At 59.4% G+C, this 114,183-nt stretch carries 112 protein-coding genes, 2 tRNA genes and 1 pseudogene (2 of these 115 running past the window's edge); 54 read left to right on the top strand and 61 right to left on the bottom strand.

Annotation, left to right across the window (positions count from 1 at the left end; all coding sequences use genetic code 11):
- The 3 genes from R3175_RS02850 to gloB all read right to left on the bottom strand — a co-directional run.
- Positions 1-332: the 5' end (the start) of an extracellular solute-binding protein gene (locus R3175_RS02850; RefSeq protein WP_413231711.1), read on the bottom strand. Its footprint begins 1,486 nt before the window's first position; the window shows 332 of its 1,818 coding nt (coding positions 1-332); the start codon lies at positions 330-332; its stop codon lies off the left edge, out of view.
- Between the two features lie 106 nt (positions 333-438).
- Entirely contained in the window at positions 439-2,142 is a 1,704-nt protein-coding gene (locus R3175_RS02855; RefSeq protein WP_318942285.1) for a LysM peptidoglycan-binding domain-containing protein, read from the bottom strand.
- Between the two features lie 351 nt (positions 2,143-2,493).
- Positions 2,494-3,288 (bottom strand): hydroxyacylglutathione hydrolase, encoded by a 795-nt coding sequence (gloB, locus tag R3175_RS02860; protein ID WP_318942286.1) that lies wholly within the window; start codon positions 3,286-3,288, stop codon positions 2,494-2,496.
- Between the two features lie 109 nt (positions 3,289-3,397).
- On the opposite strand from gloB, the gene R3175_RS02865 reads away from it, so the two are divergent.
- From R3175_RS02865 to R3175_RS02885, 5 genes are all read left to right on the top strand, one after another.
- Positions 3,398-4,189 (top strand): class I SAM-dependent methyltransferase, encoded by a 792-nt coding sequence (locus R3175_RS02865; protein WP_318942287.1) that lies wholly within the window; start codon positions 3,398-3,400, stop codon positions 4,187-4,189.
- The gene (rnhA, locus tag R3175_RS02870) at positions 4,179-4,622 is read left to right on the top strand and encodes a ribonuclease HI (RefSeq protein ID WP_318942289.1); all 444 of its coding nucleotides are present in this window, start codon (positions 4,179-4,181) and stop codon (positions 4,620-4,622) included. The genes R3175_RS02865 and rnhA overlap by 11 nt, the downstream gene beginning before the upstream one ends.
- Positions 4,623-4,676: 54 nt before the next feature.
- On the top strand, positions 4,677-5,381 hold the full coding sequence (dnaQ, locus tag R3175_RS02875) for a DNA polymerase III subunit epsilon (protein ID WP_318942291.1): 705 nt from the start codon (positions 4,677-4,679) through the stop codon (positions 5,379-5,381).
- Positions 5,382-5,614: 233 nt separating this feature from the next.
- Positions 5,615-7,321 (top strand): chemotaxis protein, encoded by a 1,707-nt coding sequence (locus R3175_RS02880; RefSeq protein WP_318942292.1) that lies wholly within the window; start codon positions 5,615-5,617, stop codon positions 7,319-7,321.
- 5 nt (positions 7,322-7,326) lie between these two features.
- Positions 7,327-7,977, top strand: a complete 651-nt coding sequence (locus tag R3175_RS02885; protein ID WP_318942293.1) for a multidrug transporter — start codon at positions 7,327-7,329, stop codon at positions 7,975-7,977.
- A 51-nt stretch (positions 7,978-8,028) separates the two neighbouring features.
- On the opposite strand, the gene R3175_RS02890 is transcribed toward R3175_RS02885, so the two are convergent.
- Positions 8,029-8,343, bottom strand: a complete 315-nt coding sequence (locus tag R3175_RS02890; protein WP_318942295.1) for an SCP2 sterol-binding domain-containing protein — start codon at positions 8,341-8,343, stop codon at positions 8,029-8,031.
- Positions 8,344-8,662: 319 nt separating this feature from the next.
- Between R3175_RS02890 and sohB the strand changes: the two genes are divergently transcribed.
- A complete protein-coding gene (gene sohB, locus R3175_RS02895) occupies positions 8,663-9,727 on the top strand; it encodes a protease SohB (protein ID WP_318942296.1) in 1,065 nt (354 codons plus the stop codon).
- Between the two features lie 21 nt (positions 9,728-9,748).
- Positions 9,749-10,747, top strand: a complete 999-nt coding sequence (locus tag R3175_RS02900) for a YhdH/YhfP family quinone oxidoreductase (RefSeq protein WP_318942297.1) — start codon at positions 9,749-9,751, stop codon at positions 10,745-10,747.
- Positions 10,748-10,793: 46 nt separating this feature from the next.
- Here R3175_RS02900 and R3175_RS02905 read toward each other — a convergent pair whose 3' ends face one another.
- The 4 genes from R3175_RS02905 to metH all read right to left on the bottom strand — a co-directional run bounded on the left by R3175_RS02905 (position 10,794) and on the right by metH (position 17,315).
- Positions 10,794-11,297 carry a DUF934 domain-containing protein gene (locus R3175_RS02905; RefSeq protein ID WP_318942299.1) on the bottom strand — a complete coding sequence of 168 codons (504 nt, stop codon included), beginning with the start codon at positions 11,295-11,297 and terminating at the stop codon, positions 10,794-10,796.
- The gene (locus tag R3175_RS02910) at positions 11,290-12,942 is read right to left on the bottom strand and encodes a nitrite/sulfite reductase (RefSeq protein ID WP_318942300.1); all 1,653 of its coding nucleotides are present in this window, start codon (positions 12,940-12,942) and stop codon (positions 11,290-11,292) included. The genes R3175_RS02905 and R3175_RS02910 overlap by 8 nt, the downstream gene beginning before the upstream one ends.
- Positions 12,943-13,319: 377 nt before the next feature.
- Positions 13,320-13,565 (bottom strand): DUF2970 domain-containing protein, encoded by a 246-nt coding sequence (locus tag R3175_RS02915; RefSeq protein ID WP_318942302.1) that lies wholly within the window; start codon positions 13,563-13,565, stop codon positions 13,320-13,322.
- Between the two features lie 51 nt (positions 13,566-13,616).
- Positions 13,617-17,315 carry a methionine synthase gene (metH, locus tag R3175_RS02920; RefSeq protein WP_318942304.1) on the bottom strand — a complete coding sequence of 1,233 codons (3,699 nt, stop codon included), beginning with the start codon at positions 17,313-17,315 and terminating at the stop codon, positions 13,617-13,619.
- 202 nt (positions 17,316-17,517) lie between these two features.
- On the opposite strand from metH, the gene nfuA reads away from it, so the two are divergent.
- The 3 genes from nfuA to R3175_RS02935 all read left to right on the top strand — a co-directional run bounded on the left by nfuA (position 17,518) and on the right by R3175_RS02935 (position 19,909).
- Entirely contained in the window at positions 17,518-18,105 is a 588-nt protein-coding gene (gene nfuA, locus R3175_RS02925) for a Fe-S biogenesis protein NfuA (protein WP_318942306.1), read from the top strand.
- A 298-nt stretch (positions 18,106-18,403) separates the two neighbouring features.
- Positions 18,404-19,522 carry a hypothetical protein gene (locus R3175_RS02930; protein WP_318942308.1) on the top strand — a complete coding sequence of 373 codons (1,119 nt, stop codon included), beginning with the start codon at positions 18,404-18,406 and terminating at the stop codon, positions 19,520-19,522.
- Between the two features lie 45 nt (positions 19,523-19,567).
- On the top strand, positions 19,568-19,909 hold the full coding sequence (locus R3175_RS02935) for a hypothetical protein (protein ID WP_318942309.1): 342 nt from the start codon (positions 19,568-19,570) through the stop codon (positions 19,907-19,909).
- A 44-nt stretch (positions 19,910-19,953) separates the two neighbouring features.
- On the opposite strand, the gene R3175_RS02940 is transcribed toward R3175_RS02935, so the two are convergent.
- From R3175_RS02940 to R3175_RS02965, 6 genes are all read right to left on the bottom strand, one after another.
- The gene (locus R3175_RS02940; RefSeq protein ID WP_318942312.1) at positions 19,954-20,991 is read right to left on the bottom strand and encodes a glycosyl transferase family protein; all 1,038 of its coding nucleotides are present in this window, start codon (positions 20,989-20,991) and stop codon (positions 19,954-19,956) included.
- Positions 20,992-21,015: 24 nt separating this feature from the next.
- Complete coding sequence (locus tag R3175_RS02945) at positions 21,016-21,333, bottom strand: TusE/DsrC/DsvC family sulfur relay protein (protein WP_318942313.1); 318 nt, start codon at positions 21,331-21,333, stop codon at positions 21,016-21,018.
- 5 nt (positions 21,334-21,338) lie between these two features.
- Positions 21,339-21,608, bottom strand: a complete 270-nt coding sequence (gene tusB / locus R3175_RS02950; RefSeq protein ID WP_318942314.1) for a sulfurtransferase complex subunit TusB — start codon at positions 21,606-21,608, stop codon at positions 21,339-21,341.
- An 11-nt stretch (positions 21,609-21,619) separates the two neighbouring features.
- Positions 21,620-21,967 carry a DsrE family protein gene (locus R3175_RS02955; protein ID WP_318942315.1) on the bottom strand — a complete coding sequence of 116 codons (348 nt, stop codon included), beginning with the start codon at positions 21,965-21,967 and terminating at the stop codon, positions 21,620-21,622.
- Positions 21,968-21,970: 3 nt separating this feature from the next.
- Positions 21,971-22,387, bottom strand: coding sequence for a sulfurtransferase complex subunit TusD (gene tusD, locus R3175_RS02960; protein ID WP_318942316.1), 417 nt, complete (start codon positions 22,385-22,387; stop codon positions 21,971-21,973).
- Positions 22,388-22,485: 98 nt separating this feature from the next.
- Positions 22,486-23,205 carry a Bax inhibitor-1/YccA family protein gene (locus R3175_RS02965; protein WP_318942317.1) on the bottom strand — a complete coding sequence of 240 codons (720 nt, stop codon included), beginning with the start codon at positions 23,203-23,205 and terminating at the stop codon, positions 22,486-22,488.
- A gap of 250 nt (positions 23,206-23,455) precedes the next feature.
- Between R3175_RS02965 and R3175_RS02970 the strand changes: the two genes are divergently transcribed.
- A tRNA-Ser gene (locus tag R3175_RS02970) sits at positions 23,456-23,546 on the top strand.
- A gap of 107 nt (positions 23,547-23,653) precedes the next feature.
- On the opposite strand, the gene R3175_RS02975 is transcribed toward R3175_RS02970, so the two are convergent.
- The 8 genes from R3175_RS02975 to R3175_RS03010 all read right to left on the bottom strand — a co-directional run bounded on the left by R3175_RS02975 (position 23,654) and on the right by R3175_RS03010 (position 28,962).
- Positions 23,654-24,607, bottom strand: a complete 954-nt coding sequence (locus R3175_RS02975; protein ID WP_318942318.1) for a biotin-dependent carboxyltransferase family protein — start codon at positions 24,605-24,607, stop codon at positions 23,654-23,656.
- Positions 24,604-25,281 carry a 5-oxoprolinase subunit PxpB gene (pxpB, locus tag R3175_RS02980; protein ID WP_318942319.1) on the bottom strand — a complete coding sequence of 226 codons (678 nt, stop codon included), beginning with the start codon at positions 25,279-25,281 and terminating at the stop codon, positions 24,604-24,606. Before pxpB ends, R3175_RS02975 begins: the two co-directional genes overlap by 4 nt.
- Positions 25,278-26,018 (bottom strand): 5-oxoprolinase subunit PxpA, encoded by a 741-nt coding sequence (locus R3175_RS02985; protein WP_318942320.1) that lies wholly within the window; start codon positions 26,016-26,018, stop codon positions 25,278-25,280. Before R3175_RS02985 ends, pxpB begins: the two co-directional genes overlap by 4 nt.
- A gap of 123 nt (positions 26,019-26,141) precedes the next feature.
- Entirely contained in the window at positions 26,142-27,233 is a 1,092-nt protein-coding gene (gene hemH, locus R3175_RS02990) for a ferrochelatase (protein ID WP_318942321.1), read from the bottom strand.
- A gap of 34 nt (positions 27,234-27,267) precedes the next feature.
- A complete protein-coding gene (locus R3175_RS02995; protein WP_318942323.1) occupies positions 27,268-27,696 on the bottom strand; it encodes a TIGR01244 family sulfur transferase in 429 nt (142 codons plus the stop codon).
- A gap of 76 nt (positions 27,697-27,772) precedes the next feature.
- Positions 27,773-28,198, bottom strand: coding sequence for a DUF6691 family protein (locus R3175_RS03000; protein WP_413231713.1), 426 nt, complete (start codon positions 28,196-28,198; stop codon positions 27,773-27,775).
- A gap of 1 nt (position 28,199) precedes the next feature.
- Entirely contained in the window at positions 28,200-28,640 is a 441-nt protein-coding gene (locus tag R3175_RS03005; RefSeq protein ID WP_318942324.1) for a YeeE/YedE family protein, read from the bottom strand.
- The gene (locus tag R3175_RS03010; protein ID WP_318942325.1) at positions 28,627-28,962 is read right to left on the bottom strand and encodes a metalloregulator ArsR/SmtB family transcription factor; all 336 of its coding nucleotides are present in this window, start codon (positions 28,960-28,962) and stop codon (positions 28,627-28,629) included. Before R3175_RS03010 ends, R3175_RS03005 begins: the two co-directional genes overlap by 14 nt.
- A gap of 582 nt (positions 28,963-29,544) precedes the next feature.
- Between R3175_RS03010 and R3175_RS03015 the strand changes: the two genes are divergently transcribed.
- Positions 29,545-29,955 carry a phasin family protein gene (locus tag R3175_RS03015; RefSeq protein ID WP_318942327.1) on the top strand — a complete coding sequence of 137 codons (411 nt, stop codon included), beginning with the start codon at positions 29,545-29,547 and terminating at the stop codon, positions 29,953-29,955.
- Between the two features lie 10 nt (positions 29,956-29,965).
- Here the strand turns inward: R3175_RS03015 and R3175_RS03020 are convergent, their stop codons facing one another.
- The 10 genes from R3175_RS03020 to R3175_RS03065 form a co-directional block, all read right to left on the bottom strand.
- Positions 29,966-30,598: a TetR/AcrR family transcriptional regulator gene (locus R3175_RS03020; protein WP_318942328.1), complete on the bottom strand. Its 633-nt coding sequence runs from the start codon at positions 30,596-30,598 to the stop codon at positions 29,966-29,968.
- A 28-nt stretch (positions 30,599-30,626) separates the two neighbouring features.
- Entirely contained in the window at positions 30,627-31,439 is an 813-nt protein-coding gene (xthA, locus tag R3175_RS03025; RefSeq protein WP_318942330.1) for an exodeoxyribonuclease III, read from the bottom strand.
- Between the two features lie 81 nt (positions 31,440-31,520).
- A complete protein-coding gene (locus R3175_RS03030) occupies positions 31,521-32,261 on the bottom strand; it encodes a hypothetical protein (RefSeq protein WP_318942331.1) in 741 nt (246 codons plus the stop codon).
- Between the two features lie 17 nt (positions 32,262-32,278).
- Entirely contained in the window at positions 32,279-32,803 is a 525-nt protein-coding gene (locus tag R3175_RS03035) for a DUF2878 domain-containing protein (RefSeq protein ID WP_318942332.1), read from the bottom strand.
- Complete coding sequence (locus tag R3175_RS03040; RefSeq protein WP_318942333.1) at positions 32,781-34,049, bottom strand: cyclopropane-fatty-acyl-phospholipid synthase family protein; 1,269 nt, start codon at positions 34,047-34,049, stop codon at positions 32,781-32,783. The genes R3175_RS03035 and R3175_RS03040 overlap by 23 nt, the downstream gene beginning before the upstream one ends.
- A complete protein-coding gene (locus tag R3175_RS03045) occupies positions 34,037-34,936 on the bottom strand; it encodes a DUF1365 domain-containing protein (RefSeq protein WP_318942335.1) in 900 nt (299 codons plus the stop codon). The genes R3175_RS03040 and R3175_RS03045 overlap by 13 nt, the downstream gene beginning before the upstream one ends.
- The gene (locus R3175_RS03050) at positions 34,933-36,198 is read right to left on the bottom strand and encodes an NAD(P)/FAD-dependent oxidoreductase (protein WP_318942338.1); all 1,266 of its coding nucleotides are present in this window, start codon (positions 36,196-36,198) and stop codon (positions 34,933-34,935) included. The genes R3175_RS03045 and R3175_RS03050 overlap by 4 nt, the downstream gene beginning before the upstream one ends.
- Entirely contained in the window at positions 36,195-36,995 is an 801-nt protein-coding gene (locus R3175_RS03055) for an SDR family NAD(P)-dependent oxidoreductase (protein ID WP_318942341.1), read from the bottom strand. The genes R3175_RS03050 and R3175_RS03055 overlap by 4 nt, the downstream gene beginning before the upstream one ends.
- The gene (locus tag R3175_RS03060) at positions 36,992-37,459 is read right to left on the bottom strand and encodes a nuclear transport factor 2 family protein (RefSeq protein ID WP_318942343.1); all 468 of its coding nucleotides are present in this window, start codon (positions 37,457-37,459) and stop codon (positions 36,992-36,994) included. Before R3175_RS03060 ends, R3175_RS03055 begins: the two co-directional genes overlap by 4 nt.
- Entirely contained in the window at positions 37,456-38,412 is a 957-nt protein-coding gene (locus R3175_RS03065; protein WP_318942345.1) for an acyl-CoA desaturase, read from the bottom strand. The genes R3175_RS03060 and R3175_RS03065 overlap by 4 nt, the downstream gene beginning before the upstream one ends.
- Before the next feature lie 109 nt (positions 38,413-38,521).
- On the opposite strand from R3175_RS03065, the gene R3175_RS03070 reads away from it, so the two are divergent.
- On the top strand, positions 38,522-39,574 hold the full coding sequence (locus tag R3175_RS03070) for an NAD(P)/FAD-dependent oxidoreductase (RefSeq protein ID WP_318942347.1): 1,053 nt from the start codon (positions 38,522-38,524) through the stop codon (positions 39,572-39,574).
- Here the strand turns inward: R3175_RS03070 and R3175_RS03075 are convergent.
- Positions 39,560-40,975: a phosphohydrolase gene (locus tag R3175_RS03075; protein ID WP_318942479.1), complete on the bottom strand. Its 1,416-nt coding sequence runs from the start codon at positions 40,973-40,975 to the stop codon at positions 39,560-39,562. The two genes, R3175_RS03070 and R3175_RS03075, sit on opposite strands and share 15 nt — an antisense overlap.
- A 171-nt stretch (positions 40,976-41,146) precedes the next feature.
- Here R3175_RS03075 and R3175_RS03080 point away from each other — a divergent pair, with 171 nt between their 5' ends.
- The 7 genes from R3175_RS03080 (at position 41,147) to R3175_RS03110 (ending at position 46,741) form a co-directional block, all read left to right on the top strand.
- Positions 41,147-42,379, top strand: a complete 1,233-nt coding sequence (locus tag R3175_RS03080) for a PP2C family protein-serine/threonine phosphatase (protein WP_318942350.1) — start codon at positions 41,147-41,149, stop codon at positions 42,377-42,379.
- Between the two features lie 14 nt (positions 42,380-42,393).
- Positions 42,394-42,885 (top strand): STAS domain-containing protein, encoded by a 492-nt coding sequence (locus R3175_RS03085; RefSeq protein ID WP_318942352.1) that lies wholly within the window; start codon positions 42,394-42,396, stop codon positions 42,883-42,885.
- A gap of 80 nt (positions 42,886-42,965) precedes the next feature.
- Entirely contained in the window at positions 42,966-44,033 is a 1,068-nt protein-coding gene (locus tag R3175_RS03090) for an NAD(P)H-dependent glycerol-3-phosphate dehydrogenase (RefSeq protein WP_318942353.1), read from the top strand.
- Positions 44,034-44,058: 25 nt separating this feature from the next.
- The gene (locus R3175_RS03095) at positions 44,059-44,508 is read left to right on the top strand and encodes a SixA phosphatase family protein (protein WP_318942480.1); all 450 of its coding nucleotides are present in this window, start codon (positions 44,059-44,061) and stop codon (positions 44,506-44,508) included.
- A 77-nt stretch (positions 44,509-44,585) separates the two neighbouring features.
- Positions 44,586-45,482, top strand: a complete 897-nt coding sequence (locus tag R3175_RS03100; protein ID WP_318942356.1) for a radical SAM protein — start codon at positions 44,586-44,588, stop codon at positions 45,480-45,482.
- Between the two features lie 27 nt (positions 45,483-45,509).
- Positions 45,510-46,070, top strand: coding sequence for a DUF1285 domain-containing protein (locus R3175_RS03105; RefSeq protein ID WP_318942358.1), 561 nt, complete (start codon positions 45,510-45,512; stop codon positions 46,068-46,070).
- 209 nt (positions 46,071-46,279) lie between these two features.
- The gene (locus R3175_RS03110; protein WP_318942360.1) at positions 46,280-46,741 is read left to right on the top strand and encodes a peptidylprolyl isomerase; all 462 of its coding nucleotides are present in this window, start codon (positions 46,280-46,282) and stop codon (positions 46,739-46,741) included.
- Positions 46,742-46,855: 114 nt separating this feature from the next.
- Here R3175_RS03110 and R3175_RS03115 read toward each other — a convergent pair whose 3' ends face one another.
- Positions 46,856-48,508, bottom strand: coding sequence for an electron transfer flavoprotein-ubiquinone oxidoreductase (locus R3175_RS03115; protein ID WP_318942362.1), 1,653 nt, complete (start codon positions 48,506-48,508; stop codon positions 46,856-46,858).
- A gap of 811 nt (positions 48,509-49,319) precedes the next feature.
- Between R3175_RS03115 and R3175_RS03120 the strand changes: the two genes are divergently transcribed.
- Together R3175_RS03120 and R3175_RS03125 are read left to right on the top strand one after the other, a co-directional pair.
- Entirely contained in the window at positions 49,320-50,069 is a 750-nt protein-coding gene (locus tag R3175_RS03120; protein ID WP_318942364.1) for an electron transfer flavoprotein subunit beta/FixA family protein, read from the top strand.
- The gene (locus R3175_RS03125; RefSeq protein WP_318942365.1) at positions 50,070-51,011 is read left to right on the top strand and encodes an electron transfer flavoprotein subunit alpha/FixB family protein; all 942 of its coding nucleotides are present in this window, start codon (positions 50,070-50,072) and stop codon (positions 51,009-51,011) included.
- A 148-nt stretch (positions 51,012-51,159) separates the two neighbouring features.
- Here R3175_RS03125 and R3175_RS03130 read toward each other — a convergent pair whose 3' ends face one another.
- Positions 51,160-51,630 carry a hypothetical protein gene (locus R3175_RS03130; RefSeq protein WP_318942367.1) on the bottom strand — a complete coding sequence of 157 codons (471 nt, stop codon included), beginning with the start codon at positions 51,628-51,630 and terminating at the stop codon, positions 51,160-51,162.
- A 9-nt stretch (positions 51,631-51,639) separates the two neighbouring features.
- Positions 51,640-51,969 (bottom strand): hypothetical protein, encoded by a 330-nt coding sequence (locus R3175_RS03135; RefSeq protein ID WP_318942369.1) that lies wholly within the window; start codon positions 51,967-51,969, stop codon positions 51,640-51,642.
- 233 nt (positions 51,970-52,202) lie between these two features.
- Between R3175_RS03135 and R3175_RS03140 the strand changes: the two genes are divergently transcribed.
- Together R3175_RS03140 and R3175_RS03145 are read left to right on the top strand one after the other, a co-directional pair.
- Positions 52,203-52,610 carry a hypothetical protein gene (locus R3175_RS03140; protein ID WP_318942371.1) on the top strand — a complete coding sequence of 136 codons (408 nt, stop codon included), beginning with the start codon at positions 52,203-52,205 and terminating at the stop codon, positions 52,608-52,610.
- Positions 52,611-52,637: 27 nt separating this feature from the next.
- The gene (locus R3175_RS03145; protein ID WP_318942372.1) at positions 52,638-53,867 is read left to right on the top strand and encodes a saccharopine dehydrogenase family protein; all 1,230 of its coding nucleotides are present in this window, start codon (positions 52,638-52,640) and stop codon (positions 53,865-53,867) included.
- Between the two features lie 15 nt (positions 53,868-53,882).
- Here the strand turns inward: R3175_RS03145 and R3175_RS03150 are convergent, their stop codons facing one another.
- The 4 genes from R3175_RS03150 to R3175_RS03165 are packed head-to-tail and all read right to left on the bottom strand — an operon-like array spanning position 53,883 to position 59,672.
- The gene (locus R3175_RS03150; protein WP_318942374.1) at positions 53,883-55,514 is read right to left on the bottom strand and encodes an amino acid ABC transporter ATP-binding/permease protein; all 1,632 of its coding nucleotides are present in this window, start codon (positions 55,512-55,514) and stop codon (positions 53,883-53,885) included.
- Complete coding sequence (gene cydD, locus R3175_RS03155; RefSeq protein ID WP_318942376.1) at positions 55,507-57,225, bottom strand: thiol reductant ABC exporter subunit CydD; 1,719 nt, start codon at positions 57,223-57,225, stop codon at positions 55,507-55,509. Before cydD ends, R3175_RS03150 begins: the two co-directional genes overlap by 8 nt.
- Positions 57,226-58,227 carry a cytochrome d ubiquinol oxidase subunit II gene (gene cydB / locus R3175_RS03160; RefSeq protein ID WP_318942377.1) on the bottom strand — a complete coding sequence of 334 codons (1,002 nt, stop codon included), beginning with the start codon at positions 58,225-58,227 and terminating at the stop codon, positions 57,226-57,228.
- A gap of 2 nt (positions 58,228-58,229) precedes the next feature.
- Entirely contained in the window at positions 58,230-59,672 is a 1,443-nt protein-coding gene (locus R3175_RS03165; RefSeq protein WP_318942481.1) for a cytochrome ubiquinol oxidase subunit I, read from the bottom strand.
- A 199-nt stretch (positions 59,673-59,871) separates the two neighbouring features.
- Between R3175_RS03165 and R3175_RS03170 the strand changes: the two genes are divergently transcribed.
- The 3 genes from R3175_RS03170 to R3175_RS03180 all read left to right on the top strand — a co-directional run bounded on the left by R3175_RS03170 (position 59,872) and on the right by R3175_RS03180 (position 61,758).
- Entirely contained in the window at positions 59,872-60,498 is a 627-nt protein-coding gene (locus R3175_RS03170; protein ID WP_318942378.1) for a class I SAM-dependent methyltransferase, read from the top strand.
- 91 nt (positions 60,499-60,589) lie between these two features.
- Positions 60,590-60,676 (top strand) — tRNA-Leu (locus tag R3175_RS03175).
- Between the two features lie 347 nt (positions 60,677-61,023).
- Complete coding sequence (locus R3175_RS03180) at positions 61,024-61,758, top strand: DUF2059 domain-containing protein (protein WP_318942379.1); 735 nt, start codon at positions 61,024-61,026, stop codon at positions 61,756-61,758.
- Positions 61,759-61,763: 5 nt separating this feature from the next.
- On the opposite strand, the gene R3175_RS03185 is transcribed toward R3175_RS03180, so the two are convergent.
- From R3175_RS03185 to R3175_RS03195, 3 genes are read right to left on the bottom strand one after another with little or no spacing between them, the layout of a single operon-like run.
- Complete coding sequence (locus R3175_RS03185) at positions 61,764-62,249, bottom strand: DUF192 domain-containing protein (RefSeq protein ID WP_318942380.1); 486 nt, start codon at positions 62,247-62,249, stop codon at positions 61,764-61,766.
- On the bottom strand, positions 62,246-63,007 hold the full coding sequence (locus R3175_RS03190) for an ABC transporter permease (RefSeq protein WP_318942382.1): 762 nt from the start codon (positions 63,005-63,007) through the stop codon (positions 62,246-62,248). The genes R3175_RS03185 and R3175_RS03190 overlap by 4 nt, the downstream gene beginning before the upstream one ends.
- A gap of 28 nt (positions 63,008-63,035) precedes the next feature.
- Entirely contained in the window at positions 63,036-63,956 is a 921-nt protein-coding gene (locus R3175_RS03195) for an ABC transporter ATP-binding protein (protein ID WP_318942482.1), read from the bottom strand.
- Between the two features lie 173 nt (positions 63,957-64,129).
- Between R3175_RS03195 and R3175_RS03200 the strand changes: the two genes are divergently transcribed.
- Positions 64,130-64,597 (top strand): hypothetical protein, encoded by a 468-nt coding sequence (locus R3175_RS03200; RefSeq protein WP_318942384.1) that lies wholly within the window; start codon positions 64,130-64,132, stop codon positions 64,595-64,597.
- A gap of 71 nt (positions 64,598-64,668) precedes the next feature.
- On the top strand, positions 64,669-64,980 hold the full coding sequence (locus tag R3175_RS03205; protein WP_318942386.1) for a hypothetical protein: 312 nt from the start codon (positions 64,669-64,671) through the stop codon (positions 64,978-64,980).
- On the opposite strand, the gene R3175_RS03210 is transcribed toward R3175_RS03205, so the two are convergent.
- The 8 genes from R3175_RS03210 to R3175_RS03245 form a co-directional block, all read right to left on the bottom strand.
- Entirely contained in the window at positions 64,967-65,614 is a 648-nt protein-coding gene (locus R3175_RS03210) for a hypothetical protein (RefSeq protein WP_318942388.1), read from the bottom strand. The two genes, R3175_RS03205 and R3175_RS03210, sit on opposite strands and share 14 nt — an antisense overlap.
- 175 nt (positions 65,615-65,789) lie before the next feature.
- Entirely contained in the window at positions 65,790-67,256 is a 1,467-nt protein-coding gene (locus R3175_RS03215; protein ID WP_318942390.1) for an ABC transporter permease, read from the bottom strand.
- Between the two features lie 17 nt (positions 67,257-67,273).
- Positions 67,274-67,924: a phosphonate ABC transporter ATP-binding protein gene (locus tag R3175_RS03220; protein WP_318942392.1), complete on the bottom strand. Its 651-nt coding sequence runs from the start codon at positions 67,922-67,924 to the stop codon at positions 67,274-67,276.
- The gene (locus tag R3175_RS03225; protein ID WP_318942393.1) at positions 67,924-68,793 is read right to left on the bottom strand and encodes a putative selenate ABC transporter substrate-binding protein; all 870 of its coding nucleotides are present in this window, start codon (positions 68,791-68,793) and stop codon (positions 67,924-67,926) included. The genes R3175_RS03220 and R3175_RS03225 overlap by 1 nt, the downstream gene beginning before the upstream one ends.
- Positions 68,794-68,876: 83 nt before the next feature.
- The gene (gene selD / locus R3175_RS03230; RefSeq protein ID WP_318942395.1) at positions 68,877-71,174 is read right to left on the bottom strand and encodes a selenide, water dikinase SelD; all 2,298 of its coding nucleotides are present in this window, start codon (positions 71,172-71,174) and stop codon (positions 68,877-68,879) included.
- Complete coding sequence (locus R3175_RS03235; protein WP_318942397.1) at positions 71,174-71,773, bottom strand: helix-hairpin-helix domain-containing protein; 600 nt, start codon at positions 71,771-71,773, stop codon at positions 71,174-71,176. The genes selD and R3175_RS03235 overlap by 1 nt, the downstream gene beginning before the upstream one ends.
- 191 nt (positions 71,774-71,964) lie before the next feature.
- Entirely contained in the window at positions 71,965-72,363 is a 399-nt protein-coding gene (locus R3175_RS03240; protein WP_318942398.1) for a hypothetical protein, read from the bottom strand.
- Between the two features lie 166 nt (positions 72,364-72,529).
- A complete protein-coding gene (locus R3175_RS03245) occupies positions 72,530-74,050 on the bottom strand; it encodes a bifunctional GNAT family N-acetyltransferase/carbon-nitrogen hydrolase family protein (protein WP_318942400.1) in 1,521 nt (506 codons plus the stop codon).
- Positions 74,051-74,304: 254 nt separating this feature from the next.
- Here R3175_RS03245 and R3175_RS03250 point away from each other — a divergent pair, with 254 nt between their 5' ends.
- A complete protein-coding gene (locus tag R3175_RS03250) occupies positions 74,305-76,194 on the top strand; it encodes a methyl-accepting chemotaxis protein (protein WP_318942402.1) in 1,890 nt (629 codons plus the stop codon).
- Here R3175_RS03250 and R3175_RS03255 read toward each other — a convergent pair.
- Positions 76,191-77,114, bottom strand: a complete 924-nt coding sequence (locus R3175_RS03255) for a hypothetical protein (protein WP_318942403.1) — start codon at positions 77,112-77,114, stop codon at positions 76,191-76,193. The two genes, R3175_RS03250 and R3175_RS03255, sit on opposite strands and share 4 nt — an antisense overlap.
- 186 nt (positions 77,115-77,300) lie before the next feature.
- Here R3175_RS03255 and R3175_RS03260 point away from each other — a divergent pair, with 186 nt between their 5' ends.
- A complete protein-coding gene (locus tag R3175_RS03260) occupies positions 77,301-77,867 on the top strand; it encodes a YiiD C-terminal domain-containing protein (RefSeq protein ID WP_318942404.1) in 567 nt (188 codons plus the stop codon).
- On the opposite strand, the gene recQ is transcribed toward R3175_RS03260, so the two are convergent.
- Positions 77,859-79,706, bottom strand: a complete 1,848-nt coding sequence (recQ, locus tag R3175_RS03265) for a DNA helicase RecQ (protein ID WP_318942406.1) — start codon at positions 79,704-79,706, stop codon at positions 77,859-77,861. The two genes, R3175_RS03260 and recQ, sit on opposite strands and share 9 nt — an antisense overlap.
- A 225-nt stretch (positions 79,707-79,931) precedes the next feature.
- Between recQ and R3175_RS03270 the strand changes: the two genes are divergently transcribed.
- The 3 genes from R3175_RS03270 to R3175_RS03280 all read left to right on the top strand — a co-directional run bounded on the left by R3175_RS03270 (position 79,932) and on the right by R3175_RS03280 (position 82,494).
- Positions 79,932-81,113, top strand: coding sequence for a 1-acyl-sn-glycerol-3-phosphate acyltransferase (locus tag R3175_RS03270; protein WP_318942408.1), 1,182 nt, complete (start codon positions 79,932-79,934; stop codon positions 81,111-81,113).
- A 32-nt stretch (positions 81,114-81,145) separates the two neighbouring features.
- Positions 81,146-81,808, top strand: a complete 663-nt coding sequence (locus tag R3175_RS03275; protein ID WP_318942410.1) for an alpha/beta hydrolase — start codon at positions 81,146-81,148, stop codon at positions 81,806-81,808.
- 320 nt (positions 81,809-82,128) lie between these two features.
- Entirely contained in the window at positions 82,129-82,494 is a 366-nt protein-coding gene (locus R3175_RS03280) for a PilZ domain-containing protein (RefSeq protein ID WP_318942411.1), read from the top strand.
- Between the two features lie 51 nt (positions 82,495-82,545).
- On the opposite strand, the gene R3175_RS03285 is transcribed toward R3175_RS03280, so the two are convergent.
- A complete protein-coding gene (locus R3175_RS03285) occupies positions 82,546-83,958 on the bottom strand; it encodes a TrkH family potassium uptake protein (RefSeq protein ID WP_318942483.1) in 1,413 nt (470 codons plus the stop codon).
- A gap of 189 nt (positions 83,959-84,147) precedes the next feature.
- On the opposite strand from R3175_RS03285, the gene R3175_RS03290 reads away from it, so the two are divergent.
- The 3 genes from R3175_RS03290 to R3175_RS03300 all read left to right on the top strand — a co-directional run bounded on the left by R3175_RS03290 (position 84,148) and on the right by R3175_RS03300 (position 89,323).
- Positions 84,148-84,720 (top strand): ACP phosphodiesterase, encoded by a 573-nt coding sequence (locus R3175_RS03290; RefSeq protein ID WP_318942413.1) that lies wholly within the window; start codon positions 84,148-84,150, stop codon positions 84,718-84,720.
- Positions 84,721-85,173: 453 nt separating this feature from the next.
- Positions 85,174-86,160, top strand: coding sequence for an efflux RND transporter periplasmic adaptor subunit (locus R3175_RS03295; RefSeq protein ID WP_318942415.1), 987 nt, complete (start codon positions 85,174-85,176; stop codon positions 86,158-86,160).
- Positions 86,161-86,173: 13 nt separating this feature from the next.
- Positions 86,174-89,323, top strand: a complete 3,150-nt coding sequence (locus tag R3175_RS03300) for an efflux RND transporter permease subunit (RefSeq protein ID WP_318942417.1) — start codon at positions 86,174-86,176, stop codon at positions 89,321-89,323.
- A gap of 55 nt (positions 89,324-89,378) precedes the next feature.
- Here R3175_RS03300 and R3175_RS03305 read toward each other — a convergent pair whose 3' ends face one another.
- Both R3175_RS03305 and R3175_RS03310 read right to left on the bottom strand, forming a co-directional pair.
- The gene (locus R3175_RS03305) at positions 89,379-91,121 is read right to left on the bottom strand and encodes a diguanylate cyclase (RefSeq protein ID WP_318942418.1); all 1,743 of its coding nucleotides are present in this window, start codon (positions 91,119-91,121) and stop codon (positions 89,379-89,381) included.
- Between the two features lie 163 nt (positions 91,122-91,284).
- Complete coding sequence (locus R3175_RS03310) at positions 91,285-92,109, bottom strand: DUF2914 domain-containing protein (protein ID WP_318942420.1); 825 nt, start codon at positions 92,107-92,109, stop codon at positions 91,285-91,287.
- Between the two features lie 153 nt (positions 92,110-92,262).
- Between R3175_RS03310 and R3175_RS03315 the strand changes: the two genes are divergently transcribed.
- The 8 genes from R3175_RS03315 (at position 92,263) to R3175_RS03350 (ending at position 101,540) form a co-directional block, all read left to right on the top strand.
- Complete coding sequence (locus R3175_RS03315) at positions 92,263-93,417, top strand: CapA family protein (protein ID WP_318942421.1); 1,155 nt, start codon at positions 92,263-92,265, stop codon at positions 93,415-93,417.
- 236 nt (positions 93,418-93,653) lie between these two features.
- Positions 93,654-94,154 carry a YfiR family protein gene (locus R3175_RS03320; RefSeq protein ID WP_318942424.1) on the top strand — a complete coding sequence of 167 codons (501 nt, stop codon included), beginning with the start codon at positions 93,654-93,656 and terminating at the stop codon, positions 94,152-94,154.
- Positions 94,151-95,611: an ATP-binding protein gene (locus R3175_RS03325; RefSeq protein WP_318942425.1), complete on the top strand. Its 1,461-nt coding sequence runs from the start codon at positions 94,151-94,153 to the stop codon at positions 95,609-95,611. Before R3175_RS03320 ends, R3175_RS03325 begins: the two co-directional genes overlap by 4 nt.
- A gap of 155 nt (positions 95,612-95,766) precedes the next feature.
- Entirely contained in the window at positions 95,767-96,198 is a 432-nt protein-coding gene (locus tag R3175_RS03330) for a response regulator (RefSeq protein WP_318942427.1), read from the top strand.
- A gap of 13 nt (positions 96,199-96,211) precedes the next feature.
- Positions 96,212-97,906 carry an EAL domain-containing protein gene (locus tag R3175_RS03335; RefSeq protein ID WP_318942429.1) on the top strand — a complete coding sequence of 565 codons (1,695 nt, stop codon included), beginning with the start codon at positions 96,212-96,214 and terminating at the stop codon, positions 97,904-97,906.
- 203 nt (positions 97,907-98,109) lie between these two features.
- A complete protein-coding gene (locus R3175_RS03340) occupies positions 98,110-99,828 on the top strand; it encodes a thiamine pyrophosphate-binding protein (protein ID WP_318942430.1) in 1,719 nt (572 codons plus the stop codon).
- A gap of 66 nt (positions 99,829-99,894) precedes the next feature.
- On the top strand, positions 99,895-100,728 hold the full coding sequence (locus tag R3175_RS03345; RefSeq protein WP_318942431.1) for a citryl-CoA lyase: 834 nt from the start codon (positions 99,895-99,897) through the stop codon (positions 100,726-100,728).
- Positions 100,725-101,540 (top strand): hypothetical protein, encoded by an 816-nt coding sequence (locus R3175_RS03350; protein ID WP_318942432.1) that lies wholly within the window; start codon positions 100,725-100,727, stop codon positions 101,538-101,540. Before R3175_RS03345 ends, R3175_RS03350 begins: the two co-directional genes overlap by 4 nt.
- Before the next feature lie 12 nt (positions 101,541-101,552).
- Here R3175_RS03350 and R3175_RS03355 read toward each other — a convergent pair whose 3' ends face one another.
- Complete coding sequence (locus R3175_RS03355; protein WP_318942433.1) at positions 101,553-103,703, bottom strand: TonB-dependent receptor; 2,151 nt, start codon at positions 103,701-103,703, stop codon at positions 101,553-101,555.
- A 279-nt stretch (positions 103,704-103,982) separates the two neighbouring features.
- Between R3175_RS03355 and R3175_RS03360 the strand changes: the two genes are divergently transcribed.
- The 4 genes from R3175_RS03360 (at position 103,983) to R3175_RS03375 (ending at position 106,466) form a co-directional block, all read left to right on the top strand.
- Positions 103,983-104,576, top strand: coding sequence for an NAD(P)H-dependent oxidoreductase (locus tag R3175_RS03360; RefSeq protein WP_318942435.1), 594 nt, complete (start codon positions 103,983-103,985; stop codon positions 104,574-104,576).
- Positions 104,577-104,697: 121 nt separating this feature from the next.
- A complete protein-coding gene (locus R3175_RS03365) occupies positions 104,698-105,246 on the top strand; it encodes an outer membrane beta-barrel protein (RefSeq protein WP_318942438.1) in 549 nt (182 codons plus the stop codon).
- A 217-nt stretch (positions 105,247-105,463) separates the two neighbouring features.
- Positions 105,464-105,739 (top strand): hypothetical protein, encoded by a 276-nt coding sequence (locus R3175_RS03370; RefSeq protein ID WP_318942440.1) that lies wholly within the window; start codon positions 105,464-105,466, stop codon positions 105,737-105,739.
- Between the two features lie 277 nt (positions 105,740-106,016).
- The gene (locus R3175_RS03375) at positions 106,017-106,466 is read left to right on the top strand and encodes an acyloxyacyl hydrolase (protein WP_318942441.1); all 450 of its coding nucleotides are present in this window, start codon (positions 106,017-106,019) and stop codon (positions 106,464-106,466) included.
- Positions 106,467-106,591: 125 nt separating this feature from the next.
- On the opposite strand, the gene R3175_RS03380 is transcribed toward R3175_RS03375, so the two are convergent.
- The gene (locus tag R3175_RS03380; RefSeq protein ID WP_318942443.1) at positions 106,592-108,307 is read right to left on the bottom strand and encodes a protein adenylyltransferase SelO; all 1,716 of its coding nucleotides are present in this window, start codon (positions 108,305-108,307) and stop codon (positions 106,592-106,594) included.
- 432 nt (positions 108,308-108,739) lie between these two features.
- On the opposite strand from R3175_RS03380, the gene R3175_RS03385 reads away from it, so the two are divergent.
- Positions 108,740-109,219 carry an SRPBCC family protein gene (locus R3175_RS03385; RefSeq protein WP_318942444.1) on the top strand — a complete coding sequence of 160 codons (480 nt, stop codon included), beginning with the start codon at positions 108,740-108,742 and terminating at the stop codon, positions 109,217-109,219.
- Here the strand turns inward: R3175_RS03385 and R3175_RS03390 are convergent.
- A pseudogene (locus R3175_RS03390) lies at positions 109,165-109,862 on the bottom strand (LysR family transcriptional regulator). The gene R3175_RS03385 and the pseudogene R3175_RS03390 overlap by 55 nt on opposite strands.
- A gap of 126 nt (positions 109,863-109,988) precedes the next feature.
- Here R3175_RS03390 and R3175_RS03395 point away from each other — a divergent pair.
- The 4 genes from R3175_RS03395 (at position 109,989) to R3175_RS03410 (ending at position 112,493) form a co-directional block, all read left to right on the top strand.
- Positions 109,989-110,861, top strand: a complete 873-nt coding sequence (locus R3175_RS03395) for a pirin family protein (protein WP_318942446.1) — start codon at positions 109,989-109,991, stop codon at positions 110,859-110,861.
- 74 nt (positions 110,862-110,935) lie between these two features.
- Positions 110,936-111,556, top strand: a complete 621-nt coding sequence (gene ycaC / locus R3175_RS03400) for an isochorismate family cysteine hydrolase YcaC (protein WP_318942448.1) — start codon at positions 110,936-110,938, stop codon at positions 111,554-111,556.
- An 85-nt stretch (positions 111,557-111,641) separates the two neighbouring features.
- Entirely contained in the window at positions 111,642-112,229 is a 588-nt protein-coding gene (locus R3175_RS03405; protein ID WP_318942449.1) for an antibiotic biosynthesis monooxygenase, read from the top strand.
- A gap of 141 nt (positions 112,230-112,370) precedes the next feature.
- Complete coding sequence (locus R3175_RS03410) at positions 112,371-112,493, top strand: hypothetical protein (RefSeq protein WP_318942450.1); 123 nt, start codon at positions 112,371-112,373, stop codon at positions 112,491-112,493.
- 216 nt (positions 112,494-112,709) lie between these two features.
- Here the strand turns inward: R3175_RS03410 and R3175_RS03415 are convergent, their stop codons facing one another.
- Together R3175_RS03415 and R3175_RS03420 are read right to left on the bottom strand one after the other, a co-directional pair.
- A complete protein-coding gene (locus R3175_RS03415; protein WP_318942451.1) occupies positions 112,710-113,939 on the bottom strand; it encodes an iron-containing alcohol dehydrogenase in 1,230 nt (409 codons plus the stop codon).
- A 44-nt stretch (positions 113,940-113,983) separates the two neighbouring features.
- Positions 113,984-114,183 carry the final stretch of a fatty acid desaturase gene (locus tag R3175_RS03420; RefSeq protein ID WP_318942452.1) on the bottom strand. The gene runs 1,768 nt beyond the window's last position, so the window shows 200 of its 1,968 coding nt (coding positions 1,769-1,968); its start codon lies beyond the right edge, outside the window; it ends in the stop codon at positions 113,984-113,986.

The raw sequence follows: 114,183 nt of genomic DNA on the forward strand, positions 1-114,183 counted from the left end.
TAAGCGCTGAAGGCCTCGTCAGCGGAAGAGGCCATCAGCGTGTCGTAGAGGTAAGTGTTGATGCCGGCCGCAGCGACGGCTCGAATCACGAAGGGGTTGAACGAATCAAACCCATTGGCCACAACCCCCAGTCGCAAGGTGCCGCCCTTGGGCGCATCCGGGTTTACGTATTCAAAATGCTCAAAGTCCGGGGGATAGGCCGGCTCGCCGTGCATGGCAATGCCGTGGCTGGGGGCGGCGGTGTTTGCTGCTAGCGTTGAAGGGAGCGCCAACAGGGCAGTCACCAGGAGAAACAGCGGATTGGCGGGTGAAAACGTCCTTTTCTTTACCATGGGTCTCGCACATTTGGGTTATTGTTGTCGGACTGAGCCGTAATCGTCCGAGCGGACGTGAGACGGGCGATTCCAACGCTGCGCTCGAACGAGGCTCTATCTGAGCTTAGTTGCTGTTGCGAATATCCACGTAGAGTACCAGACTTTGCCCCGGTTGCAGATAACGGGAGGTGTTCAGGTTGTTCCAGCTGGCGATGTCGCTCACGTCCACCGAGAAGCGGCTGGCAATGGTCCAGAGCGAGTCTCCGTTACGCACCCGGTAGCCGACGCGACGAACCATGTTGCCGCGATTGCTGGCGGTGGTGGCGGGTGAGGCGGTCTTCGACCAGACCACCAGCTTCTTGCCCGGGATCAAGGGATCGCCTGGCGCCATACCGTTCCAGGACGCGACCTGACGGACACTGACGCCATGATCGCGGGCAATGTCCCAGAAGGTATCGCCGCTTTGTACGATATGTTCCACCCGTTGCCCGTTACCACTGCGACCACCGCGGGACTGGGTTGCGGCCAATCGCTGACGCTGGCTGAGGGCGTAGGCGGATGATCCCTTGCTGGCGGTGGGTATCAGCAGGCGCTGGCCGGCGCGAATCAGATCTCCCCGCATGTTGTTGACCTCACGGATCACATCCGGGGTGGTGTTGAACTTGCGGGCAATGCGGATCAGGCTGTCGCCGGACTGGACCTGGTAGTTGTTCCAGGATACCCGTTGCTCCACTGGCAGTTCGGACAGCCCCTGGCGGAACTGTTCGGCGTTGCTGGCGGGCACCAGGAGCCGATGTGGGCCGGACGGGGTCGTCGCCCAGCGGTTGTAAGAGGGATTCAGCAGGTAGATCTCATCCATGGAGACACCCGCGAGGTTGGCGGCTTGGGCAAGATCGAGCTGAGACCCGGTCTCAACGATCTCGAAGTAGGGTTTGTCTTCCAGCGGTGGCAACGTGATGCCGTAGGCCGCGGGGTCTTGGTAGATCCGGGCGAGCGCCAGCAGTTTGGGAACGTAGTGCCGGGTTTCCCGGGGCAGGTCGAGAGACCAGTAATCGGTGGGTTTACCGGCATTCCGGTTGCGACGGATGGCCCGGGAAACGGTGCCGCCGCCACTGTTATACGCGGCAAGGGCCAGAGTGTAGTCGCCATCGAAGCGGTTCGCCAGCCGTTCCAGGTAGGTGAGCGCTGCATCGGTGGCGGCGACGATGTCGCGCCGTTCGTCATGCCACCAGCTCTGGGTCAATCCGAAGTACTTTCCAGTGGACGGGATGAACTGCCACAACCCTGACGCACGGCCATGGGAGTAGGCAAACGGATCGAAGGCGCTCTCCACTACGGGCAGCAACGCCAGTTCCGTGGGCAGCCCCCGGCGCTCCACTTCGCTGATGATGTAGTGCAGGTACCGGCTGCCGCGCTCGGAGACCCGGTCCAGGTAGCTGGGGTGGCTCCGGTACCAGGCCAGTTGTTGGGCCATACGGGGATTGTCCACCGACAGGTCCAGCTCGAAGCCGTTCCGAAGCCTTTGCCACAAATCGTGATCCGCGCCACCGTCTTCGACGTCGGGCGGAATGGCATCCAGCGAGGCGCGGGCCTGGGTGGCGGCCTCTTTAAGCGATGGATCGATGGCCTCATCAAGCTGGCCCCCGGTAAGGCTGTCGCTTCCCTCGCCGGATTCGATGGCCCGGACCAGCTCGTCATCACCGGCGGCTACCTGAAGGTGCTCGGATTCCAGTACGCCCTCGGAACCGGGCGATGGCTGATAAAGACTGCTGCAACCGCTGGTAAGGACGCTGGCGAACAGAAGGCAGGAAATACGTCGCGACATCATAAAGTAGTTGATCCAATGCTGGCCCGGCTCGTGTGGCCCCGAGCTGATTGCCTGTTTAGAGTGGGTTTGGGCGCCCCTGATTAATCCCTGGATCGCCTTTGAACGGCGCGCGCTGAAGGCTGCATCACGGTACTGGGGCCTGTGCCAGTGGCGGCAAACCGCGTCAGAGCACCGAGCCGCTCGGGCTACAGCCTTCAGAACGTGCAAAGGTGATTCAGGAATTAATCAGGGGCTCCTTATTATCAAAAGTGGCCTGAATTCTATGGGAACGGATTTTGGAGGGTCAAGAATCGTCTCGTTACGTGGCTGAGAGAAATTGTTAACGCTGGACCGCCGCCAGCGGCAGGGGGGTCAGAAATGGTCCTTGCCGTGGCGGATCGCCGCGAAGATGGCATCCTGATCACCTTCGGGCAGGCTCTGCCGCCGGGCGTAGTCGGTGGCGGCCGCAATCACGTCCTCGTCATCCCAGCGCAGGAAGGGGTTGAGTGAGCGTTCGCGGCCGAGAATGGCGGGAACGGTGGGCTCGTGGTTCGACCGGCGTTGCTTGCACTCAGCCTCAAAACTGGCCAGTTCGGCGTCGTTGGGTAGCAGGTGGCGGGCGTAGCGGAGATTGGCCAGGGTATATTCGTGGGCGCAGTACACCGCTGTGGTATCGGGTAGGGTGCGGAGTTGCTCCAGGGATGCGCGCATCTGGCCCGGGGTACCCTCGAAGAGCCGGCCGCAGCCACAGACAAACAGCGTGTCACCGCAGAACAGCACCGGGTGTCCATCCACCTCGGTGGCGCTGAAGTAGGCAATGTGGTCCAGGGTATGACCGGGCACTTCCATCACCGAAAAATCCAGCGCCCCCCAGTTGACCTGCTCTCCAGCGGCCACCTGCTCGGTACAGCCGCGGTAGGGTGAGGTCCGGGGGCCCACGATGCGCACCCGAGGCCAGGCCTTGGCCAGGCTGGCGATTCCGCCGACATGGTCCGGGTGGTGGTGGGTGACGAGGATCGTATCGAGCTCCAGCCCCTCTTGTTCCAGGCGTGCCAGCACCGGTTCGGCCTGCCCTGGGTCGACCACCAGCGCCTTGCCGTTTCCGCTGTCCGAAAGGCACCAGATGTAGTTGTCGTTGAAGGCCGGGATGGGGTGGATGTGCAGCATAGTGACTCGCATAGGACCGGAAGGGTGTGCCTGTTATGATAGAGCAATCAGGAACCCGGCCCAACCCAGGCATTGCCCTGGACGAAGGGCCAGCATTGGACAGAATGCCATGAAACCGGGCCCGCTCAGCTATCAGGATCGCTATCGCAGTTTTGAACAGTGGTTTCAGACCAACCTTGGTCGCGCACTCATTGCCGATCAGCGAAAGTGCGTCGAGCGCGTACTGGCGGACGTATTGCCTGGGGCCCGCCAGTTGCAGGTGGGTATCAGCCATCGCTTGCCGCTTGCGTCGACCAGCGACTTTACCCACAAGGTGATTTCCACGCCGGAATGGTGCCCGGATTTGCCGCCCGGGGTGGTGGTCTGCGATGGTGATGAGTTGCCGTTTCCGTCCGAGTCCATGGACCTGGTCATCCTGCACCACACCGCTGACTTTTCGGCTTATCCGCACCAGGTAGTGCGGGAGGCGTCACGCATCCTCCGGGGTGGCGGTCAGATGTTAACCATTGGCTTCAATCCCCTCAGCCTGTGGGGCATGAGGAAGTGGCTAAGCCGAAGTACCAGCGGGCCCTGGGGTGGGCGCTTCCTGTTTCGGTCGCGGCTGGAAGACTGGCTCAACCTTTTGGATTTCGAGCTGGACCGGTCGGGCACCTATTTCATGCGGTTTCCGGTACAAAATCAGAAACTGCTTGAACAGTTTGAGCGGTTGGAGCGCCTGGGAGGGCATCGATTCCTGCCGATTGGCGGCTATTACTGTATCCTTGCCACCAAACGGATTGGCGCAATGATTAAAACCCGACCGCTGTGGCGTAGGGACAATGTGGTTACCTTACCAGGGTCGGGGGCAATCGGCGCCTCCAGGGGATATATAAGGATCAGTGGGAACAGCGATGGCAAATAAGGTAGTGATGTACACCGATGGCGCCTGCAAGGGTAATCCAGGGCCCGGTGGTTGGGGCGTGGTGGTGCGCTACGGGGATGCAATGAAAACCCTGCATGGTGGCGAACGGAACACCACCAACAACCGGATGGAACTGATGGCCGCCATCCAGGGGCTCAAGATGCTCAAGCGGTCCTGCCCGGTAGAGTTGTACACCGACTCCCAATACGTGCGCAAAGGCATCACCGAGTGGCTGGCTGGGTGGAAAAAGAACGGCTGGAAAACCGCCGCCCGCAAACCGGTCAAGAACGACGACCTCTGGAAGGCGTTGGATGCGGAAGTGGCCAGGCACCAGGTCAACTGGCACTGGGTCAAGGGCCACGCCGGCATCCCGGACAACGAGCTGGCGGATGAGCTGGCCAATCGCGGTGTGGAAGAGCTGGCATCGGCCTGATGTCACTCAACAGACTATCGAAATAACCTGACGGGGCAGTGTACGGAAAAGTTTATGCGGCAGATTGTACTGGATACCGAAACCACGGGTATTGATCCCAACGCGGGTCACCGAATCATCGAGATTGGTTGTGTTGAGTTGATGGAACGCCAGCTCACTGGCCGGCATTACCACGTTTACATCAATCCCGAGCGGGAGGTCGACGCCGAGGCAATCACCGTACACGGGATCACCAACGAGTTTCTGGCGGACAAGCCCCTGTTCCGGGACATAGCCGACGAGTTCTTTGAATTCATCAAGGGCGCAGAGCTGGTGATCCACAACGCGGCGTTTGACGTCGGCTTCATGGATGCCGAATTCGCCCGTCTGAAACCGGTGCGCAAGACGGCGGATCACTGCGGCATAGTCGATTCCCTGGCCATCGCACGGGAAAAGCATCCGGGACAGAAGAACAACCTGGACGCCCTGTGCAAACGCTATGGTGTCGACAACAGTAACCGGGAATTGCATGGGGCCTTGCTGGACGCCGAGATCCTGGCCGATGTCTACCTGCTGCTGACCGGCGGACAAACCGCGCTCTCGCTGGACGAGAGTGAGGGGGGGAGCAGCAAGGCCGGGGACATTCGTCGTCTGCCGGCGTCCCGTCCCCGCCTGGCGGTCATACCGGCCGACGAGGGGGAAATCGAGGCCCACGACGAACTAATGGGGGTGATTGAAAAGGCGGCCGGCGAAACCTTGTGGAGCAAACTGCAGGGTTGAGTGAGATCCGGGCAGCGCGTTGGCTGGCGCGGTGCGGGTGAGAACTGGATCAGAATGTACTTATTGTTACATTTAGGGTTTCTTGAGGTGCTTGAGTTTTGTGATATAAGTAATGGTTAGTTCGCCAGTTTTTCAAGGACTGCAGACTCTTGCCCGCTCACGGTTAACGGAAAACCTGACCAGACTATAACAAGAGGAAGCGGTTAGCCCCGCACACGGAACAGGAAGCGTTTATGGTTCAGTCGTCATTAGCGACGAAGTCACAGTCGTTTGACCTGGTCAAAAGTGAAATTGAGCAGACCATCAGGCAATCCGAAACCAGTCTGGAACGCTTTCAGGAAAACCGTGAGAGTGGTGAAGACCTGCAGAACTGTGTCGACTTCCTGAACCAGCTCCGTGGTATCTTCGTGCTGGTTGAACTGCGTGGTGGTTCGCTGCTGTGCCAGGAGGCGGTTTCGCTCGCCAATGATGTGCCGGTGGGCGCCAACGACGACAAGAATGTGCTGCTTACCTCCCTGAACAGTGCCTTGTTCATCCTTCGTCGCTATGTCGAGTACTACCACCAGCAACGGGAAGATCACCCGGAGTTACTGCTTCCCGTCATCAACGAGTTGAGGGAAGCCCGACGGGAAAAGCCCTATCCGGAATCCTGCTTCTTCGATCTGGACGTCAAACACCGCCCGGATTTTTGTGCGGCCATGCCTGTAGAGCCGTTTGAGGGTGACGAGCGTGAGTTTGAGATCATGGCCCGGCGGATGCGGCTTACCCTGCAGGTGGCTCTGTTGGGCATCCTGCGCAACCGCAACGAGGTGGTCAGCAAGAAGCTGATCAGCCGTGCCGCCAAAGGGTTCGTCAGACTGTGCGCTGGTGAGCCCATGGCCCAGATGTGGTGCCTGGTCGCTACGGTAGCGGACACCATGCTCGATCGTGCCATGGGTTTCAGCAAGGCCCGTAAACGTCTGCTGATGCGCATCGAGCGCTACTCCCGGGAGATCGTATACGTCGGCAAGGTGGCTGCGGGCAAGCAGGCGCCGGACTCACTCTTTAAAGAGCTCATTTACCTTTTGTATCGCAGTGGCTCGGGAAATCCGGAGGTTTCCAGCATTCTGGCGGCCTTCAAACTCAGCCCCGCGGATTACTCCGACTCGATGTTCGAGGCCCATAGCAAGCGCCTGTACGGCCCGGGCAAAGATGTACTGCAGTCACTCTCTACCGCCCTGCAGGAAGAGCTGAATCAACTGAAGGACAAGCTGGATATTATCGAGCGGGGCATTGAACCGGATCTCGCCGAATTGGCCGGTATCGCCGGTACCCTTGAGCGTTTGGGCAACACCCTGGTAATGCTCGATCTCAAAAAACTCGCTGGCGCTGCCCGCGTGGAGGCGGGCAAACTTCGTCAGTGGGAGCAGGACTCCCGACTTCCCGGGGAAGATGAGCTCTATGGTCTGGCGGATTCCGTGCTGGCCATCGAAGGCGCCATCATTCAGATGGTGCAGCATGGCATCACCTCTGAAACCGACGCCCTGGCTCAGGCGCAAAGCACCCGTGAAGAGTCGCTCTATCTGAAAGAGGCGTTCTACGTAGTCGCCGATGAGGCCCGCAGTGCCCTGACGCTGGCCAAGCGCGCCATTACCGCTTTTGTTGAATCGAACTACGACAAACTGCACCTGGCCAACTTGCCAGCCACGCTGCACAGCATATGGGGCGGGCTGGAGCTGGTAGAAGACACCAAGGCAGCGGGAGTCCTCAACCGGGTGGCCGCGTCTATCCAGCACAACCTGCTGGATGAGAAGGAGGCGCCTTCCAGTCAGGTGCTGGAAGCGCTGGCCGATGCGCTCACGTCACTGGAATACTACATTGAGGGTGTCGGTAACCGGGACGACCGCAACCCGGACCTGCTGAAGCTGGCTGAATCCTCGCTGGATGATGTAGGGTTGTAAGGCCCATGTCCTACCCGGCTGCCATCATCGTTCTGGCTGTCTTTGGCGGCCTGCTGGTGTTGGCGGGGCTGGCTTTCTTTGTCCGTCCACGCTGGGTGCTGGGCTGGCTCAAGGGTATGCTCGTTCTTGCTTTGCTGGGCGCAGGGGGGTATTCCCTGGTTCTCGCCGCTGGCATGAGCCAATACCAGACTCTGTCGGGCATGCAGGTTGTGGCGACCGTTGAGGTCCACAGGCTGGCCCCGCAATCCTGGAACGTCACCATTCAGCACAATGACTCCCTTCCCGAAACCCACACGCTTGCCGGTGACCAGTGGCAGGTTGACGCTCGCATCGTTCTATTTGGCGGCCCCATGCGTTGGCTGGGTGTGGCGCCAGGTTATCGACTGGAGCGGCTGAGCGGCCGCTATCTCTCGCTGGAGCAGGAGCGCAGTGCCGACCGTACCGTGATTGGGCTGGCCGGGGGGCGGTGGCCTGATATTTGGGCCTGGGACCAGTCGGTCGATCTACCGTTCGTCGAAGGGGTTTACGGTAACGCGACGTTCATGCCGATGCGGGATCGCGCCCGGTTCGACATCAGGCTGTCGTCCAGCGGATTGGTTGCGATGGCGGCGAACGAGCAGGCGAGGGAAGCGATTAGGAGGTGGGGGGGAGGCTAGTCCGGAAAACCAGTGCAGCGACGGGTTTTCCGGAGCCTGGCGACTGAGGCGTTAGCCCATGGAGAACAGCTCGCCCAGCTTGGTGGCGAGCATCATGTCGCCCTCGGCGCGCAGTTGTCCAGCCATGAACGCCTGCATACCGTCGGTTTCTCCGGAAACAATGCCCTTCAGGGTGTCGGAGTTCATGATCAGGGTAACGGAAGGATCGTCGTTAGCACCCTCGACCAGCTTGCATGTGCCGTCGTTGATCACCAAGTGATAGGTGCCGGCATCTTCGATGTCGAACTGGAAGACCAGATCCAGGCCAGCGGCTGCGTCTGCGTTGAAGTTCTGTTCGAGTTTTTCAAATACCTGAGCTACAGACATTATTTTACCCTTATGATTTTGGCTTGCGCTTGATTGTGACTCTTTACGGATTGCCGTTCTGCTGAATCAAGATCCCGCGACGCAGGCGATCCGCTGTAGCCATTCGACTTTAGGGGGAGGGCTTGGGTGCTGTCAAGCTCGATCGAACGCTTGTTTTAATTTTTTTGGTGAGTGGCGCATCAGGCTCTGGCCTGCTTAATCGCTTGTACCCTGTGTTCCCTCGGTTACAATCGGGACGTCCGGCGTGTACAGGCCCGAGTCAGGTTGGATACCCGGACCAGAACATCATATTCGTGGATGCCATTGTTGGAGAGTCGCATTGGAATTTTTGACTGAGTTCGGGTTGTTTCTGGCGAAGACCGTGACCCTGGTCGCTGCTGTGATAGTGCTGATATCAGCCATCATATCCGCCGCACAAAAAGATAAGGAAGGGCAGGGGCTGGATGGCGAACTCCGTACCCGCAAACTGAACGAGCGTTACCGCAAGCTGAAGGAATCTCTCCAGCTCAGGCTGCTCGATGAGCAAGAGCGAAAGCATTGGCAAAAACTGCGCAAGAAGGAGCGCAAGGCCGAACAGAAGGCGCACAAACAGAAGGCGAAGACCAGCGCCGAAGCAGAATCCCGGAAGCCGCGAGTATTCGTGCTCGATTTCGACGGCGACATCAAGGCCAGCGACACCGATTCCCTTCGCAAATCAATCACCGGCGTGCTAAGCGTGGCAGAGCCCGGTGTCGATGAGGTGGTGGTCCGGCTTGAGAGCGGGGGTGGGCTGGTGCATGCCTATGGCCTGGCTGCGGCTCAGCTCGACCGGATTCGCGCTAAGGGCGTTGCGCTGACGGCCTGTGTCGATAAGGTGGCAGCCAGTGGAGGCTACATGATGGCCTGCGTTGCCGATCGCATTGTCGCGTCGCCGTTTGCCATCCTCGGCTCCATTGGCGTGGTGGCCCAGTTGCCCAATTTTCACCGTTTCCTGAAGAAGAACGACGTGGACTTCGAGGTACTGACCGCGGGCGAGCACAAGCGCACCCTGACGGTGTTCGGCGAGAACACCGACAAGGGACGGCAGAAGTTCCTGGCGGATCTGGAAGACACCCATGGGCTGTTCAAGGAATATGTCAGCCAGCGGCGGCCAGACCTTGATATGGCTGCAGTGGCCAATGGCGATATCTGGTTTGGCCAGCGCGCCTTGGACGTAAAGCTGATTGATGAGATCAAGACATCGGACGAGTATCTGATTGAGGCGTGTGAACGTGCGGATGTAGTCTCGGTAGGCTTTCACCACAAGCGATCGCTGCCGGAGCGGCTTGGCCTGGCGACAAGTGCGGCCCTGGAGCACACCTTCTGGCGCGTGGCCGACGCGTTCCGAAACCAGAAAATGCAATAACCAACACACAAGGAGGGGCGTATGTCCCAAGACATTGCCTTCAAGGCCTGGCGGGTTACAGAGCGGGACGGTCAATTCAGCGGCAGTGAGCAAGAGCTCAGCACGGCCGACCTGCCGGAAGGCGAGGTGCTGATCCGGGTCAGCCATTCCTCCCTTAACTACAAGGACGCCCTCTCCGCGTCCGGTAACAAGGGCGTTACCCGCAACTATCCTCACACGCCCGGGATCGATGCCGCCGGTGAGGTGGTTGAGTCGGCCGCCGGCAAGCCGGCAGTGGGAGAGCAGGTGATTGTCACCGGCTACGACCTGGGAATGAACACCGACGGTGGTTTTGGCGAGTACATTCGGGTGCCTGCCGGCTGGTGTGTGTCCATGCCTGACGGCTGGGATGCTGCCCGGGCGATGACTTACGGTACCGCCGGCCTGACGGCTGGGCTGTGCGTCACCAAGTTGCTTCAGGCCGGTGCCAAGCCGGACGATGGCCGGGTAGCCGTTTGCGGAGCCAGTGGGGCGGTTGGCAGCGTGGCTGTGGAATTGCTCGCGTCACAGGGGTTTGAGGTGGTTGCCATCAGCGGCAAGGAAGCGCAGGCGCCGGCGCTGAAAAGCCTGGGCGCCAGCGAGGTGCTGGGAAGAGAAACGCTCGCCCCCCAGAAGAAACCGTTGGTTCGTCCAGCCTTCGCGCACGCGGTGGATACGGTGGGCGGCGCGCCATTGGCGGAACTGCTCAAGCAGATACGGCCCGGCGGGTCCGTGGCCTGCTGTGGCCTGGTGGCCGGGCCACAGTTGGAGACCACGGTACTGCCGTTCATCCTTCGCGGAGTCAACCTGCTCGGTGTGGATTCCGTTGAGATTCCGCTGGGCGAGAAGCGGGCCGTCTGGCAAAAATTGGCGGGTCCCTGGGCGTGCTCGAAAACCGAGGCCAGCGTGCGCACCATCGGTCGTGGCGGCTTGAAGGAAGCGCTGGCGGCGTTCCTGGAAGGGGCGTCGGCGGGCAAGATCGTGCTGGATCACTCCCGATAAAACAGGCAGATCGGACGCCCCGGAAGGGGCGTCCGGAACGGACGGATCAGGACGCCCGGCGGCGAAACAGCGGTTCGTCGTTATCGGTGGCGGCCTGGTAGGTCTGGCTGAAGAAGTTCAAGCATTCCTTGGCCTTGCTCGCGTCCTTGTCTTCGCGCAGGGCGTAGCTGTCGAATCCGCAGCGTTTCATGAACTGAAGCTGGTCAAGCAGCACATCGCCGATGGCCCGAAGCTCATTCTGGTAGCCATAACGCTCCCGAAGCAGGCGGGCGATGCTGTAGCCCCGACCATCACTGAACTTGGGAAAGTTCACCGCAATCAGCGGCAACTCGTTGACCAGGCCGTCCAGAGTCTCCGGCTCGTCATGGCTGTCCAGCCAGACGCCAATCTCGTCCCGTCCTTCGAAGTGCTCCTTGCCCGCCAGCCAGAGGTCGACCGGGATCAGGGCTGGCGTGCTGGGAATGTCGAGGGATTCGCCCTCGGCTGGCCGGGAGACCACCACCCAGTTGTCTGACTTGATGGTGCCGTCTTGGGTAATGATGTCAGGCATACACGCGCTCCTTGAAAGGATCAATTCCGATACGACGATAGGTGTCGATGAACTCTTCTTCTTCAGTCCGGTTGGCCACGTACACGTCAATGATCTTGGCGATCACGTCCGGCATGTCCTCGCGGGCAAACGACGGCCCCAGAATCTTGCCGATGGTGGCATCGTGGTGCGAGGAGCCCCCGAGACTGATCTGGTAGAACTCCTCACCCTTCTTGTCGACACCCAGAACGCCGATATTGCCGACGTGGTGATGGCCACAGGCGTTCATGCAGCCCGAGATGTTGAGGTCGATGTTGCCCAGGTCGTACAGGAAATCCATGTCGTCAAAGCGACGCTGGATGGCCTCCGCCACCGGAATGGACTTGGCATTGGCCAGGGCGCAGAAATCCCCGCCGGGGCAGCAGATGATGTCGGTGAGGGTGTTGAGGTTCGGCGTGGCGAAGCCCAGGGGGGTGATGGCCTGCCACAGCTCAAACAACTGGTCCTGGCGGACGTCGGCCAGCACAACGTTTTGCTGGTGAGTGACACGAACCTCGCCAAAACTGAATTTCTCGGCCAGATCGGCAATCGCCTCCAACTGACGGTCGCTGACGTCACCCGGTGGTGTGCCTGTCTTCTTCATGGTCAGCGTCACAATGGCGTATCCCACCTTTTTGTGGGCATCCACGTTGTGACTGATCCACTGGTCGAAGGCCTTGTTGTCAAAGCGCAACCTGGCGAGGTTTTCGCTCTGGTCCGGGACAGCCTGATAGTCCGGCTCGGTGAAGTAACCCTGTACCCGCTGGATGGCCTCGTCGGTCAATTTGGACGGCGAGTCCTTGAGATGAGCCCACTCCGCTTCCACTTTCTCGGCAAAGCCTTCCGGGGTCAGCGCCTTGACCAGGATCTTGATGCGGGCCTTGTATTTGTTGTCCCGTCGACCGTAGCGGTTGTATACCCGCAGTACGGCTTCCAGGTAAGTGAGCAGGTCGTGTTCCGGGAGGAACTCACGGATGACCGGGCCGACCATGGGCGTACGGCCCAGGCCGCCGCCCACGTGCACCCGGAAGCCCAGCTCGCCGGCGGCGTTCTTGACGATCTGCAGGCCAATGTCGTGTACCTGAATGGCGGCCCGGTCGGTGTGTTCCGAGGCATTGACCGCAATCTTGAATTTCCGGGGCAGGAACGCGAATTCAGGGTGGAAGGTGGACCACTGCCGGATAATCTCGCAGTAGGGGCGAGGATCCGTCACTTCGTCCGCCTGCACTCCGGAGAACTGGTCCGTGGTGGTGTTGCGGATACAGTTTCCACTGGTCTGGTTGGCGTGCATTTCAACCTCGGCCAGTTCGGCGAGGATGTCCGGAACGTCTTCCAGAGCCGGCCAGTTCAACTGAACATTTTGACGGGTGGTGAAGTGGGCATAGCCTTTGTCGTAATCCCGGGAGATCCGCGCCAGGCGACGCAGCTGATCGGCTCGCAACATGCCGTAGGGCACGCAGATACGCAGCATGGGGGCAAAGCGCTGTACGTACAGGCCGTTCTGGAGGCGCAGGGGGAGGAACTCTTCCTCGGCCAGCTCTCCGGCCAGTGCGCGATCAGTCTGGTGGCGAAATTGGGCAACCCGCTCGGCGAGGATCTGCCGATCGTGTTCGTCATAAACATACATAGCGGAACTTCCTGCTAACAAGATTGCTGGCTATTTTGCCGGGGAGAATATCACTGTTGCTTTATTGTTAAAATGATTATTTCAAAATATGGTTATCGATTAAGGCGATATAAATCCTGTATCGATTCGACTGCCGGTGATTGGACGATTTCCCCATCTGTGCCTAGATTAAGTAGGGCGTCGGGGCGGTCCGGCCTGACCTTTCCGCCCTGGTGAGGAAAAGACTGCAGACTCAGACCAATAACGACAATCAAAGAGGTGGCGTGATGAAGAAAAGTGCCCGAACCGATAGCCAGGTGGATGCCATTGCGGCGGTGGTGCTGGTGCTGCTGGTGGTGGCGTTCGCGGTGACCTGGGTGTCGGGCCAGTAACTCTGGTCACTGGGTGGCCAGCACCCATTTCACAACCAGGATCAGCGTGACCACAAAACCGGCGGTAAACAGGATGCCCGCAACGATGTAGGGCCAGGGGCTATGGCTGGCGAAATCCTCTTCCCGGCGCTTGTTGGACTGAACACCAAAAGCGCCGGCAAGGATGCTTTGCATCACTTTCAGGACGCCGGGACTCCTGGCTGGTTGTTTGCGGTGATCCGCTTGTTGATCGTTCTCGTTCCGGGTGACCATGGTGCGGTATCCGTCCTTTCCTGTGTGGCTGGGCCCGGGCACCGCGATCCCTTACTCCGCCGGATCGTAGGCCAGGCTGGGCGCCAGCCAGCGTTCTGCCTCTTCCCGTGACATGCCTTTCCGTTCAGCATAGTCGGCTACCTGGTCCCGTCCAATCCTGCCGACGGCAAAATACTTGGACTGTGGGTGGGCGAAGTACCATCCGGACACCGCTGCAGCCGGGAACATGGCATAATGATCCGTCAACTCGATGCCCGTGTGGTCGGTCGCGTTGAGCAGCTCAAACAGCGCCGCCTTCTCGGTGTGGTCCGGACAGGCCGGGTAGCCGGGGGCCGGCCGGATGCCCCGGTAGCGCTCCTTGATCAGCGCCTCATTGTCGAGGTGCTCCTCCGGATCGTAGCCCCAGAACTCCTTGCGCACCCGTTCGTGCATGCGCTCGGCAAAGGCTTCGGCCAGTCGGTCCGCCAGGGCCTTGACCATGATGGCGTTGTAGTCGTCGTTGTTCGCCTCGAATTCCTTGGCCAGCGATTCCGCACCAATCCCGGTGGTGACCGCAAAGCCGCCCACATAGTCACACTGTGCCGCCTCTTCCGGCAGCAGGAAGTCGGACAGTGCCTGCATCTGCTTGCCCGGGGATTTCTCATCCTGCTGGCGAAGGTGGTGCAGGGTGGTCAGTACCTCGCTGCGACTCTCGTCGGTATAAACCACAATGTCGTCGCCCCTGCGGTTGGCGGGCCAGAAGCCGACCACGCCGCGGGCGGTGACCCGCTTTTCCTCGATCATTTGCTTGAGGATGCGCTGGGCATCGTTGAACAGGGTGCGGGCCGCTTCACCCCGCTTGGGGTCGTCAAAAATGGTCGGGTACTTGCCTGACAGGTCCCAGGAGATGAAGAACGGCGTCCAGTCGATGTATTCCACCAGCTCCTGCAGATCATAGTCGTCGAAAACCTGGGTGCCGGTGAAGGCCGGTCTGGTGGGTGTGAAATTGCTGAAGTCGATCTCGGTGGCCCGTGCCCGGGCCTCGGCCAAGGACACCAGCTTGACCCGCTCACCCCGGTTCTTGCGACGCTCACGAATCTCTTCGTACTCGTTGCGGGCGGCCTCGACGAACGGCCCCTTGGCGGTATCGCTCAGTAGCTGTGAGGCCACATTCACGCAGCGGGAGGCATCGGACACGTACAGGGCCATGTCGTTCTGGTACTGGGGTTCAATCTTCACCGCGGTGTGGGCCTTGGAAGTGGTGGCGCCACCAATCATCAGCGGAATCTGGAAGTCCAGCCGCTGCATTTCCTTGGCGACGTGGACCATCTCGTCCAGGGACGGGGTGATCAGGCCGCTGAGGCCGATGATATCGACGTTTTCCTTCCGGGCGGTGTCTAGGATCTTGTCGCAGGGCACCATGACGCCCAGGTCGATGACCTCGTAGTTGTTACACTGAAGCACCACGCCGACAATGTTCTTGCCGATGTCGTGGACATCGCCCTTGACGGTGGCCATCAGAATCTTGCCCTTGGCCTTCTGGCCCTCGCTTTTCTCCGCCTCAATGAACGGGATCAGGTGAGCGACCGCCTGCTTCATGACCCGGGCGCTCTTCACCACCTGGGGCAGGAACATTTTGCCGTCGCCGAACAGGTCGCCAACCACGTTCATGCCGTCCATCAGCGGGCCTTCGATTACCTCGATCGGATGCTCGGCATTGAGACGGCAGGCTTCGGTGTCTTCAACGATGTAGGTGGTGATGCCCTTGACCAGGGCGTGCTCCAGGCGTTTCTCCACCGGCCATTGGCGCCAGGCCAGGTCTTCCTCCTGGGTCTTGCCCCCCTTGCCACGGTATTTCTCGGCGATCTCCAGCAACCGGTCGGTGCCGTCCTCGCGACGGTTGAGCACCACGTCCTCAACCAGGTCTTTCAGTTCCGCATCGATTTCGTCGTAAACCACCAGCTGGCCGGGGTTGACGATGCCCATGTTCATGCCGGCCTTGATGGCGTGGTAGAGGAACACCGAGTGGATGGCCTCGCGCACCACGTCGTTGCCGCGGAACGAGAACGAGACGTTACTGACACCGCCGGACACCGAGGCGTGGGGCAGGTTCTGGCGAATCCAGCGGGTCGCCTCGATGAAGTCGACGGCGTAGTTGTTGTGTTCCTCGATGCCGGTGGCGATGGCGAAGATGTTGGGGTCAAAGATGATGTCCGCCGGATTGAACCCGATGCCGATCAGCACGTCGTAGGAACGTTTGCAGATCTCCACCTTGCGCTGGTAGGTGTCCGCCTGGCCGGTCTCGTCGAAGGCCATGACCACCACGGCGGCGCCGTAGCGCATGCAGTCCCGGGCACGCTTAATGAACTCTTCCTCGCCTTCCTTCAGGCTGATGGAGTTGACCACCGCCTTGCCCTGAATGCAGCGAAGACCCGCCTCGATCACCTCCCACTTGGAGGAGTCGATCATGATCGGCACCTTGGAGATGTCCGGTTCCGATGCCACCAGGTTCAGGAAGGTGACCATCACCTCCTGTGAATCCAGCATCCCCTCATCCATGTTGATGTCGATGATCTGGGCGCCGTTTTCCACCTGATCGCGGGCAACGCTGAGGGCTTCCTCGTACTGCTCTTCCTTGATCAGCCGCAGGAAGCGCTTGGAGCCGGTCACGTTGGTGCGCTCGCCCACGTTGATGAACAGGGTGTTCTCATCGCCGGTAAAGGGCTCCAGGCCGGAGAGCCGAAGCGCGGGCTTGATCTCGGGGATCTGCCGCGGCGGGTACTTGGCCACGGCTTTGGCGATGGCTTCGATATGATCCGGGCGGGAGCCGCAGCAGCCGCCGATGATGTTGAGGAAGCCGTCGCGGGCAAAGCCTTCAATAATTTCCGCCATTTCTTCCGGCGTCTGGTCGTACTCGCCAAACTCGTTGGGCAGGCCGGCGTTAGGGTGAGCGCTGACGTGGGTGGTTGCCCGCTTGGACAGTTCCTCCACGTAGGGGCGGAGGGCATCGGCGCCCAGGGCACAGTTCAGCCCCACGGATATCGGCTTGGCGTGGGCCACGGAGTTCCAGAAGGCCTCGGTGGTCTGGCCTGAGAGCGTGCGCCCGGAGGCATCGGTGATGGTGCCGGAAATCATGATCGGCAGGGTGATGCCGCTGTCTTCGAAGAACTGCTGGGTGGCGTAGATGGCTGCCTTGGCATTGAGGGTGTCGAAGACAGTTTCGATCAGGATCAGATCGCAACCACCTTCCACCAGGCCGTCGACGGCCTCGTAGTAGTTGTCCACCAGCGTCTGGAAGTCGACGTTCCGGTAGCCCGGGTTGTTGACGTCCGGCGAGATCGATGCGGTGCGGGAGGTGGGGCCCACCGCACCGGCCACGAAACGCGGCTTTTCCGGATCGCGCGCGGTCACCTCGTCGGCAATCTGGCGGGCCAGCCTGGCCGACGCCACGTTGAGCTCCCGGGCAATGTCCTCAAGGCCATAGTCGGCCTGGGACAGTCGGGTGGAGTTGAAGGTGTTGGTTTCGATGATGTCGGCACCGGCCACCAGGTAGTCTTCGTGAATACGCAGCAGCAGATCGGGCTGAGTCAGGCACAGGAGGTCGTTGTTGCCCCGGACTTCCCGGTCATAATCCGCAAAACGTTCCCCCCGAAACGCGGCTTCGTCGAGTTTCTCGTTCTGGATCATGGTGCCCATGCCACCATCGAGAATGACAATGCGTTCTTTCAGAAGCCTGTTGAGTGTGGCAAGGCGCGTGTCGCGGTCGGTCATAACAAACGGTTCCGAATCTTCATGGGAATAAGAGTGGCGCGAGATCATAGCAAAATTGGGCAATTTCGTCCCAATGCATTTGGCCACCCGTCATTATTATCCCTCCGGGCGCTGACAACAAAGGCTGAGTGTTTTACTTGGTCTTTTTTGTTGCTCGCAAACCCATTAAAATAGTCCCACATTCAATGAACAGGTTGTAGAAATGGCTCAGGTAACTGTGACAGATCCCGCGCGTGACTACCTAGCGCAACTTATTGAAAAGCAGGATGTGGAAGGCATGGGCGTGCGTATCTTCGTGACCCAGCCCGGCACCAAGCACGCGGAAACCTGTCTGGCTTACTGTCCGCCCAACGAGATCGTACCGACCGATGAGAAAATCGATCTCGAGAAGTTTGTCCTGTACCTGGATCACGCCTCGGTACCGTTCCTGGAAGACGCCTACGTCGACTATTCCAAGGACCAGATGGGGGGACAGTTGACCATCAAGGCGCCCAACGCCAAGGTTCCCAATGTGGATGAGAATGCGCCATTGCCGGACCGTATCAACTATGTGCTGGCGTCCGAAATCAATCCGGGGCTGGCGTCCCATGGGGGTGAGGTGTCCCTGGTGGAAGTGGTTGACGAGTCCATTGCCGTCCTGCGATTTGGCGGTGGCTGTCAGGGCTGCAGCGCCGTCAGTCTGACCCTGAAGCAGGGGGTTGAATCCACGCTCAAGGAGCGGGTGCCTGAAATCACCGCTGTGCGGGACGTCACAGATCACACCATCAAGGACAATGCTTACTATCAATAGGCTCCCTAACTATATGACTTAAAAGAAGACCGGCCTCACCGCCGGTCTTTTTTTGGCTGCCAACATTTCCTGTTTCAGGTGGCGGAACGGCCAATGTCCGGCTGGGTCTTATCCCTCATCATCTAGCTTACTAAGAATATACGGCGGCTCACCTTTACGGGTGTACGCCCATAAAATTCGTCGGCGCCTTGGCGTTCAATTTTTACCACTGGGGTTTCTCTTGGTCGATATAGCTCTTTGGTCAGTGCCGTTGATGGCGGCAATCGTGGGTTGGATCACCAACTGGCTGGCTATTCAGATGTCGTTTTATCCGGTCCAGTTCATCGGCATCGGGGTGATTGGCTGGCAGGGCGTGATACCCCGCAAGGCCGAGAAAATGGCTCACATCTGCATCGACCGAACGCTCCAGCAATTCGGCAACCTGAACGCGGTCTACGAAAAACTGGAACCCCAGCGCATCGTCGAACAGATCGTTTCCCAGGTTAACCCTCGGCTGGACGAGTACATCGACGAAGTGATGTACGAGATTCAGCCGGTGCTGTGGGATAACATGCCCCTGTTTCTGCGCAACCGCATCTACGAGTGGGCTCGGGAGCAGCTGCCGTCACGAATCGAAGACCTGGTGGAAGATTTTGGCGATGACCTGAACGACCTGGTGGATCTGAAGGCATTGCTGAGCCGCGAACTGGCGCGACACCCGGATCTGATGAACCGGATCTTCAAGCAGGCGGGGTCAGTTGAGTTGAACTCCGTGATCAACAAGGGCGCGATCATAGGCGGGTTGCTGGGGGCGATCCTTGCGCCGCTCTGGGTCCGCTATCCGGAGCCCTGGCTGTTGCCTTTGGGGGGGCTGGTGGTGGGCTTTGTCACCAACTGGCTGGCCATCAATCTGATCTTCAGCCCGCTGCAGCCCCGGCGCGTGTTGTTCTGGCGGGTTCAGGGCCTGTTCCTGCGTCGTCAGCCGGAGATCAGCGAAATCTGGTCCAAGCTGGTAGCCGAGGAACTGATTACCGTGGAGAAGGTGGCGGATGCCATGCTCCATGGCGAACATGGGGACCGGACGCGGGCCATCATCCAGAAACACCTCCGGCCCTTGCTCGACAATACCGTGATGATGAAGCTCACCACTCAGGTGGCCATCGGCATGACCGGCTACACCGACCTTAAGAAAGCAATGAACGACAAGGCTGTGGTTGCTACCCGGGATGTGTTCAACGATCAGGCGTTCAATCGCGAGCGGGCTCCGGTCGTCGCCAGCGTCTTGTCGGACCAGATGAAGCAGTTGGCGCCGTCGGAGTTTCAGGACATTTTGCGGCCGGCCTTCCGTGAGGAGGAGCTGCAGCTGATGGTGGTCGGTGGTCTATTGGGGGCGCTGGCCGGTGCCATTCAGTTCGGCCTGTTTACGTTTATCAACTAATGACGAGCATTCGGCGATTCGTCTGAAAGCTGGAGTGGGGGAACTATGGATTTCTGGCAGATGCTTTTGGCCCAGGTGGCGGTAAGTGCGGTTGTTGTTTTTGTCGTTTTGACAGGCTTTTACCTGATCATTCTCAAGCCATTTCTGAATAAAAAGGTTGGCGAGCTGATTGCAGCGGTTGACGACATTGAGCCCAGGATCAGCCGGGGCGTCAAGCGTGGTGTGGGTGAGGCGCTCAAGGACATTCCGGAGACTGCCGCCAAGGAGTCGACCCGGCAATTCCTGCGCTTCGGGTCCGATCTGTTCGAGAATGGCTTGAGCAGCTTTATTGGCACCGCGGAAGACCTGGCCCGCCGGTCCGGTAAACGCCCCAGCGGGAAGGGTTGATCCGCGCCGGCTCAAGGCCGGCCCGGACGTGCTGCTGGCCAAGGCTATTGGAAGCGGTTTCGATCCCGGCTCTCCCACAGTTCCTGCGCCAGCGCCATGGCCGCCTCCTGGCTGTTGACGCGGCCGGACTCCAGTAAGGCAAGTGCCGCGGTTGAGATAGCGGCGGCCTCGCCGTAGGAATCGCCAGTCTCGCCGCGCCAGACGGACTTCATGTGATCGGTGGACAGCGACTGGGGTTTGACGTGGCGGCGTTCAAACAGCGCCGGCCAGGTATCCTCCGTCAGTTCGCCCTCCATGCCGTCCCGCCGCTGTGCCTTGAAGACCTTCAGGGTGTTATCCGGGTTCCGCTCGATCTCACCGCCTTCACCCCGAATCACTGCTATGTGGCGATACCCCAATTGCAGGCCCGCTTCCTGGTGCAGCCCCGCGTAGGGAGGGTGAAAGATGCCCTGCAACACCGTCGGCGCATCCAGCGGGTTGATCAGTCGTGACAGGGAGTGAACCGGCGAGCGCAGTCCCATCACTGGCCTGAGGTCAATCATCTTGGCCAGGTTTCCGGCGAAACGGGCTAGCGGCAGGTAGCTGAAGCTGTGCTCGTTGAGCTGACGTTCTACCTCCGCCCAGCAAGTCGCCGGAGCAAAATCGAACGCCCGTAGCACCTCGCTCAGATACATCCGTTCCGGGGTATGGCCTTCGGCACCGTGAATAAAAACCCGCACACCGTGGGAGGCCAACAACAGGACCGAAAAGAGGAACCAGGGCGCGTGACGGCGCTTGCCGGCGTAAGAGGACCAGTCAATATCCACTTCCAGCCCGGCCGGTGCCTCGGCCTGGTCTCGAACCGCCTGCACAAAACCGGTGAGCTCATCCGCCGTTTCTTCCTTGACCCGTAAGAGCATCAGAAAGGCGCCGAGCTGGACATCCTCCACTTCCCCTTTGAGGATCATCGACATGGCATGCCGGGCCTCTTCACGGTTCAGGGAGCGGGAGCCCCGCTTACCCTTGCCCAGAATGCGTACATAGGGGGCGAATGGGTGTTCGCCCGGTTTGGTTTCCGGCAATTGACTGCCCTGCGTATCCATGGGTACTCCAAGATGTTGGCGACTTCAAAGACAGTTGGTGGGCCGTGGTAGCCCGGCTATCCGACAAGCGGTCTTGGCCGGGGTGCCCGGGAACAGTTGCATCAGGTAGATGCTGCTCCCCTTGTCCTCGCCGAACCGATCCTTGACGGCTTTGACGAACAGGCGGTTGGACGGTGGCGACATTTCGTGTTCCTGGTAAAACTCGCGGAGGAACTGAATGATTTCCCAGTGGGCATCCCGCAAGGTGATGCTGTCCTCGCTGGCGATCACGGACGCGGCTTCGGGCGTCCACTCCCAGGCGTTTTCCAGGAAACCTTCGTTGTTGCGTTTGGGATGGCTCATAGCGGTTACCAACTGATGATCCGGTCTGCCGCTGCAGTCAGGGCGACCATGTCATCATAATGAATCAGTTCGACCTCTCTGTGACCGCTCACGCCTCGGGCCTCCAGGTCGGAGGCCAGGGCGATAACCCGCCCTGGAAGCGCTATGTCGTCCACTGACAGGGCGAGTACGGCGTTCTCGATGAGGAGGAGTTGATCAGATTCACCCACTGCATCAAGGCAGCGGCCAAAGCGCGGGTGGCCCGGGCTCTTGTTGAGAATATGGAGCGTCATCATGGCGGCGTATCCTATTGGCAGACCACATGCGAATAGTTGGACAGCAGCTCGTGGACCTGTTCGGTGACAGCCACGCCGTCCAGCAGGTCGTCAGGCTCCAGCCTGTACTGTTGCAGCGCGGACTGGTCGGCCAACAGCTCTTCGACGCCGAAAACCTGAGCACCCGCGAGGTTGCGATTCACACCCTTTTGCTGGATGGGGGCAGGGTTCTGGTGTTTTCGCAGCCAATTGACTCCTGCATCCACAAACAGGAGCGACACGGATTGGTCGAAGGCCGCCAGTGACAGTGCCATGTCCAGCGCTTCGCGGCCGCTCCAGTTTCCGTAGGGGGCCTGGTCGATAACAATCAGAACACTCATTCCTCAGCCTCCAGCATGGAAATAAATCACTTTCGATGTGCTCGCCACCCGGTCGACCCATTCGCCCAGTCCCAGTAACCGGAAGGGCGAGGCGAGGTTTGCGGCACCGAGTTCATAGCGTGCGCGCTCTTCCTCGTTGATCACGCCGCGCCGGAGAGCCGAGGCGATACAGGCAACCGCGGGAATGTTTGCGGCCGTCAGGAACTCACTCCAGCTACGGTGCCAGTTGGGTTCGTCACTGGGGACGCAGGCCAGGTTGGAAGCCAGTTGTACGCCGTCGCCATAGAGGAACACCCGATCAATGGCGTGGCCAGCCGCTATAGCAGCCCGGGCGAAGTGCAAGGCGGTTTGCGGCGCCTGACTGGTGTAGGGGGCGCCGGTGATCACCAGAGTAAAATTGACGGAATCGGAAGCTGGCATGGGATCTACGCGGGTAAAAGGTTTCTTTAGGGGTATTGTAACCCACAACCAAAAAGCCCCGGCAGTGGGCCGGGGCTTTTTTAACTGCTTTCGACGGGTTAGTCGTCGCTAAAGGCACCGATTAGGTGAAGCAGGCTGGTGAACAGGTTGTAGATGTTGAGGTACAGCGCCGTGGTCGCCATGATGTAGTTGGTTTCACCCCCGTTCACGATACGGCTGGTATCGAACAGGATGAAGCCGGACATCAGCAGCACGATCGCCGCACTGATCGCCAGGCTGAAGGCGCTCACTTCCACGCCGAACATGCCGGCTACCACGGCACCCAGTGCCGCCACCAGCACAACAATCAGCCCCGCGAACAGGAATCCGCCCATGAAGCTGAAGTCCTTGCGGGTGGTCAGTACATAGCCGGACAGCGCAAAGAACACAATGGCGGTGCCACCCAGGGCCTGCATGACGATCGTGCCGCCGCTGGGCCGCGCGAGATAGTAGTTAAGCAGGGGGCCGAGGGACAAGCCCAGCAGGCCGGTGAAGGCAAAGACGACGGCGATACCTGCCGAGCTGTTGGCGGTGCGCGGCAATACCAGCCAGATCAATGCCAGGGCACCGAGGCTGCAACCGAGGCTGGCACCGCGACCCAGGCCAACGGCCATGGACACGCCCGCCATGATGGCACTGAATGCCAGCGTCATGGCCAGCAGGGAATAGGTGTTACGCAGCACCTTTTGCGCATCGGCCTGGATACCGGTACCGGTGCGTGAGGCGGACGCAGCGTAAACCCCTTGATTATGCTGGCCCTGAACTCGTCTGTTCTCCATCGTAATCTCCGTGCAAATGACGATAACGTTTTAACTACTTCCCATAATAGTGTTCGGGAGCTACTTTTCAATCGTTTACGACCCGAACATGGTGAATGGATTCCATTACATCGCGTTAATGTTGTGAAAACATTGCAAGGCGTTGACAGGGGAGGCGATTCCGGTATCATGCACACCGCTGTCGCAACGAGCGATGGCACAGGTGACACACGTTACGTGGATACGTGGCAGGTGGCGCCGAATGCTGAACGGTGGGCTGGCAGAGTGGCTGAATGCAGCGGTCTTGAAAACCGCCGACGGTTAGTAGCCGTCCCGGGGTTCGAATCCCTGGCCCACCGCCATTTTTCTCTTTCTCTTGTCTCTCCTTCTCGCTGAACGTCCTCTTGCCTCCAAAATTTCCGGCTCGCGTTGAATGGTTGACGCTGCCGCCGATCCTTTTGACCGGCTATTAATCCGACCACCTAAGTTCGTCACCGGCCGGAGTCCATGTTGTTTGCCGGAACTGGCGCTCCAGCAGAGCCCGCTCGTTCTGAGCCGTTGCCAGGTCCGTCAGTTCGAAACGCACCGTTTGCCCCGGCTGCCGCTGGGCCAGGCGATAGCAATCGATGGCACACACAGTACCAAGCTTAGGATAGCCGCCGACCGTCTGTCGGTCTTGCAGCAGTACGATGGGCACGCCGTCTCCCGGAACCTGCACCGAGCCCAGGGCGATACCTTCGGAGACGATGCCGGGAGGGGGCGTCTGTAACGCGGCGCCTTCGAGTTTGTAGCCCATACGGTCCGACTGGGCGCTGATCCGGTAATCGGAGGTGAGAAGCCGGGTCAGATCGGCACGGCTGAACTGCTCGTACTGATAGCCGGCAATCAACCGCAATGGCAGGTGCAGGCCATAATCCGGCTGTGCGGAGGCAGGCACCACCCGGTCGGGTGAGTAACCCCGGTCGCTTCCCGCCAGTTCGTCCCCCGCCTGCAGGGGCTGAAGAGCATCAAACTGTTCGCGAACCACCACGGACTGACTGCCAAACAATACCGGACTCCGGAAACCGCCGCCGACGGCCAGGTAGCTGTATCGTCCACAGGAGGCGGTAGTCAGGGAGAGCCGGTCGCCGGCTGAGAGATGCAGCGTATGCCAGTTGCTGACGGGGCGGCCATTGACCCGGGGCTGGGCGTCGGCGCCAGTCAGGGCAATGGTGAGACCGGCAAGGGCCTCCACTTCCAGGCCACCAAGGGTGATTTCCAGGCAGGCGGCGCCCAGCGGGTTGTCCAACAGCTTGTTGGCCCAAAGGAATGCGACACGATCCGCCGGTCCCGCCTGGGCCAGGCCGTGTTTTTGATAATGACGCCGTCCGGCATCCTGAACGGTGGTGCGTGGCCCCGGTGAAATTACCTTCAGCAACTTCACAGGCTGCCTCCCAGGTCCCGGAATTCGTCGCGGCTGACCGCATGAAACCGGACACGGTCGCCCACCTGCAACAGCGAGAGCGACTCAACATCAAACATGGGAGTCGGACTTCGGCCAATGATCTGCCAACCGCCAGGCGAGGCTTTGGGGTAGATGGCGGTTTGTCGATTGGCAATGCCCACACTCCCGGCTGGTACCCGGTCCCGCGGTGACCGATGCCGGGGTGCGGCGATCGCCTCGTCCACCGATCCCAGAAACCCGAAGCCCGGCAAAAAGCCAATGGCGTAAACCTGGTAGGTCGCGGAGGTATGGTAATCAACGACCTCATCTATGGTCAGGCCCTTGGCGTCGGCCAGGGTCTGCAGGTCTGGCCCGCACTCTGGATGGTAGTACACCGGAATGTCGTGGACCGCGCCGGCACCAGTTTCCTGGGTGTCGCTTAAGGTCGTGTCTGCAAGCAGTTGGCTGACCTGCCGCCGGGCGCCGCGAAAATCGATCCGTAGCGGATCGTAGACCACCAGGATCGTGGTGTAGGAGGGGACGAGGTCGATCAGCCAGTCGCCGAACCGGGCTTCGATCGCTCGACAATAGGTGGCGATCCGGGAGGTGAGGGACGGCTCGATGACCTCGCCCAGCCGGATCAGCATGCTGTCGTCAGAGACGCAGGTAATCATGGGCTGTGCTGGGCGAGAGCCTGACGGATCGATCGGACCGCCTCCAGGGCGGCGTCGTTGTCACCATGCACGCACAGGCTGTCGGCGGGTAGATCCAGCCATTTCCCGGAGCGGCTGTGCAGTCCGCCCTTATTGGCAAAGGACAGGGCCTGCCGGACGATTTGCTGAGGGTCGCGGTGGACCGCGCCGGCTTCGCTGCGGGGAACCAGCAGGCCGTCGTCATCATACGCCCGGTCGGCAAAGGCCTCCAGGATCAGGGGCAGGCCAATTTGATCGGCCATGGCCTGATGCTGTTCGTGCCCCAGGGTCACCGGAATCATCAGCGACAACCCGGTGCGATAGCGGGCAATGGCCGTCATCACCGTTTCCAGCAGGCCCGGGTTTTTCATCATGTCGTTGTTGAGTGCGCCGTGAGGCTTCACGTAGACCAGCCGGGTGCCTTCCGCCCGGCAGAAGCCTTCGAGGGCGCCAAGCTGGTACAGCATCAGCGCCATGATCTCTTCCGGTGTATGGGGGATGGAGCGACGGCCGAAGCCTGCCAGGTCGTGATAGGAGGGGTGGGCGCCTATCAGCACGCCGTTCTCCACCGCCAACGACACGGTCTTGTGCATGGTGAGGGGGTCGGCGGCGTGAAAGCCGCAGGCGATATTGGCCATATCGATCAATGGCATCACCCGTTCGTCCTGCCCCATCGTCCAGGCGCCGAAGCTCTCACCCAGGTCGCAATTCAGTTTCATGGTATCCGTATCCCTTGGTGGACGGAGTTCCCATCCTCCAGAAAGCTTGCCCAACTTGTCTGGTATGACCGCCTACGAAGCTGGTGTTCCCTTACTTCCGTCACCCCCGGCGCCGATCGAGCCCTAGCGTTCGGCCCCCAGGGCGGTGGCTCTCTGCTGTCGCCGTTGCGCCGCCTTCGGGTCAGCAGTGGATTGGGGCCATCCCTGAAGGTTCTGCTCAATAAGCTGCACCAGGGCGTCGATATGCACCGGAGTGCTGTTCAGGGCCGGGATGTAGCTGAACGCGGTACCGCCGGCAGCCAAGAAATAGCCCCGGTTTTCTTCGTCAATCTCTTCGATGGTTTCCAGGCAGTCCGCCGAGAAACCCGGGCAGAACACATCCACGCTTCGGGTACCACCGGCGGCCAGCGATTTCAGTGTTTCGTCGGTGTAGGGCTGGAGCCAGGCTTCGCGCCCGAAGCGGGACTGGAAGGTGGTCTGGTATTGGTCCTCGGAGAGCCCCAGGCGTTCGGCGAGCAGGCGGGACGTCTTATGGCACTCGCAATAGTAGGGGTCACCCCGGTGAAGGTATTTCAGCGGCACACCGTGGTAGGAGAGGATCAGCTTTTCGTGGCGACCGTGCTGTTGCCAGTGCTGTTCGATATGGGTGGCCATTGCCTCGATGTAGGGAGGAAAATCCGGGTAGTGGCTAATGAACCGAAAATCCGGCAGCCAGCGTCGCCGGGTGTAATCCGAGGCAATGGCATCGAACGTCGAGGCGGATGTCGATGCCGAGTACTGTGGGTACAACGGCAGCACCAGCAACCGGCGGACGCCTTCCTGCTGCATGGCGTCCAGGGCACTGGGGATAGAGGGGTTGCCGTACCGCATGGCAAATTTCACCACCATCTGATTGCCATAACGTTCGCTGAGGGCCGCCTGAATGGCTTGGCTCTGGGCTTTGGTGTGAACGAGCAGGGGCGAGCCGTCGTCCCGCCACACTTTCTGGTAGGCTCGGGCTGAGCGGGCGGGGCGAATCCTCAGGATAATGCCATGCAGCACCAGCCACCAGATCAGTCTCGGCACCTCGACCACCCTCGGGTCCGCCAGGAATTCCGCAAGATAGCGTTTCAGTGCGGGCCTGCTGGGGGCGTCTGGGGTGCCCAGGTTGGTAATCAAGACGCCCACTTTGTCGGGTTGGTTGTGAGCGTAGTGCTCAGCACCTTGATATTGCATGAATTCTGGTGTCCTTGCGGGCCCTGTGTGGCGGTTAGCCCTGGTTGGCCTGTTGCAGCAAGCGGGGTTTCAGTCCACTGAGATCGTAGCCGGCATGGCGGGCTTTGATGATCAGCGCATCGGCGGGGGTGTCCTTGGCATTGCTGATCGCCCAAAGGACGCAGCAACGAGTTCCCGAGCGACAGAAGGCCAGGATTGGCTTCTCGGCGGACTGCACGGCCTGGTGGAACTGTGCAACGTCGGCATCGAGAATGTTGCCGGATTCCACCGGCTGGTAGATCCATTGCACGCCATGCTCCCTGGCCGCCGTTTCAATGTCGGACATCAACGGCTGGCCGAATTCCTCCTGGTCGGGACGGTTGGCGATCAGGGTGCGATAGCCCAGGGCCGCGATTTCGCGAACGTCTTCGGGTTGGATCTGCGGTGCAACCGCGATGGTTTCGTCAATCTTTCTGATATCCATACTTCACCCATGATTGAAAGCCGTATGATGACACAGCTCCCGGCCCGATGTCAGACCGGGACTGTTTAACGGACGGTTACGCCGGCTTGCGGCGGCTCTCCAGCAGCTGGAAGATCCACATGCCGGCGGCCATGGCCAGCACGAACACCGCGGCCTTGGCCTCGCCGGCGCCGAGAGCGACCAGTGCCGGGCCCGGGCAGAACCCGGCCAGTCCCCATCCCAGGCCAAACGTCAGACTACCCAATACGAGGCGTTTGTCCAGGTGGACCGCTTTGGGCAGCTCGATTGTCGCGCCAAGCGCAGTGCGGGGACGATTCTTTGCCAAGGCGAAGGCGAGGGCGCCTACGGCAATCGCTCCAACCATCACCAGGGCCAACGACGGATCCCATGCGCCGGCCAGGTCCAGAAAACCGAGCACCTTGGCCGGGTTGGCCAATCCCGACAGCAGGAGACCGAGCCCGAAGATCAGGCCAGCGGAAAAGGCGGATAGCCATAAAATCATCTTACACTCCTCCGATCAGGTGGCGCAGGACATAGACGGTGACGAATCCGGCGGTCATGAAACAGAGGGTCGCCACGAGTGACCTCGGGGACAGTCGGGAAATCCCACACACGCCATGACCACTGGTGCATCCCGAGCCGTACCGGGTACCCAGGCCCACGAGCAGCCCGGCGACGATCAGCATGGGGTACTCGGCGTCGATGCGAATTTCCGGGATCTCCGCCAGCAGCAACCATGCGAAGGGGGCAGACAACAGTCCGACGATGAAGGCCAGTCGCCAGCCGTTGGTCTGGTTGGGTCTGGTGAGAATACCCGCGAGGATGCCGCTGATACCGGCAACGCGACCGTTCAGCAGTATCAGCAACGCCGCGGCAACGCCAATCACCAGTCCGCCGGCTAGGGCGGTCCAGGGCGTAAAGGTGGTCCAGTCAATCGTGATCATCGGTGGCGACCTCTGGCTCGTTACAAAACATGTCATAGAGTTGGAGCAGTATGGCCTGAACCTTCGGGTCGGCCAGGCGGTAGAACACCTGCTTGCCCTCTTTTCGCGGCGCGATCAGGCCCTCCCGACGAAGGAGACCCAGCTGTTGCGAGAGTGACGGCTGGCGGATGCCGGTGGCGTTCTCCAGCTCGCTGACGCTGGTTTCTCCCTGGGAGAGCTGGCACAACAAGATGAGCCGATCGCGATTGGCCAGAGAGCGCAGGAAGTGGCTGGCGCTCTCGGCGGCCAGTTGCATGTGCTTCACGTCGATGGGCGGCGTCATGGGATTCTCCATTACTTAAATAATATACAATATATGCAAGTGTATAATGTTGAGTCAAGCGATTTCATCGTGCCTCATAAAGAACGGAGGAAGCCTGCCGATCGGTGTGGTTCCAGCGCTTTGGTGGGACTCGCTTCGCGTGCGGGATCGTTGCAGACCCACAGCGCCTCACCTGAAAGCCGATTCTCCCGTTGAAGGCAGGATGAACCATAAAAAAGCCCGGCACTTGTGGCCGGGCAGAGGCGTGCGAGTAGTATCCATGAAAGACTTCCAGACAAACCGGCATCAGCAGGGACACCGGTATAGGGAAGTATTGACGATTATTTGAACACTTCAAGGCAGGAACCGCCGACTTTGAGTACATTTTTGCATATAGGAAATGTGCTTATAGCAATCATATTCAGCGTCGCCTTTATTGACAGCCCGTCTCGCTTAACGGAACTGAATTTATGGCGGCGGTGTAATACAATAACGATCGCGGCAAGGCCTGGGAGTTCTTGAATGTTAGGAGCCACCAGACACGCGAGAATGAGGTGGCCTCGATACGAGACTCCCAAACAGACTCAGTCAAAGGTTTTACGAATGTCTGACGAGAAGCAGAAACAGCCCGAGAACGATCCCCAGCTGGCGGGCAAGATCAAAGACTCCGCCCGGCAGATCTGGCTGGCCGGGCTAGGGGCCTACACCAAGGCGGAAGAAGACGCCGGACGCTTTTTCGAGCGTCTCGTGCATGAAGGTGAACAATTGGAAAGCAAGACCCGGGACGTGGTCGAGAAACACGTCAAACAGGTTGAGGATCGCGTCGAGGATGTTCGCGAGCGGGCCACTGGCACCTGGGACAAGCTGGAGAACCTTTTCGATCAGCGGGTTTCCGGAGCCTTGCGTCGCCTGGGCATTCATCGCCGCGAAGAGATTGAAGAACTGGAGCGACGCATCGCAGCGTTGGAGGCGGAGATTCGCCACCTGCAGGACACCGACTCCGAGGAGGAATAAACAACCTCCGTTACAGGTAATCCTGGCTCAGTAGATAGACCTCGTCCTTTTCACCGTCTTTCAGGTAGGGAAGGATGAGGTGCAGCATCTGATACACCCCCCGCCCCGGATCTACGGCCTCCCGATCATCGAGATGGGAGAGGCTGTCGAAACTCAGCCAATAACAGATAGTTAGCGTTAGTTGCTCGCACAGTGCTTCAAGTTCATGACGGGAAAAGTCGGCAAATCCCTGGCGACTCAGGCTGGTGCAGATGGTCTGGAAAGCGGCGCGTTTTTTACCGAGTATCCTGCGAAACCGGGTTTGCAGACTGTCATAGCGGGAGAGCACATTGACCAGGTCCTGATAGAGAAACCGGTAGCGAGCCACCGCCTCGAACAGCAGGTGCAGGAAGATGGATATCTGGTCGAGGGTGATATCCGCATCTTCCGGCACCGACAGCAGGTCTCTCATCTCGGCATCGTATTGGTCAAAGAGCTCGTTGACGATGTCGCCCTTGCTCTTGAAATGGTAATACAGGTTGCCCGGGCTGATCTCCAGTTCGTCGGATATCAGCAAAGTGGTGACGTTGGGTTCGCCAATGGCGTTAAACAGCGCCAGGCTGGTGGTCAGGATCCGGTCCCGGGTTTTGATTTTTTTCGTCATAGGCGACCTGCAGCGCGTCCCTTTTCTGTCAGAGGTCGAAACGGGCCCAAACGGGGCAGTGGTCAGACGGTTTTTCCATACCCCGAATCTCGTAGGATACGCCCGCACCCGTGGCCCGTGTCAAAAGCCCCTCGCTGGCCATGATCAGGTCAATTCGCAGGCCGCGCTTGGGCTCCCGCTCAAACCCCCGGCTGCGGTAATCGAACCAGCTGAAGGTATCCGCCTCGTCCGGGTGGAGATGACGAAAGACATCCGTCAGCCCGCGGGCCTCGACTTGGGCCAGCCAATCCCGCTCTTCCGGCAGGAAACTGGTCTTGCCTTCCCGCAACCAGCGTTTGGCGTTGGCCTCTCCAATACCGATGTCCTTGTCGGTGGGAGAGATGTTCATGTCGCCCATAAGCACGATGTGGTGGTCGTTGCGTTTCAGTTCGTCCAGATAGGAGACCAGGTCGGCGTAGAACTTCCGCTTGGCAGGGAACTTGATTTCGTGGTTGCGGTTCTCGCCCTGGGGAAAATACCCGTTGATGACGGTCAGCTTCTCGCCATTGACCTGGAAATTTCCGGCAATGAAACGGCGCTGTGCGTCCTCGTCGTCCCAGGGATAGCCTTTCTGGACAGAGTCGGGAGCCTGGCGGGATAGCAAGGCCACGCCATAGTGGGTTTTCTGGCCATGAAAATGCACCTGGTACCCCATCGCCTGGATGTCTTCGACCGGAAAATGGTCATCGGTCACCTTGGTTTCCTGCAGGCCGATCATGTCCGGCTGATAGGTTTCGACGACCGCCTGGAGCTGGTGCAGGCGGGTGCGGATACTGTTGACGTTAAACGAAACGAACATCATGGGGCGATTACTCAACTGACTCATGGTGTTAGGAATGGGGCAGTCTACCACAGATTCGGCGGGCACTTGCTGGCCGGAGAATCAGCGGAGCAACGGGCAGTTTGGTATCTGTTGCAACTGGTAGCGGATGCTGGCGTTGAAGTTCGCCTCGGCGGTTTGGCGAATATTGGTGAGGCCATCGAAGCGGACAAGAAATCCCCTCTGGTCGTAACGCAGCTCGATGGGGGCCACCAGCAGGCGCGTCACCCACCCCTCGGGGCGAATGACTACCTCCATGCCGCCGTCATCGGTGGTGGGTTGATCGGCTTCCAACAGAAAATCGTAGCTACGGCCCCGGGTTGGGGCGAGAAACCGGAACATGACCGGTTGCCCCCGGCGCAGGCGGTCCCAGGACTGCCGGACCAGGTGGTCGAAACCGGCATCAAAGACCAGATCCGCCGTCGGCGGGAAGTTGGCCTGCTCTTTTTGGTGATCGCCTTTGCGCCAGGTAATGGTGGCGTTGTCGTCGGAATCGTAGCCGATGAGGAGCCGTTCGTTCCACCGTGGCTGGTGAAAGTCCACTTCCGGGCGGAGCAGGGAACGGGAGTAATGCAGGGTTTTGGTGGCAAAGGGGGCTTGCCCATCCGGTGCCAGATAGCGAACGGTGTGCCTGTCCGGGGTCCATTGTCCCGACTCGCAGCGCCCCTCCAGCAGGTGATGCTCCTCATAGAGAAGCTCGCCGGTCTCGCCATAGGCCCGGCCAACGAACTGCTGGTTTGCTGTCATGGCCTGGAGGCCGGGGCAGACCGCCCAGGCCACCACCAACGCGATTGCAGTTTGCATGGGGCCGCGCCAGCACATCACACCAGCCCGGGAAAGAAGCGTTTGCGGATGGTGAGCAGGCCGGGGAACAGCACCAGCCAGCCGGCCGCCAGCAACAGCGTCGTGATCACCCGGTCACCCAGCTGGACCGCCCCCAGGCCACTGGCGGCCCAGTAGGCGCAGGGACCGGCAATCGGTGCCAGCAGGAAAGGCAGGACCCGGCGACGGCCGAGCCAGGCCAGGGAATGACAGAGTGTGGTCATGAACAGCGCCCACAACGCCACCAGCCAGAGGGGAGCGAGGACGCTGTCCGGGGTGGTGACCAATACTCCGGTACCCAGCCACAGGCTGTCCAGCAGAGCCCCGGATGCGGTGCCAAGCAGGATGAACAGCGCTTCCGGTCCCGGGAAAACGCTGAGCCAGCGCAGATGCGCCAATACCAGCAACAATGCAGCCACGGCGGCCAGTTGATTGGTGAACAGCACGCAGACTAACCAACCCAACTGAAAAGCCGCAAAATTGAGGACGAGGGACAACGTGCTAGCGGGCCTCATAATGGCCATACACCGCTCCCTTGTGCCGGGGCTTGCACAACAGGACTTGCGAGACCCCCACGGCCCGTTCGGCGAAGCCGGCCTCGCAGTAGGCGAAATAGAACTGCCAGAGCCGCTGAAAGCGTTTATCGTAACCCAGGGACTCGAGCCGCTGACTGTTGGCGTTGAAGCGGTGACGCCAGTCCCGTAGTGTCCGTGCGTAGTGGAAGCCCAGGTCGTCTACCGATGACAGCACCAGATCGGTGTGCTGCCGGAGCGACGCCAGAAGGGCTCCAAACGAGGGAATGAAGCTACCGGGGAAGATGTACCGCTGGATGAAATCGACGTTGTGCAGGGCCCGGTGATAGCGCTGTTCCGGGAGGTTGATGGCCTGGATCAGCGCCTGCCCCTCAGGCTTGAGCAGTTGGCTCACCTTGGCGAGGTAACCGTCCAGGTATTCCGGGCCGACGGCCTCGATCATTTCAATCGACACCAGCTTGTCGAACCGGCCGGACAGGTCCCGGTAGTCGTCGAACAGCAGGGTGACGCGATCCTCCAGGCCTTCGGCCCTGACCCGTTCCCTGGCCAGTTCCAGCTGTTCCGCGGATATGGTGGTGGTGGTGACGTGACAGCCGTAGTGGCGGGCGGCGTGGATGGCGAACCCACCCCAGCCGGTACCAATCTCGACAACCCGGTCGCCGGGCCGCAGTTCCAGAGTTTGACAGATCCCATCCAGTTTATGGCGCGCGGCTTCTTCCAGGGTGGCGTCGGCACTGGGGTAAAGGGCGGAGGAGTACATCATGGAGTCGTCCAGGAACGTCTCGAACAACTCATTCCCCAGATCGTAGTGGGCGGCAATGTTCTTGCGGGAACCGTCCTTGCTGTTGCGGTTGAGGCGATGCAGACCGCGCAGCAGCGGCTTGGAAATCCAGCTGAAACGGTCCTCGAACGCATTGAGACGGTCGACATTGCGGGCGAAGAAACGCAGTAGCGCGACCAGGTCCGGACTGTCCCAGTCGCCCGCGACAAAAGCCTCCGCAGCACCGATGCCGCCGCCGGTGAGCAGATCTTTCCAGGTGCTGGCGTTGTGAACATGAAGTTCCGCCAACGGAAAGCTGGAGTCCCCATCGCCCAGTTTTGCATCGGGCTGTCCCGGTTCCTTCACCAGCAATTCGCCTTCCTCGAGTGCGCCCAACTGTCGAAGGACCAGCAACCGGGCCAATGCCGCAAACCGGGGTTGGCGGGCAAGGGGGGCGATGACTCTCACGTTCTCCATGATCGAACTCTTCCTGTTAACGATGAATGGTTCTCGGCCTGCGCCAGGGGCATGCCCCGGTCGTTACGGCCCTGGCCGTGCTGGGCCGAATTGTCCGGTAGCGTGCCGGGGTGAGGGTGGAAGCGGGCGCCCTTGAGCTTGAGGCGTAGCGCCTGCCAGTAAATACCGCTGACCACCTTGATGCACTCCAGCGGGAACCGACGCAGCGACCTGTGGAAGGTGTTACGGCACAGGGGGGCTCTTTGGACCTCCAGGGTGGCGTCAAAAACCTTCTTGCCGGCGTGCACGTCCATGTGGATGCGCAATTCCGAGCCCCGAAAACTGAACAGCCAGCGGTATCGCTGGGCCATATCATTGAACGGCGAGACGTGAAAACGTTTATCGAACTCAAACTGAACGGTCTGCCATCCGTGCTGGCCGGTTCGCTCACCGGAGCATTCCAGGCAGTACAGGTGCCGTTCATTCCACGGTGTGTTGGTAATGTGGGCGAGGATCACCTTGGGGACGGCACCGGAGGATGGCGCCTCGCCCCTGTTGTAACAGAAGTAAAAGCTGACCGGGTTAAAGACGTAGCCGAAGTAACGGGGGTGGGTGATGAGCTGAATCGGACCATCGGGGCGCCAGCCGGTCTGAGTCTCCACCCAAACGGTGACCTCACTCTGCAACGAAGCGCCGCCGGGTGCCAGGTAGTCGCCCCGGTAGAGGGCCACCCAGTTGAACCGTTCCAGCGAAAACCACGGGCTGATGTCGCTCACCCGCTGCCATTCGGACAGGTCCAGCGCCAGCATGCCGGTGCTGTAACAGAACTGATGGGCCACCGGAGTGTGACGACGGTGACGAACGGTGCCTTCCAGCCAGTCACTGGCAAACTCGCTGGGTTTGCTCATAACGACACTCCGAATGCCTGGGTAACCCGCAGGGCGCTGTTGACGCCGTCTTCATGGAAACCGTTGAACCAGTAAGCGCCACAGAAATGGGTGCGGTTTCGCCCACCGATGTCGTGGTAACGCCGCTGGGCCGCGACGGCGTCCTGAGAGAACACTGGATGGGCGTACCGGTAACACTCGATGATCTTGCCCGGGTCGATATCCCGGGATCGGTTCAGGGTGACGCAAAAGGTCTCCGGCGCATCGTGAAAATTCTGCAGGATGTTCATGTTGTAGGTCACCGACACCGGTTCGCTGCGGTGTTCCGGAACGTGGTAGTTCCAGGCGGCCCAGGCCAGCCGCTTGGAGGGCAGGACGGTGGTATCGGTGTGTAGCACAACCTCGTTGTCCTGATAGGGGATGGCGCCCAGCACCGACCGTTCGGCGCTGGTGGGGTCCGCCAGCAGCTTAAGGGCCTGGTCGCTGTGACAGGCAAAGACGACCTGGTCGAAGCTCCACGTTTCGTCCGCCACATCGACCTCCACACGGTCGTCGTGCCGCCGAACCCGGGAAACCGGGCAGTTGAGGTGGGTGTGCGGGCCCAACCGCTCCATCATCCGGTCAACATACTGGGATGAGCCGCCGGAGATCACCCGCCAGGTGGGGCGACTGTCCACCGAGAGCATGCCGTGGTTGTTGAAGAACTGCAGGAAGAACCGCACCGGAAATTGCTCCAGCACAATCTCCGGTGCGGACCAAATTGCCGCCCCCATGGGAACGATGTAATGGTTACGAAAGTAGCGGGAGAAGCGGTGCCGGTTGAGGTAACTGCCCAGAGATTCGTCATCGCTGATCCGGCTGGTGTTCAAGTCGTCCCGGGCAAGCCGGTTGAACCGAAGAATCTCCGTGATCATTCGTAGGAACCGCGGATTGAGCAGATTTCGGCGCTGGGCGAACAGGCTGTTGAGCCGGTTACCGTTGTATTGCAGCCCGTTCCGGCGACTGTCCACGCTGAAGCTCATATCACTCACTTCGGACTTGACGCCGAGACGATCCATCAACGCAATAAAGTTTGGGTAGGTCCAGTCATTGAACACGATAAAACCGGTATTGACGGGCCAGCGGCGGCCCTGGATCTCGACCAGCCGGGTGTTGGTATGGCCGCCGGCGTAATCGCCCGCCTCGAACAGTTCGATGTCGTGGTCTTCTGCCAGCAGCCACGCGGTGGTGAGGCCGGAAATGCCCGCACCGATTACGGCTATGCGTTGACGTGTCTGGGTCATAGGCTGGTTTCCTGGTGAGCGGCAGAGGATCGGGCCATCCGTGCAGCCAACCGGTCGACTAACGGTTGCGGCAACGCACGCAGGGCTTTCAGTAGCCAGGTGAAGCGGCGCGGGAAGTGGATATCCCGCCGGCCAGACCTGAGGCCCGCCAGTATCTTCTCCGCCGCCTGTTCGGCCGGGATTCGGAAGGGCATGGGAAAATCGTTGGCATCGGTCAGCGGCGTCTTGACGAACCCCGGTGACACCGTTACCACCTCGATTCCTTCACAGGCCAGGTCAGCCCGCAGGGAATGGGCCAGATAGCTCAGCGCAGCTTTGGAGGCGCCGTAGCCTTCCGCGCGGCTGAAGGGGAACCACCAGGCCGAGGAGCTGACAATGACCAGGGCGGCCGGTAAGCCGGAGTGCCTTGCCCGACGCAATGCCGGAAGCACCGCCTCGATGCAATGGGCGGTTCCCAGCAGGTTGGTGTTGATGTTGTTGGCAATAACCCGGCCCTGAAAGTGGGTGGCGTCCAGGTACTCACAGGTGCCGGCGTTGAGAATGGCCAACTGCACCGGCGCAGGCACCATCAACGGGTCTGCCAGGGCCGCGACGGCGGCCGGGTCTGTAATGTCGACCGGCAGTATCCTGACTCGGTCGGGCGCCAGCTCCCTAAGCGCCAGCAACGACGAAGTCCGACGCCCTGACACGCGCAGGCGGTGTCCCCCTTCGATCAGCCTGGTGGCCAGTTGGTACCCCATGCCGGATCCGGCACCGGTTAGCCACACCTCCGTGGGCGTCTGAAGCAGCCGGGTCATACGGCATGCCTCCGAATCCAGCGCACGGCAGCCCCCAGCACCGGCACATGCTCGTACACCAGCCGGCTGGCATCGAAGTAATCCCGGTGCCAGACGATAAGGCCGTCTTGAACCCGTATCTGGCTGACCCCCTCCACCACGATCGGATGACCCCGACGCAGTCGCCTGTGACACACCGTCATGGTCCAGGGCAGGTAGCAGGTACCACCGGAGAAGGTCAGGTCGCCAAACTGGAAACGGCACGACAGCACGTTTCGGTAAGCCCCCTGGAAGTACTCAGCGAGCGAGTGGCGGCCGTGGATCGCTGTGAAGGGGTCCTGGAATTCGACCTGCGGGTGGTAGACCCGATTCAGGTCGCCGATCCTTCCCGCTTCCATGCGGTTGAACAGCTCCTTGAAGCTGTCCATCAGTGAAATGAGTTTGAGGCCCGCCGCCTCGGAGCCATTGAATGAGTGCACGGTCATGGCCGCTCCCTCCTGGTTCGGTCCAATTCCCGGGTTTCTTCCAGAATGTGCAAGGGCACCGGGTTCAACTCCCGAATAATGCCAACCTTGCTCAACAGCCATAACCCGTAGTAAGTGAGATCAATCTCGTACCAGCGGAAACCCTGGCGAGCAGACAGCGGCCAGCGGTGATGGTTGTTGTGCCAGCCCTCTCCCAACGTGATCAGGGCCAGGAACCAGTTGTTCCGACTGTTGTCCTCGGTATTGAATCGTCGGGAACCCCAGACATGGGCCAGGGAGTTGATGGACACGGTGGCGTGGAACAGCGCAACGGTGGAGACAAAGAACCCCCACACCAGCAACTGTAGTCCATTGGTTGCCAGGGAAGGAGCCGTGACGGCAAGCAGTTCCCCGAGCAGATAGATCAGTACGGCGGCGAGCGCCGGCACCAGGGCATCGAACCGGTTCAGGAACCGCAGTTCCGGAAACCGCAGCCAGTCACCAACCCGCTTCTCATCGGTGCGGAAGCCGGCGTCACAGGTAAACCAGCCAACGTGGGCCCACCAGAAGCCGCCGTGGTGAGGGGAGTGGATGTCCTGGTGCCGATCGGAGTGCTGGTGATGGTGGCGGTGGTGGGCCGCCCACCACAGTGGCCCCCGTTGGGCGGCGGAGGCGCCCAGGACGGCAAACAGGAACTGCCAGCCACGGCTGGTGCGGAAGGTCTTGTGGGCAAAGTAGCGGTGGTAGAACCCGGTAATGGCGAACATGCGTATCAGGAAAAATCCCGTGGCGAAGGCAAGGGCGAACCCGCTGTACCCCACCAGGAACACGCCGAGACACGCCAGATGAAGGGCGACGAAGGGCAACACCCGGATCGGATTGACGCGTTTGGAATCGGCATTCAGGTGATCCACGCTGGCGTCGGCGTCGAACCATCGCAGAATGTTACCTAACCATTGATGCTGTTGGGTCATGCCCGTTAAGTCCTTTGTCATTCGTGGGAAAGGTGGGTGTGTCGGCGTCACGGCCACCGGGTCGACAGGTTCTACGTTCCACCCATGACATTTGGATGCATTGGATTCTATGCAAAACGAAACAATCTCCAGCCACGCTATACGGCAGGTTGCCGTGCTCGGCTCAGGCATGGCCGGGTTAACGGTGGCTTTAAGGCTCAGGGAGCGGGGCGTGTCGGTCAACGTGTTCGAGAAGAGCCGTGGCCCCGGGGGGCGGCTGGCCTCAACGCGGGTAACTGCCGGCACCGTGGATTGCGGGGCGCAGTACTTCACCATCCGAACGTCCGCATTCGGTGAGTTTCTGGCCCGATATGCCGGGGATAGTTACGGCCTGTGGCAAGGCCGGCTGGCCCGACAGGCAGAATCCGGCGGCCGGGAACCGTTTACTCCGGCCAGGCGCTATGTGGGGGTGCCGCGCATGAGCGCCGTGAGCCGGGCGCTGGCAAGCCAGTTGGTTATCCGAACCCGGTGCCAGGTCACCCGACTGGGACGTACCTCGAGCGGCCAGTGGCAGCTGGAGGACAGCCGGGGCGAGCTGCATGGTGGCTTCGATGCCGTGGTTGTGACGGCGCCGCCGGTGCAGACCGAGGCCCTGTTCCGTCAAAGCGGGCTGGGCTGCGCGGCGAACCGTGTACTGCCCCTGACCGCGACGCTGCAGGCCTGTTACGCGGTGATGGTGCACTTTGCGGAGCCCCTGGGGCTGCCTTTTGAGGGCCTGGAGTCCCCAGCGGGGCCCTTGCGCTGGGCGGCGAATGACAGCAGCAAGCCCGGTCGCACGGGCCGTGGGGAGTGGTGGGTGCTGCACGGCGCACCGGCCTGGTCCCGCGAGCATGTCGGTTCAGCCCCGGATACCGTCATTGCCTCGTTGCTGGCCGAGTTTCAACGGTTGGCGCCGGTCACGGCGTCGCCGGACCAGGCGCTCAGTCACTGTTGGCTTTACGCACGGTTTCACGGTCCTGGTGCCCATGATCCCATCTGGTTTCCCGACGACCGTTTGGGAGTCTGTGGTGACTGGCTGCAAGGGGGGCGGGTAGAAGGTGCTTTCGAGAGTGCGGAGCGGTTGCTGGCGGTGATGACCCTGGACACCCGCCGACATCCGCTCGATCGATCAGCCGCGCAGTAACGCCGGTCGTTGGTAGAAATGGGTGATGGTGCCGTCGGAAAACTTGCTGAAGAAGGCACTGACCTCGGTGATCTGACTGAGGTGCCGCTGGCGGTTGATGGGGTCCCGTACCAGCACCTTGATGCCGTTGAAGTTGTCCTGGATGTTCGAAAACCGGGCCCGCATCGAACAGGTCACCACATCTTCCCGCTCGAGCTTCATCCGGTCGGCGAGAAAGTCGCAATGGCGTTGGATTTCCTCCGGTGCCAGGTCCTCCCGGGTATCCAGGTGGTCCAGCTTGACCCGGTCAACGATACAGCGGGCGTAGCTCTTCGGGTGTTTGCGGGCATAGCGCCGAAATGCCTCCCAGAAAAAACTGTCGGTCAGTTCGGCGAAGTAGCGCATATCACTGAGACAGGTATCCACCCACTCGAAGGTCTCCGGTTCGTCAAGCACTTCGTTGATGGCTTCCCGCAACAGCCAGTCAAAGCCCAGCGCGGTCTTATGCGCATAGACCTTGCGGTACATCTGGTGCCGGCTGTAGACGAAATCCTCCAGTGCTCCCAGGCCCTTGTGGGTGATGGCCAGGCCCAGCCAGGGATCGCGCACGTCCCATCCGAAACGGAGATTGCTCAGCAGGTGATCCAGGTTGAAGCCGCCGATGGTTACCGAGGAATGGAATCCGTCCCGCAACATGTAATCGGCCCGGTCGGCGTCGATTTCACCGGAGACGATGGACGAGAGCAGGTCCATCACCAGTCGGGGTGTATTCTCATGCCGCAGGGCGCCGGTTTCGGCGTCTTCACCGGCAATAAACGACCAGAACGTCCGGGCATGGCGACAGAAGGCGTCACTGGGTGACACCTCGGTGGTTTCCATGATGCCCAGTACGTCTTCGGCCTGCAGGCCCGCTTCGTCCAGGCCAATGTCCGCCAGTACTTCGTGGGCGACCCTGACCGAGTAATGTTCGTGCTCCAGTTCCGTGGGCGGTTGCCGGTAATAGCGTGTGTAGTCGGCGTGTTGCCAGAGGTCCTGGAACCGGTTGGGGCGGGCCATCAACTGGTGGATCCGGTCGGCCTGGGTAAACTGGTGGGAGAAACTGGAATGCCCGCTGTCGTGAAGCAGGCAGCCCAGGCGGATGACCTTGGTGAGGTAGTCAATGGCATCCAGTTGGTGGAGACTCAGACCCACATTCTCGCTGAGCTCCCGTTCCCGGAGGTAGGCGTCGATCATCGCCCGGAACATTCGACTGCCCACATGCATGACGCCGATGCTGTGAAGAAATCGCGAATGGGTCGCGCCGGGAAACACCAGGCTGAGTATGTCGTTCTGGCAAATGTTACGCAGACGCTGGAAAAGCGGGTGATCGATGATGCGTATTTCGTGGCGGTAGAGGGGGATGCCGCCGTGTACCGGGTCCATGATCAGCTTGTCGAAAGCACCCAGAAGATCGTTAACTGCGCTACGCGTCACGTAAAATCTCCAAAAATCGAGTTTACCGCCTTGTTATATCACAGTGCCGTGCCAGAATAGGCAAAAGAATACCCAACACGTCGTTATGTCGTTCCACCAAAGCAGTTTAGGACGCCGGCCATGGCCTCGCGCACAGAGCGCATTCTGATTATCGATTCCGACGAACATGCCCGTTCGGAGCTGGACCGTTACCTGGAGTCCAAAGGATTCTACGTCCAGGGTTATTCCGATGTTAATGCCGCCCAGGGACTGTTCGACGACCACGAGCCGGATGTCATCTTTGCCGATCTTCCCCCGCGGGAGATTCAACGACTCAGCGAGAAGCTGGAAAACGACGATGCCTTTGTTCCCGTGGTTGCCTATTGCAAGGCTGCCGCGGCAGCGGAGGTTATCTCTGCCCTGCGCGCTGGCGCGGAGGACTTTGTGCTCAAACCGCTTGTCGACAAGGCTACGGTGGACGACGTCCTGGAAAAACTGTTCGACCGGGTCCGGGTCAACCGCCTCAACCAGCTGTATCGACAGGAACTTGAAGAGGCCAACAGCGACCTGCGGGCCGGCATCGCGGAGCTCCGGGCGGACCAGCGGGCCGGGCGCAAGGTGCAGCTCAAGATGCTACCCGAGCATGGCCAGCAGCTGGGCAGCCTGGCCATTGATCATATGATCAAGCCGTCGCTGTACCTCAGTGGGGACTTTCTCGATTATTTCCGTATTTCGCGGGACCAGACCCTGGTGTACATCGCCGACGTCTCCGGCCATGGCGCAAGCTCCGCCTTCGTGACGGTCCTCCTCAAGAATCTCACCAATCGCCTGCAACGCAACCTGCGACGGGGGTCCAGTGACGACATTCTGTACCCGGACCGGTTCCTGGAAAGAATTAATTCAGAATTACTGGATACTGGGCTGGGAAAACATGTCACAGTATTCGTAGGCATCATCTCAGAACAGGAACAGACCCTGAAATACGCCGTGGGCGCTCATTTCCCCATGCCGATCCTCTCGGAAGCGGGGGGGGAGACCATGTTTCTGGAAGGTAATGGCTTGCCGGTAGGGCTGTTCGAGCACCCTCAGTGGGAAGTGTACGAGATGAAGCTCAAGGCGCCATTTCAGTTATTTCTGTTTTCGGATGGAATACTGGAGGTTATAAAGGCCAAGAGCCTGGCAAAAAAGGAAGCCCGACTACTTGAACTCGTGTCGGGAGGTCGTCACACTATCGCCTCGCTAAGTGATGCCCTGAATCTCGATGAGATGTCAGAGCTACCTGACGACATCGCTATTGTATCAGTGACGGATACGGTAAAAACCGCTTCCCCGCAGCAGGAGAGTACGCCGGCGGGCAGCGTTGAGTCGAAATAGTGGCAGTGTAGATGATGGCTGGCTGCAAAATCCTACAGGCTGAGAAACAGGGCATTTACGTCCTGAAGTTCATTGGGGAAATCCGGCTGAACCTGTGTTCCACGCTGGATCATTTGGTAGAGTCCATCACTCAGGATCCGGCGTTCAAGACGGTGGTCGTCGATCTCACCGAAACCGAGATCATCGACAGCACCACCCTGGGGCTAATCGCCAAGATCGCCATGGCGGCGCAGAAGCAGAGCCACTTCCTGCCAACCCTGATTTCGACCAATCCCGACATCACACGCATCATCACTTCCATGGGGTTCGACAAGATCTTCATCATTGTCCGAGAACCCGCCTCCCGAATCGAAGAGCTTGAAGAGATCCCGGTACTGCGTGCCAGCGAACATCAAGTTCGGGACAAGGTGCTGGACGCCCATCGCGTACTGATGGGCATGAACAGCAAGAACCGGGAAGAGTTCAAGAACCTTGTTCGTGCTCTGGAATGTGAAGAGCCCAACTAGTCGAGCCCGGGTCGCGAGCCCGCTCATTTATACAGTGCATCGCCGCCTAGAGTTCAAACCGACGCGTAAACGGAATACTTATGCCTGAAAATAAAGGGTCCGCTCCCAAACCCGCCAAGTCCACCGGGACGAATGTTGCCGTTCTTGGCGGCGGAAGCTTTGGCACCGCCATAACAAAAGTTCTGGCAGAAAACGGTCACACTGTGCATTTCTGGATGCGCTCACCAGAACAGGTGAAGGAGGTTGCCGAACACGGCACCAACAGTCGTTACATGCCCGACGTCCAACTGGCGGGGGATATCCGGGCCACCACCGACTTCGCTTCGGCGATTACAGCGGCCGAGGCGGTCTTTGTCGCCATTCCCTCGAAGGCGTTTCGAACCGTTATCCGGGAGCATGCCGGTGATTTCCATGATGGCCAGATCGTGATCAGTCTCACCAAGGGCATCGAGCGGGACGGCTTCAAGTTGATGAGCGAGATTCTCCAGGAAGAGATTCCGCGTTGCCGAATTGGTGTTCTCAGCGGGCCCAACCTGGCCGGCGAGATTGTTAACCGGGATCTGACGGCCACCGTGATCGCGGCCAAGGACCCGGACGTACGGCGCATTGTCCAGACTCTGCTGGGTTGCGAATATTTCCGGGTCTACGCCAACGTCGATGTCTATGGTGTTGAGTTGGCCGGCGCCCTCAAGAACATCTACGCCATTGTGTCCGGACTGGCGGCTGCCCTGGACCTGGGGGAAAACGCCAAGTCCATGCTGATAACCCGAAGCCTGGCGGAAATGAGCCGGTTTGCGGTCAGCCTGGGTGCCAACCCGATGACCTTTATGGGGCTGGCCGGGGTTGGCGACCTGGTGGTGACCTGTACTTCGTCGAAAAGCCGGAATTATCGGGTTGGATATGCCGTCGGCAAGGGCAAGCAGCTGGACGAGGCCATCTCCGAGCTGGGCCAGGTGGCCGAGGGGATCTATACATTACAGCTTGTCAAAGAGAAAGCGGAAGAGGCGGGCATCTATATGCCGCTGGTGCGCGGCCTTCACGAAATTCTCTACGGCGGAGCGTCCATCAAGGCGGTCATCAATGGCTTGATGATGGCAGTACAGAATTCCGATGTAGAGTTTATTCTGCCGCGGACTCTTACTCATTGAGTGAGCGCTCGAGGGAGGGGCAGTGGTGAATCTCATAATCATGCGTCACGGGGAGGCGGGCTGGCACACCCTGGATCAGCAACGGGAGCTGACGGAGGCCGGACGAATGGCGACGGCGGTGGTCGCCCGCAAGCTGGCCGAGTCGCCCTGGCGTCCTGACATCATCTGGACGAGTACACTGCTCCGGGCCCATCAAACCGCGACCATTGTCTCCGAGATTCTCAACTGCCCGATGACCGAAAAGCCGTTCCTGACGCCCGATGACGACCCGGGCGTCTGTCTGGACCAGCTGATCCGGAACCCGATCGAATCGATTATGATCGTCTCTCACATGCCGTTCGTCGGGGCCCTGTCCACGTTGCTGGTGGACGGTCACCGACAGGGTATACCCTTCATGACCAGTCAGGCGGTGATGCTGGACATGCCGATCGCCGGTCCGGGCTGTGCCGACCTGCGGGCGCAGTTTTTACCCTAACCGGCCTTCGCCATTGTTTCAGCGTACGCTCTCGCCAGCACCATCATTTGTCCATTTCCGGAGATATCTGTAGAGCCATGACCGAGTTTCCAATCAGCTACGTAGAACCCGTCTATCGGCCCCCCAGTGAGGCCAAGTCGCTGATCCTGCCGGTAACCAACGGCTGCTCGTGGAACAAGTGCACCTTCTGCGAAATGTACACTCAGCCCCAGAAAAAGTTCCGGGCCCGCAAAGATGAAGACATCCAGCAGGATATTGATCGTGCGGCCAGGGCCTTCGGTAGCGTCAGGCGGGTGTTCCTGGCGGACGGTGATGCCATGGTCCTGCCTACACGCCGGCTGCTGGACATTCTGGCAAGGCTTCGCGATGCCTTTCCGGATCTCCGGCGTGTGTCCAGCTATTGCCTGCCGCGGAACCTGGCCAGAAAATCCGTGGAAGAGCTGGCGGCATTAAAGGATGCGGGCCTGGAAATCCTGTACGTGGGCATGGAGTCCGGAGACGATGAGGTCCTGCGCCGGGTCAACAAGGGTGAGAGCTACGAGTCCACCAAGTCCGCCCTGGACAAGATTCACCAGGCCGGCCTCACCAGTTCGGTTATGGTTCTGAATGGCCTGGGTGGGGAAACGCTGTCCAGGCAACACGCGATTAACACGGCGCGCCTTTGCAACGAGACTCAACCCCATTACCTGTCGACCCTGGTGGTCAGCTTTCCCCTGGGAGAGGAGCGGTTCCGGACAGGCTTCGGTGAGGACTTCGAGCCCCTGAGCCAGCAAGGCCTGTTCGAGGAAATCCAATGTTTCCTCGAACACCTGGAGTTGGATAAGACCATATTCCGTAGCGATCATGCCTCCAACTACCTGGTGCTCAAAGGCGTACTGGGCCGTGACAAGGGGCGGATGCTGGAACAGGTGGCATTTGCGATCAACAATCCGGGGGCGGCGCCGCTGCGTCCGGAATGGATGCGGGGCCTGTAAGATGCCGATTCTATGGGAGCAACCTAAATGACTGGCGATCCAAACAACATCGAAGCACAAGTCAATTCCGCCTCCTCCGGAAAGAAGGGATTACCGCCGATTGATCAGTGGCACCCGGAGTTGTCCGGTGAGATCGACATCCGGATTGCTCGCAACGGGCTGTGGCTCTACCAGGGCGAGCCCATGGAGCGGGAAGCCATTCCCCAGCTGTTCTCCACGATCCTTCGGCGGGAAGACGATGGTGAGTACTACCTGGTCACTCCGGTGGAGAAATGGCGACTTGTCGTCGACGACGCGCCCTTGCTGGCGCACTCGGTGGAAGTCACCGGGCAGGGGAGCAATCAACAGGTGTCTGTGGTCACCAACATGGGGGAGCGGATACCCATCGATGGGGAGCACCCGCTGACTGTCGGTTGTTACCCTGACTCCGATGAACCGAGACCGGTGGTGGCCGTCCGGCACGGCCTGGAGGCCAGGCTGGTTACGGCGGCCTACTACGATCTGGCCAACTATGTTGAGGAATCGGTTCAGGATGGCCGGAGCGTGCTGGGCATCCGGAGCCACGGCCAGTTTTTTCCATTGGGGTAGGGGTTGAAATCGGCGACTTCATCCCAAGAAATACGGTAGCGTACACAGTCCCACACTTGTTAAACTGTCCGCTTGTACTTGTTACCGAGCCCGGCTCACTAACGAGGCTTGGTGGTCGTTAGTCCCTCTGTTCAGTTCGGCTGTTCACGATCACTTTCGATTGCCCTACAAATTAACAGTCATTGCAATTGCAACAGCAAGGAGATCTCATGGCCCAACCTCGCGTTGTCACCATCCATTACACTCTCACCAACGACCAGGGCGAGCAGCTCGACTCCTCCCGCGGAGAAGGTCGTGAGCCTCTGTCTTACCTTGAGGGTGCCCAGAACATTATCAGCGGCCTGGAAGGCGCGCTGACCGAGAAAGCCGCCGGTGACCAGGTGAAGGTTTCCGTAGAGCCGGCCGAAGGCTATGGCGAGGTTAACGAAGAGCTGATCCAGCCGGTTCCCCGCTCCGCCTTTGAAGGCGTTGACACCATCGAGCCGGGCATGCAGTTCCAGGCCCAGACCCCGGGCGGCCCCCAAATCGTCCGTGTGGTGGAAGTGGCTGACGAAACCGTTACCATCGACGCCAACCACCCGCTGGCTGGTCAGACCCTGCACTTCGACGTGGAAGTGGTTGAGACCCGCGACGCAACCGACGAAGAGCAGGAGCACGGTCACGTGCACTGAGCCTTTCTCCGGCGCGATCGAAAAACGGCTCCCAGTGAGCCGTTTTTTTTGCCGCCAATAGAGAGCGCATAAAAAAACGGCCCCGAAGGGCCGTTCTTTTTACCGGAACCGAACTTACATGTTCGGGTAGTTGGGGCCGCCGCCGCCTTCCGGAGTGACCCAAGTGATGTTCTGGGCCGGGTCCTTGATGTCACAGGTCTTACAGTGCACGCAGTTCTGTGCATTGATCTGGAAGCGCTTGCCGCTGCCATCGTCCGCATCCACCACTTCGTACACGCCCGCCGGGCAGTAGCGCTGCGCGGGCTCGTCGTACTTGGGCAGGTTCTCCTTCAGCGGAATCTCCGGGTCGGTCAGCTTCAGGTGAACCGGCTGGTCTTCCTCATGGTTGGTGTTGGAGATGAACACCGAGGACAGGCGGTCGAAGGTCAACACATTGTCCGGCTTCGGATAGTCGATCTTCTTGCACTCAGACGCCGGTTTCAGGGTGGCGTAGTCCGGAATGGTGTCGTGGAAGGTGAAGGGCAGGCTGCGACGCAGGATGTTCTGCTCGAAGAATGCCACGGCGCCACCCACCACGTTGCCGAACTTGTGCATGGCCGGGCCGAAGTTGCGCTCATCGTACAGCTCCTTGTACAGCCAGCTGTCCTTGAAGCGATCGGCGAAGCTGGTGATTTCTTCACCGTTCTTGCCTTCTTTCAGGGCTTCAAACACAGCCTCGGCGCCCAGCAGGCCGGACTTCATGGCGGTATGGGAGCCCTTGATCTTGGAGAAGTTCAGGGTGCCGGCGTCACAGCCCAGCAGCAGGCCGCCCGGGAAGCTCATCTTCGGCAGGGAGTTGAAGCCGCCCTTGGTGATGGCGCGGGCGCCGTAGGCGACGCGTTTGCCGCCTTCCAGGTACTTCTTGATCTCCGGGTGGTGCTTGAGACGCTGCATCTCCTCAAACGGGCTCAGGTGCGGGTTGCTGTAGGACAGGTCGGTGATCAAGCCGACGTACACCTGACCGTTCTCCAGGTGGTAAAGGAAGGAGCCGCCGGTGGAGCCGCTTTCGTTCAGCGGCCAACCGGTGGTGTGCACCACCAGGCCCGGTTCGTGCTTGGCCGGGTCGATGTCCCACAGTTCCTTGATGCCGATGCCGTAGTGCTGCGGGTCCTTGCCCTCGTCCAGCTTGAAGTCATTGATCAGCTGCTTGCCCAGGTGGCCGCGGCAGCCTTCGGTAAAGAGAGTGTACTTGGCGCGCAGTTCCATGCCCGGCATGTAGCCGTCTTTGTGGCTGCCGTCACGGGCCACGCCCATGTCACCGGTAATGATGCCCTTGACCTGACCGTCTTCGATGATGGTCTCGGCTGCGGCAAAGCCGGGGTACACTTCCACGCCCAGGGCCTCGGCCTGCTCCGCCAGCCAGCGGCACAGGTTACCCAGACTGATAATGTAGTTGCCGTGATTGTGCATGTTCTTGGGCACAAAGGCATTGGGGATCTTGGTGGCGGCTTCCTGGTTCTTCAGCAGGAAGATATCGTCCCGGGTGACCGGAGTGTTCAGGGGGGCGCCTTTCTCTTTCCAGTCCGGGAAGAGTTCATTGAGGGCGGTTGGCTCGAACACCGTGCCCGCCAGGATGTGCGCGCCGATTTCAGAACCCTTTTCGACAACACAGACCGTCAGTTCTTCGCCGGCTTCCTGTGCCAGTTGCATGACACGGCAAGCTGCGGACAGGCCAGCAGGGCCACCGCCGACGATCAGAACATCAAATTCCATCGATTCGCGTTCCACGTTGGTCTCCTCAAACTTCTCAGTGGATATAAGGACTTCGACGCTCGTCGCTCAACTGCCCGGCTAAGACAAGGGGCCGGCAAAAAAGAGCACTTAAACTTAAGCTGCGAGGAAAATCCCGTCTCTCTTTATGTATTTGCAAACCTAATGACTTTGCAAACCTTCTCAGTATGCTTAGGGGGCGAATAATACCGGACAAAGCGCTATTAAACGACTCCCGAAAGGCAGATTTACTGACCTTCTGGCCCTCTAGGATATAACAATCCGGAAATCAAACAAACGTTTGTTTGAATTTCGCTCCCCCATTTGGCATTGTTAGCCCGCACACTGCTTATGGCAGCAGTCCTCGTTGCGCAGTGATGACTGCCAACCGTGGAGGCCGGGTTCGACAACGACGTCCTTGCCGGTCGAGGGGAGGAGGGCTGGGCGAACAGGTGTAAGCTGAGTCGTTTTCTAGTATCGTCTCGTTTGCACGGGGTCGTCAAACCACTCCTTATTGACCATCCCAACGGCGGCCATCGGTCGCCCGGGACTATTGACCCGCCCGTGCTTTGCCTTCAGTATTATGGCGCCCTGACAGTTAGGGAGCCTCTGAACGACTCCTGGGCCAGGCCAATGTGAGGGCGTGTCAGGGGTTATTCAGAGGCTCCCTGGTCCTGCGCTAATAAGCTGTTTAAACGGTCGGTCTGTCCTCCGGATGACCGATACGACAGGAATCACGAATACTCCGCTCAATCACTACGAAAGTAGGTACGCCGTGAGTATTCCTGATTGCGAGTCATTAAACCCATCGTAGAAGAACGAGGAATCTATGAAGGTTCTGGTCGCTGTAAAACGAGTAATCGACTACAACGTAAAGGTGCGCGTCAAGCCGGACAACACCGGCGTTGATCTCGCCAACGTCAAAATGGCGATGAACCCTTTCTGTGAAATCGCGGTAGAAGAAGCGGTTCGTCTGAAAGAAAAGGGCGTCGCCACCGAAATCGTCGTGGTATCCATCGGTCCCAAGGCCGCCCAGGAGCAGATCCGCACTGCGCTGGCGCTGGGTGCTGACCGTGGTATCCACATCGAAACAGAGGAAGAGGTTCAGTCTCTCGAAGCGGCCAAGCTGCTCAAGGCTGTTGTTGAAAAGGAAGAGCCCAAGCTGGTTATCCTTGGCAAGCAGTCCATCGATTCCGACAACAACCAGACCGGTCAGATGCTGGCAGCACTGACTGGCATGGGCCAGGGCACCTTCGCCTCCGAAGTTGTGGTTGAGGGCGAGAAAGTCAACGTGACCCGTGAGGTTGACGGCGGTCTGATGACGGTTTCCCTGAACCTGCCTGCGGTTGTGACCACCGACCTTCGCCTGAACGAGCCGCGTTACGCTTCTCTGCCGAACATCATGAAGGCCAAGAAGAAGCCGCTCGAGTCTACCAGCCCGGCTGATCTGGGTGTTGAGATTGCACCGCGCCTGTCCACCCTGAAAGTTGAAGCACCGGCTGCACGCCAGGCGGGCATCAAGGTGGCTGACGTTGCGGAGCTGGTTGATAAACTGAAGAACGAAGCGAAGGTGATCTAAATGAGCATCCTTGTAATTGCTGAACACGACAACAGCAGCCTGAAGCAGGCTACTCAGAACGTTGTGACCGCGGCCAAGGCCATCGGTGGCGACGTAGACGTACTGGTTGCCGGTGAAGGTTGTGGCGCTGTGGCTGAAGCCGCCGCCAAAATCGAGGGCGTCAACAAGGTTCTGGTTGCCGACAACGCTGCCTATGGTCACTTCCTGGCTGAGAACCTGTCTGAACTGGTTGCCGAGGTAGGCAAGGGCTACAGCCACGTGCTGGCCGCTGCCGGTACCACTGGCAAGGACTTCATGCCGCGCGTTGCCGCGCTGCTGGATGTGGCTCAGGTTTCTGACATCATCCGCGTTGAGTCCGAAGACACCTTCGTTCGCCCGATCTACGCGGGTAACGCCATCGCCACGGTCAAAAGCAGCGACAGCATCAAGGTTGTGACCGTACGTCCGACCGCATTCGATGCCGCACCTGCCGAAGGTGGTTCCGCTGCCGTTGAGGCTCTGGACATCGCCAAGGATGCCGGCCTGTCCTCCTTCGTTGGCGAAGAGAAGGCCGTCTCCGACCGTCCGGACCTGGGTAGCGCTGCCATCGTGATTTCCGGTGGCCGTGGTATGCAGAACGGCGAGAACTTCCAGATGCTGGAAAAAGTCGCTGACATCCTGGGTGCGGCCGTGGGCGCCTCCCGTGCCGCCGTCGACGCCGGCTTCGTACCCAACGACATGCAGGTTGGTCAGACCGGTAAGATCGTTGCACCGCAGCTGTACATCGCGGTGGGCATCTCCGGCGCCATCCAGCACCTGGCGGGTATGTCCGACTCCAAGGTGATCGTTGCGATCAACAAGGACGAAGAAGCCCCGATCTTCCAGGTTGCCGACTACGGTCTGGTGGCGGATCTGTTCGAAGCAGTCCCGCAGTTGGAAGAAGAGCTGAAGAAGGTGGTCTAACGACCCCCACGCTTCAGACCAAAAAAGGGCGCCATTATCCGGCGCCCTTTTTGTTTGTGTGGGCCTCACGGCCTGTGAGCTGCCCTGCCTTCATCGGCTTTGGGGCGTCAGAGCCAGAACTGGCACCTCGCCCAGCTGGCGCCTCCTGTCAGCGCTTCCCGGAGTCCTTGTCGTGGCCGTCGACCTTCCTGGAAGAGGCGTGATCGTCGGTAATGACCATGTCCGTGAAGACGTGAAGCGCCCGGTTGGTGGTGCGCAGGGCCTTGTAGAAGGTTTTGGTGGTTTCGTCGTGAGCACTGCGAGCCTTGCGGGCCCGGGCCTTGAACTCCTCGTTTGACGAGTACCGATCCACCAGGTCAAAGGTCAGCCCGGTGAGGGTGCGGTGAACCGCCTCCACAGCCGTGGTGCCGTCATGGACGGTTTCTTCCATCAGCTTCTTGCGGTTTTTCAGTTCAATCAGATCCAGCCGCTTTTTCTGGATCCGGTTAGCCTGACGAGCCTGGGCGCTGGCCAGCGTCCGGTATTTCAGGGCGTTCTGATGAACCCGGAATCCGGTAGCCACCAACAGGGCGAGGGCGGCCAGGGCGGCGATCAGTGAAACGATTTCAACGGTCGTCATGGCTTAACCTCAACGGTATTCGATCTTGAGTTTAACCCGGATATCCCGGTCCGCCATTTCCTGTTCAAGCTCCTCTTGTACGCGCTGGTACACCATCTTGGTTACCATCACCGGCAGGCGGTCTGCAACCACCCGGGCTGAGCGGGATTCCCGCTTGGCAACCTCGATCGGGTCCAGTACTTTCACGGTCAGGAACATTTCCGGGTCGGTGTTGCGGTACTGTTCCTTGATCGACTCCATGGTCCGGTCGATTGCCGCTTGCTGCTGGAGCACTTTCCAGTATAGAAAACCAATGCCGGCGGCGAGAATCACAATGATTGTTATCAACAGATAGCTCACGCTGTCTTTCCCTCTGTACATCGCGTCGTTGGACTGTTCGACAGATCCGCATGTGCAAACGCTGGATCATCGTTCATCGATTCAGTGTGCAGTACCGTGCACCATATTCGATTGGCCGATGCGACATTACTGGGCACCCATATGAGAGAATTCACGTTGGATTGAAGAAATTTGCGACATCTCCCGAATCCGGCCACACTTCTGACGGAACCAAAAGGAACTAAGGAAAGCGAATGATATGGTTAAAGGCCTTCATCAGTGGGTTCCTGGCCACCCTCATATTTCACCAGGGGCTGTTCTCACTGTTCTATCTGGCCGGAGCGGTTAACACGGAGCCTTTCAACTTCGAACCAGTCCCCCCGTTTGGCATTCCCGCCGTCGTCTCCCTTTCGTTCTTTGGCGGTCTTTGGGGAATGGTACTCTGGGCCCTGCTGGGGCGGCTGGCCACCGCCCCGTACTGGACACTCTCCGTCATTGTGGGCGCCCTGGGGCCCACCGCCGTTGCCATGCTGGTGGTTTTCCCGCTCAAGGGGCTGGCGGTGACCCAGATGACCTGGGTCGGCGGCCTGATCCTCAATGGCTTCTGGGGACTGGGTGTGGCAACGTTCCAGGCCTTCATGGGCGCGCGCAAACCGTTTTAACAACAACAGACAGACTAAGGAATCAGGATGACAGATCAGCAATATGATGTGGTGGTGTTCGGCGCCACCAGTTTTGTGGGCCAGATCCTGTGCCGGTACCTGCACGAGACCTATGGCTGCGGACAATCCCTCAACTGGGCCATCGCCGGCAGGTCTGAAGGCAAGCTCGAGCAGGTCAAGGCGGCGATCGGCGCACCGGAGCTGCCTGCCATACTCGCCGATGCCGGCGACCCCGTAGCCCTGGAAAACATGTGCCGGCAGACACGGGTGGTGGTCTCAACAGTTGGCCCTTACGCCCTCTACGGTGAGCCGCTGATCCAGGCCTGCGTCGCCTACGGTACCGACTATTGTGATCTGACGGGCGAGGTTCAGTGGATCCGGCAGATGATTGGTCGTTATGAGGATCAGGCCAAGGCATCCGGGGCCCGCATCGTTCACTGCTGCGGCTTTGATTCCATACCGTCCGACCTGGGCGTGTGGTTCCTTCAGGAAGAAGCGGTCAGGTTGCTGGGGACTCCGTGCCGCTCCGTCAAGATGCGGGTGAAGGCCGCCAAGGGCGGTTTCTCTGGAGGAACCGTGGCGTCGTTGATGAACGTGGCCAAGGAGGCGATCGCGAACCCGGACCTTCGCAAGGAGCTGGCAAACCCCTTTTCCCTGTGCCCCTCCAGTTACACCAATCACGCGCGCCAGCCAAACGTGAAATCCGCCGAGTACGATGCCGATTTCCGCGCCTGGCTGGCGCCGTTTGTGATGGCGGCCGTCAATACCCGCATCGTCCAGCGCACCAATGCCCTGACCGGGGCCTATGGCCAGGACTTCCTCTATGACGAAGCGATGATCACCGGCAAGGGCCTGGCCGGCAGGGCCACCGCCTATGCGGTGACCGCTGCCATCGGCGGTTTCCTGGCGTCGTCAGCGGTGAAGCCGACCCGCTGGGTGCTGGAAAAGTTCGTGGTGCCCAAGCCGGGTGAGGGGCCCAGCCCCGAGGACCAGCAGAAGGGATTCTACGACCTGCGCTTCGTTGGCCGGACCGATGATGGCCAGACCCTTCGCACCAAGGTGGTGGGCGACCGGGACCCCGGCTATGGCTCCACCAGCAAGATGCTGGGCGAGGCGGCCAGTTGTCTGGCTTTTGACATCAGCAAGGAGGAAGTGCCCGGCGGGTTCTGGACGCCTGCGTCCATCTTCGGCGAAAAGCTGCTGGAGCGCCTCACGAGCAAGGCCGGTCTCACCTTTGAGGTGTTGGACGCCGGCTGAACGGATGAGCCCATACTAGCCCAGGTGGATTATTCGGTCCATCGGGGGCAGGGCGCTCGGTGAGTGGGCGAGCGCGATCACGGTCCGGCTCTCCAGCCAGCCAGGGAGCTGCTGGCAAATGCTCGCCTGGGTGGCTTTATCCAGACCGGTGAATGGCTCATCCAGCACAATCAGCGAAGCCTCACTTAACAATACCCGCGCCAGGGCCAGGCGACGCCCCTCGCCGCCGGACAACGTCGTGCCGTAGGGGCCAAGCCAGGCGTCCAGCTGAGCCGGCATCCGGGCGATGCGATCGGCCAGACCCACCATGGCCAACACCCGCCAGAGCCGGTCGTCTGCCATCGGGCGACCGTCAGGGACCAGGTTATTGCGTACCGAATCATGGAGCAGCACGGTTCGCTGAGTCAGATACGCGATCTCTGAAGCGCCACTGGGGCCCCGGATGTGACCGCCTGAGACCTCGCCAACACCGGCCACGGCATCGGCCAGCGATGATTTCCCGCCGCCGGACTGGCCCACGATCCCCAGCCATTGTCCGAGCGGAACCTCGAGACTAAAGCCATCCAGGATAGCGGGACCGGTTCCGGTGCGGATGACCAGATTGGATATCGAAACTTTTTCCCACTGACCGGCCGCGGGTCGGCCTTGGCCAGCTGGTGGTCTGTCAGTTTGGAACGCGCAATCCCGGTTCAATCGCCCTGCCGAAGCCACCGTGGCGCCTAATTGCCCGAAGGCGTCGGGTAACAGCGTGTAGACTTCCACCAAGCCCAGGATCGCCAGCGGTAGGGCGACTGCCACCGGCCCGGATAGGGTGTCGCCGGCATGGAGTTGCAGCCCGAACCACAACGCCAGCAGTGCCCCGAGGTGGACCAGAAAGGTAGCTAACGCCTGGTGCCAGCCAATGCGCTGGTCCACCTGCCATTGGGTGTGTGAAAGCGTCTCGGCGCCAGTGCACAGCGTTTCGGCAAGTTGGCCGGACAACCCCGCGGCGGTCACTTCGGCCTGACCTTCAAGGTATTGGATCGCTCGATTCCGGTGCCAGCCCAGTTGTACCGTTCGCTCAGCAGCCTGCTGCCGGTTTCGCCAATGCAAAAGTACCGTGGCCACCAGGAAGGCCAGCGCCAGAGCCCCGGCAACTGACAGCGCTAGCGTTGGCGATAGCCAGACATAGGCCACCAGGACCAGCAGGGCTGAGATCGACAGTGCCAGGCCCGAAGGGGCGATCAGCCGAAGGTACAGGGCGTCCATTGCATCCAGGTCGCCGGTCAACCGGATCATCCAGTCGGAGCCTTGCAGGCGTGTCCGCTGGGTCTGCGATATGGCGGCAAGTTCCCGGAACATCCGTATCCGGACAGCAGACAACAGCCGAAGGACCGTGTCGTGGTTGTAAACACGCTCCAGGTAACGGCTGACCGTCCGGGCCACTGCGAACAGACGAATCCCCCCGCCGGGAACGTAGATATTGAGTGATGCGAAGACACCGGACGCCCAGAGCAGACCGGTCACGGCAGTGGCGGTGATGAACCATCCGGACAGTGCCAACAGACCTAAACCGGATAACAGGGTCAACAACAGCAACAACGCCCCAACGAACAGGCGACGTCGCTGCTTCAGAATCAGTTGCAGCCAGGGTTTCAGCTCAGCCATCAACGATCTTCCCGTTGTCTACCCGCACCACCTGGTCGGCCAGCGCCAACAGGGAATCGTGGTGGGAGGCCAGCACCAGGGTCTTGCCAGCGGCTTTCAGTCTTGCCAGGGCCGCTCGAATGTCCTGCTGGCTGGCCGGGTCCAACCCGGCGGTGGGTTCATCCAGCAACACCAGTCCATAATCCGCCAGGAACACTCGGGCCAGGGAGAGGCGCCTGGCCTGCCCGCCGGACAGCCCCTGTCCCAACTCACTGACATGGCTGTGGATGCCGGACTTCCTTGCCGAGACCTGGGACGTTAGTCCGGCAAGCGCCAGCGCCTGGTGGATGTCTTGCTCGGTTGCGTTGGGGCGCACCAGCCGCAGGTTGTCCGCCCAGCTTCCCTGTAGCAGATACGGGGACTGACCCAACCATCCGAAGGGCTGGTGCCCTGGCACTTGGCCGAACACAGTCACCGTGCCCTCATTGGGCGGAACAAACCCCGCCAAGACGTTCAGCAAGGTGGACTTTCCGCCACCGGAGGGCCCTTGTAACACCAGACATTGGCCCTGCTTAATGGTCAGATTCACCCGATCCAGGACCGGCTTCTGAGGGTCATAACACACCGTAACCCGGTTCAGTCGAATGTCGTTTGAGGCAGTCCGGGAATTGGCCGAGATCGCCGGTGCCTCCACCCCAGGGGCTGGGTTGTCCAATCGGCCGAGCAGCAGGGTCGCCGCCCCGAGCGCGGCTGCCCGGTCATGGTAGTTCTGGGCCAACTGCCGCAACGGTTGAAAGAACTCCGGCGCCAGCAACAAAACGAATAGGCCACTGAACAAGGTCAGTTCTTCCGCAGGCCCAAAGGCGATGTACCCCAGCAGACCAAAACCGATGTACATCGCCACCACGGCAATGGCCACCGAGGCAAAGAACTCCAGGACGGCGGAGGACAGGAAGGCCACCTTGAGGGTCTTCATGGTCACGCTGCGGAAGGTATCGGAGCGCGATTGCAGGCTGGCTGCAGCCTGCTCGGTAGCGCCGAACAACTGCAGGGTGCTGAGGGCGCGAACCTTGTCCAGGAACTGGCCAGACAACCGCCCCAGCACCTCAAAGTGCTGCTGGTTAACCCTCTCTGCTCCCATGCCAACCAGGGCCATGAACAGGGGAATCAGAGGTGCCGACAGCAACAGGAACACCGCTGCCAGCCAGTCCTGGGACAGCACAACCAACAGAATGAGGATGGGCACCAGACCACAGAGCATCATCTGGGGCAGAAAGCGTGCGAAATAGCCGTGCAGGGCCTCCACCTGGTCGAGCCATTCGCTGGCCAGTGTGGCGGCGGAGTGGGCCTTGAGTGACACCGGCCCGGCCCGACGCCAGCTTTCGGTGAGTTGTTGACGAACCCGGGCCCGAATACGGTGGCTGGCGAGGGCGGTCGTGCGCGCTTGCAGCCCCTGCGCCAGCGCCCTGAGTGCCATCACCAACGCGGTGGCGGCAAACCAGGGGAGAAGCGCCTCGGTTGTCACCTGGGTGATGATGGCCTGATGAATGATCCAGGCCAGCATCGCCATCAGTAACACTGTAAACACACCGACCGCACTGCCGGCGGCGACGGTCAGGGCGATCTCTCGACGATGGTCCCGCGCCAGGGCGGTCAGCCACCCCCGAGCCTGAGACGGCTCAGGGGCGGTAGCCTTGGCCCGGGTCCGGGTACCGGCCAGGGTGCTTTCCATTTAATGGTATCCGGCGTCGGCGCGGACCTTTCCCCGGAACACCCAGTAGGTCCAGGCGGTGTAAACGAGCACGATGGGAATGACGAACAGCAGCCCCAACAGCAGGAATAACTGGGAGTTATAGGCGGAGGCGGCATCCCACAGGGTGTACTCCGGGGGCACCACATACGGCCAACGACTGACCAGCAGCCCCAGGTAGGTGGTAATGAACAGCCCCATGGTCGCCACAAACGGCATGGCCTCGGAGCGCACCTTCACCGCACGCCAGATCCGGTAAGCGAAAAACAGTGTGAGTACCGGCAGGATCCAGATCAAACTGAGGTTGGAGAACCATCGCTCGCGCACCTGATCGTCCACGAATGGCGTCCAGGCACTGATGATCCCGAAAATCACCAGCACGGTTGCCAGCAAGGGCGTTGCCAGCCGATATGCCCAGGCCTGAAGGTTTCCCTCGGTCTTCAGGATTAACCAGGTGGCGCCCAGCAGCGCGTATCCTGCCACAAGCCCAAAGCCGGTCAGGATGGTGAATGGCGTGAGCCAATCCAGTGGCCCGCCGACGTATACCCCATTGGCTGTGTCAAATCCCTGTATATAGCTGCCCACAACCGTACCCTGGGCAAACGCCGCTACCGTGGAGCCCCCGGCAAACGACCAGTTCCAGAGGTAGCGGGAGGTGCGCGCCTTGAACCGGAATTCAAATGCGACCCCACGGAAGATCAGGCCGGCCAGCAGCAGAAACACGCCGATGTACAGCGCCGGTAGGATGATGCTGTAGACCAGCGGAAACGCGGCCAGTAGCCCTGCGCCGCCGAGCACCAGCCAGGTTTCGTTACCATCCCAGACCGGTGCGACGGAGTTCATCATGGTGTCGCGGGAGGCTTCGTCCGGAGCGAATGGAAACAGGATTCCGACACCGAGGTCGAAGCCGTCCATCAACACGTACATGATGACGCCAAAGCCGATAATGACAGCCCAGATCAGGGCAAGGTCGAACGGTTGCATGGTCAGTGACCTCCCTGGCTGGTCGGATGAGTGCCACCAACTGTGGCCGAGTCATGTTCGATTTCGAAGGGAACGTGGGCTGCCGACAACGGACGGGCAGGGCGATCACTCTCGTCGATGTCTTCATGATGGGGATCTTCAAGGCCAACGTAGAGAACGCGCATCAGATAGTAGACGCCCGCGGTGAACACCAGGGCGTAGACAATGATGTAGCCGATCAGGGTAAACAGTGCCATGCCGCCAGTCAGCGACGGGGTGATCGCTTCGGCCTGGGAAAGGACGCCGTAGACAAGCCAGGGGGCCCGCCCGGTTTCGGTGACAAACCAGCCGCTCAATACCGCCAGGAAGGGGGCGATACTCATTACCCTAAGTCCCTGAAGAAACCAGCGTGTGTTCCAGAAACGATCGCCAGCGCGAAGAACCAGTCCGGTCACGGCGAACAGGATCATCAACATGCCAAGCCCGACCATCACGCGGAAGCTCCAGAACACAATCGCGACAGGAGGCTGCTCCTCCGGCGGTATCTCATTGAGGCCTTTCACCTCGCCGTGCCAGTCGTGGGTCAGGATCAGGCTGGCGACATTCGGTATACCGATTTCAAAGTGATTGGCCTGGTTTTCCTGGTCCGGGATGGCAAACAGCAACAGCGGAACATCCCCGGAGGTTTCCCAATGCCCCTCCATCGCTGCCACCTTCATCGGTTGGTGCTCCAGAGTGTTCAGGCCGTGAACATCTCCAACGTAGGCCTGCGCCGGAGCGATGAACAGCAGCAGCCACAAGCACATGGACAGTGCTTTCCTGTTGGCCTCAATTTCCCGGCCGCGGAGCAGGTACCAGGCGCTAACGCCGGCCACCACGAAGCTGCCGGTCAGGAAGGAGGCCAGTGCCATGTGCATAAAGCGGTAGGGGAATGAAGGATTGAAGATGGCGTCGCTCCATGACATCACATGGAACATGCCGTCCCTGAACTCAACACCCGCTGGCGTCTGCATCCAGCTGTTGGCGGCCAGTATCCAGAATGAGGAGATGAAGGTGCCGGTTGCCACCATGATGGCGGATGCCAGGTGAACTCCGGGCGGCACTTTATCGCGACCAAACAACAGAACCCCTAGAAACGCCGCCTCGAGGAAGAAGGCTGTAATCACTTCGTAACTGAGGATAGGGCCGAGGAAGTTGGCGGACGCCTGTGCAAAATTGCTCCAGTTGGTGCCAAACTGGAACGACATAACGATTCCAGACACGACACCCATGCCGAAAACCACGGCAAACACCTTGGTCCAGAAATTCGATAACTTCATCCAGACAGGGTTGTGGGTTTTATACGCCAGACCTTCAAGGACTGCGATATAGGATGCCAGGCCAATGGTAAATACCGGAAAAATGGCATGGAAGGACACGACAAACGCGAACTGAAATCGCGATAGCAAAAGGGGGTCAAGATCCACAGGAACCTCCGCTTGAGAGATTTGATACTGTGTTACCGGCAACCCGAAAATTCAGGTTGTCGCCTTTAAAGCATCAAGCATGTTCTTATAGCGGATTGTTTTGCTGCAATGATGCAGGTCATGCGCCTCAGGGAGTGCTCAAAAAATCACCGATTTCGCAATCAGTTAGCTGCGACGCCAACACATTATGGGATATGACATGAAGTTTTACGACGAAAAAATCCTCCCAATGCTAATCGACAAGACCTGTTCCCTTGGCCAAATCATGAAATTGCGCAGTCAGGTGGTCCCCCAGTGTGAAGGCACCGTGCTGGAAGTGGGCATGGGGTCTGGCATCAACCTGGCGTTCTACAATGCCGATAGGGTCGAGCTGGTTTACGGCCTGGAACCCTCTGAGGGCATGCGCAGGAAAGCGCAGGCAAATCTGGAAAAATCTCCGGTGAACGTGGAATGGCTGGACCTGCCTGGCGAAAAGATCCCCCTTGATGACGACTCGGTGGACACCGTGCTGCTGACGTTCACCCTGTGCACCATCCCGGACTGGCAGGCAGCCCTGAAGCAGATGTTGCGAGTGCTGAAGCCCGGCGGAAAGCTACTGTTCCTCGAACATGGCCAATCACCGGATGACTCGGTCCACAAGTGGCAGGATCGCATCACCCCGGCCTGGAAAAAAATCGCTGGCGGTTGCCACCTCAACCGCCCGATCTCAACGCTGATCGAGCAGGCCGGGTTCCGGATTGAGGAACTGGAGAATCTTTACGTTCCCAAGACCCCGAAGATCGCCGGCTACATCTACAAGGGCAGGGCGGTCAAAGCCACCGCTTGATTCCGTCACAGCTCGCGCAGTTTGCCACGGTCAATTGCGTTACAGGCCAAGGCCTTATACAATTCTGCCCCTCTCCGATCCCTCCGATTATGCCCGGGTGGTGAAATTGGTAGACACAAGAGACTTAAAATCTCTCGGCCTTCGGGCCGTGCCGGTTCGATTCCGGCCCCGGGCACCATATTTCCAGCGTGACATTAGTTTCCCGCATAACCAATTACGTGACACACCCTGCGGTCACCATGGCAATATGATTTTTTCGTGAAGTTTCACTCTTAACATTCTGTTTTTGTTGATGACCGTCCCAACTTTGTCTCCCTCTCCATTGCGTGGGCGCCGGTTGTCACTTACCTTTTAAGAGTGCCCGCCCCGCGACGCATCTGGACACATCAAGTGTATTGGATAAACGAACGATAATAGGGAACCGCCATGACAATCCGCCGCTTCAGGCCATTATTCATTCTTGTTCTGTTTGTAACCGCCTCCTTGGGGCATGCCAGTGAGCAGGACCGGCAGCTAGAGGCCTTGATGTCCCTGTCAGGACTGACAGAGCAGGTCGCACAGATTCCCGATTCACTGAAAGCCGGGTTGATGCAGGCCCAACAACAGGGCTCGCCGATTCCCGATGCGACGTTTCAGGCGATGATGCGCAGTGCGGACCGCGCCATTGTGGCGGAGGACATCCATGCGGAAATCCGGACGTCACTGGCCAGCAAGTTGAGCACGGCGGATGTCCAGAAATTGCTGCGGTGGTATGAATCGGATCTGGGGCGTGAAATTACCGAGGCGGAGCGTCAGGCGTCGGACCCGGCCGCCTACGGTGACATGATGCGTCAGGCCAAATCGTTGTATGGCGATACCCGCCGGGTTAAGTTTGCCGAGCAGCTGGACAAGCTGATTGGTGCCACGGACATGGTCATGGAGCTGCAGAAGAACGCCGGCCTTGCGGTGTTTTCGGCGATCATGCTGGGTACACAGCCGGAGGCCAACATCGACCTGTCTGCGTATGAGGACCAGATTGCCAGCGAGATCGAGTCCACCCGACCGGCCGTGGAGCAGGGGATTGTGCTGTCGTTCCTGTATTCCTACCGGAACCTTGAGATGGAACAACTGGATGAGTACTCCGAATTCCTTCGCGAGCCGGAGACCCGCCGTTTCAACAACACGGTCATCGAAAGCATGGGCCGTGCCCTGGAAGACGGCATCGCCGATCTGGCCCGGGATATGGCGAGACTGATGGGCGGCAGTCTGCAACAGAGCTGATCGGACTACCGTTCCCATTCCGCGCGGTCGCCAACCGTCACTCCGTGGTCGGCAAACCAGCCCTGCTTGACCTCCAGGGCCGCCCGATAGGGCACGCCCGCGGGGTAGGTGGGACAAGCCGCCCCGTCGGGGCAGGGTTCCATGGCTCTGATGTTGCGGACCCTGCCGTCTTGGTCGAGGTAGGCAATGTCCAGGGGGATCCGGGTATTGCGCATCCAGAAACCGGTATCCGCGGCGCGTTGACTGGGGTACAGGAACAGCATGCCCCGGTTGGCCGGCAAGTGGTCACGCCCCATCAATCCCATGCGGCGCTGATCCACGGTCTCGGCCACTTCCACCTGCAGGGAAACCGGCCCCTGTCGGGTGACCAGGGTCAGTGCAATCTCCTCAAGCCCGGCTTGCGTCGGCACCTCGGGTTCACTGCAGGCTCCCATTGACCAGGCGAACAGCAAAGCGCCCAGGGTCCGCAGCAAGTGATGGCGTCTGTTCACGACCGCAGCCGGTAGCCGGTCTTGAAAATCCACCAGATGGCGGTCATGCAGCCGACGAGGAAGACCATGGTCATGCCCACGCTGATTCCCACGTGAATGTCGGAGACGCCATAGAAGGCCCAGCGAAAGCCGCTGATCAGGTACACCACCGGGTTAAACAAAGTGATGGTCTGCCAGATCTCTGGCAGCATATCGATGGAGTAGAAGGTACCGCCGAGGAACACCAGGGGCGTAACGATCATCAGAGGTACAATCTGGAGTTTCTCGAAGCCGTCCGCCCAGATGCCGATGATAAAGCCGAACAGGCTGAAGGTAATGGACGTCAGCACCAGGAACGAAAACATCCAGACCGGGTGCAAAATGTGGTAATCCACGAACAGCCGAGCGGTGAGCAGGATGATGATGCCCAGGATTACCGACTTGGTGGCGGCGGCGCCGACATAGCCGAGGACCACCTCCACGTAAGACACCGGCGCGGACAGGACCTCATAGATGGTGCCGGAGAACTTGGGCATGTAAATGCCGAAGGAGGCGTTGGAGATGCTCTGCATCAGCAGCGAGAGCATCACCAGACCGGGAATGATGAACGCACCATAGCTGATGCCGTCGATTTCCCCCATCCGGGTACCAATGGCCGAACCGAACACCACAAAGTATAGGGATGTGGAGATGACCGGGGAGGCCACGCTCTGCATGAGGGTGCGCCACATGCGGGCCATTTCGAAGCGGTAGATTGCACGAATTCCGTGTAGATTCATGGTGTCCTCCAACCTGATCGCGTGCTGACTATTCGTGGACCAGGCCCACAAAGATTTCTTCCAGCGAACTTTCCCGGGTTTGCAGATCCCGGTACTCGATGCCGAGATCGCCCAGTTGGCGGAGTAGCCGGGCAACCCCGGCCTGTTCCTGCTGGGAATCGAACGTGTAGATCAACTCGAAGCCGTCCTCGGACAGCTCGATCGGCTCCAGGGCGAGTTCACCGGGAATCCGCTGCAGCGGTTGTTGCAGCAGCAGGCGCAGTTCCTTCTTGCCCAGTTTCTCCATCAATTGGTGTTTCTCCTCCACCAGGATGATTTCGCCCTGTCGGATCACGCCGATACGGTCGGCCATCTCCTCCGCTTCTTCGATGTAGTGGGTGGTGAGGATGATCGTGACGCCGTTGTTGCGCAGCCCCCGCACCATGTCCCACATATCGCGACGCAACTCGACGTCCACGCCGGCGGTGGGCTCATCCAGGAACAGGATGCTGGGTTCGTGGGACAGGGCCTTGGCGATCATCACCCGCCGTTTCATCCCCCCGGACAGGGACATGATGCGGCTGTCACGCTTGTCCCAGAGAGACAGATCCTTGAGCACCTTCTCGATGTGGGCCGGATTGGGGCTCTTGCCGAACAGGCCCCGGCTGAAAGCCACCGTATCCCAGACGGTCTCAAAGGCGTCGGTGTTCAGTTCCTGGGGCACCAGCCCGATCGCCCGGCGGGCGGCCCGGTAATCGCTGACGATGTTGTGGCCGGCGGCCTCGACCGTGCCGCTGGTCAGGTTGACGATGCCACAGATGATGCTGATCAGGGTGGTCTTGCCAGCGCCATTGGGGCCCAACAGGGCAAAGATCTCGCCGGGATAGATGTCGAGGTTCACATCTTTGAGGGCCCGGAAGCCCCCGGCATACACTTTGTTCAGGTGCCTGACTGAAATGTCCGGTGTCACGGGATTATCCTGCATGGCTTCCATCAAAACGTTGGATTTTCTCATGTTTAGCGGTCATCAAGAAAGCGGCCAGTATACGTGATGTTGCCTAGAATGCGGACGCATCTCCCGGGAACGGTTGCTTCCCGGGACCTGGTCGCGATAATGCGTCAAGATGGTAACGGGAGTTCAGCGTGGTGATAATCCGGGCAATCTGTGTGGTGGTATTGGTGGTTGGCCTCTTGGCCCTGGCGGTGCTGGGGCCGCGTTGGTTAATGGATCAGTCTGCCGGGAACCCGGATGGGCAGGCTGCCTGTGATTTACAGGATGACGGTTGCCGTTGGCAGTATGACCGTGAGTACTGGCAGGTTAGCCTCACTGAAACCGGCTTTGCCAATGGCCTACACGAGTTTCGACTGGACCTGAGCACCGATGCACGACTGCCGCGGCTGCACGGCGTGTTGCGGGGCGAATCCATGTACCTGGGGGAGTACCCGGTCGTGATGAAAACCGCCGGTCAGCCCGGTCACTGGACCGCCACCTTTACGGCCCCCCTGTGCACGGTCCAGGAGGAGATGGTCTGGCGTATTGAGCTGATGTCCGGCAATGAGCCACTGGCCCAGGTACCGTACCGGCTCACATTTACCGCTCCGGGCAGGTGAACTTCCAGCCAGTGGGTGTACACTGGAGGCACCCACTGGAACCGCATCTTTCTTTGATCACGGACGACACTATGTATTACGCTGACGACCTGGAGAACATTCTGCTCCGAAAGATCCAGAAGGCCGAGCAGGACCTGCTTCAACTCAAGCTCGATTACTGCCGGTTTGTCTTCGGTCTTAGCCACCGGTCCCGCGTGCGGTGTGCCGATAGTGTGTACCGTGTGACGACGGTGGACGTGGACACCATGGAACAACGGGAGGATGGGCGGTTCTCGACCCCGGTGGTCCACGGCGTACCCCTGGGCGCCGATCTGCGCAGCACCCCCGTTTCACTCGGACGGGACTGGGAACTGGAGTCGACCCCGGACACTAGATCAGCGTAACGCTGGTGATGGCGTGGTTCAGCGCCGTTTCCCCGGGGACATGATGGTGCTGCAGCCAGTGTTCCGCACTGTCCAGTCCGTTACGGTAACAGGCCAGCATGGAACTGCTGTCGGTCAGGGTGGCAATGGCCTGCACGGCGGCGGACTGTTTGCAGCCAATCTTCTTTGCCACCAGGCGCGCGGTCATGGCAATGACCTGATCGCTGTGGCGGGTCCAGACGCCGCTTAAGCCCGACGCCGCCCCGTACGCCCAGGCCACCACATACCATTTCACCGAGTCCGGCAACGTTTCCAGCAACAGTCCTGCGTCCCGACAAACCTTCTCCTGCAGCGCCAGCAGAATATGCAGTTGGGTGATCAGTTCGGTACGGTCGGGCGTGGCGGTCAATGGCCGGTGGTCGGAGAGCTGGACACCGAAGCCCTGTCCGGGCATCTGCTGCGAAGGCGTAGGTTGCGGCGGGTGTGCTGATGCATCTCCACTGGCGGACAATGGGGGCGGCGGCGCCGACGTCGGGGACGGAAGCGGGGCAGGGTCGCGCCATTCGCTTCTGGCCAGTGCGGTCAGTCGATAAGCCAGCAGCACCAACAACGCGGCCAGGCTGATTTCCAGCAGGATGATTGCTCCTTCCAACATGCCCGTTCAGTCCCTCATCAGTTACGGAACCGTGAATGTAACAATATGTAAGTGGCGGGCCTATGACGGAGTTCCCGGGGCTGGCAATTCGTCAGAGGTGCCCCGACGAAACTGTGACCGGCTTGGCATTACAGGCACGCGGGGTGGGGATGAGCTTGTGCTAGGGAGCCGGGCACTAGCAGGTCGGCAGGGTCTGCAGAGCGAGTTTTCGCCGAATCACCCGGGACAGTTTGTCGATGCCGATGTTGAGCATTGCCGTGAACACAATCAGCACCAGTGCCCGGTCGAACTGGATCCGCTGGATGGCGCTGTCGACGTAGAAGCCCAGGGTGTAGATACCAAGAATCCCGAGAATGGCGGTTTCCCGCATGATGATTTCCCAGCGGTAGAACAACAGGGCCAGGAACGACCGGTACAGCCGCGGCACCAGTTCGTAGCCATAGCGATTGAGGCCTGACGGGGCATCCTGGCGCAACCGGATGCCCGAGGACTGACGGCCGATCAGGTGACCAATGATGCCACCGTTGTGCAGCGCCAGGGCGACGACGGCGGGAAGCATGGAGGGCCCCCAGAGTTGCAGGAGTATATAGGCCAGCACGTATTCCGGGGTGGAACGCAGGACCACCAGGAAAACATGCCCGCCGGTTCGCCGGATGAGGCCACCAAAGTGCCTGGAGATCAGGGGAAAGGCCAACAGGGCCAACAGTCCGGTGGTCACCAGCGCAACCTGAGTCAGGATCAGGGTATTCCACAGGCCAGGCAGGGCCTGGTTCACCACAAGATTGGTCGTCCAGTCGAGCAAGGCCGGCCAGCCCTCGTCATTACGAAGGGGGGCGGGGACAATGTCCTGGGTAAAAAAGCGTGCGACATTACCCCAGACAATGGGCAAACCTTCGCCGAGCAGGAAGGGCGCGGCAACCAGGTAAACCGGTAGGGTGAACCGGCGGACCCACAGGGGGATGGTGGCGATCACTACGTAGAAAATGATCAGCATGGCCCCCGCTTCGGAATACTGCCCCTGGGAGAAGGAGGCCTCCAGATAAAACCCCAGGGTAGGCAGACCGACAAACCCGAGGATGGCGCTGGAGCGCAGCCCGCATTCCAGCCGGTACAGGGTGTAGGAACGAATCTGCTGCCAGCACTGGGGCAGCCGGCTGTAGAGGTAACTCACCAGGGTGCCAGTGCCGCGGGGCAACAGCCGGGACGGCTGTGGGTCAACTTCATCGAGGATTTCGGAATAAACCTTGGCGAAGATCCCAGTGTAGGGAATGGCGATCGCCAACACCCCGGTAAGCGGGTGAAACCCAAAGAACTGGAGAAAAATCAGGGCCCAGAACAGCTCGTGAATGGCGCGAACAAAGGCGCTGCACACTCGCACCGCACGCCAGCGATACACCAGCGCCAGGGCGAAGCCAAGCAGGCTGCCCAGCCCCACGCCGACAAAGGCGAAGGCAAGAGTCCGAACCACGGCGGTGGCCAACCCCTCATAGGAAAAGAAATCAGGGGTGAGCACCCCCAGGAAAAAGCGACCCAGATCCCGCCAGGGGTTGGACGCCGTGATGGAGACGTCAGAGAAAACCAGCGCCACCAGGGCGAGGGCTAGGAACAACAGGCTGACGCGAACAGTGGCTGGCAGAGGCATGGGTTATTGGGCACCACTCAGTACAGTGGCAGCAAGTCGTGTTCAGTGAGCTTAGTGGCCGGCGCGTCCAGGGCAATGGTGCCCTCGGCGATGCCTACCACCCGGTCGAAATATCGCAATGCCAGTTCCATGTCGTGCAACGCGATTAAGCTGGTGGAAAATCGGTCTCGCAGCAGCTGCATGACGTCGTTTGCGCGGGGGCCGTCAAGGGCCGACACCGGCTCGTCGGCCAACAGGCTGCCGGATCCCTGGTAGAGCGCCCGGGCAATGGCAGTGCGTTGACGCTGGCCGCCAGAGAGGGCCCCCACCGGTGACCATAGCTTGTCGGCAATGCCCAGGCGGTCCAGCAGGGCGGAAACCTCGGCCCTGTCCCGAACAAAGGGCCGGAACAGGGTGATGGCGCTATACCAGCCAGGGTGTTGATCCAGGCGCCCCATGAACACATTGTGGAACACCGGTAGGGCATCCACCAGGCCGAGGTTCTGGGGAATCAGGGTGCAAACGGCCTGGGCGTGCTGGTAGGCCAGTTTGAGCAAGGTGCTCTTACCGGCCCCGCTTTTCCCCACCAGCGCCACCCGTTCGCCGGGCGCGATGGTCAGGCTCAGCGGGCCCAGCACCCGCCTGCCTTCGAAAGCGGCGGTTATCTTTGTCAGCTCAATGACAGGCATCAGTCGAGGATGCCGATTTCCTCGGCCACGGTCTCTATTGGCTGGTAATCCGAGTTGCTGGCCGGGATAAACGCAGAACGGGGGAAGCTGGCCAGCAACTCGGGGTCGTCGAGGTTCAGCAGGGCGGTTCGAACCCGCTCCTTGAAGCCGTCGCCAAACCGCTGGTCCACATCACCACGGATGGTCCACTGGTAATCCGGGTAACCGGGGGTTTTCCAGATCACCTGAACCTGACTGGTGTCCACATTGCTCTCGGCCAGTTCTTTTTCCCAGACCTTGAAGTTCAGGGCGCCCACATCAAAGGTGCCGGCTTCCACCAGGCGCAGGGTGCGGGTATGGTTGCCACTGAAGCCAACTCGGGAAAAGACGGACTCCGGGGCCTCCCCGAACTGTTGCCGCAGGTAAAACTCGGGCATCAGCCGGCCCGATGTGGAGCCCTTGGAGCCGAAGGTAAAGGTGCGTCCACGAATGGCCTCCGGCAGCTCGGAGCCGGGCTCCAGGCCGGTATCGGTATGGGCAATGAAGTAGGTCTGGAACGCCTGGTCTTCCTCACCCTGGGCCAGGGCCTCGGAACCGGGAACCAGGCGACGGGCCTGCACCCCGGACAAGCCGCCGAACCAGGCCAGCTGGACCTGATTGTTGCGGAAGGCAGAGACAGCGGCGGCATAGGACTTGACGGGGATGTAGCGCACTTCCACGTCCAGTTGCTCGGACAGATAGTCGGCAACGCCACGGAAACGCTCGACCAGCTTGGTCTCATCCTCGTCAGGAATCGCGGTGAACACGAAGGTATCGGCCATGGCGGCCGACGCGGAAGTCAGCAGCAGGCACAGCGACAGGCCCAATTGGCGTAAACGGGAATGAAGCATCAGTTATTCCTTGTCTGTGAGTGATCGATCGGTGGTGAAGCGGACCGCCCTTGGTGTCGCCCCGGCATGCCAAGGGTAGGAGCTTACCCGTCCCGATCGGCATCTGCATCCTGATCGAACAGGGTGATTGGCTCCAGGTGCTCTGACGCCGGACGGACACGACCAATAATGGAGGCCTGCTTATACCCCAAGGCGTGCAGTTCGGCAACACATTCGATCGCAACCGGTTCCGGAACCCCGGCCAGCAATCCACCCGAGGTTTGCGGATCGAACAGCAGTGGATAGCGCGGGTGTTTCGACCAGCGGTGCTGGTCCCGGATTGCCCTGCGCAGTCGAATGTTGGCGGGTTGCAGGGAGCTGAGAATGCCGGCTGCGCTGGTTTCTTCCGCCCCCTCAAGCAGGGGCAGTTTGGCCAGGTTCAGCGTGACATCCACTTCTGACGGCCGGGCCATTTCCACCAGATGCCCCAGCAGACCAAAGCCGGTGACATCGGTACAGCCCCGGGCGCCGTATTCGGACAGGCACTGGGCCGCCTGCTGATTGGACGCCGTCATCGAGGCGAGGGCGGCATCAATCCAGCGCCCCTTGGCCGCGAGCCGGGCATGAGCCGCGAACAGGGTACCGGTGCCCAAGGGTTTGGTGAGGATCAGGCAATCGCCGGCACGCAAACCCGCCTTGCCAAGCACCCGGTCAGGATCGATCAGACCATTCACCGCGAAACCCAGGGCAAGTTCCTGCCCTTCGCCGGTATGGCCGCCCACCAGGGCGCAGCCCGCCTCATCCAGCACCTGAACCGCCCCGGCCATCATCTGGTAGACGGTGTCCTCTATCTTGCTCTCGATACCGTAGGGGACAGTGGCGATGGCGGTGGCACTTTGCGGCTCGGCCCCCATCGCGAACAGGTCGCTCAGGCTGTGATTGGCCGCCACCTGGCCAAAGACGTAAGGGTCGTCGATAAACGCCCGGAAGAAATCCACCGTGTGCACGGCAGCCTTGCCGGGCGGGACGGCAACCACGGCGGCATCATCGGGCGCACGCAGGCCAATCAGGATGTCCTCTCTGTGCAAGGGTTCCAGCCTTGCCAGTGCCCGGCTCAGTACACTGCTGCCCACCTTGGCGCCACACCCCCCACACCGCATGGCCACGGCGGATATGGCCTGCTGGGCTTCGGCGTCCGATTTGGCGGCGGCGGTGTCGGGCAGAATGGAGGACGCTGGCATGGCCGGCAGGTCGCTGAACCTGGCCATGAAGCCGCGGTCGATCCGGTCCTTCCAGTGCCAGACCCATCGACCCCGGACAGACCAACCGCCACGGGTGGCGACCGCGTATTGATCGCCGGTACTGATCAGAGCCAACCAGCGCTTCTGAGGTTTGAAAGGGCGGGGGCGTTGACCCAGGGCCAACCGTTTCAGATTCTGGGCCAGCGGCCGCGCCTGTCGTACCGCAAACACCCCGGCCTTTTCGCGGGGGTGGTCCAGCACATGGGCGATGTCACCGGCAGCTAACACCTTCGGATCGGACACGGTCTGCAGGGTGTCGTGAACCTGAATGAACCCTTCCGGGTCCAGCCCGAGGCCAGTTTCCTCCAGCCACTGAGGCCCACTGGCCCGGGTGGCCCAAAGCACTTCGTCCATCGCCAGCGTCTCCCCGTTCGCCAGCACCAGCCCCTGAGCGGTCAGTTCCCTCACCTGGGCATTAAGGTGCATCCGCACGCCGCGCTCGGCCAGAATCCGCTGGAACGTTCGTTGAACCCGCGGGTTGTGGCTGGGCAATATCTGCGACGCCTGCTCCAGAATATGGAATTGCAGCCGGTCCGGGGATTGCCCACGGTCTGCCAGCTCCCGTCTGAGGCGATACTGCATCGCAAGGGTTAGCTCGACGCCGCCAGCACCGGCACCCACCACCGCCAGATTGAGCGCCCCGGAATGACGTTGGACCCGCTCGATCAGGGAGTGCCAGTGGTTGCGGAAAGCATGAATGGGCTTGACCGGCACCGCATGGTCGGCGACTCCGGGGATGCCGGCAACGTTGGGCGACGAACCGATATTGATGGAGAGAAGATCGTACGGGACCGGCGGTCGATGACGGCACTGCACGGTCTGGGCATCCCGGTCCAGGCCAATGACTTCATCCCGATAGAAGCGCGCGCCTGCAAACTCCGCCAGTCGGCTCAGGTCGATGTGGACGTCGTCAAAGTCGTAGTGGCCCGCAATGTACCCGGGCAACATGCCAGAGTAGGGGGTGTGGGTGTCGCGGCAGATCAGGGTGAGGCGTACACCAGGTACGGGGTTCATCGCAAACTGCTTCAGAACCCCGACATGGCTATGACCGCCACCTACCAGGATAATGTCCTGTAAAACAGGTTGAGCGGTCTCTTGCATTAAAGCAGTTTCTTGGCTTCGCTAGACCACTCGCTAAAGCCCTTCATCTTGGAGAAGGCCTGGAGCTTGTCTTTGTCCGCCGCAGACGGATTGGCAATCTGATCGATGGTGCTGATGCCCAGGTCCTGCATTTTCTTGGCCGTGGCCGGACCAATCCCCTTGACCAGGGTCAGGTCGTTTTTGTTGACAGTTTTCGCAGCCTTGCCAGCGGGCTTCTTGGCGGTGGACTTGGCCGCAGCCGGCTTTTTCTTGGCGCCACCGCTGGCCTTAGTGGCTGACTTCTTTACCGACTTTTTCGCAGCAGCTGGCTCTGCCTTCTTGCTGGCGATGCCCAGACGTTCCATAACGGTGTCCTGCAGCTCCTGGAATTCACCAAGGCGACGGTCCAGCTCGTCGTTGAACCGTTTGATCTCGCGTTCACGAAGATCGTCAATTTCACGCAGCAACTTTTTCACCGGATCCTGAATCTGGTTCTGCAACGAATCAAACTGCTTGATGGCATCATTGATCAGTTTTTCGATCTGAGAGGCTGTTTTCTCAATTTCCTTATTCACTTTCTTGACGATTTTCTCGACGCTCGGCTTTTGGTTCTTCGCCATGATGGATTTCTCCGGTTGAGTCTTAGGTCAGTGTTTTTTCTGGCGCTGGCGACCAGCTTGTTTTTATAGATGAAGGTGATTGGGTTTTGCCAAATTACTCACCCCTCAGCAAAACCCTTAGTATAAATCTGGTTTATTACAACTCATAGGTGCCCCGGAAACGGCACTGCTCCCGGGGAGTTACTCGCTTATCAGACTGGTTGGCGGATACTGGGCGACGAGCCCGACGAACGCCGGGACCGAAGCGACTGCTTCTTGCGCAGTACATCCCGGATGCGTTTGAGCTGTTCGCAAATCGAGGCCTTCTTTCCCGGTGAAGAATCCATGAAATCAATCGAGTAGAAGAAGTTACTGCAGTGTTTTCTGCGCTCTGTCACCAACCCGCTGATGCCCTTGGCACGGATGTTTTCAAAGGGCATGTCCATGACCAGATCGAGTTGCAGGGTATCCCCCGGGTTGAAGACTTTATCGGTCTTCAGGACGCAGCCATACTGATCCAGATCAAAGAGTTGTGCTTCAACCGTTTCCTTCCGGAACAGCCCGTGTTTGACGCGAAAACGGGCAATCAGGTCGGGCAGTGCTTCGTTCATCGATTCAACATCCAAGCTATGTTCGGCGCTATGTCAGTCGGCCGGGTGCAGTCAATTGCTGGTTAAACAATAGTCAGGGTTCCGCCGATTTGCAATAATCTCAACCTTATAGGATACGAGGTTCATGCACTTCTTCAAAATTAGGCCGTTGTCCTGCCGGGCCAGTTCACGCTTGCTGATAACGATACAGGTCCAGGCGACGATCCTTGAGGTTGGTGACCGACCCTTCGTTGCGGACCAGTTTCAGCTTTTCCAGATCCATATCCGAGAACATGATCATCTCGGTATTCGGGGTGGTTTCCGCCATCACTGCATCATGCGGGAAGGCAAAGTCCGACGGTGAAAACACCGACGACTGGGCGTACTGGACATCCAGATTCTCCACCTTCGGCAGGTTACCGACGCTCCCGGTAATCACCACGTAGCACTCGTTTTCGATGGCCCTGGCCTGCGCGCAATGGCGAACTCTCAGGTAGCCATTCTTGGTGTCGGTCCAAAACGGCACGCAGATGATGTCGACGTTGTTGTCCGCGGCCATCCGTCCCAGTTCCGGGAACTCGATATCATAACAGATCATGATGGCGACGCGACCGGCGTCGGTTTCGAACACCTCGAATTCGCTGCCACCTTCGATGACCCAGTCCCGCCGTTCGTGAGGGGTAATATGGATCTTGCGCTGCTCGTCCACCCGGCCATCCCGGTGGCACAGGTAGGACACATTGTAGACGCGTTCGTCTTCCAGTAGCGGCATCGATCCGGTAATGATGTTGATGTTGTAACTCACCGCCATCTCTGACATCTGGTCCCGGAACTGTTCGGTAAAGCCGGCCAGGAACCGAATCGCTCTGGTCTGGTCCACCTGGTCGGTCAGACCCATGAGCGGCGCATTGAAGAATTCGGGGAACAGGGCGAAGTCGCTCTTGTAATCCGACAACGCGTCCACGAAGTACTCCACCTGACGAAGCACTTCCTCCACCGAATGGAACTCCCGCATCTGCCATTGGACCGCGCCCATGCGCACCTGGGTTCTCTTGGCCTCGATCACTGTTGAGGGCGGGGTGTAGAGGATATTTCGCCACTCCAGCAAGGTGGCGTAGCCCTGGGATTTCTCGTCCTCCGGGAGGTACTTGTGCAGCAGCCGGGTGACCTGGAAGTCGTTAGACAGCTGGAACGAGAGGATCGGGTCGTAGATTTCCCGACGGTCCACGCGCTGGATGTACTCTTCCGGTGTGTACTGGTCGGCGTACTTGAAATAGTTGGGAATGCGCCCTCCCGCCAGGATGGCACGAAGGTTCATCGAGCGGCACAGCTCCTTGCGTGCCTCGTACAGCCGGCGGCCCAGGCGATACCCGCGATAGTCGGGATGAATGAAGACATCCAGGCCATACAGCGAATCGCCCTTCGGGTTATGCCAGATCTTCTCATTGCGCAGGATCAGATCATCGTAGGTATGGGGGTTACTGAACCGATCGTATTTCACGCAAACCGTTAAGGCTACGGCCACCAACTGGCCGTTGTCTTCGATGCAGATCTGGCCGTCGGGAAACTGTTTCACCAGTGCCGAGATGGTTTCCCGGGGCCAGGCGCCGCCGATGTCGTCATAGACCCTGTCCATCAGCGTCCGCAGCTGATCGTAATCGTTCTGGCCAAGATTGCGGAGATTGAGGTGAAGTTCTTCGTGCGCCATGACCGGCTACTCCCATGTTCTGCATGACCCGCCGCCTGACAACCAAGCCATTTACAGCTTTACTGTTTAAAGCTGGCGGTGGTCATATCATCTGAACGTTGCAGTTTTTTTGCATTGATTGGTAAAGATTTTGAAGACCTTGTCGTAAACCACTACAGGAATGCAAGAAGGTGCCGCTGTTTATGACCTCCTTAGGCGGCCCCTTAAGTCTAGTCCGAACTTAGGGAATGAGTTCATTCACAAGAGAGAGAACGATGAACCGGCTTTCCTTTGGTCAGAAACTGCTTACGTCCTTTGGTGTCCTGCTGATCCTGGTGATTGGGCTCTACGCGATCATCAGTGACATGCGATTGAAACAGACCACGCAAACCTACGCCAACGCGCTGATAGAAGACGCCGTTGCCCAGAGCACGGCAAGCATTGCCGAGTGGTTGAACACCAAGCTGGCAACCACCGAGGCCGTGGCCGAGGCCCTGGCTTCGGCCAACAACGATATCCAGGCCCGGGCCATTTTGCAGTCGGCCACCGTCGGGGTCGGCTTCAAGGATGTCTACGTGGGTCAGGATAACGGCAACATGCTGATGCGCAATGATGAAACCGAAGCGACGCTGCCGGCCGATTACGACCCGCGGGTCCGGCCCTGGTTCCGTCTCGCCAAGGACCTCGGCCAGGCATCCTTCACCGAACCATACCTGGACGCCGGGACTCGGGAAGTCATCATCTCTTCCCTGGCGCCGGCGCCCCGCGGCCGTTACGCCGGCGTGGTGGGCGGTGACATCACCCTCGACAGCGTTGACCGGATCCTGGCCACGGTCAACCTGGCACAAACCGGCTACGCCACCCTGATCGCCCGCGACGGCACGGTGCTGTACCATCCCGATCGCGACCGAGTCGGCAGGAGTATCAGCGAGCTGCTGGGCGAAGAGCCGGATCTGGACGGTACCCAGAATCGCTACACCATCGACGAACAACCCTGGCTGGCCACCTTCCACGAGATCGAGGGAGCGAGGGCGGTTGACTGGTACCTGGGCGCCTTCGTCAACGAGGAGTTGCTGAACGCCCCCCTGGTGGAGGCCCGCACCACCGGTGTGATTGTGGCCCTGGTCTCGCTGGTGATCACGCTCATTGTGCTGCACCTGGGCATACGGTTGCTACTGAAACCCGTGACCAGCCTGGGCACCGCCATGGCCGAGATTGCCAGCGGGGATGCCGACCTGACCAAGCGCCTGACGGTGACCAGCCAGGACGAATTCGGCCAGTTGGCGGACAACTTCAATAACTTCGTTGCCAATCTCCAGACGGTCGTGTCAGACATCAAGCAGGGCGCCGAGAACCTGGCCGACGGCGTCGTCTCCCTGCGGCAGACCTCAAGCGCCAGCCGCCAGAGCGTGGAGGGACAGCAAACGGAAATCGACATGATTGCCACGGCGATCAATGAAATGTCGGCCGCTGCCGGGGAAATTGCCCAGAACGCCCAACAGACCGCGGATGCCGCCAATGCCGCAGATGATGATTCCAGGGCCTCGCTGGAGACGGTTGCCGCGTCCCGGGACGCTGTCCGTCGCCTGTCCGAAGAAATCGGCTCCGCCGCCACGGTGATCGACACGCTGGGCAAGGATGTCAGCGAAATCACCACGGTACTGGAAGTTATCCAGGGCATTGCCGAGCAGACCAACCTGCTGGCACTGAACGCCGCAATCGAGGCTGCACGCGCCGGCGACGCGGGCCGCGGCTTTGCTGTGGTCGCGGATGAAGTGCGTAACCTGGCCAAGCGAACCCAGGACAGCACTGAGGAAATCAACAACATGATCGAGCGCCTGCAGAAGGGGGCCGCCGATGCGGTGGAGGTCATGCAGGCGTCAACCGCAGTCTCCAACGTCAGTATGGAGAAGGCACAGGACGCCATGGAGACCCTGAACCGTATTGCCGAAGCCATCACCTCCATCAGTCAGATGACGTCGCAAATTGCGACCGCCTCCGAGGAGCAGACCTCGGTGACCGAGGAACTGAACGCGTCGATCACCCGGATTGCCGACCAGAGCCAGGAGGCCGCGGCGGCCGCCAGCGAGAACGACGTCCACAGTGGCCGGATCGAGTCCGTGGGTCTGGCGCTGAATCAGAACGTGGAACGGTTCAAGGTTTAGTAAGCATCAATTCGGGTGCGCAGGGACTCAAGTGCCTGCCGCCCGACATCCATGGAATCCCCGCTAAGGTAGGGGTTGTCGAGCACCAGGATCTTTCGCCCGGAGAGGTTCAGGTTCTTGAGTGCCTGGCCGAAGTAGCTATCCAGGAAGCGCCCGAAACTGCCATCCTCGATCGCGCGCTCCATGCCCAGCTGCAATCGGTGCGCGGTGTCATGGTCCTCGGGTGCGACAAAGAAATAGGACAGCATCGGGTAGGTGATCAGCAGAGAGGGCTCGATCACCAGTTGCGGGTCGTCTTCCAGCTCCAGGTCGAATATCACTTCGCTGACGCCGCGGGCAAAGCAGTCAAAACGCCGGTTCTTGAGCATCAGGAACAGGGTTTCATAGCGGGAATGGGAGATCACGTCGATGCCGTTAACCTGCAGCACTGTCGTATCCGGCCAGTGCAATCCCTGGCCAATGCGAAGCCCCCGCGCCCGCAAGTCCTCGATCCCTTCCACGCCCTCGAACCGGTCAACCTGATCTTTCATCACCACGCAGACCCGAAAACCCAGTAGCCCGCCGTCAATGGGGATGGGCACAGCCCCCAGCTCCTTCTCACGCTCCACCGACGTCGCCACCGCCGCGATATCCAACACCTGCGTCCCCTCGCCCCCGCGGGTCAGTTCCCGCAAGGCTCGCCCCTGGACCATTTCAGCACTGCGCTGGATGCTAAAGGGCCCGTATTCCGGCGTCTTTTCCATCGCGAGCTTGACCAGCGCATAGATGGCGGGGCTATCGTAATTCCGGTACCAGAGAATGTAGGATTTCTGGGTGGGGACGTGATAGACGGCTTTCTCGGTGTTTGACGTTGCGGCCTTTACGCTGCAGACAAATACCAAAGTTAGGAGATAGACAAGTCCACGGACAGGACGTGTCAAGGATACTTCAAGTGCCCACAGCCTCATGCGATTTCAGGCTCCTTCCTGAACTGACTTCAGCTTGAATCTATGACATGCCTGCCATGTTTAGCGGCGACATCGAACTCCACCCGGTTAAACAGTTGCAAAAGTTCGTAGGTGGCTACATGGTGTTCCCACACAATAACACTAAATTCAGGGAGCACAATGACACTGGTCAATCGAATGATGGAGCTGGCTGGCCAATGGGCCGCCGAATCCGACAACACCGTCAGCATAACCCAGCCACTGGCGTGGCTGCGCCGGACGTCCAGCTACATTGCGATCAACCGGATGATCGGGCTGGCCATTCCGTTCACCCGCCGCAACGGCTTCTGGCTTGAGGCGCTGTCACCGGGCTACGTGCGAGCCAGCATCGCCCTGCGGGGCAACCGCAATCATTTCGGGAGCCTGTACGCCGGCGCGTTTTTCCTGGTGGCGGAAATTCCGGGCGGGGTGATGACCCTGTTTGACCTGGGGCCGGAATACATTCCCATCCTCAAGGAAATGACTCTGAAGTACCATCAGCCGGCCCGCTCCGATGTCACCGTGGAGTTCAGTATCAGCGCGTCACAACTGGCCGCCTTGAGGGAAGAGGCCGACCGCACGGGAAAAGCGGCGTTCACGCTGGAAGGTCAACTGGTGGATGCGGCAGGGGAACATGTCGCTACCTCCGTCGCCCAGTACCGCATCCGGAAACAGGGAACGGCCCCGGTGCCGACCGGATCAGGCTGAGTCTTTCCCCGCCAATACCGCGAGGAAGGTGTCACCGTACTTGTCGAGCTTCGCAGCACCGACGCCGGTGATGCCGGCAAACTCTTCCATGGTGCGGGGCTGCCGCTCGAGGATCTCCAGCAGGGTGGCATCGTGGAAGATGACATAGGGCGGCACCCCTTGCTGCTCCGCCAGGGCCTTCCGACAGGCGCGCAGGGCTTCCCAGCCTTCCGGGTCCTGAATATGTTGCTGAACCCTGTCACGGGAACGGGAGGAGCGGCTGCTGCGCTTGACGGCCGGATCCTTGCGCAGCCGCAACTCGCGCTCGCCTTTGAGCAGGGGGCGACAGTCCTCGGTCAACTGCAGGGCGCCATAGCCGTCCGGATCCGCCCGCAGGAACCCATTGGCCACCAACTGCCGGAACACCGACTTCCACTCATTGGCGCTGAGGTCAGTGCCAATGCCATAGGTTGAGACCTGATGGTGGCCCGCCTGTCGGATCCGCTCGTTGTCGACGCCTCGCAGTACGTCAATCAGGTAGTTGACGCCATAGCGCTGGCCGGTGCGAAAGACACAGGACAGGGCTTTCTGTACGGCCACCGTGCCATCCCAGGTTTCCGGGGGCGTCAGGCAGGTATCGCAGTTGCCGCAGGGTTGTTCCAGGGTATCCCCGAAGTACCGCAGCAGTGCCTGCCGGCGGCAGGAGGTGACCTCACACAGCCCCAGCATGGCGTCCATTTTCTGGCGTTCAATGCGCTTGAACTGATCGTTGCCCTGGGAGCCTTCCAGCATTTGTCGCAGTTTGATCACATCCTGCAGACCGTACACCATCCAGGCGGTGGAGGGGTTGCCGTCCCGCCCAGCGCGGCCGGTTTCCTGGTAGTACGCTTCCAGGCTTTTGGGCAGATCCAGGTGGGCGACAAAGCGGACGTCGGGCTTGTCGATGCCCATGCCGAAGGCGATGGTGGCCACGACGATGACGCTGTCTTCGCGCAGGAATCGTTCCTGGTGCTCTGCCCGAAGCTCTGCGGGCAGGCCCGCGTGGTAGGGCAGTGCGGTATAGCCTTTGTCCTCGAGCAACCGTGCCGTCGCTTCCACCTTGTTCCGTGAGAGGCAATAGACAATGCCGGACTCATCCTCATGTTCAGACTTAATAAAATCCAACAATTGCTTGTTTGCATTTACTTTTGGCGTAATGCGGTATTGAATGTTGGGACGATCGAAACTGCTGATGAAGTGACGTGCTTCGGTCAGGGACAGGCGCTCGGCAATCTCCCGCCGGGTGCGTTCGTCGGCGGTGGCAGTGAGGGCGATGCGGGGAACCTGGCGGAACTCGTGGGCCAGAATGTCCAGGCCAAGGTAATCAGACCGGAAATCGTGCCCCCATTGGGAGACGCAGTGGGCCTCGTCGATGGCGAACAGGGCGATCGAGGTATGATGCAGCAACTCCAGGGTCCGGGGCTGTAACAGCCGCTCAGGGGCGCAATACAGCAGGTCCAGCTCACCCGTCATCAGGGCGTTTTCGGTATCACGGGCCTCCTGGAGATCCATGGTGGAATTCAGGAACGCCGCCCGCACGCCCAGCTGGCGAAGCGCGGCAACCTGGTCCTGCATCAGGGCAATCAGCGGGGAGACCACAATGGCGGTACCGGGGCGCACGAGGGCCGGCACCTGATAGCACAGGGACTTACCACCGCCGGTGGGCATCAATACCAGTGCGTTACGACCTGCCACCAGCTCCCGGATGATGTCCTCCTGCAGGGGACGAAACCGCTCGTAGCCGAATACCTGCTGCAGCACTGCCTCGGGATTATCACGAAGGGTGTCGGGTTTGGCCGTGGTAAGTTGCTGAAAGTCCATAGATACGGCTCGTGGTTGCAGTCGAGGAAGTGGGCTAGCGAGTTTGCTGCGGCATGATACCAGAAAGGGGAGCGGCAATTGAGGCAAGTGTTGTATTTAGGCGCTACAATAGCGCCATTTTTTGCCGGTGGTCGCTTGTCGAACCTGGTGACCACCCGGCACCAGAACGCTACCGTAGAGTGGCCAGGCGCTTAACTGGCCGGCATTGTTAACAACAGGATTCACATGCAGGAATTTGACGCCATCCGCCCCTATTCGGACGATGAAACGGAACCGACCTTTCACCGTCTGGTGAACGACGCCGAGTTTCTCGACCTGATTGCACGGTTCAAGTTTCCGACCCTGAGCCGCTGGCTGCCCCGCCTCGTCCGCCGTCGAGTTCGGGGTTGGCTGACGGATAACTTTGGCGGCATGAAACGGATCGACGATGTCCAGGCCAAGCTGTACCAGTACGTGGAGGAGTTGGTGAGCCACACCACCACGCGAGTCACCTTCAGCGGCCTGGAACGGCTGGAGAAGCACACCGCGCATCTGTTCATCTCCAACCATCGCGACATCGTGTTCGACCCTTTGGTCGTCAACTACCTGCTGTTCAGCCACGGTTACGCTACCACACGCATCGCAATCGGCGACAACCTGCTGGAAAACCGTGTTTTTGCCGAGTTGATGCGGCTCAACAAGAGTTTCGTGGTTCGGCGTAACCTCAGCAGCCCGCGCGAGATGCGCGACACCTTCCTGACGCTGTCTTCGTTCATCAATCACAGCATTGATAGCAATCAGAGCATCTGGATCGCCCAGCGGGAGGGGCGGGCCAAGGACGGCCTGGACCTGACTGACCCCGCCATCATCAAGATGTTTTACATGAGCCAGAAAAAAAGCGGCCTGTCGTTCGCCGAGGCGATGAGCCGGTTGCGAATCGTCCCGGTTTCCATTGCCTATGAGTACGACCCCTGCGATGTAGACAAGGCCAGGGAACTGGAGACCCGTGCCCGTACCGGAGAGTACAGCAAGCGTCCTGGCGAGGACACCGAGCAGATCATCAAGGGGCTGACCGGGTTCAAGGGGCACGTTCACGTGCATTTTGGCCCCCCCATCAGCACGAGCCCCGATACGCCCAATGAACTGGCCACCCTGATCGATAACGAAATGCACGGGAACTATCACCTGCACGCCTCCAACCTGGTGGCGTATGAACAACGGGGGCAACATCCGGATGCCCGCTGCGGCCTGGGGGAGATCAGTGACGCCCTGGTAACGGCGGAAACCTGGAGTCCCGCCGAGCTGGAAGCGGCGGAGGAGGAGATGGGACGGCGTCTGGAAGCCTGCTATCCGACCTTCCGCCCATACCTGCTGGACATGTACGCCAACCCGGTCAGCAGTGCCCTTAGGGCGCAGCAATCGGAGTAATACTCTGAAACCCATGAACGACGAGGCAAACCGTGACTGAGCTCAGCTATATCAAACGGGAAACCAACCCCAACCCAACAGCCACCGTCATCTGGCTCCACGGACTGGGCGCCTCTGGCCACGATTTCGAACCCGTAGTGCCGGAGTTGGGACTGCCGGCCGACGCGGCCGTCCGCTTTATATTTCCCCACGCGCCGGAGATGCCGGTGACGGTGAACGGCGGCCTACGGATGCCTGCCTGGTATGACATCAAGGCCATGGACATTGACCGGGTTATCGACACGGAACAATTGCTCCAGTCCGCCGAGGCCGTATCCAGGTTGATCGAAGGCGAGCTGGCACAGGGCATCGACAGTTCGCGGATTGTGGTCGCCGGCTTTTCACAGGGCGGAGCGGTGGCCTATCAGGTGGCGCTGAGCTTTGCCAAGCCGCTGGCCGGCCTGCTCGGGTTGTCCACCTACTTTGCCACGGCCGACACCGTTGAGCCGTCACAGGCCAACCGGGAGTTACCGATACAGGTCTACCATGGCGTGTACGATCCGATTGTTCCCGAGGCGCTGGGGCAAAAGAGCGTCGCTCAATTCCGGGAGCTGGGGTATGAGCCCGAGTACACCACCTACCCAATGGATCACAGTGTCTGTCTTGAAGAAATCGTTGCGATCGGCCAGTTTCTGCGTGACCGTCTCAAGCTGTAGAAAGGCCTCGAAATTCCGCATGAAAAGCAATAAACATGAAATATCAGCAAGTTGAAGATTGTTTTTACAATTTTCATCAACTTGCGGTCCGAGTCAGGGTCTGCTCAAAGTTATAGCGGAAAAATTGACATAGCTTATCTATACTTCCCCCTTACAAATCGCAACATGTACAATATTTGATCGGTATTGGCCGTGCGCGGGTGGCTGCGCAGCGAAAAAAGCCCGGGCCCCAGCAACAGGGATGCCGCCAGGGCCATAAGAAAATCAATCACCCGCGGCGTATAACAATTAGCCAGTCTATGGCAGCAAGGGGGGGTTCTATGGATTATCGTCAAAACAAGCGCATGCCCGGTCGGTTAACGCTGCTGATTTACCGCCGGGGCTTGCTGGTAGCCACCGGCATGTTGCGTAATATCAGTCAGCGTGGCCTGTTTATTTCAACCAATTGCCAGGATCTCGATCTCAACCAGAAGCTGGAAATTGAATTTCGGCTCCACGACCCAGACGCACCAGAACCACAGCGGGTATCCGCGGTGCTGGTTCACAAGAACAGCCGCGGGCTTGGGGTTGAGTTCGCAAGCAAGGAGCAAGCTGATTCACCCGAGGTGCGGTCACTACTCCGCTGGGTGAAATCCACCAACCATCTGATACCCCGGACTCCCTATTTCAGGACTGCGGCCCTATAGTTCTTTCGCTTTTCATGATTACACGTGGGCCCGGCCTGTGCGGGCCCCGTCTCAGCTGCGCCAGAATCCCGGCGACAGCACCACAATCACGCTAAGGATTTCCAGTCGGCCCAGCAGCATGCCCACGCAAAGAACCCATTTGGCTTCGTCGGGTAGGGTGGCAAAGTTGCCGACAGGCCCAATGATATCCCCAAGCGCCGGCCCCACATTGGTCAGCGAACTCAGCGCGCCTGACAGGCTGGTAATGAAGTCCAGGTGCATGGATGCGAGTACCAGCGTGAGGATCAGGAAGCACAACAGGAAAATAAACGTATAAGCGATCATCGAGGCGATGATCTCGTCGCTCACGGCTCGTCCGTTGTAGTTCCGGGTCAGTACCGCCCGCGGGTGCAGAAGGCGCATTAACTGCTCCCGGAGCACGATCAGCGAAAGCTGGAAGCGGAAGATCTTCATACCGCCGGAGGTGGAGCCGGAACACCCCCCCACGAACATCAGGAAGAAAAACACAACAAACGCCAACGAACCCCAGGCACTGTAGTCTTCAGAGGCGTAACCGGTGGTGGTCAGTATGGAAGTTACATTAAAAAGTGTCGTTATGAGCCCGGAAACCAGCTCGAAATCGTCTGACACAAGGGCGCGATACAGAGTCATCCCCAGCGTCAGCAGCAACAGCAGAGTCAGGAACAGACGCACCTGCTGATCCCGCCAAAGCACGCCCCGCTGGCCATGCATTTCCCGCACGAACAGGAAAAACGGCAGACTGCCCAGAATCATGAATACGGTGGCTTCCAAGAGCAGAAGCTGGGAATCGAACTTGCCCATGGACAGGTCGGAGGTGGAATACCCGCCTGTGGCAATGGTGGTGAGGCCGTGGTTAAACGCATCGAACAGGGTCATGCCGGATGCCCAATAGGTCAGGACGGCCACGACGGTGAATACGCAGTAGACGAACAGCAGGCCCCGGCTGAGGGTCTTCATCCTGGGCAGCGCCTTGTCAGTCCACTCCGAGGATTCGGTGGCAAATAGCCGCATGCCGCCCACCCGCAGGAAGGGCAGTACCGCGACGAACATGCCGATGATACCGATACCACCGATCCACTGCAGAACGGACCGCCACAGCAAAAGATCCTGATCCAGCTGGTCCAGGCCGGTAAGCACCGTTGCGCCGGTGGTCGTGATGCCGGAGGTGGCCTCGAAGATGGAATCGGTCACCGAAATGCCGGCATCGCTGAGATAGAACGGCAGTGAAGAAAGCAGAGCCATGACCAGCCAGCTGCTGACCGTCAGGACGAACATATAGCGGGGCTTGAGGTCCCGGGGTTTGCCGTAGGCAAGGAGAATGCCCAGCATGCCCAGGCCAAAAATCAGCCCTGCGGATTCGGCGAAGGCCACCGCATTGGGGGCATTGCCTCCCAGCAACAATAGCGGAGGCAGCGTCATAAAAATGCTCAGCAAAACGAACATGACGCTGATGATAAAGACAACGGGGTACAGGTTTTTCAAGGGACGCGCTCTAATCGGCTAACCACAGAGACGTGCGCCAGAATACCTGTGGCGCTAACCTTCTGCAATCATGGAACTGCCTGGCCGGATTGATCCGCCGGGCATCCTGGCGCACAGTAGAGGAGTCAAGGCTAACCAGGGCACTTGGGATTGAATCATCTTACGCACCTGTTTCTGGCGCCCCCCTCGATACCGGCGCGTGTTGGCGCGTTGATGGGGGATTTCGCAAAGGGCATCGTTATCACGGAGCTCCCTCCAGCGGTACGCGAGGGACTGGAACACCATCGGGCTGTGGACGCCTTCACCGACCGCCACCCGGAGATCATTGCCTGCAAGCCGCTGTTCTCCAGCCAGCGCCGGCGATTTGCCGGTGTCGCCCTGGACGTCCTGTTTGATCATTATCTGTTACGGCACTGGGCCCGCTTTTCGGATCAGGACAGCCACGACTTCATACAGCAGGCCTACCGGGATCTGGAAAAAGGCCGCAGCCTGATGCCTGAGGCCATGGCCCGGACCACCCGGCGGATGATCGACCATGACTGGTTCAACGCCTACCGGGACCTGGACAACATCGGCATGGCCCTTGACCGGATTGCCCAGCGCCTCCGCCGCCCCAACCAGTTCGCGGGCATCATCGACGAAATTCGGTCTAACGATCAGGAGCTGGAGCAGCATTTCCTGCACTTTTTCGACGATCTCACACGACATTACAACGTTTCCTGACCGACTCAGCCACACCCTCATGTGACCGTATTGACGACCCCATCAACGCACGCACCGGTGGCGCTTGTCAGCATCCGCAAAAAGGCGCAGTATCCAACCTGAATGAGCCATTCGCATTGGCCAGTCCCGTCGCGCGAAGGTCATTCCACTTCGTTTCTAGACTCGAGGGCACATGGATGAGCCGGTCTGACTGTCTGCCGTTATGCCGTATGCGTCCAGGATGTCGAATGCCTGAGCGGCTATTCGACTATCCGTAGCTGTAGGGCCTTCGCCTCAAGCACACATTGCAGGTACGGGGATGTAACAATGCAAAGGAAATTCCTCTGGGTTCTGGTTGGTATTGCCATCGCAATACCGATTGGGGCAGTCATCGTAGGGACCAAGTTCTTCCAGTTTCAGGCCATGGCGGAGGCGGGTGCGAAGTTCGTCATGCCACCGGAGCCGGTTAATGTCATGGCTGCCCGCGAGATCGAGTGGTATCCGAGGCTGTCATCGGTAGGGTCGGTGACGCCAGTCAGGGGGACGACCGTCAGTACAGAAGCCGAAGGTGTGGTGAGTCGCATCAATTTCCAGCCTGGTTCACAGGTGCAGCCGGGCGACATCCTCGTCCAGCTCGACACCCGTGTCGAGCAAGCACAACTGCATTCGGCCAACATTGCTGCCGAATGGGCCCGGATTCGGTACCACCGTGCCCTGGAACTGAGCAAGACCCGCAACATTTCCCAGGCAGAACTGGATGCCGCGACCAATGAGTTGCAGCAGACGGAGGCCGAAATCCGCTACTTGAAAGCCCTGATGGAGCGCAAGACCATCAAAGCGCCATTCGCGGGCAAGGTTGGGATTCTCCAAATCAGTGAGGGCAGCTACCTGAGTAAAGGCAGCCCTGTGGTATTGCTGCAGGCGCTCGACCCGATATTCGTCGAGTTTTCGCTGCCGCAGCGCCACATCGGGGTGGTGCGGGAGGGGCTGGATGTGCTGGTGACCACCGATTCTTACCCGGGGCATGTATTCGAAGGGAAGGTTACTGCAATCAACCCTGTGGTTGATTCGGCCACCCGCAATGTCCGCCTGCAGGCCACGCTCCGCAATCCGGCCAGGCTCTTGCGGCCGGGAATGTTCGTGTCATTGGACCTCAAACTGGCCCAATCCGAGAGAGCCTTGATGATACCCGCCACCGCCGTTCAGTACGGGCCACGGGGCAACACGATTTTCATTGTCGAAGAAAATCCCAACGAGTCATCCGGCGACAGGTTCGTAAGGCAGCAGGCAGTGGAGCTGGGCGACCGGATGGGGGACTTCATCATCGTGACCGATGGGGTTGCAGAAGGGGAGCAGGTCGTCACGACTGGCGTGTTCAAGCTCCGGTCCGGCATGAGTGTGGTCATCGACAACCGCCTGGCCCCGGAATTCAGCCTGGCACCCAACCCCGACAACACGTGAGCTCGCCATCGTCATGAAAGCAATTACCGACATCTTCGTCCGTCGTCCGGTATTGGCGCTGGTGGTTAACATCGTCATCGTCATTGCTGGAATCCAGGCCTGGAACAGCCTGAGTGTCCGACAGTACCCCCAGAGTGAAAACGCCTCGATCGTGGTGGCGACCCAATATATAGGTGCCAGCGCCGACGTCGTCAGGGGATTTGTGACCACGGCCATCGAACGCGCCATCGCCTCCGCCGATGGCGTGGATTACATCGAGTCCAAGAGCCTACTGGGGCTTTCCCTGGTGACCGCACGCCTGAAGCTCAACTATGACCCCACCAAGGCGCTGGCCGACATTACCGCCAAGGTCAATGAGGTGCGCAACGAGCTTCCGGCCCAGGCCCAAACGCCGTCGATAACCGTGCAGTCGGCCGACTCGGAATTTGCCGCCGCCTATCTAAGCTTTTCATCGGAGGACATGTCCCAGAGTGAGATCACCGACTACCTGGTTCGCATGGTCCAGCCCCGGCTTTCTGCGTTACCCGGGGTCCAGCGTGCGGATATCTTTGGCGCGCGAACCTTCGCCATGCGGGTCTGGCTGGACCCGGACAAGATGGCCGCGTTGGGCATCAGCCCCGTCCAGGTCCGTTCCGCCATGGCGGCCAACAATTACCTGGCGGCGGTAGGCAGCACCAAGGGGGCCTATGAACAGGTCTACCTCACCACCAACACCGACCTGCACACGACGGAACAGTTCCGCAACCTGGTCATCCGTCAGCATAACGACACCATCGTGCGTTTGCGCGACATTGCCCAGGTAGATCTCGGCGCCGAGGATTACGACACCGAGGTCCGGTTCAACGGGCAGACCGCGGTGTTCATGGGCATCTTTCCGTTGCCCAGTGCCAATACCATCGATGTGGTGCAGCGGGTTATCGAAGACCTGGAGGCGATCCAGGAAGACCTCCCGGCGGGCCTGTCAGCCAATGTGGGCTACGACGCCTCAGAGTACATCAGCAGCGCCATCCGCGAAGTGGTCGGCACCCTGACCGACACCTTGCTGATTGTCGTCATCGTGATCTTCCTGTTTCTGGGCTCCGTGCGCTCCGTACTGGTGCCTGTGGTGGCCATCCCGGTGTCGCTGATTGGAGCCATTTTCCTGATGCAGGTCTTTGGCTTTACCCTGAACCTGCTCACGTTGCTGGCAATCGTGCTGTCCGTCGGACTGGTGGTGGACGATGCGATCGTGGTGGTCGAGAACGTTGAGCGGCATCTGAGGGAAGGGCGGACGCCCGGTGCGGCGGCGGTGATCGGTGCCCGGGAACTGGTGGGGCCGGTGATTGCCATGACCATGACCCTGGCTGCCGTCTACACACCCATAGGGTTGCAGGGCGGCCTTACTGGGGCGCTGTTCCGGGAGTTTGCCCTGACACTGGCCGGTGCCGTGACGATCTCCGGCATCGTGGCGCTGACACTGTCGCCGATGATGAGCGCCAAGCTGCTGCGAAGTGCAGAGCAGGAAGAGAGGGGCTTGACTGGGTGGATCAACCACCGGTTCGACCGATTACGCGACACCTATGGCCGGGCTCTGGACCGGACCCTACAGGCGCGTCCAGCGGTCTATGCGGTGTGGGCGTTGCTGAGCCTGCTGGTCGTCCCCATGTACCTGTTCTCCCCCAAAGAGTTGGCGCCGCTGGAGGACCAGGGCTTCATGTTCGGCATCATCAACAATGCCGCCAACGCTTCCGCCGACCAGAAGAGCCACTTTGGGCGCGCCGCGGAGCAGGTGTTCCTCAATGCGCCAGAGCGGGAGCTGACGTTCCAGATTCTTATGTCCCCCTCCGATCCCTTCGCCGCCGCAATGGGGGTGGGAGGCTTCAGCGGCATGGTGGTCAAGCCCTGGGATGAACGGGACCGCTCCATCCGTGAGATTGTCCCGGAGATGCAGGCGCAACTGTCCCAAATTCCCGGGCTCCAGATCTTCGCTGCCCAACCGCCGGCTTTGCCTGGAGGCAGCAACTTTCCTGTGGAATTCGTCATCGCCTCTACTGCCGAGCCGGAGGAAATGCTGGCCTTCGCGGAACAGCTGCAAATGAAGGCGATGGAAAGTGGTCTTTTCTACTTTCCGCCGGAGATCGACCTCAAGTACGACCAGCCCCAGTCGGAAATTGTCATCGACCATGACAAGGTGGCCGCCATGGGACTGACCAATGCCCAGGTGGGGGCAGACCTGGGGGCCGCCCTGGGCGGCAATTACATCAACCGGTTCAACATTGATGGCAGGGCTTACAAGGTGATTTCCCAGGTGGCGCGAGGGGAACGCCTGACCCCCGACCAGCTCAAGGAGATTTACATTTCCGGGCCCAACAACCAGTTGATGCCCCTCAGTGCCATCGCCTCCATCCGGGACACCACCGTGCCTCGCACCCTGAACCGGTTCCAGCAGCTCAACGCCATCAAGCTGTCAGGCATGACGGCTCAGGTGGATGCCGGCCTGCAAGTGCTGGAGGAGGCGGCACAGGAGATACTGCCACCGGGCTATGCGATCAATTACACTGGCGAATCGCGACAGCTTCGGACTGAGGGGGGCAAGTTCCTGCCGGCCCTGGGCCTGGCAATTCTGATGATTTTCCTGGTGCTCGCGGTACAGTTCAATTCGTTCCGGGATCCCTTTGTCATCTTGCTCGGGTCAGTGCCTCTGGCCATGTTCGGCGCGCTCATCTTCACCGTGTTGAAGATGCCCAATCCGGACCTGCCGTACTGGACCGATGGCTGGACCACCACCATGAACATTTACGCCCAGGTCGGGTTGGTAACGCTGGTTGGGCTTATCGCGAAGAATGGGATCCTGATCGTGGAGTTCGCCAACAAGTTGCAGGAACAGGGCAGGGAGAAGTTGTCAGCCATACGGGAGGCGGCCATGACCCGTCTGCGCCCGGTGTTGATGACGTCGATGGCCACCGTCGCCGGTCACTTCCCCCTTACGCTGGTGGCCGGGCCAGGGGCAGAGGCAAGGAACTCCATTGGGTTGGTTTTGGTCGGTGGAATGGCTATCGGCACCATCTTTACATTATTTGTGGTGCCGTCTCTGTACATGCTCATCGCCCGTCAACACCGCAAGGAGGACTCGGCAATTCCGGACGTGACCGGTCAGGTGGTCGAGGGAACCTCGCCCGGATAGTCGCCATCCCGATAACTCGAGCGCCCCATCAGGGGCGCCGTGATGGTGGAATGGGCTAGTTAATGCCCTGACGCCGCATACCCTCTAGGGGGCCGCTGCTCGCGTCGTGGCTGCAGTCCGCCTGGCGCCTGGCTTTGCAGGTGCGGTAATCCACGACACAGTTACGCCCGGCTTCCTTTGCGGTATACAACGCGTAATCCGCTGCGATAAACAGGTCTTCAGGGCATGCAAAATTTGCCGAGTCCATGCTGGCAAAACCAATGCTTACCGTCAGGTCGTACGTGCCTGAGGTGTCTCTTTCTATGTTTCGCCGGACTCTCTCTGCCAAGACCGCCACATCGGAATCTGTGGCGTTGGGCAGTATCAGCACGAACTCCTCGCCACCGTAGCGGCACACCGTAAACGGCTTGCGCACCGTTGCTTTCAGGGTACCGGCCACGGCTTTCAGGGCAGCATCCCCCCGGGAATGACCATAACGGTCATTGAAGCGCTTGAAGTGGTCGATATCCAGAACCGCAAGGGCTAACGACTGCCCCTGCTGCTGGGCCCGCCCGAATTCAATCCGCATCTGGTCATTGAAATAGCGGCGGTTATAGAGCTGGGTCAGGGCATCGGTGGACGACTCGTGCTTGAGTTCATTGAGCCGGCTGGCAACCGCCAAACTCAGCAAGACCATTTCCAGCAAGGAGCCGATCTGGAAAGCGTTCTGGGTGAAAAAGTTATGGGGCAGCAACCCGAAAGTCTTCGCCATGTAGACAAGCACCCCCATCAGCAACGCCGTGAACGCAATCATGTAATAGCGCGCCGTGCCGGTTCCCCGGGACAGTGCCAGCAGACCGAGTACCACCATATGCCCGCACAGGAAAACCGTTAGGGTGGCCAGGGGCACAATCATGGAATGGTAGGCAACGAACGGCGAAATCAGCATGGTTGCCAATGAAGCCAGTTGCAGCAGATACGCGATTCGATCCGCCAGGGGCGCGATGACCTTGGTGTTGAGGATAGCGCGGGTAAACAGGGTGCCCCCGAAGAGCGAGATTGACAGCAGCACCAGCAAGGCCTTGTTGGCGAGCAGCGGATAGTCCGGCACCAGGATCTGGAAACTCAGGCCATTATGCAGCGACATATAGAGGCCGTAGCTGGCCAGATAGATCAGGTAGTAGGCGAAGGTGCGTTCGCGAACGGTCAGGAACATGAACAGGTTGTAGAACAGCAGCACGATGAAACCGCCGTAATACACACCCAGGGCGAGGTACTCCTTGCTGATCATGTTGGTGAGGTCAAGCGGGCTGTGGCTGAACAGCCCAATGTTCATGGCGCCCTGGGTTTCAAAACGCATATAGAACGTCGTTTCCGACTGCGCCGGAACCTGCACGGGAAACAGGAACAGGCGATGATCCACTGGGCGTTGATGAAAGGGAACCATATCCCCGGCTTTCAGATGCTGCCAGGTTCCATCCGGCAATGGCGACCAGAAATCCAGGTAGTCGATCAGTGGATAGTCCTGCCGAATGAAGCGGGATACCGGTTTGTCACTGGAATTCACCAGGGTGAACTTGACCCACCAGGCAGACGTGGTAAATCCGAAATTCGGGGATTCCGTTCCAACTGTCTTGAACCGGCCCTGGATATTTGCCCTGAGGATATCGCTGAAGCGGTATTCGAGGTCCGGGTCTTCCAGTAACTGGAGGTAGGGAGACAGCTCAAGGTAGGCGTGACTGGCGACATCGACCTTGTTCTCACGTTGCGAGCCATTCTCCACAGTCTGTGGCGCCGGGTTTGCCGGGTTCCAGGTCAACAGGAGAACCAGCAACAGAATGAAGTGTGGCGCCCACCGGGTCACAGGGTTTGTCGGAATGGGGAAGAGGGGTCTTGGATCCATTATTTTTTTTCGTCGCGTTATGAGCTGCCTGAGGGTGTCGGGCATAGCCTACCCGAATGCCGGGCGAGGTCGATCAATCTTATTCCATTACCTGGCTTTGGGCCTGGACAACATCAAAGTCGCCCCAGGCCAGCTGCGCGCCCTCGACGCTAACAACCTCCACCCGCCAATGTCCCAGCATGTGGCGGTCAATATACTTGCTCGAAGAGGCGCGCATGTGGTCGGAATAAGGGCGTATGGCAATGCGGGCCACCCGACGGCCTTCCCGGTGCCAGTCGTGATAGACAACCTGACCTTGGAGATCGCGGGTTTCGGTGAACAGGTACACCCGCAACAAACCGTTACCATTCATCTCAACCCTGGCGGGCAGCTGATCCACCGGTTCTTTCTCTTCCAGTGCACTGGTTAGCTGAACCCTTGAAAGGTGAGGGGAAAGTATTCTGGCCTCAGCTAAAGCTGCTTTTCGGGGCTCCGGTGCTTGCTCCTGCGGCGGTGAAGCTTCGGCAGGGATGTCCGGGGCGGCGCTTACCGGCTCGTCCGGAGACGGTGGCACTGAGTCCAAAGGCACAGGTTGCGTCTCGCCGCCGGCCAGAAGCCCAGCGGGTTGGACCTCCGCGGTGGACGGTGACGCCGGTTCCATCACTGGCCCCGGGGACGGCGCAACCGGGGGCACTGAGTCATCGGCTGAGATCCCTGCGGACGCCACCGTTCCCCGGCTCTCTTGCGTACCGGCGTACCAGCCCCAAACCACCCAGCCCAGGAGCGCCAGAACCGCACAGCACAGAACCAGGGCACAAAAAATCCGCTTCCAGTGAATAACCACGTACTCCTGGGCCTGGGGTGACGGTTGGTTTGCCGTACGACGACTGATCTGGATGGATAGGGCGTTCTTCGGTGCGTTCATTGGCCTGTCGTGATCAAGGGCGATTTTCAGTGGCGAATCAATTTACACAGTATTGCCGCGAAATGACAGACACAAAAAGGCCGTGCCCCGCTGGCGCACGGAACTTCCCTTTGGGATCGACCTCCAACCAAAAAGCAAAGACGGGGTTATGCCATGATTGGCAAGGATATTGACCGTAATACCCATCAAAGTAGGGGATCCGTACGGCTATTTCTTTGCGGCGACGTAATGACCGGCCGTGGCATCGACCAGATTCTGCCTCATCCGTCGTCACCGGAGCTGTTTGAATCCTACATGAAGTCGGCGTTGGGGTACGTGCATTTGGCCGAATCTGCGTCTGGCCCCATTTCGCGCCCTGTGGATTGGGCGTATATCTGGGGGGAGGCCCTGCCGGCCCTGGACGCCTCAGTCGTTCACCTACGACTCATCAACCTCGAAACCGCGATTACCCACTCAGATTCCCCCTGGCCTGGCAAAGCGGTGAACTATCGCATGAACCCAGCCAATATCGACAGCCTGAAAGTCGCCAGCATCACCGCGTGCAATCTCGCGAACAATCATGTGCTCGACTGGGGAGAGCAAGGATTGCTGCAAACCCTGGAGACCCTGGATTCAGCCAGAATTGCCCATACCGGCGCGGGTAAGAACGGTACGGAAGCGGGTCGGCCCGCCGTGATTGACCTGGCCGGAGGGGATCAGCGCCTGTTGCTGTTTGGCTTCGGTATGCCTTCAAGCGGCGTGGGGCATGCCTGGGCCGCTGGCGAAGACCGTCCTGGTGTGAATTTCCTCGCCAGCCTGGACGACGCCGGGTTTCGGCGAGTCTACGACGCAATGGCGCAATTCCGTGTCCCGGGCGACCTGGTTATTGTCTCCGTGCACTGGGGGCCGAACTGGGGGTTCGATATTGACCCGGCTGCACGGGACTTTGCCCATCGTTTGATCGACTCCGGTGCGGCAGATCTGGTTCACGGGCATTCGTCCCACCACATCAAGCCACTGGAAATCTATCGCAATAAACTGATTCTCTATGGTTGCGGTGATTTTCTGAATGACTACGAAGGCATCGGTGAACTTGAAGGATTTCGGCCGGACCTGGCGCTGATGTACTTGCCGACGCTGGCTCTGCAAACCGGCGAACTGGAAGCCCTGGAATTGAAGCCGTTTCTTATCCGTCGCCTGAGCCTGGCCAAGGCGACGATGAAGGATTCGGCCTGGGTGCGGAACATACTCTGCCAGGGTGACCGCTCGAACGCCCCCAGCCTTACCGTGGCTCCTGACGGCAGCCTTCACCTGGAGACCCAGCACTGACAGCCCTTGGCAACAAAAGCGGTTGACGTACCAATTTCCCCTGCTAACCTTCCGTACTGTAATCTGTTTAGGTACTTGAGCCTCAAGGAAAATCTCTCGTCGGACATTACTTGTGAAGGATCATTCGAAACTCCAGGGCTGCTTCCCACTGCACACCCGTTGCGGGCAACTCTAAGGACAGGGGGTCAATGAGAAGTTACGCCAGGAGTTGCCGCTTGCTACTATGGAAATGCCTTTTGGTCGTTCTGCTTTGTGGCGGACTGCTCCAGGCGCAGGCCTCCGTGCGTTCCGAATACGAAGTCAAGGCGGCGTTTCTCTATAACTTCACTCGCTTTATCAACTGGAACGAGCCGCCCTCAGAAGATGTTCCCCTGACGGTCTGTGTGCTCGGAAACGACCCGTTCGAGGACCTGCTGGAGCCCCTGGTGGGCCGCAGGGCTCACGGTCGCTTCTTGCAACTTCGCGCCCCCAACAGCCGTTCTGACATAGACGGCTGCCACGTCCTGTATATCAGTCAATCCGAGAGTTCGTATTTACCCGCAATCCTGGACGAGGCGACCCGTCAGGGCATGCTGACCATCAGCGACATTCCGGGTTTCGCCCAACGCGGCGGCATTGTTGGCTACGTCAAACAGGGCAACGTCATCCGATTCGAGATCAATCTCCTGGCGGCCAATGCCGCTGGACTGAACATCAACTCCCGACTGCTGGAACTGGCAGCCAAGGTGATCCGATGAACGATCAATGGCGCTGGCGGCACTGGCCGCTCCGGATCAAGCTTCTGGTCCTGACATTGCTGATCAGCACCCTGGGTATTGCCCTGGTCTGTGGCAGTCTGATCATACTGGAGAACCAAAACTACCGAGACCAGATGGAATCAGAACTGCATGTTGTCGCGTCGATACTGGCCGAGCAGTCTGCCGCAGCGTTACTGTTCGAAGACCGGGATCAGCTCCGCAGTATCAGCTCCAGCCTCCACCAGATCGACAACATCACCCAAGCCTGTGTCTATGACGCCGCGGGCACGTTACTGACGTCCCTCACCCCTCCCGATACCGATCCGTGCCCGGATCTGAGCACATCGCCGTCCATGGGGTTCGAAAAGAACGCCTATAAACTGATCGTCCCCGTGACGCTCGACGACGAACTGCTGGGGTACGTCTATATCTGCTCCCACCTGCAGGTGCTGAAGGAGCATATCCGCAACTTTGTACTGGCCGCCGTCGGCATTGGCCTGGTTATACAGTTGCTTCTGGCCATTGTTGCCTATAAGCTGCAACGCATTGTTTCAAAACCGATTATTGCGTTGTCCAATACAGCGGAAAGAATTGCCCAGAAGCACGATTACAGTATCCGTGCGCCTGTCTCCAGCCACGACGAACTCGGGCGGCTGAGTGCGACCTTTAACGACATGATCAGTACGATCCAGCTCCAGAACCAGCGAATTCTGGAAAGCCGGGATTCGCTGGAGAAGAAAGTGCAGGATCGTACTGCCCAGTTGAGTCTGGCAAACCGCGAACTGGAAGCGTTCAGTTACTCGGTTTCCCACGATCTGCGCCAGCCGCTCCGGGCCATTGAGGGGTTTAGTCAGGCGCTGGAGGAAGACTGCGAAGATCAACTGAACGATCTGGGCAAGGACTACCTCCGACGGGTGAGGGCGGCCAGTGTCCGGATGGGGAATCTCATCGATGGCTTGCTGGTGTTGTCCCGGGTCAGCCGCCAGCCGGTCGAGGCCGAGCGGGTGGACCTGACCGCGATGTTGCGGGAGATCAATGACGAACTGGCAGCGATTGGCGACTCCCTGCCCACGGAAGTCATTATTCAACCTGACATGTCAGTGATCGGCGACAGCCGGATGCTAAGGGTTGCGTTTCAGAACCTGTTGGAGAACGCCTGGAAATACAGCTCCAAAAAGGACCGGCGCCGGATAGAGATCGGTGCCCGCCAGGAATCCGACAATACCGTGGTCACGATTCGGGATAATGGCGCCGGATTCGACATGCAGTACGTCGAGAAGCTGTTTGTCGCCTTCAACCGGCTACACACTCCGTCAGAATTCGGAGGCACAGGTATCGGTCTGGCCACCGTATATCGGGTCATTCGCCGGCATCACGGTGATGTTTGGGCAGAGTCGACAGTGGGCGAGGGCGCAACCTTCCATGTTAAGTTGCCGAATTCAATTGAACAGGGCTAGACTGAAAGTTAGCTTTTCAAACAGAAGCATCAAGGAGCGCTTGATTGGCAAGGCAGCCCGTATCCTCATGATCGGTTCATGATTCGCGCTGCCAATTTTGCGGCTACACTCGAATTGGGAACCGAATTGACATGGATGGATGCTCAATCCTGCTAGTGGAAGATAACCCCGACGATCAGGTACTTACTGTCAGGGCCCTAAAGAACGCCAGCCCAAACAGCGATATTGTCGTTCTGGAAGACGGCCAGGAAGCCATTGAATACCTGTTCGGCAACACCGCTGGAAAGACTACAAACGCACTGGATGCCCTCGGTGTCGTACTGCTCGACGTCAAGCTTCCCAGGGTCAGCGGGCTGGAGGTGCTCAGAAAGATCCGTTCCTCGACCCAAACCAACTGGCTGCCGGTTGTCATGGTGACTTCGTCGGACGAGCCCGGAGAGCTTGTAGAGGCTTACCGCCTCGGCGCCAATAGTTACATCAACAAGCCCATCAATCTTCGCGAATTCACGGACCACATGAACCTGCTGGCCCGGTATTGGTTGCAGGTTAACAAAGTGCCCCGAGCCAGCTCGGTCCGAACGCTTTAAATAGGTGCCATGTGTGATTGAAACTCAGACCCGCTTGAAAATTTTGCTGGTAGATGACTCGGAGGACGATGCCTTTCTGCTCGTACGCGAGCTCAAGAAAGGCGGCGTAGACCCGGTTTACAAGCTGGTCGACACTGAAGACACCATGGCCGACGCATTACGGAGTGAGGACTGGGATATTGTGATTACCGACCATAATATGCCGGGATTCTCTTCGTTTCAGGCGCTGGAGCTCACCAAGCGCTTCTCGGCGGACCTGCCGGTGATCATCGTATCGGGCACCATAGGCGAGGGCGTCGCCGTCAGCGCCATGAGAGCCGGTGCGCAGGATTACATCATGAAAGACAACCTGTCCCGGTTGCTCCCGGCTATCGATCGCGAGGTCCGTGAAAGTTCCGTGCGCAAAGCCAAGCGGCAGGCGGAATCCACCCTTGAACACATGGCGTTCCACGACAGCCTGACAGACCTGGCCAACCGCCGTGAGTTTGAGCGACGCTTGGCGCAGGCGTTACAGGACGCCCGGGAGACCGGTCGAAGCCATGTGTTGCTGTACCTGGACCTGGACCAGTTCAAGATCATCAACGATACCTGTGGTCACATTGCCGGCGACGAGCTCCTCAAGCAGATTTCCGCGTTACTGAAGAACCACATCCGCTCGGACGACACCCTTGCCCGTCTCGGCGGCGACGAATTCGGCGTGCTGCTCAGAGGCTGTGATGCGCTCCATGCCAGCCGTGTTGCGGAATCACTGTGTGAGGAGGTCCGTGAGTACCGATTTATCTGGCAGAACAAGCCATTTTCGGTGTCCCTCAGTGTAGGCATGGTGGTCATCTCCAGCGAATACAATTCGACCTCCGAGCTCTTGAGCCACGCCGATCTGGCCTGCTACGCCGCCAAGGACCGGGGCCGCAACAACGTTCAGGTCTACACCACAAATGACAAGGACATGCAGCAACGGCATACGGATATGCAGTGGACCAGCCGCCTTCAACAAGCCTTGCAAAGCGGCAGCTTCTATCTGTGCCATCAGGAGATGATCGCCTTACAGCGCGGCGGTCAGGACGGTTTCCGCACTGAATTCCTGGTGCGCCTGAAGCAGGGGCCGGACATTGTGCCGCCAGGGGCTTTCATTCCCGCCGCAGAACGGTTTGGCCTGATGCCCAAGATCGACCGCCACATCATCGAGCTGGCGTTCAGCTATCTCGACCGCACCGGGCTCGGTCGTGAATCCGCGGGTACTTTCTTCATCAACTTGTCTGGCAGCTCGCTGAGCGATGGCGAATTATTCACCTATATCCGCAGGATGGTGGATCGCTACCGCATCCGGCCCGAACGCATCTGCTTTGAGATCACCGAAACCGCGGCCATTGCCCATTTGAACCTGACACTGGGGTTCATTCAGCAGTCCCGGGAAGAAGGTTTCCAGTTTGCGCTCGACGATTTCGGCTCAGGCATGAGTTCGTTTTCGTACCTCAAGACACTCCCGGTTGATTATTTGAAAGTTGACGGCGGCTTTGTCCGAAATCTGATGAACGACCCCATTGACCAGGGAATTGTGGATGCCTGCAATCGCGTCGGTCATGCCGCCGGACTCAAGACCATTGCAGAGTTCGTCGAGACGGAAGAGGTCAAAAGGAAGCTGGCCGATCTCGGGATCGATTATGCTCAGGGCTTTGGCATTGCCAGACCGGAACCGCTGAATGGATAAACGTTAATCCGGCGATCATGCATTCGCACCAACAGGCTCAGAGGGAGGACGGCCAATTTACCGCAGTTGTGCAGTGTCCCAGCGGTACATTCTCACATGCTTGGTGACACGTCGTCACAAAGAGCCACTACCACAACCAACCGCTCAGGCCAACAATAAACAATGTTCGCTGTTTAAGGCACTTTGGTACAAAGGATGTGGTTATGATTGAAAATGGGGACCTGATTCTAAGCTATCTGGAACGGCTCGGCGTTGAGTACGTTTTTGGGGTGCCCGGAGGCAGCATAGAGCCCCTGTTCAACGCCCTGGCCCGAAGTGAACGACGGGGCGGTATTCGCCCGATCATCGCACGCCACGAAACCGGTGCAGCGTTCATGGCGGAAGGCTATGCTCGCGAGACGGGCAAACTGGGGGTCTGCTGCTCCACGTCCGGCCCCGGGGCCACCAACATGCTCACCGGGGTCGCCTCGGCCTATACCGACGGTATTCCCATGCTGGTAATCACGGCCCAAACCTCATTGGAGCGGTTCGGCCAGGGGTCGTTTCAGGAGACTTCCTGTACTGGCATCAATACGGTGGAAATGTTCTCACGCTGTACCCGCTACAACACCCTGGTGTCCCATTCCGCGCAACTGGAGCAAAAATTACTGCAGGCCATCAGCCACACCTTGAGCAACCAGCCCGGCCCCGCCCATCTGAGTATACCGCTCGACGTGATGCGACAGCCCGTTGTCAACGCCACCAGTCATGAGAGCCTGCGCGCGTTCATTAACCATGATGTTGCCCCAAGCCAGGGGGCGATGCACCTGATCTTAAAGGATCTGGCGACCGTAACCAAGGTGACTGTTGTCCTGGGCGAGGGCGCGGTGGGTGCGATCGACGAACTGCTGGCCCTGGTGGAAGCCCGGGGTTGGCAACTGGTCACCACACCACGGGGCAAAGGCCTGGTGAACAGCGACCACCCGGCCCACCGGGGTGTGTTCGGGTTCGCCGGCCACGGCAGCGCCATGGAGGCCCTGAAGCCCGAAAATGCCGAGCGGGTACTGGTCATCGGTACGGCGCTGGATGAGGTCTCCACCTGCGGCTGGGATCCCACCACGATCCTCTCGGACCGAATGATCCACCTGTCTGATAACCCCGAGCACTTGATCCGGTCCACCGTAGCGCGCCTGGTCGTATTGGGGTCGCCGAGGTTGATGCTCAAGCCGTTTGCCAAGCTGCTCGCCAGCGATCCCGTTCGTATGGAAAAGCAGGCCCTGACGAGCGAGTTCCACAGCGCCCAGAACGTGAAGATCGACAACCCTGAAAAGTGTTCAGCGATAAAAGGCCCCATCAAGCCACAGGCCCTGATGACTCATATGAGCCAGGTTTGCCCGCCGGAATCCAGGGTGCTCATGGACACCGGCAACAGCTTTCTCTGGGGCATACACTACTGGAACATCAGGAAGCCCCAATCCGAACCTAAGAGCCTCTTTCACATCGGCATCAGCTACGCGTCCATGGGCTGGGCGATCGGAACGTCGGTTGGCATGGCCGCGGCATCAAGAAATACCCCCGTGGTGTGCTTTACTGGCGACGGCAGCGTTCTGATGTCAGGCCAGGAGATCACCACCGCGCTGCAGGAGAATCTCAACCTGCTCATGGTGGTGCTCAATGACTCAGCCCTGGGCATGGTTCGTCACGGTCAGGCGCTCAGTGGTGGCGAGCAGATTGGCAATGCTCTTCCCCAGGTCAACTTTGCCGATCTGGCCAAGGCCCTGGGGGTCAAATCCCATCGGATTGAAACCATGGAAGAGTTGCGGGCGCTCGATGTACCGGCAATCCTTAGGGAGCCGGGCCCCTGTGTACTCGACGTAATCGTTGATGGTGACGAGGTTCCACCCATGGGCGCTCGTATGAAAGTGTTGACCGGAGCGGTATAAGGCTAAGCAGCAACGCTGGATCACGGGAAGCAGGTAGGCCCGGGAATCAAAAAGGACGTGCAATCGATGACCTCCAAATACGTGTATCACTCCAATTTCTGGCTCGAAGAGCCAGAACCGGATAACCCCTTTGCCGCCAAGGCCTGCTATTGCCACGGCTATGACGTCTATGGCCAGGTGCTGCCACAGGGATCCTGGTTCGAGTACCTCCTGCTGATGTTCCTCGGTGAACGCCCGACACCGGCACAGACAGCCTTGATGGAAAAGCTGGCCATGAGTCTGGCCAATCCGGGGCCACGGGAGGCCAGTGTGCGGGCTGCCATGAACGGCGGCGTCGCAGGTACCAACCCTGGCTCGGCGCTGATGGCGGCCCTGGCCGTTGGGTCCGGTCAGTACGGCGGCGCCCGGGAAGTCGCCCTGGTGATGGAGCTTTGGCAACGATGCGGTCAGGAGTTGGATACCTGGATTCAACAGTTGCAGGCACCTCCGGAGGACGAGCGCGCCGATATATGGCCGGCCATGGAGCATGCGCCCGGCTTTGACCCCAATGGCGACCAGTTTCCCACGCCGGAACACTCTACCCTTGAGCTTCTTTGCGAACTCGCGCCGAAGCAGGGCAATCTGGCGTGGCTAAGACGGAATCGCAGGCCTCTCGAAGAGCGAGTTGGTTATCCCCTGGCCATGGCCGGCATCGCCGGGGCCGCGTTTACCGATCTGGGGCTGAATCCCGAGCAGGGGAGCATGTTGTACCTTATCCTGCGGCTGCCCGGCGCTGCCGTCCACGCCCTGGAACAACAAGGGATGGGGTGGAAGAACTTTCCATTTTACGCCGACGCCATTGAACTGACCGATGACCCCGGCGCCATACCCTCTGAGAGCGAAAACGGAGCCAGCTCATGAGTCACCGCCGACTGCTCGAAACTGAATCGCACTGGACAACCAGGCGTGGGAAAGCCTACCTCACCGAGCGGGTGGTGATGCATGGTCGCGACCTGCACAAGCAACTGGGCGACTATGAGTGGTTGCACCTGTACCTATTCAGCGTGTTGGGGCGGGATCCCGGCGAAGCCGTTTACAGGCTGCTCAATTACTTCTTCGTGGCCACCAGTTTTCCCGACCCATCCATCTGGCCCAATCATGTGACGGCGCTCGGCGGGACCGCCCGGACCACACCTTCGATGGCATTGATGGCTGGAATGAGTGTGTCGGAAGCATCCATTTTCGGACGACGCCCGGAAGTTCGGGCGCTGGATTTTTTCTACCGTGCCGGCCATTGGTGCGATGAAGGCGGCTCACTGATGGATTTCGTGGAGAGGGAGAAGTCCCGGGGAAGAACTCTCTATGGTTACGGCCGCCCACTGGCCCGAAACGATGAACGCATTCCTTATGCCCTGGAGAAGGCCCGAGAGCTGGGTTTTGGCGATGGCCGCTATCTGAACATGGCGCTGGACGTCTACGATTATCTGAACGGCGCCTACGGCTACTCCATGAATATTGGGGCCATCTATTCGGCCCTGGCGGCCGATGTCGGGCTCAGTTGTCAGGAGTACCAACTGTTCATGACGCCGATTTTCCTCGCCGGCATGGTGCCCTGTTTCCAGGACGCCTATGACAAGCCGGAAGGCGCCTTCTTTCCCATGCGCTGCACCAGTATTGTCTATCACGGCCCGGCAAAAAGGGACTGGGATGACGCTGGGTCAACGGCTCGTTAACGGACTGCCTCGTTAAAAGCTGTACTGCACCTCGGCAGTCAGGTTTCTACCCGGCATCGGGTAATCCCCTGGTACCGACGGAACTGGCGCCGAGAAGGGGGAGGGATCCCGAACATCTTCGTCGAACAGGTTGCGAACAGCCAAAGACAATCCCAGCCCTCGCCAGGCATCGCCCGTCGTGCGTATCGTTACATCGACGGTGGTGTAATCGTCCACCGGGTCTCGCGAGTCCATTGCATTCCGCTCCTGCTCGCCAACCCAATTTAGCTGTGAGGTCAGCTGCAGCCGTGGTACCAACCGCCATTCCGCACGGACATACGCCTGTTGGTTCGGGGCTTCGCCGACCGATTCTCCCGTCTGATCATCTTCCGAATCCTGGTAGGCATAGTTCGCAACGAAGGTTAGCCGATCGATTGGCTGATAATTAAGCTCGAACTCGCCGCCATGGCCGGTACGTTCGCCAGAATTGCGGTATTCCGTGGCAACCGCGCCAGTAATGGGCTCCTGGGTGATCAGATCGTCAATTTCATAGTAGAACAGGTTAATTCCGTAATAGAGTTCGGACGTAAGCTGGTGGCTCAGCGCCAGTTCGAGCGTATCAATGGTTTCCGCATCGAGGTCGGAATTGCCCTGAACCACGGGGTTGTTGGAAACAAAAAGCTCGTTCAAAGAGGGCGCCCGAAACGCTCGACCGTACAGCAGCTTGGTCGTGATCGCGTCGGTGGTTGCCCAGATGAGGGCGGCACGAGGATTGACGGTCTGGCCAAAATCCGAGTAATGATCGTATCGCACGCCACTGACCAACTGCCAATTCTGGGCGAACTGCCATTCATCCTGAAGGAACAGGTAATAGCTGGTGCGGTCTTTCTCCGGCATCCAGACCTGATCAGGATCATCGGAAACATCCTGCACGAAACCTATGGGCGAGAAATCCGGATTGAAGTTCTTACTCTCCGTTACCTTATACAGGTCTGCCCAGAGGCCCCCGGTGCCGGCATGCACTCGGTGGTTTTCCAATCCGCGATACACGCCACTGAGATCGATACGTGCCTGATTCTCCTTGTAGCCGGGACTGCCAATGAACCCTTCTGGGAACAGTCCGCCAAACGCACCGGGGGGAAAGAGCGTGAGGTCGTTTTCCGGGGCCTGGTCGAGGTTGAAGTAACTAACCTGCGCTTCCACATCCAGATCATCAACCAGATCCCGCCAATTGTAGGTGAAATCGACGTTCACCCTTTGAGAGCTGTACCGCCCGTCGGGGTCCAAGGCTTCGGCAATTCCGGGCCCCGTACCCAGGTTACGGCGGTCCTGCAGGCCCGCCCGAAGCCGCCATAGGTCTGTGCCAACCTCGAACCTTGCTTCCACCTGGTCGGCCGAGGTGTTCACGGGCCCCGGGGCCAGCGACGCCGAGGTGCCAAAGGCCGCATCAAAATTGGTTTGGGCATCATGCTCGATGGTTTCTCGCCACCCGTCCGTGCCCTCGTATTCGATGACCAGACTGGCTCCCAGGTCGCCAAACTGGGTGCCGGCTTCGAGCCAGCCTCCGCGAGTGTTGAAACTGCCAAACCTGCCGCCCACGACGCCGCCGCGGGTATCCCGCCAATCCTTGGTGATAACGTTGATGACACCGGCATAGGCGTCCGCGCCGTAAAGGGCCGAACCGGGCCCCCGAATCACTTCGATCCGCTTTATGGCCTTGATGGGCATGCCCCTCCAGGCATTGCCCGGGTTGCCAAACATCATGGTGGTAATCGGAATTCCGTTCACCAGCACCAAAGCCTGTGGGTTAAACCCTGCGGTGATTCCACGGAAGATATACTTGGAGGAGAACAGCTGATCGGAATGATTGACATGTAGACCAGGAACCGTCTCCAGTACCTGGTCCAGGTTGTTCGCTCCCATGGCTGCAACATCATTGGCCTCGATGACCGAAGTGACAGCAGCGGCTTTGTCCAGTGGTGTGGCAGTGCCGGATGCGATGGAGACAACGCGAATCTGACCCAAATCTTCCAGCGGGATGTCCCAGAGGTTATCTTCGCCTTCCTGAGCCTGAAGGGAGCAGGGCAGCAGGACACAGCCAAAGACCAGGCTTGCCCTGGTCACCTGCTCAATAGCGGTATTAAGAATGCGCTGTGCACTCGGCAGCATTATGTTGTGCCCCATAGCCTTTATCATTGAGATATCAATTAATTGGAGTTAATTTCTAACACTAAAGGCAAGCTTTGGCCAGCGCCGAGAAGAAATTTGGTGAGAAGCCGGACACAAACCGCCCGATATCCAAAAACTCCTTTTTAAACCGAAGTCTAGACGCTGTTTGCCGGAGCGCAAGCCGGATCGCTGCGATTCGGCCCGATAAAGCACCACGACTTCCTCCCGAGCGTGCTAGCTTAAAAGTAGCCATACCGTCGAACCTGGAATCACTCACAAGAAGGACTGGATCCGATGAGCATCAAAATAGCGGCAATCTGCGGCAGTGTGCGCCCCGGCAATTACAGCCACATGGCAATGGAGTTGGCTGTTGATGAACTGAAAAAACACCCCAACGTGGAAGTCTCAACTATTGAGCTGGCGCCACTGGAACTGCCTTTACCCGGCCTGCAGGCTAACAAACCCGAGGCCATTGAGCGTTTTCAGAAAACCGTTCAGGAAGCCACCGGGATCTTGCTAGCCTCGCCGGAGTATCACGGCGGCATCAGCAGCCCCATGAAGCTGGCCATCGACAACCTCGGCTTTCCCAGCATGCTCGCCGGGAAGCCGGTTTCGATCCTGGGCGTGGCGGCTGGCGCGATCGGCGCCATCAAATCCAGTGAGCAGCTTCGCGCCATCTGCGCCCATGTCGGTGCCGTGCCCCTGCCGCTGGCCGTTTCAATTGCCCATGTACAGCAGGTGTTTGATGACGATGGCCGCTGTACGGATGCCGCTGCAGAGAAAAACATACGCAGAGCGGCCACCAGCCTGATGGATTACATCAATAATGCGATTTGTCCGAAGGTGAGTCTAGAGGCGATTATGCGGGAGATGGATAACGAGTCCTGAAGGCAAACCTTACCCTGCGATTAAACTGACGTTATCTTGTCGCGAATTGCTGGCTAAAGGTGGCAAAAGGTGCAATCTTGTTACCAACTGCTAAAACATCATCCAGACAGGAGTTACCAAGATGATCAAGCGGAATCTGATGTTGATGGGCCTGACGACGGTAGCCGGGTTCGCCTACAGTGCGGCCCAGGCGGGAGATCTGTATAAATCGGGCCTGGGCGGCGCCTACGCCGGTTTAAATTATAGCTACATGATGATAGATCCAGAAGGCGCCGACGAGGCGGATGTGAGCACGCTTTCCGCCAAGATTGGCGTACTCGCCACACCGTTTCTTGGCGTGGAAGCCCGTGCCGGCTTTGGTATCGACGATGACCGGGTTAACGGTGTCGAAGTCTCTCTGGACAACTTCTTTGGCGGCTACGCGACTCTGAACCTGGCCAACGAATCGCCTGCCACGCCTTACGCGATCATCGGCTTCACCAGGGTGGAATTGGAGCAGGAAACCTTGCTGGGGACCTTCAAGGAGGACGAATCGGATTTGTCCTACGGCCTGGGTGTCAACGTGGAAATGACGCAAGAGCTCTCGGGTAATCTGGAGTATATGCGGTACTTCGACAAGGATGACACGACCATCGATGGGTTGGGGGTGGGGCTGACATTCAGCTTCTAAGGCGTTTCAGCGCGGTTTATAAAGGATGCAGGCACGACACACCTGCATCCGGTTAATGCTTCAGGCTTTCGCGCTCCCTTCCTGACGCCCCGCAGCTCCAGGTACCGCTGGCAACCTTCCTCAAAACAACGTGGATTTCACCGAACATGCTCGCCCAGGGACAGTGTTTTCTGGCATTCTGAGCCCCCAATACCCGCAAATAGAGAAACCCCAAGGCATGACCGACGCCCGCGATAGCCACTCTCTTAAACGCCGTATCCGCTTCTGGTTGTTGCTCCCGATCATTTTTGTTACAGGGATATACATCGCACCGTCTTTGCAGACCACCAAGGGTGTGACCGTCTTGCTGGATGGCTGCGTTACCAGTGACTGCGAGTTGCACGGCGACTTGACCGTGAACCTATTCACCGGCATGTACACGCTGCGCCAGTCGGACGGACAGGAAGTGACGTTTTCCGAGGACCAGATCACGTTCATCCAACTGACGGATTGAGAGGGGACACTACGCGATTAAACCAAGCGGGCCCAAAAGTTAAACCTTGCGTACGATGCCGCCCACCTTAGGTTCAACTATCATTATTCAGTAAGCTGCAGGGTATTCCATTGCCTGCCAGGTAAAAGGATCGAGCGGCTCGAGCGTAGGTAAGCAGATGAAAGCCGAAGGCCCACCGCCCAGCTCAAAGCGCTTGGAAGTATTGGTTGTTCCAGCCGGTGGCCATCATTCATCTGCAAGGAACCTCGGCCTTGGCCTAGTAATGACGGTGACCACCATGCTGCCATTAGCGGTCCAGGCCGAGGCAAACCCGGCTTTACTGAATCTCAATATCGGGGAAGAGGGGTTGGACCGCTCCCTGAACAATGCCACCCGCTATGGCATCGAATACCGATTCAGGGCGCTCGACTTCCATCGCCTGGTTCCATCTGTGGGCTATGTCTGGGTGGATAACGGTGCAACCTTTGCCTACGTCGAAATGCGCCGGGACTTCGAGTTAAGGGGTCGCTGGCTGCTCACTCCAAGCTTCGGCTTCGGGGCCTTCCATGAAGAGCCCGGACTTCAACTGGGGCACACCACAGAGTTCCGCTCCGGGCTAGAGCTGTCGTACCGCTTGGACAATCACTACCGGTTAGGGCTGGCCATCTACCATTTGTCCAACGGCGGTCTGAGTGACGAGAACCCAGGCACCGAATCCCTGGTGGCATCACTGAGCATACCGATATGATTCGACAAATAATGATGCCGTGGCTGTTTCCTCGTTACCGAAGGGGGGATTCATTGGCGAGCCCATAGGTTATTTAACATAATATACATTATGCGCAGCTCTGGGTGTAAACCAGGGTTAACAAATCACGAAGAGCAGCTATAGTGTGAAAATCCACCAACCTCAAAGAGCTCCGGCGGCTTAAGCCCGTAATATTTGTTCTCCACATCCTCCGATTGCTCGGCATATGGCTGCGTCATGACTTCCTGCAGCTCTCGCAGCAAAGCGTAATTCCCCGCTGCCGCTTGCTGATAGGCAGGCACAACGAACCATTCCCTCAAACTGTACTTCGGATTGACGAGCTTCATCTGACTGGTAAGCTCCTCACTCGAACACGGTCGAGTGAGCGACTTCCATTTTGTGAGCCACGCTGACCAGCGCTTGTCCATCCCTTCGGGGACTGGGCCATAGATCGGGCCCTTGTAGAAGCTCTTCTTGAGTGGGCCAATGTCGTCAGGCAACAACGAGAGTTCCCGAAAGAACATGGTGTAATCAACAGGCGCTTGCATCATCAGAGTTGCGAGCTCACTGAATAAGTCTGCATGGAAGGCGTCAAGTCCAAGTTTGGCCGCCCACATCTTCTCCAACTGCTCCTGCATCACCTTCGGGAACTCACTTTGAATCTCGTCGAGCTGCCGCAGGTAATCCGGATGCCCTGCCAACAACGGCCGCAACGCCGAACAAAACGAGTAAAAGTTGCGTCCCGCCGCTCTTGGTTGGTTGAGGAACGAAAAGTAATGTCCGCCACCCGTCCATGGTTGGAACTGCGGATCAAACACATCGCAGAAGCCGAATGGTCCATAGTCGAGCGTGAAGCCACCCGCCGCACAGTTGTCGCTGTTGAAGTTACCCTGGCAGTAGCCAACACGGATCCAGTTCGCCACAAGCGACGTCAGTCGACTTTGAAACGCACGGGCAAGCAACACCACTTTTTCGGCAGTGGCAAGAGTCTGGTCGATAACGTCACCGTACTCACGATCAATCAGGTGCAAGACGATCTGCTCGAGCTCCTCCATCGCCTGCGGGTGTTCCTGCTTGCGGGCACGACGACTAAAGAGCTCGAGCTGCCCTACCCGAATGAACGACGGTGCAACACGCGTTGAGATGGCGACGGGCTCAGATATAAGCACATCCGGATCTATTGAGCGTGAGCCCTCCGAATACCACGGACGCCTGACTTTCTCGGTTTTCGACACATAGAGACTCAAAGACCGTGACGTGGGCACACCGAGCGCGTGCATGTGCTCCTGTGCCAGGAACTCCCGCACACTGGACCGCAGAACCGCCCGGCCGTCCGCGCCGCGGCAATATGGCGTCCGACCGCCACCTTTTAGCTGCATTTCCCAGCGCCGTCCGTTGATGACGGCCTCAAGCACGGAAATTGCGCGGCCGTCGCCGTATCCGTTACCGGTCTGGAATGGGCATTGCTGAATGAATTCGGTGCCGTAGATAGAAAGTGCGTAGCCGCACGCCCACCCGACGTTGCGCATCGGCTCCGGGACATGGGATAAATCGCCGGAGAACATGCGGACGAAGTCATCCGACTGCGCCATGCTGTCGGCGAAACCCAGTTCGTGAAACAGATTTTTCCCATGCGCGACGTATTCGGGGTTTTCGATTGGCGTGGGACTGACCGGAACGTAGTGGCCCGAGAAGACTTGTCGTGGCGTGTGGTCAGCTCCGTTTGCTTTCGCCTCAGGGTCGCAGTTGAGCGTGTCCATAAGTGAATAGTCTGCCAACGTAGCGAGCTCGTCGAGGGTGGCGACAATCGGGGGTGTTTCCCGGGGCAGTCGCTTTAGCATTGGAACTCCTAATGCGTGAGCATGATTATGGTTAACAGTGTGATTGTGCATGGTTAATTTAGTTCTTCAAATTAACTGGGTTATTGCGAGCCCCACACCCACCAAAAACCTTTCGGACGACGAATTTCGTACTTTTGTGGAAATTCGTGTCAGCGCCCTATCCTAGAATCTACTTTAAGTTCTTTTTGCACTTTGTGTGGATTTTGGTGGGTAAGTTACTGATATTTTGTTTCAGAAGCTTAGTACTTTCTGTAGTCGTCCAGCGGGCTCGTAGTATTGCCGTATTTTTCAACGCATACGCTACCAGCGTGTCGAGCAGTGTTTGATTAGGGTTCACGTCGCCAACGTGCTTTTCGGTCTTGCGCTGTATACTCTCCATGATCGAGAAAAACGTTGAATCGCGTACAAACCAGCCATTTCAAGGAGTCCACCGTGCAGTTTGAGCATGTCGTCCAGGTGAATGATCTGACAGATACCTCGATAACCAACCTTACCCGGCATCAGTTATGGGAGGGGCTTGTCCTGCGGGCAACCTCGCCCGAGCATTTCGTGATTGGATTGGGCGAATATGAAGTCCAATGGCAGGATGATGGGCGCCTTCAGCGTAGCCTTGAACTACCCGGGCTGGTTGTTAAGGATTTGGTCACCTTTGACGAAGAACGCTCGGTGCATTATGACATTGTGCCTACCGCCAAAATGGCGGGCGGCAGCCTCACCATGACCATCGAAGAACCCGAGCCGCAGTCACTTTTTGTTCGCTTCCGCTACTGCGCCCGGTACCTGGAGACCGTTGGCGATGATTTGCCCTACGACCTGTTTGTTCAGCAGGCGTACATTGCGGCGGATATCGACACCATTCAGGTCATTCGAGACAGGATGACCGCCAATGGCCAGGCGCCGGCCAACAGGTGACCGGCTCGTGTTACACGGACTCCCCTACCTCGGGCATGGTGAAATCCACCTCCTCCATGGAACCCCCCCAGGTAATCCAGTAACGCCCGGACGGCTGGCAGCAACCCCCGGCGTGACGGAAAACCGCGTGAAGGATTCCGCCACGGGGCTGCCAGCCCGGCAGGACGTTGATTAACCGCCCTTCCGTCAGGTCTCGCCCGCCCACAATCAACAGCATGCGTACCACGCCCAGCCCTTCCAGCGCCGCCTGCCTGAGCGTGAAGACGTCAATCTCAACCTTCACGTGCGGGTACCTGGCCATGAACCGCACCAATAGCTGACCAACGTGAAAATAGATCAAACCGGGCGGACAGCTCAGCCGCACCACGCCCCTTGGCTCCGCTCGGGATCGGTCGATCACCTCCTGCGCCGCTTCTGCCTCCACCAGCATGGCAACACAATGACGGTAGTACTCCAGCCCCAGCTCGGTGACCGTGAAACGTCGGGTGGACCGATTAATCAGCCGGGTGTCCAGCCTGTCTTCCAACACCGCGATCCGACGGCTCAGTTTGGATTTGGGCACCCCCAGTGCCCGCCCGGCCGGTGCGAACCCGCCGTGGTCGACCACCTGTACGAAGTAATAGAGATCGTTCAGATCCTGCATGTGACTTCGTCCTATCCATGGAACACAGAGTATAGATTCTGGTGGCTACACAGGTCACATAACTCGGCCTATGCTTTCTCCAAACACTTATCTTTGACGCTGAATCATTCAGTCAAGAGGCAGGTCTTGAAACGAATTCTTGCGACCTACAGCCCACCCCGCGGTCACTGGGTAGGCAACGGATTTCCGGTCCGTTCGCTGTTTTCCTATAACCGAATGGGCGCGGCCAACATCAGCCCCTTTCTGCTACTGGATTACGCCGGACCTGTGGAGTTTGAACCGGCGAGCCACCGCCGCGGCGTTGGGCAACACCCCCATAAGGGATTCGAGACGGTGACGCTAGTCTATCAGGGAGAACTGGAGCACAGGGACTCCACCGGCAGCGGTGGTCTGATTGGCGAGGGGGATGTGCAGTGGATGACCGCCGGCTCGGGCATCGTGCATGAGGAGTTCCATTCGCCGGCGTACACCGAGCGTGGCGGCCCCCTGGAGATGGTTCAACTCTGGGTTAACTTACCCGCCAGGGCGAAAGAGGCTCCGGCCGCCTATCAGACCCTGCTCGACGGGGACATCCCCACGGTGCCGGTGGACAATGGAAACGGCCACCTTCGGGTAATTGCCGGAGACTACCTGGGCCACAAGGGCCCAGCGCGCACGTTCACGCCGGTCAATGTCTGGGACCTGCACCTTAAGCCAGGCGGCGAAATTACCTTACCCGCGCCGGAGGGGCATACCACCTTATTGGCGGCACTCAGTGGCACGATTTTGGTCAACGATGCAGAAATCCTGCGGGAAACAGAGCTGGCCAGCTTCGCGCGGCAGGACAATGGCGTGCACCTGCAGGCCAACAACCAGGCGCATATGCTGCTGCTCACGGGGGAGCCGATCGATGAACCCGTCGTGGGGCATGGTCCATTTGTCATGAACACGCAGGAAGATATCCAACAAGCCGTCGTCGACTTCCAGAACGGGAAGTTCGGCACCCTACACCGCCAGTAAGCCAACGAGCTCGCTGGCCGTGCCCGGCTGCTGCAGCCGGCCCTCAACTCAACGGAATAGCAAGGAGAATAACCATGGCGTTTAAATACAACCGCTTGAACAAGGACGATGTAGCCCTGCTGATGGTAGACCATCAGGCCGGCCTGCTGTCCCTGGTCCGGGATTTCAGCCCGGATGACTTCAAGAACAATGTACTGGCCCTGTCAGACATCGCCAAGTTCTTCAACATCCCTACAATCCTGACCACCAGTTTCGAGGACGGCCCCAATGGCCCGATGGTGCCGGAGCTGAAAGAAGCGTTTCCGGATGCCCCTTACTTCGCCCGCCCTGGCCAGATCAACGCGTGGGACAATGAGGACTTCGTGAAGGCGGTAAAAGCCACCGGCAAGAAGCAGCTGCTAATCGCCGGCGTGGTGACCGACGTCTGCGTCACCTTCCCGGTACTGTCGGCACTGGAGGAAGGCTTTGAAGTCTTTGTGGTGACCGATGCTTCCGGCACCTTCAACCAGACCACCCGGGATGCTGCCTGGAGCCGCATGGAGCAGGCCGGCGCACAACTGATGAACTGGTTCAGTGTGGGCTGTGAGCTGCACCGCGACTGGCGTAACGACATTGAAGGGTTTGGCGGCATCCTGGCCAATCACCTGCCCCATTACGCCAACCTGATGCAGAGCTACATGGCCCAGAAAGACTAATCGAAGCAGCACTGCGCTCCATACCCATAGGGACCGTGGGTATGGGCGTGACCTTGCACCCAGGTGTTTATCACGGACCAACGTTATGAGTGACGAAGAAGCAACAGCCGCCACCCCCAGCGTGCACTACAATGCCGGCAGGTCAATTATGATCCGGCACGCGGTCCGCCCCCAGTATCGGGAGCGCTACGAGACCTGGCTCAGGCAGATTATTGCCGCCGCAGCGGAATTCTCCGGTCATCAGGGGGTGCACATTGTTCGACCGACTGAAGGACACGACACCTTCGAGATTGCGGTTCGATTTTCCAGCAAGGAGGAGGCCGAAGCGTGGCTGGCCTCAGACATCCGGAAGGAGCTGCTCTCCGACATCCGCTCCGCCCTGGCATCCGATGAGCAGGTTGAAATCAAGAGCGGCATCGATTTCTGGTTCACACCCCCCACATCCAAAGCGCGGCAACCCACGCGATGGAAGCAATGGCTCATCACCACCGCGGTGATCTGGCCCCTGACCATGATCGTGCCCCCGGTTTTCCAGCCGGTGTTCGATCGGGTTCCGGAACTCGCCCTTTGGGGCGTTCGCCATGGGCTGGTGGCGGCCACCATCGTTGCACTAGTGGTGTACCTGATCATGCCCCGGGTGGTTCGCCTTGTCGCAGGCTGGCTGTTCCGGTAGCCCCCATTCAATCAAGATGTAACCCTATGGCCGAATTGGGCTCAGTTATTCCTACTGATCGCGACCCTTGACTCCCAGGCTCGAGTAAACCTATGAGGTCGGGATTGCCGTACCAGGCGGTCCCACCACATAGGGCTGGTGTTGCTGGCCTTACTGATTCCACTCGCCCCCTTCATTTCACCGGTGATGCTGGCGGTACTGACCACTTTAGTTCTTGTGCTGGTGGGCACCTGGGAGACCATCGCCGTGCCGCGTACTGACTGACCGGTTGCTGCAAGAGCGAGTCGAAAAAGCCAGGAGGGATTGGAAAAGTGGCCGTTTTCCGGTTGTTCTAGGTGACGAAGACGAATTCATACCGTTGCCGGAATAACAGCAGAGCTGCCAGCCAGGGCCTGCTGCGCCTTGCTCCAGTTTCTTCAACAGCCTGGCCTTGTTGGTCAGGCTGTTGACTTGATATCAGCTGTCACCAGTGTAGAAAACCTAACACGATGCCTGACCCACCGGCAGCAGGTCTTTAATCAAGCTTTCACAGCCTCCCTGGTCCAGGTACTTCGGCACCGCATAGAAGCTGTAGTGCGCCTCCTTCAGCGCCCCATTAGCCAGAGCCGGGATATCCTCCTCCCGCAATGGCGTCAGATGGTACGGCATCTCGAAGCGGTCCAGCATCCCCCTCACTGCGTCGATCAAGCTTTCCGCCGCCTTGTTCTGGCTATCGGCCTCTTGAGCCAGACCACAGTACCGCGCCATTTCTGCCATTCGCGGACTGGCCTTTGACAGGGAGAACTGGAGCACCCTGGGCAGAATCATTGCGTTGGCAACGCCGTGGGCTATGCCATAGGCAGCGCCCACGTTATGGGAAATGGCATGCACGTAGCCCACCCCGGCCTTGGTGAACGCTGCACCGGCATAGTAAGAGGCCATGGCCAGGCTCTGGCGGGCCTTCAGGTTCTGACCGTTTGCCACTGCCTCCTCCAGGTTGTCGAACAGCAGTTTGGCCGCCATCAGCGCCAGTTCATCGGTTTCCTTGGTAGCGTTCCTGGAGATGTAGGCTTCAATGGCATGGGTCAGCGCGTCCATACCGGTCGCCGCAGTAATCGCCGATGGCAACCCCAGCATGAGGCGACCGTCCAGTGCTGCCGCCTTGGGGACCAGTTTCGTATCGATCATTAGCTGTTTTTTGTGGCTTCTGGCGTCGGAGATCACAGCGGCGATCGTCGCTTCAGAGCCGGTCCCTGCCGTGGTGGGTACGGCATACAAGGGTAACGGCGGCACCTTGACCTTGAAGAACCCGGACAGTTGCCGGGGGGATTTGGCATTGGGCAGGCAGGCGCTGATGGCCTTGGCCGCATCGATGGGAGAGCCGCCGCCGACCGCCATCACACAATCACAGTGATGGGACCTGGCCAGGGCAACACCGGCATCCACCTGGGCACTGGTAGGGTCCGGGGATACGCCGTCGAACAAAGTGACATTGACCCCCTGTTCCCTGAGACGTTCGACCATGGCATTCACAATGCCAAGCTCTACCAACACCCTATCGGTGACGAGCAGGAGCTCACGGTGACCCATCTGGCCGATGAAATCACAGAGCTCCAGTGACGCATTCTGGCCGGAGAACAAAGTTGGATTGCGGATAGGCAGAAAACGTACCGAGACCTTCAATGCGTTTGCCAGCGAGCGATAGAAACCGGTTTTTATCAGCGTAATCATGGATCGTCCTATAAGTTGATTGTTTGTTGTGATCGGTGCGGTTGTTACGCACCACCGACCGATAAGCGAACGGCCCCCTGGGGACGGCACTGGCAGGCAAGGGTGTACCCGGCTGCCTGTTCACTGGCCAGGATGCCGGGGACATCGCCCGAGATCTCACCAACCTTCCCCTCATCCACCTTCACCTTGCAGGTGCCACAGGTGCCTGCGCCGCAGGCATGGGGAATGGCAACCCCCTGGGCCC

It is taken from the genome of Marinobacter sp. (genome assembly GCF_033722735.1).
Classification (GTDB): Bacteria; Pseudomonadota; Gammaproteobacteria; order Pseudomonadales; family Oleiphilaceae; genus Marinobacter.

Coding starts and splice junctions, on each gene's coding strand:
- R3175_RS02855 (WP_318942285.1), bottom strand. CDS start 2,142: ATGATGTCGCGACGTATTTCCTGCCTTCTGTTCGCCAGCGTCCTTACC.
- gloB (WP_318942286.1), bottom strand. CDS start 3,288: ATGCTGCACATCCACCCCATCCCGGCCTTCAACGACAACTACATCTGG.
- R3175_RS02865 (WP_318942287.1), top strand. CDS start 3,398: ATGAAACCGGGCCCGCTCAGCTATCAGGATCGCTATCGCAGTTTTGAA.
- rnhA (WP_318942289.1), top strand. CDS start 4,179: ATGGCAAATAAGGTAGTGATGTACACCGATGGCGCCTGCAAGGGTAAT.
- dnaQ (WP_318942291.1), top strand. CDS start 4,677: ATGCGGCAGATTGTACTGGATACCGAAACCACGGGTATTGATCCCAAC.
- R3175_RS02880 (WP_318942292.1), top strand. CDS start 5,615: ATGGTTCAGTCGTCATTAGCGACGAAGTCACAGTCGTTTGACCTGGTC.
- R3175_RS02885 (WP_318942293.1), top strand. CDS start 7,327: ATGTCCTACCCGGCTGCCATCATCGTTCTGGCTGTCTTTGGCGGCCTG.
- R3175_RS02890 (WP_318942295.1), bottom strand. CDS start 8,343: ATGTCTGTAGCTCAGGTATTTGAAAAACTCGAACAGAACTTCAACGCA.
- R3175_RS02900 (WP_318942297.1), top strand. CDS start 9,749: ATGTCCCAAGACATTGCCTTCAAGGCCTGGCGGGTTACAGAGCGGGAC.
- R3175_RS02905 (WP_318942299.1), bottom strand. CDS start 11,297: ATGCCTGACATCATTACCCAAGACGGCACCATCAAGTCAGACAACTGG.
- R3175_RS02910 (WP_318942300.1), bottom strand. CDS start 12,942: ATGTATGTTTATGACGAACACGATCGGCAGATCCTCGCCGAGCGGGTT.
- R3175_RS02915 (WP_318942302.1), bottom strand. CDS start 13,565: ATGGTCACCCGGAACGAGAACGATCAACAAGCGGATCACCGCAAACAA.
- metH (WP_318942304.1), bottom strand. CDS start 17,315: ATGACCGACCGCGACACGCGCCTTGCCACACTCAACAGGCTTCTGAAA.
- nfuA (WP_318942306.1), top strand. CDS start 17,518: ATGGCTCAGGTAACTGTGACAGATCCCGCGCGTGACTACCTAGCGCAA.
- R3175_RS02930 (WP_318942308.1), top strand. CDS start 18,404: ATGTCGTTTTATCCGGTCCAGTTCATCGGCATCGGGGTGATTGGCTGG.
- R3175_RS02935 (WP_318942309.1), top strand. CDS start 19,568: ATGGATTTCTGGCAGATGCTTTTGGCCCAGGTGGCGGTAAGTGCGGTT.
- R3175_RS02940 (WP_318942312.1), bottom strand. CDS start 20,991: ATGGATACGCAGGGCAGTCAATTGCCGGAAACCAAACCGGGCGAACAC.
- R3175_RS02945 (WP_318942313.1), bottom strand. CDS start 21,333: ATGAGCCATCCCAAACGCAACAACGAAGGTTTCCTGGAAAACGCCTGG.
- tusB (WP_318942314.1), bottom strand. CDS start 21,608: ATGATGACGCTCCATATTCTCAACAAGAGCCCGGGCCACCCGCGCTTT.
- R3175_RS02955 (WP_318942315.1), bottom strand. CDS start 21,967: ATGAGTGTTCTGATTGTTATCGACCAGGCCCCCTACGGAAACTGGAGC.
- tusD (WP_318942316.1), bottom strand. CDS start 22,387: ATGCCAGCTTCCGATTCCGTCAATTTTACTCTGGTGATCACCGGCGCC.
- R3175_RS02965 (WP_318942317.1), bottom strand. CDS start 23,205: ATGGAGAACAGACGAGTTCAGGGCCAGCATAATCAAGGGGTTTACGCT.
- pxpB (WP_318942319.1), bottom strand. CDS start 25,281: ATGATTACCTGCGTCTCTGACGACAGCATGCTGATCCGGCTGGGCGAG.
- R3175_RS02985 (WP_318942320.1), bottom strand. CDS start 26,018: ATGAAACTGAATTGCGACCTGGGTGAGAGCTTCGGCGCCTGGACGATG.
- hemH (WP_318942321.1), bottom strand. CDS start 27,233: ATGCAATATCAAGGTGCTGAGCACTACGCTCACAACCAACCCGACAAA.
- R3175_RS02995 (WP_318942323.1), bottom strand. CDS start 27,696: ATGGATATCAGAAAGATTGACGAAACCATCGCGGTTGCACCGCAGATC.
- R3175_RS03000 (WP_413231713.1), bottom strand. CDS start 28,198: ATGATTTTATGGCTATCCGCCTTTTCCGCTGGCCTGATCTTCGGGCTC.
- R3175_RS03005 (WP_318942324.1), bottom strand. CDS start 28,640: ATGATCACGATTGACTGGACCACCTTTACGCCCTGGACCGCCCTAGCC.
- R3175_RS03010 (WP_318942325.1), bottom strand. CDS start 28,962: ATGACGCCGCCCATCGACGTGAAGCACATGCAACTGGCCGCCGAGAGC.
- R3175_RS03015 (WP_318942327.1), top strand. CDS start 29,545: ATGTCTGACGAGAAGCAGAAACAGCCCGAGAACGATCCCCAGCTGGCG.
- R3175_RS03020 (WP_318942328.1), bottom strand. CDS start 30,598: ATGACGAAAAAAATCAAAACCCGGGACCGGATCCTGACCACCAGCCTG.
- xthA (WP_318942330.1), bottom strand. CDS start 31,439: ATGATGTTCGTTTCGTTTAACGTCAACAGTATCCGCACCCGCCTGCAC.
- R3175_RS03030 (WP_318942331.1), bottom strand. CDS start 32,261: ATGCAAACTGCAATCGCGTTGGTGGTGGCCTGGGCGGTCTGCCCCGGC.
- R3175_RS03035 (WP_318942332.1), bottom strand. CDS start 32,803: ATGGCCATTATGAGGCCCGCTAGCACGTTGTCCCTCGTCCTCAATTTT.
- R3175_RS03040 (WP_318942333.1), bottom strand. CDS start 34,049: ATGGAGAACGTGAGAGTCATCGCCCCCCTTGCCCGCCAACCCCGGTTT.
- R3175_RS03045 (WP_318942335.1), bottom strand. CDS start 34,936: ATGAGCAAACCCAGCGAGTTTGCCAGTGACTGGCTGGAAGGCACCGTT.
- R3175_RS03050 (WP_318942338.1), bottom strand. CDS start 36,198: ATGACCCAGACACGTCAACGCATAGCCGTAATCGGTGCGGGCATTTCC.
- R3175_RS03055 (WP_318942341.1), bottom strand. CDS start 36,995: ATGACCCGGCTGCTTCAGACGCCCACGGAGGTGTGGCTAACCGGTGCC.
- R3175_RS03060 (WP_318942343.1), bottom strand. CDS start 37,459: ATGACCGTGCACTCATTCAATGGCTCCGAGGCGGCGGGCCTCAAACTC.
- R3175_RS03065 (WP_318942345.1), bottom strand. CDS start 38,412: ATGACCCAACAGCATCAATGGTTAGGTAACATTCTGCGATGGTTCGAC.
- R3175_RS03070 (WP_318942347.1), top strand. CDS start 38,522: ATGCAAAACGAAACAATCTCCAGCCACGCTATACGGCAGGTTGCCGTG.
- R3175_RS03075 (WP_318942479.1), bottom strand. CDS start 40,975: ATGGACCCGGTACACGGCGGCATCCCCCTCTACCGCCACGAAATACGC.
- R3175_RS03080 (WP_318942350.1), top strand. CDS start 41,147: ATGGCCTCGCGCACAGAGCGCATTCTGATTATCGATTCCGACGAACAT.
- R3175_RS03085 (WP_318942352.1), top strand. CDS start 42,394: ATGGCTGGCTGCAAAATCCTACAGGCTGAGAAACAGGGCATTTACGTC.
- R3175_RS03090 (WP_318942353.1), top strand. CDS start 42,966: ATGCCTGAAAATAAAGGGTCCGCTCCCAAACCCGCCAAGTCCACCGGG.
- R3175_RS03100 (WP_318942356.1), top strand. CDS start 44,586: ATGACCGAGTTTCCAATCAGCTACGTAGAACCCGTCTATCGGCCCCCC.
- R3175_RS03105 (WP_318942358.1), top strand. CDS start 45,510: ATGACTGGCGATCCAAACAACATCGAAGCACAAGTCAATTCCGCCTCC.
- R3175_RS03110 (WP_318942360.1), top strand. CDS start 46,280: ATGGCCCAACCTCGCGTTGTCACCATCCATTACACTCTCACCAACGAC.
- R3175_RS03120 (WP_318942364.1), top strand. CDS start 49,320: ATGAAGGTTCTGGTCGCTGTAAAACGAGTAATCGACTACAACGTAAAG.
- R3175_RS03125 (WP_318942365.1), top strand. CDS start 50,070: ATGAGCATCCTTGTAATTGCTGAACACGACAACAGCAGCCTGAAGCAG.
- R3175_RS03130 (WP_318942367.1), bottom strand. CDS start 51,630: ATGACGACCGTTGAAATCGTTTCACTGATCGCCGCCCTGGCCGCCCTC.
- R3175_RS03140 (WP_318942371.1), top strand. CDS start 52,203: ATGATATGGTTAAAGGCCTTCATCAGTGGGTTCCTGGCCACCCTCATA.
- R3175_RS03145 (WP_318942372.1), top strand. CDS start 52,638: ATGACAGATCAGCAATATGATGTGGTGGTGTTCGGCGCCACCAGTTTT.
- R3175_RS03150 (WP_318942374.1), bottom strand. CDS start 55,514: ATGGCTGAGCTGAAACCCTGGCTGCAACTGATTCTGAAGCAGCGACGT.
- cydD (WP_318942376.1), bottom strand. CDS start 57,225: ATGGAAAGCACCCTGGCCGGTACCCGGACCCGGGCCAAGGCTACCGCC.
- cydB (WP_318942377.1), bottom strand. CDS start 58,227: ATGCAACCGTTCGACCTTGCCCTGATCTGGGCTGTCATTATCGGCTTT.
- R3175_RS03170 (WP_318942378.1), top strand. CDS start 59,872: ATGAAGTTTTACGACGAAAAAATCCTCCCAATGCTAATCGACAAGACC.
- R3175_RS03180 (WP_318942379.1), top strand. CDS start 61,024: ATGTCCCTGTCAGGACTGACAGAGCAGGTCGCACAGATTCCCGATTCA.
- R3175_RS03190 (WP_318942382.1), bottom strand. CDS start 63,007: ATGAATCTACACGGAATTCGTGCAATCTACCGCTTCGAAATGGCCCGC.
- R3175_RS03205 (WP_318942386.1), top strand. CDS start 64,669: ATGTATTACGCTGACGACCTGGAGAACATTCTGCTCCGAAAGATCCAG.
- R3175_RS03210 (WP_318942388.1), bottom strand. CDS start 65,614: ATGTTGGAAGGAGCAATCATCCTGCTGGAAATCAGCCTGGCCGCGTTG.
- R3175_RS03215 (WP_318942390.1), bottom strand. CDS start 67,256: ATGCCTCTGCCAGCCACTGTTCGCGTCAGCCTGTTGTTCCTAGCCCTC.
- R3175_RS03220 (WP_318942392.1), bottom strand. CDS start 67,924: ATGCCTGTCATTGAGCTGACAAAGATAACCGCCGCTTTCGAAGGCAGG.
- R3175_RS03225 (WP_318942393.1), bottom strand. CDS start 68,793: ATGCTTCATTCCCGTTTACGCCAATTGGGCCTGTCGCTGTGCCTGCTG.
- selD (WP_318942395.1), bottom strand. CDS start 71,174: ATGCAAGAGACCGCTCAACCTGTTTTACAGGACATTATCCTGGTAGGT.
- R3175_RS03235 (WP_318942397.1), bottom strand. CDS start 71,773: ATGGCGAAGAACCAAAAGCCGAGCGTCGAGAAAATCGTCAAGAAAGTG.
- R3175_RS03240 (WP_318942398.1), bottom strand. CDS start 72,363: ATGAACGAAGCACTGCCCGACCTGATTGCCCGTTTTCGCGTCAAACAC.
- R3175_RS03245 (WP_318942400.1), bottom strand. CDS start 74,050: ATGGCGCACGAAGAACTTCACCTCAATCTCCGCAATCTTGGCCAGAAC.
- R3175_RS03250 (WP_318942402.1), top strand. CDS start 74,305: ATGAACCGGCTTTCCTTTGGTCAGAAACTGCTTACGTCCTTTGGTGTC.
- R3175_RS03260 (WP_318942404.1), top strand. CDS start 77,301: ATGACACTGGTCAATCGAATGATGGAGCTGGCTGGCCAATGGGCCGCC.
- recQ (WP_318942406.1), bottom strand. CDS start 79,706: ATGGACTTTCAGCAACTTACCACGGCCAAACCCGACACCCTTCGTGAT.
- R3175_RS03270 (WP_318942408.1), top strand. CDS start 79,932: ATGCAGGAATTTGACGCCATCCGCCCCTATTCGGACGATGAAACGGAA.
- R3175_RS03280 (WP_318942411.1), top strand. CDS start 82,129: ATGGATTATCGTCAAAACAAGCGCATGCCCGGTCGGTTAACGCTGCTG.
- R3175_RS03285 (WP_318942483.1), bottom strand. CDS start 83,958: ATGTTCGTTTTGCTGAGCATTTTTATGACGCTGCCTCCGCTATTGTTG.
- R3175_RS03295 (WP_318942415.1), top strand. CDS start 85,174: ATGGCTGCCCGCGAGATCGAGTGGTATCCGAGGCTGTCATCGGTAGGG.
- R3175_RS03300 (WP_318942417.1), top strand. CDS start 86,174: ATGAAAGCAATTACCGACATCTTCGTCCGTCGTCCGGTATTGGCGCTG.
- R3175_RS03310 (WP_318942420.1), bottom strand. CDS start 92,109: ATGAACGCACCGAAGAACGCCCTATCCATCCAGATCAGTCGTCGTACG.
- R3175_RS03315 (WP_318942421.1), top strand. CDS start 92,263: ATGATTGGCAAGGATATTGACCGTAATACCCATCAAAGTAGGGGATCC.
- R3175_RS03325 (WP_318942425.1), top strand. CDS start 94,151: ATGAACGATCAATGGCGCTGGCGGCACTGGCCGCTCCGGATCAAGCTT.
- R3175_RS03340 (WP_318942430.1), top strand. CDS start 98,110: ATGATTGAAAATGGGGACCTGATTCTAAGCTATCTGGAACGGCTCGGC.
- R3175_RS03345 (WP_318942431.1), top strand. CDS start 99,895: ATGACCTCCAAATACGTGTATCACTCCAATTTCTGGCTCGAAGAGCCA.
- R3175_RS03350 (WP_318942432.1), top strand. CDS start 100,725: ATGAGTCACCGCCGACTGCTCGAAACTGAATCGCACTGGACAACCAGG.
- R3175_RS03355 (WP_318942433.1), bottom strand. CDS start 103,703: ATGGGGCACAACATAATGCTGCCGAGTGCACAGCGCATTCTTAATACC.
- R3175_RS03360 (WP_318942435.1), top strand. CDS start 103,983: ATGAGCATCAAAATAGCGGCAATCTGCGGCAGTGTGCGCCCCGGCAAT.
- R3175_RS03365 (WP_318942438.1), top strand. CDS start 104,698: ATGATCAAGCGGAATCTGATGTTGATGGGCCTGACGACGGTAGCCGGG.
- R3175_RS03370 (WP_318942440.1), top strand. CDS start 105,464: ATGACCGACGCCCGCGATAGCCACTCTCTTAAACGCCGTATCCGCTTC.
- R3175_RS03375 (WP_318942441.1), top strand. CDS start 106,017: ATGCTGCCATTAGCGGTCCAGGCCGAGGCAAACCCGGCTTTACTGAAT.
- R3175_RS03380 (WP_318942443.1), bottom strand. CDS start 108,307: ATGCTAAAGCGACTGCCCCGGGAAACACCCCCGATTGTCGCCACCCTC.
- ycaC (WP_318942448.1), top strand. CDS start 110,936: ATGGCGTTTAAATACAACCGCTTGAACAAGGACGATGTAGCCCTGCTG.
- R3175_RS03405 (WP_318942449.1), top strand. CDS start 111,642: ATGAGTGACGAAGAAGCAACAGCCGCCACCCCCAGCGTGCACTACAAT.
- R3175_RS03415 (WP_318942451.1), bottom strand. CDS start 113,939: ATGATTACGCTGATAAAAACCGGTTTCTATCGCTCGCTGGCAAACGCA.